This window comes from Variovorax sp. GW821-FHT06D12, assembly GCF_059419205.1.
Genome location: NZ_JBWKRI010000003.1, coordinates 1 through 109,735 on the forward strand (window position 1 = coordinate 1; position 109,735 = coordinate 109,735).

Here is a 109,735-nt window from a genome sequence, read left to right on the forward strand (position 1 = left end):
CGACGGCGCAGGGCGCGTCGATCACGCTGCAGGATGGGGACATCACCTTCGAGTGTCCGGGGAAGATCACTTATCACTCGGTGCAGCGGAAGTTGGCTGGGCCGACGAGCCTGGGGGCCGACCTGCCGGCCTTTCCAAAGTCGGGCGGCAGCCATCGCTCTTTCGTTCTCGTGCGCGAGATCGATGGTCATCCCATACCGAAACAAAGGTACCGCATCACCCGTGCCAACGGCCAGGTCATTGAAGGGATCTCCAACGACAAGGGCGAAACAGCGATCACCGATTTCGATGGCTTCGAGACGATGAAGATCGAATTCCTCCGGACACGACACGCATGACAGACGAATCGACAAACGCAGCGCCTGCGCAGGGAGCGCCGGTCAGTGCAGAGAACTACGTGCTCGCCAACGACGATCGCGTGTCGACCGGAAAGAACTTCGACCCGCGACAGGAGTTGCTGGCCAAGTCACCGATTCCGGGCGTGATCATCCTCGTGCACGGCGTGAATTCCACGGGCGAGTGGTACGAGCAGACCGAGGCGGGTTTGTGCCAGGGCCTGATGGAGCGCCTGGGTTGGGTCGACGGCGCAGCTGCCGGCTCGACGCTGGCGGCCGTGCGATACAAGCCCGAGGTTCAACCCGATGGCAGGCTGGACCAGAGTCTCAGCACGAAGTCGTACATCGACGAAAGCAGCGAGGCGCGTTCGCCGGTGATCCGTTTTCGTTGGGGCTTCAAGGCTGCCGCGAAAGACGGCACCAACGAACAGGACAACGCCGAGTATTGGCAGGAGCGCATCTTTCTCGACGAGTTCGACGCCTGGGGCGGTGGCCCGTTTCAGAACGGCACGGCCACCTTGGCCGACATGTGGGGGCTGGGGCTGAACGACCGAGCGTTCTGGTGGATCTACACCAACATGTTGCCTGTCGAAGGGCGCGAGATCTACGCGTCGCCGCCGCGTGCCTACTTCGCACATGCGGCGCACCGGTTGAAGGAACTCATCAAGGCCATCCGCAAGGCACAACCGGATTGCCCGATCACCGTGGTCTGCCACAGCCAGGGCAACATGGTGTCGCTGGGCGCTGCATTCCTGGGGAGCAACGACAAGGAATCGGGTGGCAAGGCCATTGCCGACACCTATGTCATGTGCAACCCGCCCTATTCGACCGGGATCAACTTCATGGACAAGGTCGTGAACCGGAGCCAACGCAGCCACGCCGGGAAGAAGGGCGCCGTGACGCCCGAGGCGCGCGTCGCGACACTGAAGAATTTCATCGCGTTGGTCGAGGCCCGGGCCGCGGCGGAACAAAAGCGCGAAGAGATCAATGCCTGGCTCGGCCTGAAGGACAAGGAAAGCGGAAAGCCGCTGTGGGAGCTGGGCGCCTTCTGGGTCGACCCGCCGGAAGACCTGTCCAAGGACCGGGACAACCGAGGAAAGATCTTTCTCTATTGCAACCCGCACGACCAGGTCATCTCGGCAAGCCCGGTTCAGGGCATCGGCTGGAAGGGCCTCGATCTGGCGACCCTCAAGAAGGTCGACGCGACAGTCATGCCCGAAGGTGCGAAGGAGCCGAGCCCGGCGGGCACCATGTTCCAGCGGGTGTGGGCTCAAGCCCGGCGCGACGGCAAACCGCTGCAGGTCGGCGACAAGGCCTGGGGGCGCACCTACCGGTATCACGAGGACAACCACGACCCCAAGAAGTTCTGGGTGCCGGAGCCCGAGCATGTGAAGTACTCGCTGGACTTCAATCCCTCGCAGACCTTGCCCAGTCGGATGGTGTCGTGGCTGGCGTCACCGCTGTTCTATGTGATCACCCGCGCCATGGGCGGCATCAGTGCCAGCGCCATGCCGGACAAGGGCTATGCCGTGCCGGTCTCTGCGCCTTACTTGCGCAAGCCCGTCATGCCGCAAAGCGTTCGCTACGGAACCGTCGGAGACTTCGACCAAGGCAAGGACGGTTCGCGCGATGCCCTGAATGCTGCGAACCCCGAAACTGGAACGCTGTATGGCGGGCAGGGCAAGGGCGATGCACAAAGTCAGGGCGAGCTGATCTATGAACACAATGCGCGCGTTCGCATGCACCGCGCGCAAGGCGATATCAAGACAGACGAAGACGAACACAAAGACCGTCAGAGGATGATCAACGAGAACCCCAACGCAACGGACCACTCGACCATCCTCACCAATGCCGAGCATGCGCGGTGTGTGCTTGCGTATGACGTGGCGGTGGGGAATTGCTGGCTGAGTCGAGAGGATTGGGTGAGGTTCCGGAAGATTGCGCATTGGCGGTTTATTCCGGACAAGTTGGAGCAGGAGCCCAACAATTTCTTTTCGTACTACGCAGAAGGAAAGTACGAAGTCCCAACCGAACCAGACAAGAAAAAATCCAAAAAAACACTTCATGAGTACTACGACATCGAGCACATGCGAACCTACGCCGATGGAATCAAGGATGAACGCGAAGGCCCTCCGTTGGGCTTCCTGTATTGAGGGCATTCCATGCAGCAACGTCGAACACTTCTGACCAAGGGAGCCGTGATGGGACTACTTTCCGCCCTGGGATGGCGCAAGAATGGGGGCGAGGCGGTCGCCGCTGCATCCGTGCTTCCTTCTGCCTCCGTTGCCGTTCAGCCTGTGGCGCAACTGATCGGAGCCAACCTGATCTCGCCGCTGACGCAACGCGGCTATCCACTGGCATTCAATCTGCCAGGCTTCCTTGATCCGGGACCGCGGGGCGTGCCCCCGAAGAAGGTATGGGCCCCGGTCGACGGAACCGGCGGCACGACAAAGCGCTCGCATTTCGTCTATGTCCTGACCAGGGAAACTTGCGCCGCGTTCACTCTTCCCGTCAGCAACTACAACCGAACGACCTACGACGGTTTTCACTTTTTCCTCTGGAACGGGATCAAGATGAACGGGCTGAAGATCGTCTCGAGCTTTGAGCCGCGCTACGCAACGCCGGCGCAAGTCAACGACTTCTGGACCTCAGGCTACGGGTACTTTGGAGGCGAGTCTCAGCCTGACCTTGCCCTGGTTCCGAGTGCCGATGGCTGGCCGGGCCTCCTGGCTTCTCTTGACTACATCCGCCAAGTCCCTGGCAAGGGCATGTGGATGGCTTCGGCCGACGCGCCAAATGCGCCGAAGGACGAGCAACCCAACGAAGCCGCGGTCCTCCTGATGCTGGCCAATCCGGGTTTCGCTACTGGTCGCACGCCGTTGGTCAACTGGTATGCACCCGCTCAAGTGTCGATCGACGACATGAAGCCTGAAGCCAAGGGCGACACCAAGGCATCCATGGCCTATCGCGCGGCGATTGAGCAAGCCGCTGCCAATGCAGGCATTGCACCCAAGCAGATCGGGACCTGGGTGCGCGACGCGGGACGCGGCGCCAAGGACGCGACGGCACGACTGGTTCTGCTCACCCGTGCCCTTCATGACCTGAAGATCGATATCGATGACTTCGACGATGTCGAACAGAACGTGGACATGGTGTCGCTGCTGGGAGACCTGGGCGCCAACACTGTCAGCTTCTCCTTGCTGATGGCCAGCTATGCGGCCCATCGGCGCAACCACCCCGTGATGTACGTGAGCACGCAAGACGCTGGCTCGGCGCGCGCGATCGTGGTGCTGCCGCCGCCCAATCACACGCCGCCGCCGGAGCGCCAGGAGTTCCGCTATGCGACCACCTTCAGCCAGTTCAATCGACCGTGGTGGGGCAAGCGGTTGGATGGGAAGAAAGACATCTGAGTCTTCCCGCGGGGCATCCTCTCGGTTCTGACAGACGTTGCTGCGCCTGTCAGAACGGATAGTGCCGCGCCGTCGTCTGCACCGTAATCCACCGCAGCTCCGTGAACGCCTCGACGCCCGCCCGCCCCCCAAACCGCCCGTACCCCGACGACTTCACCCCCCCAAACGGCATCTGCGCCTCGTCATGCACCGTCGGTCCGTTGACATGGCAGATCCCCGCCTCGATGCGCTGCGCCACGTTCCACGCACGCGCCACATCGCGGCCGAACACGGCGGACGACAGGCCGAACTCGTTGTCGTTGGCCACCGCCACGGCCTCTTCCACGCCGTTCACGCGCACGACCGCCTTCACCGGCCCGAACGATTCCTCGCGGTAGATGGCCATCGCGGGCGTGACGTGGTCGAGCACGGTGGCGGGCATCAGCGTGTTCTGCGCCTTGCCGCCGCATACGAGGACCGCGCCCTTGGCGAGGGCGTCGTCGATCAGCGCGTTGCAGCGCGTCACGGCGCTCATGTCGACGACCGAGCCCAGCACGACGGGGCCTTCGCGCGGGTCGCCGAGCGGCAAGGACTGTGCGCGGGCGGCGAACTTCGAGACGAATTCGTCGGCGATGGCGTTGTCGACCACGAGGCGTTCGGTCGACATGCAGATCTGGCCCGAGTTGGCGAAGGCGCCGAAGATCGCGCCGTCCACGGCCGCGTCGATGTCGGCGTCGTCGAGCACCACGAAGGGCGCCTTGCCGCCGAGTTCGAGCACGGCGGGTTTCAGGTAGGTGGCACAGGTCTGCGCGATGAGGCGGCCCACGCGCGTGGAGCCGGTGAAGTTGACGCGCCGCACCGCCGGGTGCGCGACCATGGCTTCGACCACGGCGCCCGCGTCGGCGGGCGCGTTGGTGACGAAGTTGACCGTACCCTTGGGCAGGCCGGCCTCGGCCAGCGCTTCGATGATGAGCGCATGCGTCTCGGGGCACAGCTCGGAGCCCTTGAGCACGACGGTGTTGCCGCAGGCCAGCGGCGTGGCGATGGCGCGCGTGGCCAGGATCACGGGGGCGTTCCACGGCGCGATGCCCAGCACCACGCCTGCCGCCTGCCGCACGCCCATGGCGAGGCTGCCGGGCACGTCGGACGGAATGACTTCGCCCGCGATCTGCGTGGTGAGCGACGCGGCCTCGGTGAGGATGCCGACCGCCAGGTGCACGTTGAAGCCGGCCCACAGCGCCGAGGCGCCGGTCTCGCGCGCCATGGCCTGCACGAAGGCGTCGGCGCGCGCTTCGAGCGCGTGCGCGGCCTTGAGCAGCAGGGCGCGGCGCTCGTTGGGGCCGGTCTGCGACCAGGTGGCGAAGGCGCGCTGCGCGGCATCGACAGCGGCGACCGCGTCGGCCGGCGTGGCGGCGGGGGCGCGCGTGGCGATGCCGCCGTCCAGCGGGTTGCGGCGCTCGAAGGTGGCGCCGCCGGTGGCCGCGCGGCGTTCGCCGTCGATGAGCATGGAGATGTCGGTCATGGGTGTCCTTTGCAAGAAAGAAAGAGGAAGAGGGGTGTTCAGGCCACGCCCAGGTAGGCCTGGCGCACGGCGTCGGAATGCAGCAGCGCCTGCGCTTCGCCCGAGGCGACGACGCGCCCGCGTTCGAGCACGTAGCCGCGGTCGGCGGCCTGCAAGGCCTTGCGCACGTTCTGCTCGACCATGAGCACGGTCACGCCCTGGTCGGCGATGCGGCGCACGATGGCGAGCAGCTCGTCGACCATGCGCGGCGCCAGGCCGAGCGAGGGCTCGTCGAGCATCAGCAGGCGCGGCCCGCTCATCAGGGCGCGCGCCACGGCGACCATCTGCTGCTCGCCGCCGCTCATGGTGCCGGCGAGCTGCGTGGCGCGTTCCTTCAGGCGCGGAAAGTCATCGAAGGCGCGCGCGAGCCGCTCGGCGCGCAGCCGCGCGGGGATGAGCCAGCCGCCGAGCTCGAGGTTCTCGGTGACGGTCATCTGCGGGAACAGCTGCCTACCTTCTGCCACCAGCGCGAGGCCACGCCGCACGCAGGCTGTGGCATCGGCGGACGGCAAGGCCGCACCGTCGAGCACCGCGTCGCCCGTGCGCGGCAGCAGCCCCGCGAGCGCCTTGAGCAGCGTGGTCTTGCCCGCGCCGTTGGGCCCGAGCACGACGGTGACGCCGGGCGTCACGTCGAGGTCCAGGCCCTGGATGACCTGGAAGCCGTGGTAGCCGGCCGAGAGGCCGCGCACGGTCATGAATGTGCCGCTCATGCCGTGGCCTCCATCTCGTCGCCCAGGTAGGCCTCGATCACCTCGGCATTGCGCACGACCTCGGCCGGCGTGCCGTCGGCGATCTTGCGGCCCTGGTGCAGCACCAGCACGCGCTCGACGTACTTCAGCAGCGTGGTCACCGCGTGCTCGATCCACACGACGGCGAGGCCGTGGTCGTCGCGCAGGCGGCGGATGCGCCGCGCCATGGCATCGACCTCCGCCTCGGTGAGGCCGGCCGCCACTTCGTCGAGCAGCAGCACGCGCGGCCGGGTGCCGAGCGCCATGCCGATCTCGAGCAGCCGCTGCTGCGAGGGCGTGACGTCGGCCGCGATCTGCGTGGCGAGGCCGCCCAGGCCCAGCATGTCGAGGATCTCGCCGGTGCTGCCCAGGCCTGCGATGGGCGCGCGGCGGCGCCCCGCGAACTGCATGCCGAAGCGCACGTTGTCCTCGAGCGTCATGTCGGCCATCACGCGCGGTGTCTGGAAGGTGCGCGCGATGCCGTGGGCGGCGTACAGGTGCGGGCCGCGCCGCGTGAGGTCGACGTCGCCTTCCACCAGCAGCTGCCCCGAGGTCGGCATGACCACGCCCGAGATCGCGTTGAAGAAGGTCGTCTTGCCCGCGCCGTTGGGGCCGATGATGCCGACCAGCTCGCCCGCGTGCAGCGTGGCGCTCACGGCATCGACGGCGGTGAGTCCGCCGAAGCGCACCGTGAGGTCGCGGGCTTCGAGAAGTGGCGTGGCCTTCATGGTGCGTGCCTCCGCAACGCGGCCGCCTTGCGCTGCCACAGCGACGCGAGGCCGTTGGGCAGGTACATCACGCACAGGATGAGCAGCAGCCCCAGCACCATCATGTAGCCGTAGGGCAGCTGCAGCCGCAGCGTCTCCGAGAGCAGGCTGAACACGATGGCCGCGGCCACCGGCCCGCCGATGCTGGCGGCCCCGCCGATCATCGCGATCAGCACGGTCTGGAAGCCGATGAAGGGGCTGAACACGGCGGCCGGCTCGATGTAGGTCCAGCGCACGGCCATCGCCGCGCCGACCGCGCCGGCGAAGGCGGCGGTGAGCGCAAAGCCGGCGATCTTCACGCGGCGCGTGTCCACGCCCAGCGTCTGCGCGCGTTGCTCGTCGGCGCCGATGCCGGCCAGCGCGAGGCCGAAGCGGCTGCGCTTGACCAGCAGGGCCGTTGCAATCGCAACTCCCGCGATGGCCAGCACCGTGAGGTACACCGTTTCGTTCGACGGCACGACCGTCAGCACGCGTCCCACCGTGCCCGAGACCTGCTTTTCGACAAAGGTGACCGCATGGCGGATCAGCTCGGTCATGCCGAAGGTCAGCACCGCGAAGTAGGTGCCGCGCAGGTGCAGCACGGCCGCGCCCATCAGCACCGCCACCGCGCTCGCGATGGCCGCGCCGCTCACAATGACCAGCGGCCAGGGCAGCACCTCGAGCAGCGTGGCGCTCGCATACGCGCCCAGGCCGAAGAAGGCCGAGGTGGCCAGCGACAGGTAGCGCGTGGCACCGCAGAACAGCGACCAGCTCGTGGCCAGCGCGATGTACATCAGGCAGCCGAGCGCGACCGAGGCGATGAACTCGCTCGCGACCCACGGCACGGCGGCCGCCAGCGCGAGGCCGATGCAAAGCACCCACCAGGGCTTGTTTTGAAAGAGGGAATTCATCTTCTGGAGAACAGTCCGTTGGGCCGCCAGATCAGCACGCCGATGAACACGGCATACGACAGCAGCATCTTGAGCGAGGGGCTCGTGTAGTGCATGCCCAGCGCTTCGACCACGCCCAGCAGCAGGCCGCCGACGAGGCTGCCCGCGATGCTGCCGAAGCCGCCGAGGGTGATGACGATCAGCGCCGTCACGGTGTAGGGCTCGCCCATCGAGGGCGAGATCTCGTAGGTCATCGACAGCAGCGCGCCCGCCACGCCCGACAGGCCCAGGCCGATGCCGAACATCAGCGGGTGCAGCCGCTTGGTGTTGATGCCCACGAGCTGCGCGCCGGTGGGTGACTGCATCAGCGCGCGCACCGCCTTGCCCAGCAGCGTGAGCTTGAGCAGCGCGATGAGCACGAGGCTCAGCGCCAGCGCCACGCCGAACAGCACCAGCTTGTTGGCGGTGAAGCGCATCTCGCCCAGCTGTACCGGCTCGGCCAGGTAGTCGTAGCCGCGCAGGTCGCCGCCCCACACGAGCAGGGCGGTGTTCTGCACGAAGAACATCAGGCCGAAGCCGACCATCAGGCTGCGCGCCTCGAACACGTCGACGTTCGGCGCGCGCGCCGCCACCTGCCGGAAGCACAGCCAGTGCACCGCCATGCCCAATGCCATCAGCAGCACGAAGGCCACCGGCATGAACACCAGCGGCGAGATGCCCAGCGCCGTGTGCGCCCACCAGGTGAGAAAGGCACCGAGCATCAGGAACTCGCCGTGCGAGATGTTCATGATGCGCATCAGCCCGTACTGCAGGTTCAGTCCGATGGCCACCAGCGCGTAGATGCCGCCCGTGATCAATCCGCCGGCCAGGAGCTCGGCCCATCCAGAGAACGACACGCTGTTATTTCCAGGCCGGCTTGGGCATCAGTTGCGCGGTGGCGCGGTCCTTGGGCCACACCACTTCGAAGTCGCCGCCCTGCCACTGCGACACGGTGCCGGGGATCGACGCGTTCTCGCTGCCTTCGAAGCGGATCGGCCCGAGGATGGTCTTGAACTCGTTCTTCGCGATCTGCTCGCGCAGCGCCTTGCGGTCCAGGCCCACTTTCTCCACCGCCTGCTGCAGGATCTGCAGGCCCGCCCACGCGTGGCCGCTGGCCCAGCGGTCGGGCTCCTTGCCGAACTTCTTCGTGTGCGCATCGAAGTAGGCCTTGGCCTCGGGGCTGGTCTTGCCGTTCCACGAGCCCATGCCGATCACGCCCTCGGTGTTGGCGGCCATCACGTTCTTGTAGAGCTGGAAGGCCGTGCCCACCGAGGCGTAGAAGTACTTCGGGTTGAAGCCCACCTCGCGCGCCTGCCGGCTCGCCAGGATGGTGTCCGGCGGGTAGGTGATGCCGATGAAGGCGTCGGGGTTCAGGTCCTTCATGGTGCGCAGAACCGGCGCAAGGTCTTTCACGCCCAGCGGGTAGCTCTTGCGGTCGAGCACCTGGATCTGCGTCTTCTTCAGCGCGTTGTTCAGCGCCGCGAAGTTCTCCAGCCCGAACAGGTCGTCCATGTAGACGATGGTGATCGTCTTCACGTTCTGCGCCACCAGCATGTCGACCAGCGCGCCCATCATCTTGTCGGGCTGCTGCAGCAGCGAGAAGAAGAAGGGCAGGCGCATGTCGATGAGCTTGCGCGACAGGGCGGTGGGCGCCAGCAGCGGGTAGCCGAAGCGGTTGGCCAGCGGTGCGACCGCGAAGTTGGCACCCGACCCCCAGGGCGGCAGCACGAGGTCGACCTTGTCGCTGCCCATGAGCTTCTCGAAGGTGCGCACGCAGGTCTCGGTCTCGCTGCGGTCGTCGTAGCCGATGAGCTCGATCGGCCGCTTCGTGCCCTTCACCGACAGGCCGCCCGCGGCGTTGACCTGCTCGGCCCACAGCAGGTAGTTGGGTTCCTGGCTCACCTGCGCGCCCGCGGCCCAGGGGCCGGTGCGGGCGATGGCGTAGCCGATGCGAACGGGCGCACTCTGCGCGAACAGCTGCGGCGTGACGGCGGCCGCGCCCAGCGCGGTGGCCGTGCCCTGGATCCAGTGGCGGCGGGTGGGGTGAAGCATGGAGGTCTCCTTCCGGGCGTCGGTATGCGCCCGCTGACCGGGATCGTAGAAACGCACGCCCTTTGCCGCTGTGCCTGCCGCGCACAAAGCACTTGACGCAGCGTGCAGGCGCCTAGTGGTTAACCCGCAAAGGCGAGGGCTTTGCGGGCACTCCACAATGCGCGGCATCCCGCCGCCGTGTTGCAATCTTTCGTCTTCACTGCTTTCGCCCCATGACCGCGTCCCTGCTCCTGTCCACCGACGCCATCCCGCCGAAGGAACGCGGGCCGCTGTGGTGCGAGTGGGTGTGGCGCCACTTCGGCGGCCTCGGCTCCGACCTGTACGGTGACAGCGATTTCGACGGCCACCTCGCGTCCTCGCATGCGGGCGACGTGATCCTCACGCGGCTGGAGGCCAACCGGCATCGTGTCTTGCGAACCCCGCAGATGGCGCGCCTGAGCGATGCGCCCTACCTGAAGATCGTCGCGCCCTGGCAGGGCTCGGCGGAGGTCACGCAGCGCGGGCGCGCGGCGGCGGTGCGCGCGGGCGGCTGGACGCTGTACGACACCACGCTCGACTACACCGTGGCCAATCCCGAGCGCAGCGACCACCTCATCGTGATGCTGCCGAAAGACCAGATCGCCTCGCCCGCGCTGCCGCTGGGCGACCTCGTGGCGCGGCGCATCGGCGGCGACAGCGGCATCTCGCGCGTGGCGCTGGAGACCATGCGCAACACCTACCTGGAGCTGCCCCACATGAGCGAGGCCGCCGCGCGCGGCGCGGGCGAGCTGCTGATCCAGCTGGTGCGCCTGTCGCTCATGGAGCTGGCGGGCCGCAGCACCGCCCAGACCCAGCGCGAGGCGCTGAAAGACCGCATCCACCGCCACGTGGCGCAGAACCTGCGCGACCCGGCACTCTCGATCGACGGCATGGCACTGGCCCTGCGTTGCAGCAAGCGCCTGCTGCACCAGGCCTTCGCGGGCGACGACGACACGCTCACCGGCTACATCCAGCACCAGCGGCTGGCGGCCAGCATCCGCGACCTGATCGATCCCGCGAACGCCGCGCGCTCGATCACCGACATCGCACTGGGCGCGGGCTTCGGCAACCTCTCGCACTTCAGCCGCGTGTTCCGCGCGCACACGGGCGGCAGCCCGAGCGAGTTCAGGCGGCAGGCGACGCTGCAGCGCTGACGACGCGCGCGTGCGCATCGCACACGGTGCGCTGCTTGCAGAGTTGCCATGAATGCTTAAGCAGCGCTTGTGTCGAAGCAGGCATCAAACTTAAATCTTCTCGGTTAACTGGTTTCGCGGCAAGCGTTCTCGGCTTAAAAAAAAGATGCGTTAACGCATGCGAAGCCTCGAGAGCGACGCTTCCCGCTGGTATGGTCGTGCGCGCAATTCAGCTCCACGCCATCACGCCCGTTGTCGACGCATTGGGTACTTGCTTCACATGCCCCTTCGTCACGACCGCATCTTTCCGCGCTACGCGTTCTACTGTGTGCTGGCCGGCCTGGCCGCGATCTATGTCTTCTGCGCCATGGTGCTGGTGCCGGCCAAGATCTACATCCTTCCGTACCTCATCACGCCGGACTTCGTGCGCTACAAGGGCGCCTTCTTCGTGCTGGTGCTGGCGATCCCGGCCGCGATCTACCTGATCTGCTGGAAGGGCAGCGACTTCTTCGCGTGGCTGCGCACCCCGCAGGTGCTGACGCTGACCGCGCACGGCCTGCAGCTGGGCACGCAGACCATCGCCTTCGCCGACGTGACGCGGCTGCGCCATCGCCACAACCGCAACCACCTGCTGCTCACCACCCGCGACGGCCGCACGCTGCGCCTGCGGCTCGACCTGTGGGACGACCCGTACGCGCTCGTCGCCGAAGTGGAAGAGGCCGTCGGCGAGGTGCTGCGCCACGACGTCGAGCGGCGCCTGCATGCGGGCGACACCGTGCCCTTCGGCGCGCTGGCGCTGAATGCGGAAGGGCTGGTGCACAAGGGCCAGCTCATCGCGTGGTCGAGCATCGACACCATCCGCACGCAGTCGGATGCCGAAGCGATGGACGTCGACGAGCACCTGCTCATCGTCGCCAACGGCAAGACCCGCAAGATCGATCGCTCGAAGATCGACAACGAACCGGTGCTGATGGTGTGCCTCATGCAGCGTCTGCCGTCAGCCTGAGCCCTTCTTTTTCTTTCTTCAATCTCCAAAGTACAGCGACTCCAAAATGGAAATCTACAGCTCCGCCAGCCAACAGGAAAAAACCCGCCAGGACCGCCCCGTCTTCTACTCCCGCACACGGCTGATCGCCGGTGCCACGCTCTGGGTGGTGGTCGCGGTCGTGCTCGCCGTGCTGTGCATCCGCGCGCAGGACAAGAACATCGGCATCCTCATCGCGGCGGGCTTCGGCCTGCTGGCCGCTTGGCTGGCCGTCAAGTGCATCCGTACGCTGGCCAACATCGCAACGCCCGCCTTCGTCATCGGCCGCCAGGGCCTGACCTTCGAGAACGGCCTGCTGCTGCCGTGGCACAACATCGTCGAGAACACCTGGGTCAACCAGGACTACATGGGCATTCCCATCGGCAAGCAGATCCAGATCAAGACCGACCTGCCCAAGCCGAAGGCCCGCGTGCTGCGCCGCGCGACGGCGCTGGAGATTTCGGGCGACGAGTACCTCGCGCTGTGCGACGCCTACGCGGCCTGACGGGTCGCCGGGCATTTGAGCAGCCCGGCGCCTGCTGGTAGGCTGGCGGGCCGCCATCCTCCGGGCTCGCTTTCGCGGGCCCCACGCGCATGAACGCCTCTCACCGCCGGCCGGTTCCGCTGAACAAGGCCTACCGTCTCCTGAACCACGGCCCGACCGTCCTCGTGAGCGCCGCGCACGACGGCCGGCGCAACATCATGGCCGCGGCCTGGGCCATGCCGCTGGACTTCGATCCGCCCAAGGTGGCGGTGGTGCTCGACAAGAGCACCTGGACGCGCGTGCTGCTCGAAGGCGCGGGCACCTTTGCGCTGCAGGTGCCCACGCGCGCGCAGCTCGACCTGACCGAGGCGCTGGGCAACAGCTCGGGCCGCGAGATCGCCGAGCGCGACGGCAGCGACAAGTTCGCCGCCTACGGCCTCGCGACCTTCGCGGGCGAGGCCACCGGCGTGCCGCTGCTCGAAGGCTGCGCGGCCTGGCTCGAATGCCGGCTGCTGCCCGAGCCGCCGATCCAGCAGCGCTACGACCTGTTCCTGGGCGAGGTGATCGCGGCGCAGGCCGATGCGCGCGTGTTCTCCGAAGGCCGCTGGCATTTCGAGGGCCACGACGAGCTGCGCACGCTGCACCATGTGGCGGGCGGGCACTTCATCGTCGACGGCGAGGCGGTCGATGCAAAGACGCTGCCGCGCGTGGCACCGTAACCTGCATGCCGGACCTGAACCAGATCATCACCGTCGTCGGCTACAGCCTCATGGGCCTGCTGGCGGCCATGATGGGCTCGCTGGGCCTGGCCGCGCTGTGGACCTGGCGCGACTGGCCCGGTGCCGACCGCCTGACCGGCCTGGCCGCGCGGCTCGCGATCCTCACGTGGATGGTGGGTGGCGTGATGCTGATCGTCGGCGGGCTGGCGATGGCCGGCCTAGCGACCTGGGTCATCTTCTGGGCGTCCAAGCCGCTGCCGTCCACGGTGCTCGGTATCGCGGGCTACGTGGCCTCGCGGGCCGTGCTGGTGGTCATGGCGGTGCTGCTGGTGCGCAAGGGCGGGCTGGTGCTCGCGGCCTGGTGGGGCGCGAGGAAAGAAGAGGGCGCACCCGAAGCGCCCGGCGCTACAGCACGAAAGGAATGAAGCGCCGCGTGCCGCGCATGTACGCGCGGTAGTCGTCGCCGAAATGCGCGAGGCATTCCTTTTCGTCGCGCAGCGCCGTCAGGAACAGGAACAGCGTGGCCATCAGCACCAGCGCCAGCGTGAGCCAAGTGAACTGCTTGAGGAAGGCGCCCCAGGCCAGCAGCATCAACGCCGTGTACATCGGGTGGCGGATGTAGCGGAAGGCGCCGGTGGTCACCAGCGCCGAGGTCTTTTCAAAACCGTACAGGGCCGGGTCGTCGTTGCGCGCCTCGCTCGGCTTGCCCTGCGCCTTGAGCAGCCGCACCGCGTGGATCGGCAGCCAGATCGACAGCGCCAGCAGCACGCACGAGAGCAGCTGCGTGAACGAGAGCGGATCGACATGCCACACCGGCAGGTTCAGCACGATCAGCACCAGCATGCATTCCCACGCGAAGAAGCGGTAGAAGCCGTGCGAGCCGGGCTGGCTCAGCGGCCCGCGCGACACGTACAGCAGCGCGGCCGTGCCGGCGACGAAAAGAAAGAGCTGGAACCAGAGGAGCATGGCGGCCGAATTTACACGGCCCGCAAGACTCAGCCGGAGATCGAAAACCCGCCGTCGACCGGGATGGCGGTGCCGGTCACGTAGTCGGAGGCGGCGCTGGCCAGGAACACGGCCGTGCCCGCGATGTCGCCCGGCTGGCCCCAGCGGCCGGCGGCGGCGCGCGCCTTCACGCGCTCGTACAGGCCCGGGATCTGGGTGCGCGCACCGTCGGTCAGCTCGGTCTCGAACCAGCCCGGCAGGATGGCGTTGACCTGGATCTGGTCGGCCGCCCACGAGAGCGCGGTCGACTTGGTGAGCTGCACGATGCCGGCCTTGCTCGCGGCGTAAGCTGGGGCGTAGGGCGCGCCGAAGATCGACATCATCGAGCCGATGTTGATGATCTTGCCGCCGCCCGCCTTCTTGAGGTGCGGGTGCGCGGCGCGGCTGCACAGGAAGGCGCTGGTGAGGTTGGTGTCCATCACCTGGTGCCACTCGGCCAGCGCGAGCTGGTCGACGGGCTTGCGCACCGTGGTGCCGGCGTTGTTCACGAGGATGTCGAGCCGGCCGCAGCGCGCGGCGACCTCGTCGAAGGCCTTCTGCACCGAGGCTTCGTCGGTCACGTCGAGCGCGAGCGCGAAGCTGTCGCTGCCCAGGGCCTTCAGCGATTCGACCGCGGCGGCCGACTTCTGCGCATTGCGCGCCGCAATGATGACGCGGGCGCCGGCCTTGGCGAGGCCCTGTGCCATGCCGAGACCGATGCCGCCGTTGCCGCCGGTGACGAGCGCGACTTTTCCTGTGAGATCGAACATCAGGTGGTTTCTGGTTTCTTGGAGACGAGCGTCAGGATATCGTAGCTCGCGACCAGCTCGCCGAGCTGGTTGGTCACCTCGACGTCCCAGGCCACCACGCCCTGGCCCTGGCCGCCGGCGTCCTTCTTGTTGCGGTCGATCTTGCGCTTGCAGGTCAGGCGCGCCTGGATGGTGTCGCCGATGCCCACGGGCTTGACGAAGCGCAGCGTGTCCAGGCCGTAGTTGGCCAGCACCGGGCCGGGCGAGGGCGACACGAACAGGCCTGCGGCCGCCGACAGCACGAAGTAGCCGTGCGCAATGCGCTTGCCGAAGGGCGAGGCCTTGGCCGCTTCTTCGTCGAAGTGCATGTAGAAGTAGTCGCCCGAGATGCCGCCGAAGGCGACGATGTCGGCCTCGCCCACCGTGCGGCGGTGCGTGAGCAGCGAGTCGCCGATGCGCAGCTCTTCGAAGTAGCGGCGGAAGGGATGCACCTCGCTCTCGCGCAGCGCGGCGCCGCGCACGTGCTCGCCGGTCACGGCCGCGAGCATGGTGGGCGAGCCCTGCAGCGCGGCGCGCTGCAGGTAGTGCTTCACGGCGCGCAGGCCGCCGAGCTCTTCGCCGCCGCCCGCGCGGCCCGGGCCGCCGTGCTTGAGCACCGGCAGCGGCGAGCCGTGGCCGGTCGATTCGGCGGCGGCCTCGCGGTCCAGCACCAGCAGGCGGCCGTGCCAGGCGGCAGCCACCGGAATGGCCTTGGCCGCAATGGCCGGGTCGCGCGTGACCAGCGTGCCCACGAGGCTGCCTTTGCCGCGTGCGGCCAGCGCCAGCGCTTCGTCGATGCCGTCGTAGGGCATGAGCATGCTGACGGGGCCGAAGGCCTCGACGTCGTGCGCCGCATCGTGTTCGAGCGGCTTGCGGCTCAGGAGCAGCGTGGGCGCGAAGAACGCGCCTTCGCCCACGCCGTCGCCCACGGGCGCGAAGCCGTCGCGCTCGCCGTACACCAGCTCCGCGCCCTGCAGCAGCGTGGCGACGCGCTCGGCCACGTCGGCCTGCTGGTCGCGCGAGGCGAGGGCGCCCATGCGCACGTCTTCGCGCGAGGGGTCGCCGATGACGGTCTTGGCCAGGCGCGCGCGCAGTTTCTCGGCCACCGCATCGAGGTGCTGGCGCGGCACGATCGCGCGGCGGATGGCTGTGCACTTCTGGCCGGCCTTGATGGTCATCTCGCGCGCCACCTCCTTCACGAAGAGATCGAACTCCTCGTCGTCGGGCGTCACGTCGGGCGCGAGGATCGCGCAGTTGAGCGAGTCGGCCTCGGCATTGAACGGGATCGACTGGCGCACCAGGTTCGCGTTCACGCGCAGCTTCGCAGCGGTGTCGGCCGAACCGGTGAAGGTGACCACGTCGGGCCCTTCGAGGCGGTCGAGCAGGTCGCCCGTGCTGCCGATCACGAGCTGCAGGCTGCCCTCGGGCAGGATGCCCGACTGCACGATGAGCTTCATCAGCGCCTCGGTGAGGTAGCTGGTGGCCGTGGCCGGCTTGCCGATGCAGGGCATGCCCGCCAGGAAGCTGGGTGCGAACTTCTCGAGCAGGCCCCACACCGGGAAGTTGAAGGCGTTGATGTGCACCGCCACGCCGCCGCGCGGCACCAGGATGTGCGTGCCCGCGAAGCCGCCCTTCTTGCCCAGCGGGAAGGCCGGGCCTTCGTGCACGAGGTTGCCCGAGGGCAGCTCGTTGGTGCCAATGCTGGCGTAGGCGCTCAGCGTGCCGGCGCCGCCCTCGATGTCGATCCAGCCGTCGGCGCGCGTGGCGCCCGTGTGGGCCGACACGGCATACAGCGCTTCCTTGTTCGCGGCCAGGTACTTGGCCAGCGCCTTCAGGCGCTCGGCGCGCTGCTGGAAGTCGAGCTTCATGAGCGCGGGGATGCCGACGCGGCGCGCGTGCGCCAGCGCCTCGGCGAAGTCGATGGCCTCGGCGTGCGTGCTCGCCACGGCCTGGCCGTTGACGGCGCTGCGCAGCGATTGGGCGGCTTCCTGGCCGATCCAGCGGCCGGCGATGTAGCTTTGAAGGGTGGTCATGGCGCGTGTCCTTTGAAGAGGGAAGGCGCAGCGGCGCGGTGCGCGCGCTGCGCGGGGGTCATTTCTTGTTGCCGATGCCCAGGTAGGTATCGATGATTCGCTGGTCGTGCAGCAGATCGCCGGCGTTGCCTTCGAGCGCCACGGCGCCCATTTCGAGCACGTAGGCGCGGTCGGCCACCTGCAGCGCGGCGCGGGCGTTCTGTTCCACCAGCAGCACCGAGACGCCGTGCTTGCGCAGCTGCGACACCACGCGCAGCACCTCGCGCACCACCAGCGGGGCCAGGCCCAGCGACGGCTCGTCGAGCATCAGCAGGCGCGGGCGCGCCATGAGCGCGCGGCCGATGGCCAGCATCTGGCGCTCGCCGCCCGAGAGCGTGGACGCCATCTGCGGACGGCGCTCCTTCAGGCGAGGAAAGATCTCGAAGATCTCGTCCATGCGCGCGCGCTGGTCGCGCTGGCCCTTGCGCCACTGGTAGAAGCCGCCGAGCAGCAGGTTGTCTTCGACCGACATCTCGCCGAACAGCTCGCGCCGCTCGGGCACCAGCGCCACGCCGCGCGCCACCATGGTCTCGACGCCGGGGCGCGCGATGCGCTCGCCGTCCAGCGACAGCTTGCCGCTCGACTGCAGCAGGCCCATGGCCGCGCACAGCAGCGTGGTCTTGCCGGCGCCGTTGGGGCCGATCACGGTGACGATCTCGCCTTCGTTCACGTGCAGGCGCACGCTGTGCACCGCCTCGACGGTGCGGTAGGCGACGCAGAAGTCTTCCAGTTGAAGGATCGGATGGCTCATCGTGCGTCTTCCAGCAGTTCGTCGTCGGCGCCGCCCAGATAGGCCTCGAGCACGCGCGGGTTGGCCTGCACTTCGGCTGGCGTGCCGGTGGCGATCACGGTGCCGAACTCGAGCACGGTGATGCGGTCGGCGAGGTTCATCACGAACTCCATGTCGTGCTCCACCACGAGGATGCCCAGGCCTTCGGCGCGCAGCTGGCCCAGCAGCTCCGACAACGCGCGCTTTTCCAGGTGGCGCAGGCCGGCGGCGGGTTCGTCCAGCAGCAGCACCGACGGCTGGCCGGCGAGCGCGCGTGCGATCTCGACCACACGCTGCTGCCCCAGCGAGAGCGACGCGGCCGGTGTGTCGGCATGCGCGCCGAGGCCGCAGCGCTCGATCTGCTTGCGGGCTTCGGCCATCAGCGCGGCCTCTTCGGCGCGGTCCAGCCGCAGCATGGCGGCGAGCCAGCCGCGTTTGGCGCGCAGGTGGGCGCCGAGCGCCACGTTCTCGACCACGCTGCGCTGGCCCAGCAGGCGCACGTGCTGGAAGGTGCGGCCCAGGCCGCGCGCCGCGAAGGCGCGCGAGGGGCGGCCCGACATGGCATCGCCTTCGAGCCGCACCTCGCCCGAGCTGGGGTCGTCCACGCCCGAGATCATGTTGAAGAAGGTGCTCTTGCCCGCGCCGTTCGGTCCGATGAGCGCGTGGATCTCGCCGGCCTTCAACGTCATCGAGATGTCGTTGTTGGCGATGAGGCCGCCGAAGCGCTTGCTGACCGCATCGGCCTGCAAGAGCATCGTGCCTGCCGCCGGCAGCACGCGCTGCGCGAGCTGCGCCGCCGGGGCCGTGGCCGAACCGGCTGCGGGCGCCTTGGCCACCGGCCGCACCCAGCGGCTCACGAGCCGCGCCAGCGTGGGCCACAGGCCGTCGGCAAAGCGCTGCAGCACGAACAGCATCAAGAGGCCGAACACCACCACCTCGAAGTTGCCGCTGGTGCCCAGCAGCGCGGGCAGGATGTCCTGCAGCTTCTCCTTCAGCAGCGTGATCAGCGTGGCGCCGAGCACCGCGCCCCACAGGTGGCCCGCGCCGCCAACCACCGCCATGAACAGCATCTCGATGCCGATGTTCAGGTTGAAGGGCGTCGGGTTCACGAAGCGCTGCATGTGCGCGTAGAGCCAGCCCGACACGGCCGCCAGCAGCGCGGCCAGCACGAACAGCTTGATGCGGTGGCGCGCCGTGTCCACGCCCATCGACTCGGCCATGAGCCGGCCGCCCTTGAGCGCGCGGATGGCGCGGCCTTCGCGCGAGTCGAGCAGGTTGTGCAGCGCCCACAGCGCCAGCAGCAGCACGGCCCAGATCACCACGCCGAGTGCGCGCGGCGAGGCCAGCGAGATGCCTGCGACCACCAGCGGCGGCACGCCCGTGATGCCGGTCTGGCCGCCCAGGAACTCCATGTTGCCGAGCAGGAAGTACAGGCTCAGGCCCCAGGCGATGGTGCACAGCGGCAGGTAGTGGCCCGACAGCTTGAGCGTGACCGCGCCGAGCGCCCAGGCCAGTGCGAAGGTCAGCACCAGCCCGAGCAGCAGGCCCAGCCACGGCACCAGCGCCGAACCGGCGATACCGCCGAGCCAGCCCGCGGCCGTGGGCGAGGTGCAGATCCACGCCGTGGCATAGGCGCCCATGCCGACGAATGCGGCCTGGCCGAAGGAGGTCATGCCGCCCACGCCGGTCAGCATGACCAGCCCGGCGGCCACCAGGGCGTACAGGCCGATGTTGCTGAGCACCGCGACCGTGAAGTCGGGCAACCAGCCCCAGGCCAGCGCGAGCGCCACGATGCACACCAGCGTGAGCGTGCGCGGCGTGACCAGCGGATGGCCCGCGGGCACGGCGGTGGCGGGCGAAGATGAAGTCGACGGCGCGCTCATTCCTCGTCCTCCACATGATGGCTGCGCAGCGAACGCCACCACAGCACCGGAATGATCAAAGTGAACACCAGCACTTCCTTGTAGGCGCTGGCCCAGAACGAAGAGAAGGCCTCCAGCAGGCCGACCAACAGCGCGCCCGCGAGCGCCAGCGGGTAGCTCGCGAGCCCGCCGACGATGGCGGCCACGAAGCCCTTCAGGCCGATGAGAAAACCGGTGTCGTAGTAGACCGTGGTGATCGGTGCGATCAGCAGGCCCGACACCGCGCCGATGAGTGCCGCGAGCGCAAAGCTCAGGTCGCCCGACAGCTCGGTGGGAATGCCCGAGAGCCGCGCGCCCACGCGGTTGATGGCCGTGGCGCGCAGCGCCTTGCCGACCATGGAGCGGCCGAAGAACCAGAACATGGCGATCACCAGCAGCAGCGTGACGCCCACCACCACGAGCGACTGGCCGCTCACGGGGATGCCGCCGATGTCGAAGCGCACGTCGGAGAACGGCGTGGTGCGCGAACCTTCGGCACCGAAGAAGAACAGGCCCAGGCCGACCAGCACGCCGTGCAGCGCGACCGAGACGATCAGCAGCATCAGCACCGTGGCGTCGGCCAACGGGCGGTACGCCAGGCGATAGAGCAACGGCCCCAGCGGCGCGATCAGCACCAGCGTGGTGACCGCCTGCATCGTCATCGACGTGGGTTTGAGGCCCAGCACCAGCACCGCGGCGATCGCCGGGAAGGCGACGCACCAGGTGAAGGCCGAGCGCCAGTCGATGGTCGCGCCGCGCTTCCAGCGCCACACCTCCACGGCCAGCGCCATGACGCCCAGCGCCACCAGCAGCCACAGCGTGGCCGGCGTGCGCCCGCCCTGCAGCGCCGCCATCGAGAGCGCGCCGAAGGCGACGAACTCGCCCTGCGGAATGAAGATCACGCGCGTGACCGAAAACACCAGCACCAGCGCGAGCGCCATCAGTCCGTAGACCGCGCCGTTCACGATGCCGTCCTGCCCCAGCAACAGGGCAATCTGCAAGTCCATATGAAAACCTTCGGGCGGGGCCCGTGCGTCAGATCAGATCAAGAGCGACCGTCATTGCGGTCGTTGCCACAAACACCCATCGCGGCCTGTTCCAGAAACACCGAGGAACCGGCTTTGCCGGGCCTCTGGTGTTGCCCCCGGTAGGGGGTAGGAGAAGCGACACGAAGTGCGCGGAGCCTGGGGGCGAGCTTAGGGTTGGAATTTCCAGGCGCCGTTTTCGATCTTCACCATCACGCGCGCGCGCTGGTCCAGGCCCAGGTGGTCGGCCGCGGTCATGTTGAACACGCCGTGCGCGCCCGACACGTCCTTGGTCTGCTCGAGCGCGTCGCGCAGCGCGGCGCGGAACTCCGGCGTGCCCGGCTGGGCCTTCTTCAGCGCGACCGGCACGGCCGAACTCATCAGGAGGCCCGCGTCCCAGGCGTGCGCGCCGAAGGTCGAGACCGTGCCCTTGCCGTAGGCGGCTTCATAGGCCGCGACGTAGGCGAGCGCAGACTTCTTCACCGGGTTGCTGGCGGGCAGCTGGTCGGCCACGAGCACCGGGCCGGCCGGCAGGAAAGTGCCGTCCACGTCCTTGCCGCCCACGCGCAGGAAGTCGGCGTTGGCCACGCCGTGCGTCTGGTACATCTTGCCGGTGTAGCCGCGCTCCTTGAGCGTCTTCTGCGGCAGCGCGGCCGGCGTGCCGGAGCCGGCGACCAGCACCGCGTCGGGCTTGGCCGACATGAGTTTCAGCGCCTGGCCGGTGACCGAGGTGTCGGAGCGCGCATAGCGTTCGTTGGCGACGATCTTGATCTTCTTCAGGTCGGCGGCTTTGGCGAACTCCTGCGACCAGCCTTCGCCGTACGCGTCGGAGAAGCCGATGAAACCGACCGTCTTCACGCCGTTGGCGGCCATGTGCTCGGCGATGGCCAGCGACATCATGATGTCGTTCTGCGGCGTCTTAAAGACCCACTTCTTCTTGGCGTCCATCGGCTCGATGATGCGGGCCGAGGCGGCCACCGAGATCATCGGCGTCTGCGCCTCGCTGGCCACGTCGATCATCGCGAGCGAGGCCGGCGTGGTGGTCGAGCCCAGGATCACGTCGACCTTGTTCTCGGCGATCAGCTTGCGCGTGTTGTTCACGGCGGCCGTGGTGTCGGAGGCATCGTCCAGCACGATGTAGTTGATCTTCTGCCCGCCGATGGTCTTGGGCATCAGCGCGATGGTGTTCTTCTCGGGAATGCCGAGCGACGCCGCCGGCCCGGTGGCCGAGATGGTCACGCCGACGTTGACGTCGGCCCAGGCCGACAGGGCCGTGGCGCACAGGGCGGCGATCAGCAGGGGCTTGAAGAATTTCATGGTTGGTTTGTCTCCGGGTTGAAAGGGGAAAGGCCGAGGGAAAAGCCGTGCGTTCAACGCTCGTCGAAGGACAGCGTGACGCGTTCGGTCAGGGGGTGGGCCTGGCAGGTCAGCACGAATCCCGCGGCCACCTCATTCTTGTCGAGCGCGAAGTTTCTTTCCATGCGGACTTCCCCGTCCACGCACTTCGCGCGGCAGGTGCCGCACACGCCCGAGGTGCACGAGAACGGCACCTCGAGCCCGGCCGCCGACGCCGCATCGAGGATGCTGGGTTGGCCCTCGGTGTAGGTGATCTCGCGCTGCAGGCCGTCGCGCACGATGGTCACGCGGGCCTGCTTGGCATCGCCCGGCTGCGCCTCGTGCACCACCGCGCCGACCTGGCTGGTCGAGGGCAGCGCGACGCCGAAGCGCTCGATGTGGATGCGGTCCTCGGGCACGCCCGCGGCGAGCAGCGCGGCCTCGGCTTCGTCGTTCATCTGGAACGGGCCGCACACGTACACGTGGTCGATCTGCGCGGCGGGCACCACCGAGGCCAGGAACTCACCGATCTTCTCGCGGTTCATCACGCCGAAGCCCAGCGGCGAATCGGTGTGCTCGTCGGAGAACACGTGCTGCAGCACGAGCCGCGTCATGTAGCGGTTCTTCAGGTCCTCGATCTCTTCCTTGAACATCGTGGACTGCAGCTGGCGGTTGCCGTAGATCAGCGTGAAGCGGCTCTTGGGCTCGCGCGCCAGCACGGTCTTCATGATCGACAGGATCGGCGTGATGCCGCTGCCGCCGGCAATGCCCACGTGGTGGCGTGCGGCCTCGGGCTCGATGGGAACGAAGAAGCGGCCTTGCGGCGCCATCACCTGCAGGCTGTCGCCGGGCTGCAGGTGGGCGTTGATCCAGTTGGAGAACACGCCGCCGCGCACCTTGCGCACGCCGACGCGCAGCTCGCCGTCGTCGAGGCCGGCGCAGATCGAATAGGAGCGGCGCAGGTCCTGGCCGTCGATGTCATGGCGCAGCGTGAGGTACTGGCCCTGCGTGAAGCCGAAGACTTGCTGCAGGTCGGCCGGCACCTCGAACGAGACGATGACGGCCTCGTGCGTGTCGGGCTCGATGGCCTTCACGCGCAGGGGGTGGAAGAGGGTGCTCATCGTGGACGTGCCTCAGATAGGCTTGAAATGTTCGAAAGGTTCGCGGCAGGCCATGCAGCGGTACAGGGCCTTGCACGCCGTGGAGCCGAAAGCCGACAGCCGCTCGGTGCGCTCGCTGGCGCAGCGCGGGCAGGCGATGCGCTCGCCGGCCATGCGGCCGAAGAGCCTGATCGGCACGGCGGTGTTGGAGGCCTGCTCGGGCGTGAGGTGCGCGGGCGGCGCGATGCCGTAGGCCTTGAGCTTGTCGCGGCCTGCGTCGCTGATCCAGTCGCTGGTCCAGGCGGGTGCGCGGCGCAGCGTGGCGCGCGCACGGCCCAGGCCTGCGTTCTCGATGGCGGCCAGCACGTCGTGCTCGATGGCTTCGGTGGCGGGGCAGCCGGAGTAGGTCGGCGTGAGCACGATCTCCAGGCCGTCGTCGTGCTCGATCACCTCACGCACGATGCCCAGGTCGCAGACCGACACGGCCGGCACCTCGGGGTCGGGCACGGTGTGCAGCACGGCCCACGCCGCATCGACACGCGACGCCAGTGCGTTCGTCACCACACGCCTCCGGGGAAGCTGCGCTGCAGGTGCTGCATCTCGGCCAGGATGTAGCCCATGTGCTCGCTGTGCACGCCGTGCTTGCCGGTGCTGCGGAACGCGGCTTCCTTCGGCATGGCGAGGCCGGCGGCGTCGAGCACCTGCTGCATCTCGGCCAGCCACGGTTCGCGCAGTTCGCTCCAGGCCGGGCCGAGGCCGCTGGCGCTGGCCTGCGCATCGACGTCGTCGCTGTCGAACAGCTCGGGCACGTAGAGCCACAGCTGCTTGAGTGCCTTCTCGGTGCGGCGGCGCGATTCGTCGGTGCCGTCGCCCAGGCGCACGACCCAGTCGGCCGAATGTTGCTGGTGGTAGCGCGCTTCCTTCAGCGCCTTGCCGGCGATGGCGGCCACCTCGGCGTCGCTCGACGCGGCCAGGCGTTGCCACAGCAGCTTGAGCAGCGTGGCGACCATGGTGTTGCGCAGCACGGCAAAGGCGAAGTCGCCGCGCGGCAGCTCGACCAGCGTGAGGTTGAAGTAGTCGCGCTCGTCGCGCAGGTAGGCGAGCTGGTCTTCGTCGTGCGCGCGATCAGCGCCTTCGAGCTGGCCGGCGTGCGTGAGCACCGCGCGGGCCTGGCCGACGAGGTCGAGCGCGATGTTGGCCATCGCGATGTCTTCTTCGAGCACCGGTGCGTGGCCGCACCATTCGCCCAGGCGCTGCGCGAGCACCAGGCAGGTGTCTCCGATGCGCAGCAGGTAGTGCACGGCGGGCGTGCGGTTCAGTTCGATCGAGGCTTGCATGGCGTGCCGCTCGCTCACATGTGGTCCACGGACTTGGGCAGTGCGTAGAAGGTGGGGTGGCGGTAGACCTTGTCTTCGGCCGGGTCGAAGAACATGTCCTTGTCGCCCGGGTCGCTGGCCACGATCTGGTCGGAGCGCACCACCCAGATGCTGCTGCCTTCCTGGCGGCGCGTGTAGACGTCGCGCGCCATCTGGATCGCCATCTTGGGATCGACTGCGTGCAGGCTGCCGCAGTGCTTGTGGTCCAGGCCGGCCTTGCTGCGCACGAACACTTCCCACAGGGGCCACTCTTGTTTCACTTCGGTGCTCATGCTGCTTCCTTCATCGGTTGTTTGTTGGCGTGGGCCAGGGCGGCTTCGCGCACCCAGGCGCCGTCGTCCCAGGCATCGACGCGGGCCTGCAGGCGTTCGCGGTTGCAGGGGCCGTCGCCGGCGATCACGCGCCAGAATTCGCTCCAGTCGATGACGCCGAAGTCGTGCGACTGGCGTTCTTCGTTCCACTTGAGGTCGGGGTCGGGCAGCGTCACGCCGAGGATCGCGGCCTGCTCGACGGTGGCGTCGATGAACTTCTGGCGCAGCTCGTCGTTGCTGAAGCGCTTGATGCCCCAGCGCATCGACTGCGCCGAGTTGGGCGACTGGTCGTCGGGCGGTCCGAACATCATGATCGAGGGCCACCACCAGCGGTTGACCGCGTCCTGCACCATGGCTTTTTGCGCCTCGGTGCCGTGGGTCATCATGGTCAGCAGCGACTCGTAGCCCTGGCGCTGGTGAAAGCTCTCTTCGCGGCAGATGCGGATCATGGCGCGCGCATACGGCGCGTACGAACAGCGGCAGATCGGCACCTGGTTCATGATGGCCGCGCCGTCGACCAGCCAGCCGATGGTGCCCATGTCGGCCCAGCTGAGCGTGGGGTAGTTGAAGATCGAGCTGTACTTGGCCTTGCCCGTGTGCAGCGCGTCGAACATCTGGTCGCGCGAGGTGCCCAGCGTTTCGGCGGCGGCGTACAGGTACAGGCCGTGGCCGCCTTCGTCCTGCACCTTGGCCAGCAGGATGGCCTTGCGCTTGAGCGTGGGGGCGCGGCTGATCCAGTTGCCCTCGGGCAGCATGCCGACGATTTCCGAATGCGCGTGCTGGCTGATCTGGCGCACCAGCGTCTTGCGGTAGTGCTCGGGCATCCAGTCTTTCGCCTCGATGAAGTCGCCCGCGTCGATGCGCGCGTCGAAGCGTTCCTCGAGACGCAGCTCGTCGGCGGAGCGCACGGCCTTCTGCTTGCCGTCGCCTGCGTCCTTGCCCATCGTGTCCATGGCCTGGGTGTACATGTGCGTGTCCTTTCGGTGCGGTGTGTGGGGGCGCGGGCGGTTCAGCGCGGGCGCGTGTCGACGACGCGCCGGGCCTTGCCGGTCTGCGTGCGTTCCATTTCGTCGGGGCCGTGCACGACCACGCGGGTGGAGATGCCGATGAGCGTCTTCACGCGGTGCTGCACCCATTCGGAAATCGCGTTGCGGTCGGCCGCGGCGGCTTCGTGCGGCGTGAGTTCGCAGTGCACCTCGACCTGGTCGAGCAGGCCTTCGCGGCTCACGCGCACTTGGTACAGGCCGGTGAGGGCGCTGTGCGCGAGCACGATCTCTTCCACCTGCGTGGGGAAGACGTTCACGCCGCGGATGATCATCATGTCGTCGCTGCGCCCGACGATCTTGCCCATGCGGCGGAACGATCGCGAGGTGGGCGGCAACAGGCGCGTGAGGTCGCGCGTGCGGTAGCGCACGATCGGCATGGCCTCCTTGCTCAGCGAGGTGAAGACGAGTTCGCCTTCTTCGCCGTCGGCCTTCAGCTCGCCCGTTTCGGGGTCGATGATCTCGGGGTAGAAGTGGTCTTCCCAGATCACCGGGCCGTCCTTGCTCTCGACGCATTCGCTGGCCACGCCCGGGCCCATCACTTCACTCAGGCCGTAGATGTCGACGGCATCGATGCCGGCGCGGGTCTCGATGTCGCGGCGCATGGCTTCGGTCCACGGCTCGGCGCCGAAGATGCCGACCTTGAGCGAGCTGTCTTTCGCGTCGAGGCCCTGGCGCTCGAACTGCTCGATGATCACCTGCATGTAGCTGGGCGTGACCATGATGATGTCGGGCTTGAAGTCCTGGATGAGCTGCACCTGCTTCTCGGTCTGGCCGCCCGACATCGGGATGACGGTGCAGCCGGCGCGCTCGGCGCCGTAGTGCGCGCCCAGGCCGCCCGTGAAGAGGCCGTAGCCGTAGGCCACGTGGATCATGTCGCCGGGCCGTCCGCCCGCCGCGCGGATCGAGCGCGCGACCAGGTCGGCCCAGGTGTCGATGTCGTTCTTCGTGTAGCCCACCACGGTCGGCTTGCCGGTGGTGCCCGACGATGCGTGGATGCGCGCCACCTGCGTGCGCGGCACGGCGAACATGCCGAAGGGGTAGTTGTCGCGCAGGTCGGTCTTCACCGTGAACGGGAATTTCGACAGGTCGGCCAGCGACTTCAGGTCGTCGGGGTGCACGCCCTTGGCATCGAAGGCCTGGCGGTAGTGCGGCACGTGGTCGTAGGCGTTGCGCAGCGTGGCGCGCAGGCGCGTGAGCTGCAGGGCGGCGATCTCGTCGCGGCTGGCGGTTTCGATCGGGTCGAGGTCGCCGGGGGCGGGGCGTTTCACGGTCATGGTGGGGTGTCTCCTCAAGCGGCCGGGACGGCCGGGCGGCCCTTGGCGGTGTAGGAGCGACCGCGGAACATCGCGATGCGCTCGCCGCGCTGGTTGGTGATTTCGGTGTCGTACACGCCGGTGCGCCCGGCCTTGGAGACTTCGAAGCAGCGCGCGGTGAGCACGTCGCCCTCGCGCGCCGGCGCGAGGAAGTCGATAGCGAAGCCCGAGGCCACGGTCAGCTCGTTGTACGAGTTGCAGGCGAAGGCGAAGGTGGAGTCGGCCAGCGTGGCCATGAAGCCGCCGTGGCAGATGGCGTGGCCGTTGAGCATGTCGGGGCGCACGCGCATCTCGAGCGTGGCCTGGCCGGGGCCGACCTCCACGATGCGCATGCCCAGGCCCTTGCTGGCGTTGTCGTTCGCGAACATGCCGTCGCGCACGTACTCGGCGGTCTGTTGCGGGGTGCGGGAAGCGTCGGTCATCTCAGCGGTCCTTGAACACCGGGGCGCGCTTGGCGCGGAAAGCCTCGACACCTTCGCGGTAGTCGTCGGCATTGCCCATCTCGCGTTGGATGCGCGCTTCTTCGGCAAGTGCCGCGCCCAGGTCGAGGTTTTGCGCGGCGGCCATCGCTTCGCGGGTGGCCACGAGTGCGCGCGTGGGCATGCCGGCCAGGCGCGCCGCCAGCGCGGCGGCGGTGTCGGCCAGGGCCGCGTCGTCCACGCACTGCCAGATGAGGCCGATGCGCGCGGCTTCTTCGGCGGGCAGCTTGTCGCCCAGCATCGCGATGCCTAGCGCGCGCGCCGGGCCCACGAGGCGCGGCAGCAGCCAGGTGCCGCCGGTGTCGGGCACGAGGCCGATCTTGGTGAAGGCCTGGATGAAGCTGGCCGAGCGGCCGGCCACAACGAGGTCGCAGCACAGCGCGAGGTTGGCGCCCGCGCCGGCCGCCACGCCGTTGACGGCGGCAACCACCGGCACCGGCATCGAGCGCAGGCGCGCGACCAGCGGGCCGTAATACGTAGAGATGACGTGGCCCAGGTCCTTGGGCGCGGCACCCGGCGTGGGGTCGGGCGCGACCGACGGGTCGGCCAGGTCCTGTCCCGCGCAGAAGGCGCGGCCGGCGCCGGTGAGCACCACGCAGCGCACGCTGCTGTCGGCGGCCGCGGCTTCGAGTGCGGCCAGCAGCTCGGCGTGCAACCCGGTCGTGAAGCTGTTGAGCGCCGCGGGGCGGTTCAGGCTCAGCGTGCGGACGGCGCCGGCGTTGCTGATGAGTACCAAAGGCTCAGTCATGCGTGTCTCTTTCATCCTTTGTGGGGACGGCTCGGTGCGTAAACACTATTGACCGACCGTTCGGTTGATTTTAGGATCGACCTCGATTCCGGCACAAGCGGGGTGCATTCAGGGCAAACCCTAGGAAGGTGTGAATGAATCCGGCGTGACCGAGCAGCGCGTCCAGGCACGTCCCCCTCAAGGCGCAAAGCGCAGCCATAGCTCGGGCTATGGCGAGCATTTGCAACGCAGAGGGGGCGCGCCTGGGTGGGATGAGCGGGCATGCCGGGTTTGTTCACACCTTCCCCAACCCGCGAAAAAACAAGGAGACCGAATGCCCAGCTATTCCATCGACGGCGTGATTCCTGTCGTCGACCCGAGCGCCTACGTGCATCCCACGGCCGTGCTGATCGGCGACGTGATCGTCGGCCCGAACTGTTATGTCGGCCCCTGCGCCAGCCTGCGCGGCGACTTCGGCCGCATCGTGTTGCAGGAGGGCTCCAACGTGCAGGACCACTGCTGCATCCACGGCTTTCCCGACAACGACACGGTGGTGGAGGTCAACGGCCACATCGGCCACGGCGCGATCCTGCACAGCTGCATCGTGCGGCGCGATGCGCTGGTGGGCATGAACGCGGTGGTGATGGACGAGGCCGAGGTGGGCGAGAAAGCCATCGTCGCGGCCTGCGCCTTCGTGCCCGCCGGCATGAAGGTGCCCGCGCGCTCGCTCGCGGCGGGCATCCCGGCCAAGGTGCGGCGCGAGCTCAGCGACGAAGAGATCGCCTGGAAGCTCGAAGGCACGCAGACCTACCAGGCGCTGACAGTGCGCAGCCTGGCCAGCCTGCACGAGGTGGCGCCGCTCGCCGAGGTGGAAAAAGACCGGCCGCGCCTGCCCGCCACCGACGTGAAATCCCTGATCGCCACCCGCCGCGGATAGCCCTGCGGCTTCATGCAAGATCGAGCCTGCTGCACGCCAGCAACCGACAGACAACCCAGGAAGAAGACCCGATGCCGCGTGGAAGATCCGCCACCTACGACGACCAGCGCGAACTGATCCTCGCGCAGGCCGCTCAGCTGTTCGCCCGCCGCGGCTACCCCGCGACCTCGATGAACCAGGTCGCCGAGGCCTGCAACCTGTCGAAGGCCACGCTCTACCACTACTACAAGGACAAGAGCAGCCTGCTCATCAGCATCGCCGAGACGCACGTCTCGAAGCTGGCGGCGCTGGTGGCCGAAGAAGAGGCCCAGCCTTCAACCGACGAGGAGCGCCTGCGCCGCTTCATCTACCGCATCGTCGAGGAGTACGCCGGCGCACAGGACGCGCACCGCGTGCTGACCGACGACGTGCGCTTTCTCGAGGACGAAGACCGCGAGCGCGTGCTCGACCAGGAGCGCGCCGTGGTCGCCGGCTTTGCGCGCGCGGTGTCGGCGCTGCGCCCCGGCGCGCCGAGCGACGAGCTCGCCAAGCCGCTGACCATGCTGCTGTTCGGCATGATCAACTGGATGTTCACCTGGATGAAGCCCGGCGGCCGGCTCGACCACGCGGCCATCGCGCCGATCGTGGCCGACCTGTTCCTGGGCGGGGTGGGGGCGGTGAAGATGCCGCCCGCCGTGGCACAGGAAGAAAACAGCGCTAAAGAATCCGGTTGAACCAGAGCAGCGACAGCCCCGCCGACAACAGCGTGAGCACCGCCGCGCCCAGCGCGAACAGCGCCGAGATCTCGGTTTCCTTCTTCTCGACGGTGAGCTTGGAACTCAGCGTTTCGTAGACCTTCTTCAGGTCGCTCGCGGTGCCTGCGTAGAAGTACTCGGCGCTGGTCTTGTTGGCGATGGCCTTGAGCGTTTCTTCGTCCAAGCGCACGCGCATCGACCAGCCTTCGAAGCCGATGGTCTCGCCGTCGACCGTGCCCACGCCCACCGTGTAGATGCGCACGCCGCGGTCGGCCGCGGCCTTGGCGGCGTCCAGCGGGTCGACGCCGGTGGTGCGCTGGCCGTCGGTCAGCATGATGATCGCGGCCGAGGTGAACGAGCCGGGCGCCACGGGCGTGAACTCCTTGAGCTGCTTCTCGTTCTGGTCGATCGGGATGCCGCGCTGGCGGCTGGGGGCGCTGAACTGCGAGATGTCGATGCCCGCGTCGGGGAACAGCGTGGCCAGCGACACCACGATGGCGTTGCCCGTGGCCGTGGCGCGCTGCAGCTGGAAGCTGTCGATGGCCGTCACGAGGTCGTCGTGGTTGGTGGTGGGCAGCTGCGCCACCTGCGCGCTGCCCGCGAAGGCGACGATGCCCACCTTCACGTGGCGCGGCAGGTCCTTGATGAAGCTCTTGGCCGCCTCCTGCGCCGCCACCAGCCGGTTGGGCTGCACGTCGGCCGCGCGCATGCTGCCCGACACGTCCATTGCCAGGATGATGGTCTGCTGGTTCGACGGCAGCACCACCACCGCCATCGGCCGCGCCGCCGCCACGAGCATCGCGGTGATGGCCACCAGGAACAGCAGCGGCGGGATGTGCCGCCGCAGGCTCTGGCCCGGGCCCATGGCCTCGCGCACGATCGACAGGCTGGCGTAGCGCACCGCCATCTTCTTCTTGCGGCGGATCAGCCAGACATACAGGAGCACCAGCAGCGGCAAGGCCGCCAGCAGCCAGAGGAATTGAGGCCAGAGGAATGTCATGCCGCCACCACCGCCTTCCCGCCACCCGCTGCGACGCCGCGGACCCGGCGCTTGCGCAGGTCCGCGAATCGCACGATGGCTTCGACCAGATCGTCATTGGTCGAGAGTTCGAGGGCGTCGACGCCGGCCCGGGCCAGCGATTCGCGCAGGGTGGTCTCGCGTTCGGCGGCCAGCCGCGCGAAGCGTTTGCGGAACCCCGCGTCATGGGTGTCGACCCACAGCTGCTCGCCGGTCTCGGCGTCGCGCAGCGGCACCAGGCCGAGGTCGGGCAGCTCGAGCTCGAGCGGATCGAACAGGCGCACGGCAATCACTTCGTGCCGCTGCACCAGCTGGCCCAGCGGGCGCTCCCAGCCGGGCTCGCTGAGAAAGTCGGACACCACGAACACGGTGGAGCGGCGCGGCATGAGCGCGGCGGCGGAGGTCAGCAGGTCGGCCAGGCGCGTCATGCCCTTCTGGGCGGGCGCGGCCTCGGCCTGGTTCGCGCGCTTTTCCATCGCGTGCAGCAGGTGCAGCACATGGCGGCGGCCGGTGCGCGGCGGGATCACGGCCTCGAGGTCGCGGCCGTAGACCAGCGCGCCGACCCGGTTGCCGTGCCGCGTGAGCAGCCGTGCGAGCACGCCGACGAAGCCGGCCGAGATCTCGCGCTTGGCCTTCAGGCCCGAGCCGAAATCGACCGAGCGGCTCAGGTCGAGCACGAACCATGCGGCCATCTCGCGGTCTTCGGTGAACACGCGCACGTGCGGCGTCTGCAGCCGCGCGGTGACGTTCCAGTCGATGTGGCGCACGTCGTCGTGGTGCTGGTACTCGCGCAGGTCGGCGAGGTCGAGGCCGGTGCCGCGCATGAGCGTGCGGTAGTCGCCCTGCAGCAGGCCGTCGAGGCGGCGGATCACGGTCCATTCGAGCCGGCGCAGCGCGCGTTCGGCCCCGCCGGCTTCGATCGCGAGCCGGTCGTCGTTCGCGGCCTCGGGGGCCTTACGCCACCAGCTTTTCATGTTCCAGGGGCTTGGGAGGAGCGGGGACGGCCTTCATGATCTTCTCGATCAGCCCGTCGGGTGTGAGCCCTTCGGACAGGCCTTCGTAGGAGAGCGTCACGCGGTGGCGCAGCACGTCGGGCACCAGCGCGCTCATGTCTTCGGGCAGCGCGTAGCTGCGGCCGCGCAGCAGCGCCAGGGCGCGCGCGCCTTCGGTGAGGCTGATGCTGGCGCGCGGGCTGGCGCCGAAGGTGATGAAGCGGCGCAGGTCCTTCAGGCCGTGCTTCTCGGGCGTGCGCGTGGCCGACACGAGCTTGACGGCGTACTGGATCAGCGAAGGGTCGACGTACACGCGCCGCGCCTCGGCCTGCAGCTCGGCCAATTGTTCGGTGGTGGCGACCGGCGTGGCCGTGACCACCGGGCCGATCACGCGCTGCACGATCACGAACTCTTCCTCGTCGCTCGGGTAGTCGACCATCACCTTCATCATGAAACGATCGACCTGCGCCTCGGGCAGCGGGTAGGTGCCTTCGGTCTCGATCGGGTTCTGCGTCGCCATCACGAGAAAGGGGCGCGGCACCTTGTGCGTTTCGCCGGCGATGGTGACCTGGCGCTCCTGCATCACCTCGAGCAGCGCGCTTTGCACCTTGGCCGGCGCGCGGTTGATTTCGTCGGCCAGGAGCAGGTTGGCGAACACCGGGCCCAGCGAGGTGCTGAACTCGCCCGTCTTCTGGTTGTAGATGCGCGTGCCCACCAGGTCGGCCGGCACCAGGTCGGGCGTGAACTGGATGCGCTTGAACTGGCCGCGCACGGTGTCGGCCAGCGTCTTGATGGTGAGCGTCTTGGCCAGCCCCGGCACGCCTTCGACCAGCAGGTGGCCGCCTGCGAGCATCGCGACCATCACGCGCTCGAGAAAGCGGTCCTGCCCCACGACCACGCGCTTCACCTCGTAGAGAATCTGCTCCATCAGCTCGGCGGTGGCGGGGGCTGTTGCAAAGGTCGACGAGGTCGGGTTTTCTGTGCTCATGCGAAGGGCTTTCGAAGAAATCAGAAAGGCGGCGAGCCGGCCGCGGAGGCGGCGTTCTCGATCGGCACCGCGAAGCCGATGCCGATGAAGGTGCGCTGCTGCGTCGGGTTGAGGATGGCGGTGACGATGCCCAGCACCTCGCCGTCCATGTTGATGAGCGGGCCGCCCGAGTTGCCGGGGTTGGCGGCGGCGTCGAACTGGATCAGGTTACCCAGCTCCTGCTTGCCCTCGGGCGAACGGAAGGAGCGCTTCAGGCCCGACACCACACCGGCCGACACCGAAGGCCCGATGCCGAACGGAAAGCCAACGGCCGCCACCTGGTCGCCGGAGCGCAGGTCGGCGGTGGAGCGCATCACGGCGGGGATCAGGTCGTCCGGGATCTTCTGCGCCTGCAGCACGGCGAGGTCGTTCTCGGGCTGCACGCCGGTGATGACGGCCACCGCTTCGAGCCCGTCGGCGAAAGTGACCTTGATCTTCTCGGCGCCGGCGACCACGTGCAGGTTGGTGAGGATCACGCCCTTGTCGACGATCACCACGCCCGTGCCCACGCCGCGCTCGACCTCGCCCGGCGTGCCGCCGTCGGCGGGCGCCTCGGGTGGCTTGCCCTTGGCCATGTTGCGGCCGCGCTTCTGGGTCTTGGCTTCGGGCGTGGCCTTCTCGGGGCCGTAGCCGACCACGCGCACCACCGAGGGCCGCACGATGTCGGCGGCCTTGGCGGCGGGCGAGGGCAGGGTGGTGGTCTGCAGCGTGCGCAGCACGGCGGCGTCGATGTCTTTCTGCGTGAGCGCCTTGGCGCCCTGGCGCGGCGCCCAGAAGGCGCCGCCGGCGGCGATGGCGATGCAGCTGACGGTGAGCAGGGCGAAGGCGCGGCGCCCGGGCTGCCAGCGTGCGCGAGGCGGTGGGGCTTGCACGGCGTCGGCCTCGGCCACAGCCGCAGCATCCGCCGGCGACCCGGCCGCCGGTGCTGCGGCCGGCGGCAGCGTGCGGGGCGAGCGGCTGTAGAAAGCGGGCCTGCGCATCGGAGCACCTCCGGCAAAAAAGGACGCGTGAAGGAGTTCACAGTAGCACGCTTTCCGCGCCTGTGCATCCCTTCGGGCATCATCGCGCGATGGCTGCGTTTGTCGATACCCACTGTCACCTTGATGCGCCCGAATTCGGTGCCGAGATGCCCGTCATCCGCGCCCGCGCGGCGGCGCAGGGCGTGGTGCTGTGCGTCATTCCGGCGGTGGCGGCCTTCAACTTCGCCACCGTGCGCGAGCTGGCGCACGCGCAGGGCGACGCCTACGCGCTGGGCATCCACCCGCTGTGCACGGGGCAGGCGAGCGATGCGGACCTGCAGACGCTCGACGACGAGCTGCACGCGCGCCGCGACGACCCGCGCCTGGTGGCGGTCGGCGAGATCGGGCTCGACTACTTCGTCGAAGGCCTGGACGCCGATAGACAGGAACGCTTCTTTCACACTCAGTTGCAACTGGCGCGCAAGCACGGGCTGCCGGTGCTCATCCATGTGCGGCGCTCGGTCGACAAGGTGCTCAAGCATCTGCGCCAGACCGCGGGCGGGCGGCCGTGGCACGGCATCGCCCACGCATTCAACGGCAGCGAGCAGCAGGCGCAGGCCTGCATCGAGATCGGCCTGAAGCTGGGCTTCGGCGGTGCCGTGACCTTCGAGCGCGCGCTGCAGCTGCGCCGCCTCGCGGCCACCCTGCCGATGGACGCGCTGGTGATGGAAACCGACGCGCCCGACATCCAGCCGCACTGGCTGTACCGCACGCAGGCGCAGCGCGACGCGGGCCAGGCGCAGGGCCGCAACGAGCCCGGCGAGCTGCCGCGCATCGCCGAAGTGGTCGCGCAGCTGCGGGGCATCGACATCGCGTCGCTGGCCGAAAACACCACGCGCAATGCGGTCGTCGCCCTGCCGAAGCTCCAAAGTCTGCTGAACGTGTCGGAGGGGCGTCCGCCCGCCGCGTAGGCCAAGTTCCCGAGTTGCGCCAGCGCAGGCCATCGGGCCGGTTTTGCTGTCATCCTTGAAGTTCGAAGTGACGTTGGTTGTCCAGTGGCACTGTCGTCACTCCGCACTTCACTCAAAAAAGGAGTCTTTCATGACCACATCTTTTGTTCGTACCCTGCCCGTCGCGCTCGCACTGGCGCTGGCCTCCATCGGTGTGTCGGCCATCGCGCAGACCACCGCGGCCGAGCCCACGACCACCGAGAAGGTGAAGGAAGCCGGCAAGGACGCCGTCGATGCGACCGCACGCGGCACCGAAAAGGCCTGGGACGCCACCAAGAGCACGACCAAGAAGGCCGTGAACGCCACCGAAAGCGGCGCCGAGAAGGCCTGGGATGCCACCAAGAGCGGCACCAAGAAGGCAGCCAACGCCACCGAGCGCGGCACCAAGAAGGCCTGGAACGCGACCAAGAACACCACCAAGAAGGCCACCACCGCCACCAAGAAGGCCGCCGTGAAGACTGGCGACGCCGTGGAAACGGCCGGCCACAAGACGGCCGACGGCATGCGCAGCGCCGGCAAGGCGATCGGCGAGAAGGTGCCGGGCACGGCCGAGAACGAAGCGGCCAAGAAGCCGTAACTTCCATGCACCGGGCTTCGGCCCGTGCTTGACGAAAGAACCCGCTTCGGCGGGTTTTTTCATGGGCGTTCAGGCACGCCGCGCGGCAATGCCAAGATACCGCCCATGAAACCGACCGCCGTCCCGTCCCCGACCGTCGCCGCCAGCGCCGCCGCGGTGCTGACCGGCCTTGCGCCCATCGTCTCGCCCCACACACGTGTGCTCATCCTCGGCAGCTTCCCGGGCGTCAAGTCGCTCGAGCGGCAGCAGTACTATGCGCATCCCCAAAATCAGTTCTGGAAGATCTTGCAAGCCCTCTGGCCCGACCCCCTGCTTCCGACGGGCGCAGACCGCTACCGCGCGCGCTGCGACTGGCTGCTCGATCGCGGCCTCGGCGTGTGGGACGTGTACGGCGCCTGCGAGCGCGAGGGCAGCCTCGACACCGCGATCCGCTCGCCGGTCGTGAACGACATCGCCGGCCTGCAACTGCCGAAGCTCGCCGCCATCGCCCACAACGGCGGCGAGAGCTTCAAGCACGCACGCCACACGCGCACCCTCGGGGTGCCGGTGTATTCGCTGCCCTCCACCAGCCCCGCCAACGCGTCGTGGTCCTTCGAGCGCAAGCTCGCGGCCTGGCGCGAGGTCTTCGTTGCCCACCACCTTCTCTGATGGCTTCTTCCGCTTCTTCCAAGAAAACCCTCGTCCTGCCCGAAGTCAATTTTTCCGACTGGGGCGACATCCGCTACCTGCACCTGGGCACCGAATGGGTCCAGGGCTCGATGAAGCTCGACGCCCCCTTCGAGATCGAGCTCGAGTACGTGCAGCGCATGATGGCCTGGCTGCTGTTCGTCGACAGCAAGGGCGTGGGCAACCGCCACGCGATGCAGCTGGGGCTGGGCGCGGCCACGCTCACCAAGTTCAGCCGCAAGACGCTGCGCATGCGCACCACCGCGATCGAGCTGAATCCGCAGGTGGTGTCGGCCTGCCGCGGCTGGTTCAAGCTGCCGGCCGACGACCTGAAGCTGCGCGTGGTGATCGCCGATGCGGCCGAAGAGATCCGCAAGCCCGAATGGCAGGGCACGGTCGACGCGCTGCAGGTCGACCTGTACGACCACGAGGCCGCCGCGCCGGTGCTCGACAGCGAAGCCTTCTATGCCGACTGCCGCGCGCTGCTTACCGAAGACGGCTGCATGACGGTTAACCTGTTCGGCCGCTCGTCGAGCTACGAGCGCAGCCTCGAGAAAATCGCCGCCGCCTTCGGCACCGACGCGGTCTGGGCCTTCAAGCCGACGCGCGAAGGCAACACGGTGGTGCTGGCCCAGCGCACGGCGTCGCGCCCGAAGCGCGAGGTGCTTGCCGAGCGCGCCCAAACCATCCAGACTCGCTGGGGCCTGCCCGCGCCGAAATGGCTGCGGGTGTTCAAGCCGATGACGCTTTCCCTCACCACCTGATTCCCGCTTCATGAGCGCTGTACCCGCCGCCGCTTCCGCTGCTGCCCGCCACGAAGGTCCGCTCGACCTGCGTCGCCTGATCGAATGGCTCGCCACCGACGGCGTGATCTCGCCGATGGAGGCCAAGCGCACCATCGCGCGCTGCGCCCAGGCCGAGAGCCGGCAGGCGCCGCTGGTGCGCCTGGCCAACGTGGCCATGACGCGCGAGGCCGACGGCAAGCCGCTCGACCTCGAAGCCCTCACGCAATGGCTCGCCGGCCGCGCCGGCCTGGCCTACCTGCGCATCGATCCGCTCAAGGTCGACGTGGGCAAGGTGGCCGACACCATGAGCGCCGGGTATGCCGAGCGTCACAAGGTGCTGCCCGTGCAGGTGCTGCCGAACGAGGTGGTGGTGGCCACGGCCGAACCGTTCCTCATCGACTGGATCGCCGAGGTCGAGCGCCAGTCCAAGCGCACCGTGCGCCGCGTGGTGGCCAACCCGTCGGACATCCAGCGCTACACGGCCGAATTCTTCGCGTTGGCCAAGTCGGTGCGCGCCGCGCAGAAGGCCGGCGGCAACACCGGCGGCGCGAGCTTCGAGCAGCTGGTCGAACTGGGCAAGAGCACCAAGCAGCTCGACGCGAATGACCAGAGCGTGGTGCAGGTGGTCGACTGGCTGTGGCAGTACGCCTTCGACCAGCGCGCCAGCGACATCCACCTGGAGCCGCGCCGCGAGCAGGGCGTGATCCGCTTTCGCATCGACGGCATCCTGCACCCCGCCTACCAGATGCCCATGGGCGTGATGAACGCGATGGTCGCGCGCATCAAGCTGCTGGGCCGCATGGACGTGGTCGAAAAACGCCGTCCGCTCGACGGCCGCATCAAGACCCGCAACATGCGCGGCGACGAAATCGAAATGCGTCTGTCTACCTTGCCGACCGCCTTCGGCGAGAAGATGGTGATGCGCATCTTCGACCCCGACACCGCGGTGAAGGACCTCGACGCGCTGGGCTTCGCGCAGCACGACGCGCAGCGCTGGGAGCAGCTGGTCACGCGGCCCAACGGCATCATCCTGGTGACAGGGCCCACGGGCTCGGGCAAGACCACCACGCTGTACTCCACGCTCAAGCGCGTGGCGACCGAAGAGGTCAACGTGAGCACGGTCGAAGACCCGATCGAAATGATCGAGCCCTCGTTCAACCAGACCCAGGTGCAGCCGCAGCTGGACTTCGGTTTCACCGAGGGCCTGCGCGCGCTGATGCGGCAGGACCCGGACATCATCATGGTCGGCGAAATCCGCGACCTCGCCACCGCCGAGATGGCGGTGCAGGCCGCGCTCACCGGTCACCTCGTGTTCAGCACGCTGCACACCAACGACGCACCCAGCGCCATCACGCGGATGATGGAACTGGGCGTGCCCTCGTACCTCATCACCGCCGTGATGCTGGGCGTGCTCGCGCAGCGCCTCGTGCGCACGCTGTGCCCGCATTGCAAGCAGCCCGACGATGCGGTCACGCGCGAGAGCCTCGAGGCCATCGTCAAGCCGTGGCAGATCACCGGCCCCGTGCGCGCCTACAAGCCGGTGGGCTGCGTCGATTGCCGCATGACCGGCTACATGGGCCGCATGGGCCTGTACGAACTGCTGAGCGTGACCGAGCCGTTCAAGGACCAGGTCACCAAGGAGCCCAACCTCACGGGCCTGCGGCGCCAGGCCGTGATCGACGGCATGCGGCCGCTGCGCCTGGCCGGTGCGCTGCGCGTGGCCGAGGGCGTGACGACCATCGAGGAAGTGCTCAGCGCCACGCCTCCGCTGGAATAGGTCCTCCCCCAGGCTTCGCGCACTTCGTGTCGCTACGCCAACCCCCTCGCCGGGGGCAACACCAGCGGCCCGGCAAAGCCGGTTCCGCGGTGTTTCTTGAAGGGGATCCCATGAGTCATTTCGGGTTATCCCTAGTCCTTTGGTTAGTGGAATCCACATCGGCCTGACCGGAGGCTGACTCGACAATCCCGCATCGAAATTGTTCGAGGAGACTGTTCGTGAAAATCAAAAGTCAGAAAGACTTTTTCTCGGGACTGATGTTCACCGTCGTGGGCGTGGCGTTCGCATGGGGCGCCACCACCTACAGCGTGGGCAGCGGCGCCCGCATGGGTCCGGGTTACTTCCCGCTCATGCTGGGCATCCTGATGGCGCTGATCGGCCTGGGCATCATGTTCAGCGGGCTCACCGTTGAAACGACCGATGGCGAAAAGATCGGCAAGTGGGCCTGGAAGCAGGTCGTGTACATCCTGGGCGCCAACCTGGCCTTCGGCATCCTGCTAGGTGGCCTGCCGAGCTTCGGCATCCCGGCCATGGGCATGATCATCGCGATCTACGCGCTCGTGATCATCGCGAGCCTTGCCGGCCACGAGTTCAAGCTGCCGACCGTGCTGATCCTGGCCACCATCCTGGCCGTTGGCAGCTATGTGGCCTTCATCTGGGCGCTCAAGCTGCAGATCCAGGTCTGGCCGACCTTCATCACCGGTTGAGACGAAGAAAGCTGCTCACACCATGGAACTGTTTGAACACCTCTCGCTGGGTTTTGGCGTTGCCTTCACCTTCACGAACCTGCTGTACTGCCTCGTCGGCTGTATTCTGGGCACGCTGATCGGCGTGCTGCCGGGCATCGGCCCGGTCGCGACCATCGCGATGCTGCTGCCCGCCACGTACGCGCTGCCGCCCGTGTCGGCGCTGATCATGCTGGCTGGTATCTACTACGGCGCGCAATACGGTGGCTCGACCACCGCGATTCTGGTGAACCTGCCGGGCGAATCGTCGTCGGTGGTGACCGTGATCGACGGCTACCAGATGGCGCGCAAGGGCCGTGCAGGTCCGGCGCTCGCCGCGGCCGGCCTGGGCTCGTTCTTCGCGGGTTGCGTCGGCACGCTCATTCTTGCCGCCTTCGCACCGCCGCTGACCGAGCTGGCCTTCAAGTTCGGCCCGGCCGAATACTTCTCGCTGATGATCCTGGGCCTGATCGGCGCCGTGGTGCTGGCATCGGGTTCGCTGCTCAAGGCGATCGCGATGATCGTGCTGGGCCTGCTGCTGGGCCTGGTCGGCACCGACGTGAACTCGGGTGTCGCGCGCTTCAGCTTCGACGTGCCTGAACTCACCGACGGCATCGGCTTCGTGGCCATCGCCATGGGCGTGTTCGGTTACGGCGAAATCATCGCCAACCTGTCGCGTCCGGACGAAGAGCGCGAAGTGTTCACCGCCAAGGTCTCGGGCCTGTTCCCGACCAAGGAAGACTTCAAGCGCATGCTGCCCGCCGTGCTGCGCGGCACCGCGCTGGGTTCGTCGCTGGGCATCCTGCCCGGTGGCGGTGCGCTGCTGTCGGCTTTCGCGGCCTACACCATCGAGAAGAAGACCAAGCTGCATCCGGGCGAAGTGCCCTTCGGCAAGGGCAACATCCGCGGCGTGGCCGCGCCTGAAGCCGCCAACAACGCCGGCGCGCAGACCTCCTTCATTCCGCTCTTGACGCTGGGCATTCCGCCCAACGCCGTGATGGCGCTGATGGTGGGTGCGATGACGATCCACAACATCCAGCCGGGTCCGCAGGTCATGACCAGCAACCCCGAGCTGTTCTGGGGCCTGATCGCCTCGATGTGGCTCGGCAATGCGATGCTGGTGATCCTGAACCTGCCGCTGATCGGCATGTGGATCAAGCTGCTGTCGGTGCCCTACAAGTTCCTGTTCCCGGCGATCGTGCTGTTCTGCGCGATCGGCGTGTACTCGACCAACAACAACACCTGGGACATCTGGATGGTGGGCGTGTTCGGCTTCATCGGCTACGCCTTCTTCAAGCTCGGTTGCGAACCCGCACCCTTGCTGCTGGGCTTCATCCTGGGCCCGATGATGGAAGAGAACCTGCGCCGTTCGCTGCTGCTGTCGCGCGGCGACTGGAGCGTGTTCGTCACGCGCCCGATCTCGGCCGGCCTGCTGATCGCCGCGGCGCTGCTGCTGATCATCGTGCTGCTGCCCGCGGTGAAATCGAAGCGCGAAGAGGCCTTCGTCGAGGACTGATCGACGGGCTTTCTTTGAACGCACAAACGGCGCCCTCGGGCGCCGTTTTTCTTTGGGGGATGCCGTCGTCCCTATCTGCCCAGCGCGCTGAGCACCGCCACGGTCATCGCGTGCACGCCGGTCTTGATCGACGGCTCGGGCACCGGTGCGAAGAAGGGCGAATGGTTGCGGGCCAGCGGCTTGCCGCCGGGTTGGGCGGAGGCCGCGATGTCCCGCGCATCGAGCACGCCGATCGTGAAGTACATCGACGGCACGCCGGCGTTGATGAAGGCCGAGAAGTCTTCGCTGCCCGTCGAGGGCACTGTGGATTGAACGACCTGCGCCGCGCCCAGCGCCTGCTTGAGCGCGGCGGCCGCGCGGGTCACGACCGCTTCGTCGTTGACCAGCGCTTCTCCGCCCGGCACCAGCTTGACCACGGGTTCGGGCGCGCCGCTCGTCGCGGCGGCGGCCATGGCCATGCGGCGCACGCCGGCCAGCAGCTGCTCGCGCACCTGTGGCTTGTACGAGCGGATGGTGCCGCGCAGCGTGACCGTGTCGGGAATGATGTTGCCGGCGGTGCCGCCCTGGATGGCGCCGATGGTCACAACACCGAATTCGGCCGGGTCTTTCTCGCGGCTCACCACGGCCTGCACGTCGGTCACGAAGCGCGCGGCGATCACGATCGGGTCGATGGTGGTGTGCGGCCGCGAGCCGTGGCCGCCGCGCCCCTTGAAGACGATTTCCAGCGCGTCGGAGTTGGAACTGCTGATGCCGATGCCGTAGCCGATGGCGCCGTGGGGCGTCGGCGCCGTGTGCAGCGCGAACGCGGCGTCGGGCTTGGGAAAGCGCGTGAACAGGCCGTCCGCGAGCATCGCCTTGGCGCCCGAGACGGTTTCTTCGGCGGGCTGGCCGATGAACATCAGCGTGCCTTTCCATTGGTCCTTGAGCGCGACCAGCGCGCGCGCGGTGCCGAGCCAGCTGGCCATGTGGATGTCGTGGCCGCAGCTGTGGGCCACGAAGCTGTCGCGCCCGCCCCAGTCGGTGCGGGCCTGACTGGCGTAGGGCAGGCCGGTCTTCTCTTCCATCGGGAGGCCGTCCATGTCGGTGCGCACCATCACGACCGGCCCGGGGCCGTTGCGATACAGCGCCACGACGCCGGTGCCGCCGACCTTCTCGGTCACCTCGAAGCCGATGGCGCGCATCTCGGCGGCGAGCAGGGCGGCGGTGCGCGTTTCCTTGAAAGCAAGCTCGGGGTGGGCGTGCAGGTCCTTGTAGAGGGCGTCGAGCCGGGGGTACATCGCATCGACGAGCGACGGGATCGCCGACGCCTGCGGCGATGCGGCGGGCTGGGCCTGTGCGCCTGCGCCGAAGGCGAGGAAGGCGGCCACGGCCAGTGAACGAAGGGCAAAGGTGGCGGTGTGGGTCAACATGGAATGAATGCAGGGGCGCATGAAAACGAAGATCAGAAGATGTGGCGGATGCCGAAGTCGTAGCCCGTGGCGCTGCGCGGGCGCCAGCCGCTGGCGGCCAGGTAGCCCGGATAGGGCGCGTCGCTGGCGCTCGTCACGGCGCCGATCGCCTTGTCGTTCTGGCCGTCCCGGATGCGAACGCGCGCGAACGTGGCGTACAGCGCCGTGCGGCGGGACAGGTGGTGCACATAGCCCAGCGCCCATTGGCTGGCGCTGGCGCCTTGTGCGGTGTCTCCCGGCAGGCCGGTGGCGCCGGCCTTGTAGCTGACGCGACCGAACGACGCGCGGACGAGTCCCGGGCCCACGGGCACCGTGGCGCCCACCAGGTAGCCGTTGTATTTGTCGGTGCGAGCCTGCATCCACGGCTGCGCCTGCGCGCGCCGGTGCCGCAGTTGCGACAGTTCGCCCAGCAGCTTGACGGGGCCGAAGTCGTAGGTGGCGCTCAGGCTGAGGGTCTTCAGCCGGTCCTCGCCGCCGGCGTCGACGGGCGGCTTGGCCGCCGAACCCGAGGGCAGGCGGTCCTTGTTGTCTTCACCGAACGCCAGCGCCACGTTGAGCGGCCCCTTGGCATAGCCGAAGCGCCCGCCCAGGTAGCGCCCACGCGCGTTCGTCGGCGTCACGTCCGGGCTGTAGCGGACGTTCTCGGGCAAGGCGTACTGGAGCTGCCCGTGGAAGCCGCCGAGGTCCGGCGGCAGGAAGTAGCCGATGCTGTTGCTGGCGCGCGCGTAGTTGTCGCCGGCCGCCACGCCGGCCGGTGCGCCGCCCAGGAGCGTGGACGAGGCGCTGTTGACGCGCGCGATCACCGACAGGCCTGCGCCCTGCACGGCGAAGGGGTCGGCCAGCGAGTCGTTGCGAAAGATCGGCGTGTAGTCGCGGCCCAGCCGCAGCTCGCCGAAGCCGCCCGACAGGCTCAGCGTCGAACGCTTGGCGAACGAGGCCAGGCCCGTCTTGCCGTCGTCGTTGGCGATGTTCGACTCCAGCCAGAAGCTCGCCGCCAGGCCGCCGCCCAGGTCTTCCGTGCCCCGAAAACCCAGGCTGCTGCCGCGGTAGCCGCCGCGCGACAGCGTGGTCTGGCTCTGCGTCACCCGCGGCACGGCCGCGGCGAGCACGGCGGCGGCAGGGCGCCGCGGATCGAACGCCGGGCGGTACTCGCTGACGGTCTCGAAATGGCTGACGCCCGCATCCATGACGCCGAACAGCGTCACCGAGGACTGCGCCGAGGCCGCGCCGGCCAGCGCCAGCAGGGCCAGGCCGAGCGGGTGCTGCTTCACGCGAAGAACGCGCGAGCTGAAGCAGAGGGCGCCGGCATCGGCGCCCTCGAGGGAAGGAAAGTTCAAGGGGAGGTCTCCTGTGCGCCACTTCTGTGTCGAGTGGACTGGCGCGACTATCGGACGGCAGGGCGCCCGGGAGGAAATACCGTTTGCTGATGCGACCCCATCGCTATTTCTGATGGTCGGGCGCAAGGCCGCGCACCGCGTGATGGCCGAGGGAATGGCCGTGGCAACATTGATGCGCCAGATTCATATATCTATCCGATAAATCCATTTCCCTTTTCAATGCCCCGCGTGTCCAATCCTGCGGCCACGTCGGACAAGGCGCGCTCCCGACACACCACCTCGGACACAATGAATTCCATGAAACGAACCACCCGCGCCGCGCTTGCCGCGGCTGCGCTGGTGCTGGCAGCGGTGCCCGCACTGGCCCAGAACTACCCGAACCGGCCCATCCGCCTGATCGTGCCGTTCCCGGCGGCCGGCGCCACCGACCTGTTTGCCCGCACGCTGGGGCAGAAGATGGGCGAGAAGCTCGGCGCCACGCTGGTGGTCGACAACAAGCCCGGCGCCGGCGGTGCGATCGGCTCCGACCTCGCGGCCAAGGCGCCGCCCGATGGCTACACGCTGCTGCTCGCGACCACGAGCACGCACGCCATCGGTCCGGCCATCACGCCCAAGCTGCCCTACGACACGGTGCGCGACTTCACGCCCATCGCCCACGTGGGCGATGCGCCGAGCATCATGCTGGTGCCGGTCAACACGCCCGCCAAGACGGTGCGCGAATGGATCGACAACGCCAAGAAGAACCCCGGCAAGCTCAACTACGCATCGAGCGGCAACGGCACCATCGTGCAGCTCACGGCGGAGCTGTTCAAGGCGCAGGCCGGCGTGTTCGTCACGCACATCCCCTACCGCGGCACGGCGCTGGCGGTGCCCGACCTCATCAGCGGCAAGGTCGACGTGCTGTTCGACTCGCTGCCCACCGGCATGCCGCACGTGCGCGACGGCCGCCTGCGCGCGCTGGGCGTGACCTCGCTCAAGCGCAGCCCGCTCGCGCCCGAGTTGCCGCCCATCGCCGACACGCTGCCCGGCTTCGAGTCGACCACCTGGTTCGGCTTCTACGGCCCGAAGGGTCTGCCGGCCGACATCGTGGCGCGCGTGAACAAGGCCGCCAACGAGGCGCTGGCCGATCCGGAGCTGAAGGACAAGCTCGCGCGCCTGGGCATCGAGCCGGCGAACGCGGGCACGCCCGAGCAGTTCGCAAAGATGGTGGCCGTTGACGCCGCCAAGTGGAAAAAGATCGTCGTCGATCGCAAGATCACCAACGACTAACGAGAGCACGCCGACATGAACTTCGACTTCAACAATCCCTACCTCTCGACCCGCCTCCCGGTCTTCGCACGCAACGTGGTCGCGACCTCGCACCCGCTGGCCGCGCAGGCCGGCCTGCGCATCCTGCAGCAGGGCGGCAACGCGGTCGATGCGGCCATTGCCACGGCCGCCGTGATGACGCTGGTCGAGCCGGTGAGCAACGGCCTGGGCAGCGACGCCTTCTGCATCCTGTGGGACGGCAAGGAACTGCACGGCCTGAACGCCTCGGGCCCCGCGCCGAAGGCATGGACGCCCGAGTACTTCAAGGCCAAGTACGGCGCCGACGCCGCCACGCCGCCGATGCGCGGCATCGACTCGGTCACGGTGCCGGGCGCGGTGCGCGGCTGGGTCGCCATGAGCGAGCGCTTCGGCAAGCTGCCCTTCGCCGACCTGATGGCGCCCGCCATCGACATCGCCGAGCGCGGCTACCTCGTGCCGCCGGTGGTGCAGGGCAAGTGGGCGGCGGCCACGCCGATCCTTCAGTCGCAGCCCGGCTTCGCGCAGGCCTTCCTGCCCTGGGGCCGCGCGCCCGAGGTCGGCGAGCTGTTCCGCTTCACCGCGGCGGCGCGCGCGCTCAAGGCGATTGCCCGCACCAAGGGCGAGGCCTACTACAACGGCGAGATCGCCGAGGCCATCGCCAAGTTCTCGCAGGAACAGGGCGGCGCGCTCACCGTGGCCGACATGGCGGCCTACCAGCCCGAGTGGGTGAAGCCGATTTCGCGCGACTACCGCGGCCACACGCTGCACGAGATCCCGCCGAATGGCCAGGGCATCGCGGCGCTGATCGCGCTGGGCATCCTCGAGAAGTTCGACATCGCCTCGCTGCCGGTCGACTCGGTGCAGTCGCAGCACCTGCAGATCGAGGCCATGAAGCTGGCCTTCGCCGACGTGTACCGCTACGTGTCGGAGCCATCGTCGATGACGGTGACCCCCGCGCAAATGCTCGATGACGCGTACCTGGCTTCGCGTGCGAGACTCATCGACGTGAACAAGGCGCAGGACTTCAAGGCCGGCAACCCCGTCAAGGGCGGCACCATCTACCTCACAGCCGCGGACGAGAGCGGCATGATGGTGAGCTTCATCCAGAGCAACTACATGGGCTTCGGTTCGGGTTGCGTGGAGCCCGAATTCGGCATCAGCCTGCAGAACCGCGGCCACGGCTTCAGCCTCAAGGCCGAGAGCCCGAACGTGGTGGCACCGGGCAAGCGCCCGTTCCACACCATCATCCCGGCCTTCCTCACCAAGGACGGCCAGCCGGTGATGAGCTTCGGCGTGATGGGCGGCAACATGCAGCCGCAGGGCCACATGCAGACGCTGGTGCGCATGCTCGACTACGGCCAGAACCCCCAGGCCGCGTGCGACGCGCCGCGCTGGCGCTTCAACGCGGGGCTCGAGATCAACGTCGAGGCCGCGATGAATGCCGACACCTTGCAGGGCCTGCGCGACCTGGGCCACCACCTCGAGGTGATCAACGATTCCTACCAGGACTTCGGCGCCGGCCAGTTCATCTGGCGCGCGGGCGAGCCTTCGGTGGAAGGCTACGTCGCCGCGAGTGACCCGCGCCGCGACGGCCTCGCTGCAGGCTACTGAGGATCAAGGGATGATCGGGGGATGAACAAGACAGCCGCATCGGTCGGCATTCCCCCGCACGGACACGAGGCCGCCCGCAAGGGCTACGCCACCGGCCTCGTCCTTGCCACGCTGGGCGCCATCGCGTTCAGCGGCAAGGCCATCATCGTCAAGCTGGCGTACCGCTACGGCGTCGACGCCATCACGCTCATCATGCTGCGCATGCTCTTTGCGCTGCCGCTGTTCGCGCTGATGGCGTGGTGGGCCGGGCGCGGCAAGCCTGCGCTCACGACGCGCGACTGGCTCGGCATCCTCGGGCTCGGCTTCTCGGGCTACTACCTCGCGAGCTTTCTCGACTTCGCGGGGCTGGCCTACATCTCGGCCAGCTTCGAGCGGCTGATTCTTTACCTCAACCCCACGCTGGTGCTGTTCTTCGGCTGGCTGCTGTACCGGCGCCGCCCGACGCGCCCGCAGGTGTTCGGCATGGTCGTGAGCTATGCCGGCGTGCTGCTGGTGTTCGGCCACGAGCTGTGGACCGGCGGCGACGGCAAGGGCGGCGGCGCGGCCGCATGGGGCGCGTTCCTCGTGTTCCTGAGCGCGGTGAGCTACGCGGGCTACCTTGTGTACAGCGGCGAGTTCGTCAAGCGGCTGGGCTCGCTGCGGCTCGTGGGGCTGGCGACCACCGTGGCCTGCGTGCTGTGCATCCTGCAGTTCGTGCTCACGCGGCCGATGAGCGCGGCGATGGCGGTGGCGCCCGAGGTGATCTGGCTGTCGGTGCTCAACGCCACGCTGTGCACGGCTGTGCCTGTCCTCATGGTGATGATGGCCATCGAGCGCATCGGCCCCGCCATTGCGGCGCAAACCGGCATGATCGGGCCCCTGTCGACCATCCTCATGGGGGTGGTCATACTGGGTGAGCCGTTCACCGCGTGGATCGCGGCCGGCACGGTGCTCGTCATCGCGGGCATCTTCGTTTTCACACGCAAGGGGCGGTAGCCCCTGCAGCATCGATCGAACGATCGACTGGAGCAAACACATGGATCTGGGCATTGCAGGCAGGACCGCACTGGTGTGCGGCGCGAGCAAGGGGTTGGGCTACGGCTGCGCCGAGGCGCTGGTGCGCGAGGGCGTCAACGTGGTGATCGTGGCGCGCGGCGCCGAGGCGCTCGATGCCGCGGCCAAGCAGCTGGTGGCAGCGGCCGGCCCGTCGGGTCCGTTCGTCAAGCATGTGGCGGCCGACATCACCACCGAAGCCGGCCGCGCGGCCGTGTTCGCGCTGGGCCACGACTTCGACATCGTCGTCACCAACGCCGGCGGCCCGCCGCCCGGCGACTTCCGCAACTGGGACCGCGAGGCGTGGATCAAGGCGGTCGACGCCAACATGCTCACGCCCATCGAGCTCATCAAGGCCACGGTGGATGGCATGGCGAAACGCGGCTTCGGTCGCATCGTCAACATCACGTCGAGTTCGGTGAAGTCGCCGATCGACATTCTGGGCCTGTCGAACGGCGCGCGCAGCGGCCTCACGGGCTTCGTGGCCGGCGTGGCGCGCACGTCGGTGGCGGCGCAGGGCGTGACCATCAACAACCTGCTGCCGGGCTCCTTCGAGACCGACCGCCTCAAGGGCACGATGGCCGGCGCGGCTCAGAAGTCGGGCCAGGATTTCGACACCGTGTGGGAAGCGCGCAAGAAGAATATTCCGGCCAAGCGCTTCGGCAACCCGGCCGAGTTCGGTGCGATCTGCGCGTTCCTGTGCAGCATGCAGGCGGGCTACATGACCGGGCAGAACGTGCTGGCAGACGGCGGCGCCTACCCGGGCACTTACTGACCGACGCAGCGGCGCGCGTTCAGCGCCGCGACGACACCACGATCCCGCCGACGATCAGCACGAAGGCGGCGCCGTGGTACCAGTACGGCGCCTCGCCGAGGAAGGCCGCCGACAGCACGGCCGCGAACAGCGGCGTGAGGTTCATGAAGATGCTCGCCGCCTGCGGCCCCGCGCGCTGCACGCCGGTGCCCCAGCAGCGGTAGGCCAACACGGCCGGGCCGATGCCGATGAACAGCATCGCGCTCACGAGCGGCCAGCCCAGGTCGATGTGGGCGTCGGTCAGCGTCCATTCGCCGGCGGCCAGCGCGCCTGACCACGCGACACCGAACACCAGCTGCGCCATCAGGAAGGCGGCCCAGTCGCTGCGCACATTGACGGGCTCGTGCGTGCGCGCCAGCAGCCAGCTGTAGAAGGCCCAGGCGATGGTGCCCGCGATCATGTACAGGTCGCCCGGCACCAGCCGCAGCGCGAGCAGCTGCTGCCACTCGCCGCGGCTCAGCACCAGCAGCACGCCCAGCATCGACAGCAGCGCGCCGCCCAGCGCGCCGCCCAGCGCGCGCCGGCTGACGCGCGCGCCGAAGCACAGCGTGCCCACGGCCAGCATCCACAGCGGCAGGCTGGAGCCCACCAGCGTGACGTTGATCGGCGTGGAGGTCTGCAGCGCCAGGTACTGGAAGGCGTTGTACAGGCCGATGCCCAGCAGGCCCAGCAGCGCATAGCGCCGCCAGTGCGCCCACAGCGGGCTGTCGCGGCGCAGCACCCAGGCCGCCAGCGGCAGCAGCAGCACGAACGCGATCACCCAGCGCACGAAGTTCAGCGTCAGCGGCGACACCAGCGCGCGCACCAGCCGGCCGACCACCGCATTGCCGGCCCACAGCAGCGGCGGCACGGTGAGCAGAAGGGCGGTGAGGGGCGTGAGGCGGTGGTGCGATGCGGACGACATGGCCGCCGACTCTACCGGGCCCGCGCAGTGTCCGTGGCCCGTCGAGAAATGGCCAAACGTGGCACGATGCCCGTCCCATTCTTTTTTCCCCTGCGTGGAGACAGCAACGATGTTGAGCAAAGCCGTCCGTATCGACCGCCACGGCGGTCCCGAGGAACTGAAGGTCGTCGAGGTCGAGGTGGGCGAGCCCGGCCCCGGCGAGATCCGCATCCGCCACAAGGCCGTGGGCCTGAACTTCATCGACACCTACCAGCGCACCGGCCTGTACCCGTTCCAGATGCCGCTGCAACTGGGCATGGAAGCCTCGGGCATCGTCGAGGCGGTGGGCGAGGGCGTGACGCACCTGAAGGTGGGCGACCGCGCCGCCTACGCGAGCCAGCCGCCCGGCGCGTATTGCGAGCTGCGCGTGATGCCCGCCAAGTGCGTGTGCAAGCTGCCCGACGACATCTCCTTCGAGACCGGCGCGGCCATGATGCTCAAGGGCCTCACCGCGCAGTACCTGCTGAAGAAGACGCTGCCCGCCGAAGGCCTGCAGCCCGGCGACTTCGTGCTGTTCCATGCGGCGGCCGGCGGCGTCGGCCTCATCGCCTGCCAGTGGGCCAAGGCGCTCGGCCTGCAGCTCATCGGCACGGCCGGCAGCGACGCCAAGTGCCAGCTCGCGCTGGCGCACGGCGCGGCGCACGCCATCAACTACAGCACCGAGAACTTCGCGGCGCGTGTGAAGGAGATCACCGGCGGCCAGGGCGTGAAGGTGGTGTACGACTCGGTGGGCAAGGACACCTTCGAAGGCTCCATCGACAGCCTGCGCCCCTTCGGCCTGCTGGCGATCTTCGGCAACGGCTCGGGCCCGGTGCCGCCGGTCAACCTCGGCCTGCTGGCCTCGAAGGGCTCGCTCTACGTGACGCGCCCGACGCTGTTCACGCACATCGCCACGCGCGAGCGCACGCAGGCCATGGCCGACGACCTGTTCGCGGTGGTGCAAAGCGGCGCGGTGAAGATCCCGATCGACCAGCGCTACGCCCTGGCCGACGTGCAGCAGGCGCACCGCGACCTCGAGGCGCGCAAGACCACGGGCTGCACCATCCTCACGCTCTGAACCAGCGCACGGGCCAGCGGGTGATGTCCTACGCGCGGTGGGGTGTCACACCTTCGACTTGTGGCGGGCGCAATTTGTAGCCTGCACTTGTCCCTTTGCAGAGCCCGCCATGACCACCGTCCGCGCCTTCATCGTCGAAGACAACCCCGCCCAGCGCGCCAGCCTGGCGGGCACGCTGCGCGAGATGGCGCGCATCGATCCGGTCGGTCAGGCCGAATCGGAGGCCGAGGGCACGCGCTGGCTCACGCGCAACCCGGCGCTGTGGGACCTGGCCATCGTCGACCTGTTCCTGGGCGACGGCACCGGCTTCAGCGTGCTCGAGGCCTGCCGCAACCGCGATCCGAAACAGAAGATGGTGGTGCTGAGCAATCACGCCACGCCCGAGACGCGCCGCAAGTGCGCGCAGCTCGGCGCCGACGCGGTGTTCGACAAGGCCACCGAGGTGGAGGAGCTGATCGACTTCTGCGTGCGCCAGCGGCAGGAGCGCTTCTTCAGCGCGCCTTCGTCTGCGGGGCCGCGGGCGCCTCACTGAGCGCCGCCGTCTCGCGCACCATGCGCCAGACCCGCTGCGCGAGCGGCGACAGCTCGCGGTTGCGGCGCCGGATCAGCATGATCGCGCGCTGCACGTTCGGCACCAGCGGGCGCACCACCAGCCGCGCCAGCCCTTCGGGCGGCAGCGACAGGCCCGGCATCACGCTGATGCCGATACCGGCCTCGACCATGCGGAATACGGTGGTCGCATGGCCCAGCTGCTGCTTCACGTCGCAGCGCGCGCCGTGCCGCTCCAGCGCCTGGTCGATGAGGCGCCGGCTGCCCGAGGCGTGATCGAGCAGCACCAGCGGCTGGCCGTCGAGCGCCGACCAGTTCACCGAGGCCTTCTTTTCCGTCAGCCGGTGGCCGGGCAGCGTCACCACCATGAAGGGGTCGTTGAGGATCGACTCGCAGTGCAGGTCGTCGGCCTCGGAGGGCTCGATCACCACGCCGAAGTCGACCTCGCCGCTGCGCACGCTGTCCAGCACGTCCTGCTGGATGCGGTCGAGCAGCAAAAACTGGATGCCCGGCGCCTGCACCGCGCAGGCCGCGATGCAGTCGGGCATGAGGTTGGCCGAGAGCGTGGGGCTGCTGGCCACGCGCACCTTGCCGCCGCGCGCGCTGGCCAGGCCGGCCACGTCCTGCAGGGTCTGGTCGAGTTCGTCGAGCACGCGGTCGAGCCGGGCCGCGAACGAGTGGCCGGCTTCGGTCAGCACCACCTCGCGCGTGGTGCGGTCCAGCAGCTTGAGGCCGAGCTGGGCCTCGAGTTCCGAGATCGACCGGCTCACTGCCGGCTGGCTCAGGCCGACCTGGTCGCCGGCGCGGCTGAAGTTGCGGCCCTCGGCCACCGAGCGAAAGACGCGGAGTTGGCGCAGCGTGACGTTCATGCGCTCAAATCATATATCCATCCGATAAATCCATTTCTCTTTTGAATGGCCGGAAGGTCCAATGCAGGGCATGGCACGTTCACGCTTTCTCCCCGACAACTTCACGCTCACGCTCGTCGCGGTCGTCACCCTGGCCAGCCTGCTGCCCGCCAGCGGCCGCGTGGCGCATTTCTTCGAGGGCCTGACCACGGTCGCGATCGGGCTGCTGTTCTTCCTGCACGGCGCCAAGCTGTCGCGCGAGGCGATCCTTGCGGGCATCACGCATTGGCGGCTGCACCTGCTGGTGTTCGCCTGCACCTTCATCCTGTTCCCGGTGCTGGGGCTCGCGCTGCGGCCTGTGCTGGGGCCGCTGGTGACGCCGCAGCTGTACACGGGCGTGCTGTTCCTGTGCGTGCTGCCGGCCACGGTGCAGTCGGCCATCGCCTTCACGGCCATGGCGCGCGGCAACATGCCGGCCGCCATCTGCAGCGCTTCGGCTTCGACCTTGCTGGGCGTGTTCATCACGCCGGTGCTGGTGAGCCTGGTGGTGCTGCCCGAGGGCGGCGCGGTGGCGTCGTCGTCGTCGCTTGACGCGATCGGGCGCATCCTGCTGCAGCTGCTGGTGCCGTTCGTCATCGGCCACCTGTCGCGCCCGCTGATCGGCAAGTGGATCCAGAAGCGCGCCGCGGTGCTGAAGTTCGTGGACCAGGGCTCGATCCTGCTGGTGGTCTACACGGCCTTCAGCGCGGCCGTGATCGAAGGGCTCTGGAAGCAGATTCCCGTGAGCGCGCTGCTGGGCCTGCTGCTGGTGTGCGGCGTGCTGCTGGCGCTGGCGCTGGGCCTGACGACCTTCATGGCGCGGCGCTTCGGCTTCAACATCGAGGACGAGATCACCATCGTCTTCTGCGGCTCCAAGAAGAGCCTGGCGAGCGGGATTCCGATGGCGAAGGTGCTGTTCGCCTCGCACGCCGTCGGCGCGATCGTGCTGCCGCTGATGCTGTTCCACCAGATGCAACTGATGGTGTGCGCGGTGCTGGCGCAGCGCTATGCGCGGCGCGCGGCGGCGTCCCCGGCGCCTGCGCTGCGCACGGCCGAGTAGCCTGTCCGGCGCAGGGCGTTCACGCACCGGCCGGCGCGTGAACGCAAAACAACACCCGCGAGGAGAGGGCTGGCGTCCACCAGATTCCTCCAATTTTGAACAGGACCATCCGGTCAGCGGCTCGATGAAGAGCAGCTGAAAACCCCGGAGAAACCTGAATGAAGAAATCCCTCACGGCACTCGCCGCGCTGGCCGTCACCGGCCTGGCTTCTGCCCAATCGTCGGTCACCCTGTTCGGCGTCGTCGATGCCGGCGTGAGCTACCAGAGCGCCACCTCGCGCAACCCCGTCACGGGCACCACCAGCAAGCAGAGCCAATGGAGCCTGGCCAACTCGGGCTACAACTCCAGCCGCATCGGCTTTCGCGGCACGGAAGACCTGGGCGGCGGGCTCGCCGCCAGCTTCTGGCTCGAGGCGCCGATCAGCAACGACGACGGCGCCACCGGCATCGCCAACTTCAACCGCCGGTCCACCGTCAGCCTGTCGGGCGGCTTCGGCGAAGTGCGGCTGGGCCGCGACTACACGGCCACGTTCTGGAACGACACGGTGTTCGACCCGTTCGGCACCAACGGCTCGGGCTCCAGCGTGATCAACACGGTGAGCGGCAGCACCGCGCTGGGCAACACGAACTACGTGCGCGCCAGCAACATGGTCGGCTACTTCCTGCCGCCGAACCTCGGCGGCTTCTACGGCCAGCTGCAGTACAGCCTGAACGAGAACACGAAGACCAGCGCGACCGACACCGCGGCCGCCACCAGCAGCAGCGCCGGGCGCTATGTGGGCGGGCGTTTCGGCTATGCGAACGGTCCGCTGGACATCGCGCTGGCGGTGGGCCAGAACGTCGCGGCCGACACCACCACGCTCACGCGCAAGGTGCAGACCATCAACCTCGGCGCGTCGTACGACTTCGGACCGGTCAAGCTGTTCGGCGAGCTGTCGAACGTGAAGAACAAGTTCGACCTCGCGGCACTCGGCAACAGCCACGACAGCTACAACGGCTACCTGATCGGCGCGAGCATGCCGGTGGGCGCGGGCCTGGTCCGCGCGTCGTACTCGACCGTGCGCTACAACGAAGGCGCGGTCGGCGTCACGGGTGACGACCCGCGCGCGAACAAGCTCGCGATCGGCTACGTGCACAACCTGTCCAAGCGCACCGCGCTGTACGCCACCGTGGCGCGCGTGAGCAACCGCAACGACGCGAACTACACGGGCAGCCTCACGGCCGCCAGCACCACGGGCTATGGCAGCACCGGCGTGGGCTACACGGGCCTGCCGCGTTCGTCGACGGGCTACGACTTCGGCATTCGCCACGCGTTCTGATCGGCCTGCCTTCGCGTGCGTCGGCGCTGCCGGCGCATGCGAACGCTCCCTGCCGTCGAACAAGCAACGCATCGATTCACATGACCCGGATTCACCACCTCGCGGGCGTGCTGGCAGCGCTCGGCCTCTCGGGCTGCATCGTGCTGCCGCCGCCTCTTTATCCGCCTGGGCCACCGCCGGGGTTTCGCGGCGAAGGGCCGCCGCCTCCACCACGCTGCGAGGCCCCGAGCGGCTGCGCGCGGCCGGCTTTTCCCGAAACGCGCTGAGGGACTGTCGACCATGTACGGCAGTTCACTCGGCCTGGTCATCGCCACGCTCATCGGCTTCAGCCTGGCCGGCGTGCTCGCGCTGATGGGCGCGCTGTTCGTCGCCAACGCCCGCGCGGCCGTGCACGCCCGTGGCCTCGCACAGCAGGCCCGCACGCAGCAGCGCCAGCAACTGGCCGACAGCCGCGTGCAGGACCTGCGGCCGTTGCTCGGCGCCGAGCCTGGCGACGCAATGGCGCTGCGCCTCGCTGTGGACCTGCCCGCGGAAGCGGTGCCGGTCTTCGGCATTCCGTCGGAGCTGCGCGAGCTGCTGGCCAAGGTGGCCGCGCATGCCGCGCGCGTGATGGCCGCGGGCGCGACGCTGCAGGTGCGCGCGCGCATCGAAGGCACGCAGGCCGTCGTTCACTGGCGCGACCTCGATGCCGACAGCGAACGCCCACCGCTGGCGCGCTTCTTCGATGCACTCGACGCCGCCTCGCTGGCCAGCGCGCGCATCTGCGAGCGCATCGCGGGGCGTCACGGCGGGCGCATCTATTCCGCGCCGGACGATGGCGGCGTGCTCGGGCTGACGTTGCGCCTGCCGCTGTACGCGCCAGTGACCGCTGGATCAGTCGACTGAGGTGCGCGTCGGCGCCGGCGCGGCCGATACGCCCGAAAGTTCAAGGGCCTCGAGCGCCTCGTACTCCACCGCCAGGAAGTCCACCAGCTTGCGCACCGACGGCAGCAGGCCGCGGCGCGAGGGGAACACCGCGTGCACGATGCCGCTGCGCGGCGCCCATTGCGGCAGCGCGTCGACGAGGCGGCCGGCCTGCAGGTCGTCGCGCACCATCATCGTCGGCATCTTGGCCACGCCCACGCCCTGCAGGGCGGCATGCCGCAGCGCGGCCATGTCGTCCGTCACTAGGCGGGGCTGGTGGCGCACCTCGGCGCTCGCGCCGTCGGGGCCTTCGAGCGACCAGGTGTGGTGCGGCTGGGCCGGGCCGAGGTCCAGGCTGGGCAGCAGGCCGATGTCGGCGGGGCTGGCCGGCGCCGTCAGGCCTTTGAGCAGGCGCGGGTGGGCCACCAGGCGCTGCGTGCTGTGGCCCAGCACCTTCATCACGAGGTCGGTGTCCTCGAGCGGCGGAAAGCGCACGCGCAGCGCGAGGTCGAAGCCTTCGCGGATCACGTCGACGCGGCGGTTGGTGCTCTCGAGCTGCACGGTCACGCGCGGGCACTCGGTCATGAAGCGGGCGATCATTTCAGCCACCTGGTAGTACACCAGCGCCGGCGGGCATGACAGCCGCACCAGCCCCTGCGGCTGGGCCTGCAGGCGGTCGATGGCCTCCTGCGCGGCGTCGGCCTCGACCAGCATGGCCACGCAGTGCTCGTAGTACTGGCGGCCGATGTCGGTGACGCTGAAGCGGCGCGTGGAGCGCTGGATCAGGCGCACGCCCAGCCGCTCCTCGAGCAGCGCGATGCGCCGGCTCAGGCTCGACTTGGGCACGCTGAGCGCGCGGCCGGCGGGGGCAAAACCGCCGTGGTCGACCACCTGGGCGTAGTAGTAGAGATCGTTCAGGTCGCGCATGGCTGGGGGCCCTCCGTGCCGTTGATCGTTCGCCAGATGGAACGATGAGGGCGAATTCTGGCATCTACTCAAAGCATCGTTGCGGCCTCATCCTTGATCCATGGCTTTCCCGTTCCGGGCGAGCCGCCAGATGGAAAGGAACACAGACCATGAAGAAGATCCTCGGCACCTACAGCGCACCGCGCCCGCACTGGGTGGGCGACGGTTTTCCCGTGCGCTCGCTGTTCAGCTACGACACGCTGGGCCGCCACGCCAGCCCCTTTTTGCTGCTTGACTACGCCGGTCCGGCCCGGTTCACGCCGACCGCTCAGCCGCGCGGCGTGGGCCAGCACCCGCACCGCGGCTTCGAGACCGTGACCATCGTCTACAAGGGCGAGGTGTCGCACCGCGACTCGACCGGGCAGGGCGGCACCATCGGCCCCGGCGACGTGCAATGGATGACCGCCGGCGCGGGCATCCTGCATGAGGAGTTCCATTCCGAAGCGTTCACGCGCGACGGCGGCGAGCTCGAGATGGTGCAGCTGTGGGTCAACCTGCCCGCCCGGGACAAGATGGCCACGCCCGGCTACCAGGCCATCGTCGATGCGCAGATTCCGTCGGTGCCGCTGCCGGAAGGCGCGGGCAGCGTGCGCGTGATCGCGGGCGACTACCTCGGCCACAAGGGGCCGGCGCGCACCTTCACGCCCATCGACGTGTGGGACCTGCGCCTGAACCAGGGCGCGCAGGTGACGCTGCCTGTGCCCGAAGGCCACACGGCCGCGGTGGTGGTGCTGCGCGGCACGGTGCAGGTGAACGGCGAGACGGTCGTGCGCGACGCGCAGATGGTGCTGCTCGACCGCGCGGGTGATGCGCTCACGCTGGACGCCAACAACGACGCGGTGGTGCTGCTGCTGAGCGGTGAACCGATCGACGAACCCATCGTCGGCCACGGCCCGTTCGTGATGAACACGCGCGACGAGATCGTGCAGGCGATGAAGGACTTCGGCAGCGGGAAGTTCGGGCAGATGCCGGAGGCCGTGGCGCACTGAGCGCCCACCGCCGCCCTGGTGGAAGAATCAGGCGGCGGTGAGCATGCCCCGCGCCTCGATGAAGGCTACGACCTCGGCGACGCCCGTGAGCGTCTTGAGGTTGGTCATCACGTAGGGGCGCTGGCGGCGCATGCGCTGGGTGTCCTGTTCCATCACGTCGAGGTTCGCGCCCACGTAGGGCGCGAGGTCGGTCTTGTTGATGACGAACAGGTCGCTCTTGGTGATGCCGGGGCCGCCCTTGCGCGGGATCTTCTCGCCGGCGGCCACGTCGATCACGTAGATGGTGAGGTCCGACAGCTCGGGACTGAAGGTGGCCGCGAGGTTGTCGCCGCCCGATTCGACGAACACGATGTCGGCGTTGGGAAAGTCTTCGAGCATGCGGTCGATGGCCTCGAGGTTGATCGAGGCGTCTTCGCGGATCGCGGTGTGCGGGCAGCCGCCGGTTTCCACGCCCATGATGCGCTCGGCCGGCAGCGCGCCGGCCACGGTGAGCAGGCGCTGGTCTTCCTTGGTGTAGATGTCGTTGGTGATGGCGACCAGGTCGTACTTGTCGCGCATCGCCTTGCAGAGCATTTCGAGCAGGGTGGTCTTGCCCGAGCCGACGGGGCCGCCGATGCCCACGCGCAGCGGCGGGAGCTTCTTGGTGCGGTTCGGGATGTGGTGCAGGGCGGAGGTCATGGGCGAAAAGGTCCGGTTCGGTCAGCTTCGGAAGAGGCGGGAATATTGTGTTTCATGGCGAGCCGACAACACCGCCAGCAGGGGCGCGAAGGCTTGGCGCTCGTCGTCGCTCAGTTGCATTGCGCGGTCAACGGCCGCAGGGATTTCGTTCGCCAGCCGCGACAGGATGCGCTGGCCCGCGCTCTGGCCCAGCGGCACGGCCTTGACGGCGGCGGCCACCATGTTCTCGGCCCAGCCGAAGGCGAAGGCCAGGCAGCCGTCCTGCACGGTGGCTTCGGTGCGGCTGGCGGCGAACGCGAAGGCCACGGGGTAGGTCGCGGGCAGGCCGGCGAAGACCTCGGCCGTGTCGGCATGGTGCAGCTTCAGCCACTCGACGAAGGAGCGGCCCATCTGCTCGGTCTGCAGGAAGAACTCGGCGGATTCGCGGGTGTGCAGCACCCAGTCGTTGAGGGTGCGGATGCGTTGTACGTCGTTCGCGCGCCAGGCAGTGATCGCCTGGGCGGCCAGGGCGAGGTCGCCGCGTGCGAAGCTCAGGTGCAGCTGGTCGGAGAGCCACTCGGTGGCGCTGGCTTCGGAGTTGATGCCGGCCCATTCGACCGCGGCCTCGACGCCTTCGGAATACGAGAAGCCTCCCACTGGCAGGGCGGGGGAGGCGAGCCAGATGAGCTGGAGGAGGCTGTGCGGGGTCGGCATTTTTTTGCGCAGTGGTTCAGGGCGCGTGCGCAGGCCACCGGGTACTTCCCTCCGCGAATGTCCCCCGGCCTTCGGCCTCCTCCTTGATTTCGCTGCGGGAAGCACCCAGTGTCCTGCGCACGGGAAGGCCGTCGTTCATTTCAGTGCGAGTGGCCGTGATCGTCGTCGAGCAGTTCGGGGGCGAGCACGAGGGGCTTCGGGCCGCTGCCGTGCGAGTGCCCGTGGTCGTGACTGTGGTCATGGCTGTGGCCGCCATGCGAATGCCCTTGCGCGCCGTACGCGCCGCCTTCGGGCTCGAAGGCTTCCTCGACGGCGACGACGATCAGGTGCATCGAACGCAGCATGTCGGCCAGCACGTGATCGGGTTCGATCTTCAGGTGATCGGGCTTGAGCTCGATCGGCACATGCCGGTTGCCCAGGTGGTAGGCCGCGCGCGTCAGGTCGAAGGGCGTGCCGTGGGCGGTGCAGTGCGTGATGCGCAGCACCGGCTGCGGCGCCGCGATCACGCGCACCAGCGAGCCGTCTTCCGCCACCAGCACGTCGCCCCCGCGCACCGCGGTGCCGCGCGGCAGGAAGATGCCGATCTGCCGGCCCTGCGAGTCGGTGGCGTCGAAACGGCTTTTCTGGCGCACGTCCCAGTCGAGTTCGATGGTGGCGGCACGCTTGAGCAGCACGGGCGCGAGACCGCGGCCCTGGGGCATGAGTTTGTTGGCGGTGAGCATGGCGGGTTGCGGGGTCGAATGAGGCCGATGAATGTAGCGCCTCTTGCAGCCCCTGTTCGGCGTGATGTCCCAAGCCCGTCGGCGAGGCCAACGTGCCGGGAACGGGCTTTCCTTCGTTAGCAAATATCGGGCCTTGTGGACTGGGGGCTTGCCTGCGCGCCCCATCCGCCCCAGCATGCGCGTCATGAACAGCCTGGCCTACCTGACGACCGACGTCGCCACCCCGCTGCGTTTCGACTACTGGCACGACGTCGTGTGCCGCCACTGCATTCCCGCGGCCAGCCGTGCGATGACGGCCGAGCCGTTCGAAGGGCGGCTCGACGTGCGTGAGGTGGGCGCGGTCAGCGTCAACCGCATGTCGGCGCCGATGCATCACTGGTCGCGCGACGCGCCCCACCTGCGCCGGCATCCGCTGGACGACCTGTGGCTGGCGTTCGTGCAGGAGGGCGAAGGCACCTTGGTGCAAGGCGGGCGGCAGGGGCGGCTGCGCAGCGGCGACATGCTGCTCTACGACGCCGGCCGGCCGTTCGAATGCACGCTGGACGCGCGCTCGGTCTACCTGGCGCGCATGCCGCGCCGGCTGCTGCTGCGGCGCTTCGCGAAGGCCGAGGACTTCACCGCCCGCACCATCGCGGCGGACCGTCCCGGCGCGGCACCGCTGCACGCGATGCTGCGGGAGACGGCGAACCCCGCCTTCGCGCAGCCGCATTCCGTCGCCGCCGAACGCTTCGGCGGCGCGCTCATCGACCTGCTGGCCGTGACGCTCGAACTGCAGCAGGACATGGCTGGCGACGCCGGCGCCGAGCGCGGCTTGCATGCGCGCATGACGGCCTACATCGAGCGCCATCTGGACGACCCGGCGCTCTCGCTCGACACGATGGCGCAGGCGCACCACGTCTCGGCGCGCACGGTGGCGCGGGCGTTCGCGCGCCAGGGCGAGACGGCGATGGGCGCGGTCTGGCAGGCGCGCCTGGCGGCCAGCCGCGAGGCGCTGGTGGGCGGGCGCGCGCACAGCGTGACCGACGTCGCGTTCCAGCACGGGTTTTCCGACCTGTCGCATTTCAGCCGGGTCTTCCGCAAGGCCTACGGCTGCGCGCCGCACACGCTGCTGAAGCCGCGCTGAGCGCCGCGCGCGGGGTGTCCGCCCCAGCACAAGTGCATGTCCGGAAGAGACCAGCGCGGGCCGCCGCGCGCCGATAAGGTTCGCCCGGGGTGGCAGGTTCTGCCACTTGGATTCGGACCTTCTTTCTCAACCCTACACACGCGGGAGTCAGTCATGGCGGACAAGGAATTGCATCATCTCGAACTGCTGGAGGTCGGCCGGCAGATCCAGTCGCGCGAGCGCTCGTCGGAAGAGGTCACGCGCGCCATGCTCGCGCGCATCGAAGCCGTCGACGGCCGCTTGCGCAGTTACGCGAGGCGCATGGACGCGCAGGCGCTCGACGAGGCGCGCCGCGCCGACACCGAAATCGCCGCCGGCCGCGCGCGCGGACCGCTGCACGGCGTGCCGCTGGCCGTGAAGGACCTGCTGTGGACCGAGGGCGTGCCGAGCGCGCACGGCATGACGATCCACAAGTCGTTCCGTCCGACCGAGGATGCGACCGTGGTGCACCGCCTGCGCGAAGCCGGCGCGGTGATCCTGGGCAAGCTGCAGCAGACCGAAGGCGCCTTTGCCGACCACCATCCGCAGATCGCCTCGCCGGTCAATCCGTGGGACGCCACGCTGTGGCCCGGCGTGTCGTCCAGCGGCTCGGGCGTGGCCACGGCGGCGGGGCTGTGCTTCGGCGCGCTGGGCACCGACACGGGCGGATCGATCCGCTTTCCGTCGGCGGCCAACGGCATCACGGGCCTGAAGCCGACATGGGGGCGGGTGAGCCGCCACGGCGCCTTCGAACTCGCTGCCTCGCTCGACCACATCGGCCCGATGACGCGCAGCGCGGCCGACGCGGGCGCGATGCTGGCGGCCATCGCGGGCGCCGACCCGCGCGATCCCACGGCCAGCACGCTGCCGGTGCCCGACTACCTGGCGACGATGACGCGCGGCCTGGCCGGCCTGCGCGTCGGCATCGACCCCGCCTGGACGCTGGACCGCGTGGACGCCCCCACGCGCGCCACGCTCGCCGCCGCGATCCGCACGGTCGAATCGCTGGGCGCCTCGGTGCGCGAGGTGGTGTTTCCCGACACGGCGCAGGCCGTGCTCGACTGGTCGCCACTGTGCGCGGTCGAGACCGCCGTGGCGCACGAGGCCACGTACCCGTCGCGGCGCGATGAGTACGGCCCGGGCCTCTCGGGGCTGATCGACCTGGGCCTGTCGCAAAGCGCCACCGACTACCAGAAGCTGCTGCTGCGCCGCGCCGATTTCACGGGCCGCGTGCGCACGTTCTTCGAACAGGTCGACCTGCTGCTGATCCCGGCCATTCCCTTCGCGGCGCCGACGCTCGAGCGCGCCGGCCAGCTCGGCGTGGACCCGGAGCTGCTCGCGGGCATGCTGCGCTACACCTGCCCGTTCGACCTCACGGGCAGCCCCACGCTCACCTTGCCGGGTGGCGCCACCGAGGCGGGCGTTCCGGTGGCCTTCCAGTTCGTGGCGCCGCACTTCGGCGAAGACCTGCTGGTGCGCGCGGGCTGGGCGTTCCAGCGGGCGACCGACTGGCACCGCCGGCACCCGGCGGTCTGAGACGGCTTCGCAATCAAGGCGATCGCCGCGTTGCGACGCCTTGCCGTGCGTCAGCACTGTCTGCGGCTTCGCGCCTTGCGCTCACCTTGATTGCGAACCCGTCGGACGGCCGCGTCGCGGCCTCCTTCAGAACAGGAAGTAGCGCTGCGCCATCGGCAGCACCTTGGCCGGCTCGCAGGTGAGCAGGTGGCCGTCGGCGCGCACGGCATAGGTCTGCGCGTCGATCTCCATCTTCGGCGTGTAGCCGTTGTGGATCAGGTCCTGCTTGCGCACGTTGCGGATGTTCTTCACTGCGCTCAGGTGCTTGCTCAGGCCGTAGCGCTCCTTGATGCCCGCGGCCAGCCCGGCCTGCGAGACGAAGGTCAGCGAGCTCTTGGCCAGCGAGCCGCCGTAGGCGCCGAACATCGGCCGGAAGTGCACCGGCTGCGGCGTGGGGATCGATGCGCTGGGGTCGCCCATCGCGGCCATCGCGATGGTGCCGCCCTTGATGATGGTGAAGGGCTTCACACCGAAGAAGGCCGGCTTCCAGACCACGAGGTCGGCCCACTTGCCGACTTCGATGGAGCCCACCTCGTGCGCGATGCCGTGCGCGAGGGCCGGGTTGATCGTGTACTTGGCCACGTAGCGCCGCGCGCGGAAGTTGTCGTTGCGCTCGCTGTCCTCGGGCAGCGTGCCGCGCTGCTGCTTCATCTTGTGCGCGGTCTGCCAGGTGCGGATGACCACCTCGCCGACACGGCCCATGGCCTGGCTGTCGGAGCTGAACATGCTGATCGCGCCCAGGTCGTGCAGCACGTCTTCGGCGGCGATGGTTTCCTTGCGGATGCGCGACTCGGCAAAGGCCAGGTCTTCGGCGATGCCGGCGTCCAGGTGGTGGCACACCATGAGCATGTCGACGTGCTCGTCGAGCGTGTTCACGGTGTAGGGCATCGTCGGGTTGGTCGACGAGGGCAGGAAGTTCGCCTCGCCCACCACGCGCAGGATGTCGGGCGCATGGCCGCCGCCCGCCCCCTCGGTGTGGAAGGCGCAGATGGCGCGCCCGCCCACGGCGGCGATGGTGTTCTCGACGAAGCCCGATTCGTTCAGCGTGTCGCTGTGGATCGCCACCTGCGTGTCGGTGGCGTCGGCCACGTCCAGGCAGTTGCTGATGGCCGACGGCGTGGTGCCCCAGTCTTCGTGCAGCTTCAGGCCCATGACGCCGGCCTCGATCTGCTCGTGCAGCGCATCGGGCAGGCTGGCGTTGCCCTTGCCGAGGAAGCCCAGGTTCATCGGGAACGCATCGGCCGCCTGCAGCATGCGTTCGATGTGCCACGGGCCGGGCGTGGCTGTGGTCGCGAAGGTGCCGGTGGCCGGGCCGGTGCCGCCGCCGAGCATGGTCGTCACGCCCGAGGCCAGCGCCTCCTCGATCTGCTGCGGGCAGATGAAGTGGATGTGGCTGTCGATGCCGCCCGCGGTGACGATGGTGCCTTCGCAGCTGATGATCTCGGTGCCCGGGCCGATGACGATGTCCACGCCCGGCTGCACGTCGGGGTTGCCGGCCTTGCCGATGGCGGCGATGCGGCCGTCCTTCAGGCCGATGTCGGCCTTCACGATGCCCCAGTGGTCGAGGATCAACGCGTTGGTCATCACCGTGTCGACGGCGCCTTGGGCGCGCGTGCGCTGCGACTGCGCCATGCCGTCGCGGATCGTCTTGCCGCCGCCGAACTTCACCTCTTCGCCGTAGCCGCCGGCGCGCAGCGTGTAGTCGGCTTCGACTTCGATCAGCAGGTCGGTGTCCGCAAGGCGGACCCGGTCGCCCACGGTGGGGCCGAAGATTTCTGCGTAGGCGCGTCGCCCGATGGTGGCCATGTTTTAGAGCTTTCCTTGAACCAGGCCGCGAAAGCCGTAGACGATGCGATCGCCCGAGAAGTCGACCAGTTCGACCGTGCGCTGCTGGCCCGGCTCGAAGCGCACCGCGGCGCCCGAGGCGATGTTCAGCCGCATGCCGCGCGCGGCGGCACGGTCGAAGTCGAGGGCGCCGTTGGTCTCGGCGAAGTGGTAGTGCGAGCCGACCTGGATCGGCCGGTCGGCCGTGTTGCGCACCACCAGCGTGAGGGCGCGGCGGCCGGGGTTGAGCGTGTGCTCGCCGTCGTCGGTGAGGAGTTCGCCGGGCGTCATGGCCGCCTCAGACCGCCTGGGCCAGCAGCGTGGCGCCGAGGGTGACGACGGCAGCGCCGGCCACGCGCGTCAGCCAGGCGTTGGCGTGGCGCAGCGCCCAGCCCAGCGCGATGCCCACCGCGTGCAGCAGCAGCGTGGCGCTGACCATGCCGGCCAGCGTGAGGGCGGCGCCGTGCTCGCCCGCCAGTTCGTGGCCGTGCGCCACGCCGTGGAAGACGGCGAACAGGCCCACCACGGCCATGGCGACGCCGGCCGGCAGGTGCACGCGCGTGGCGACCAGCAGGCCCAGCACCAGCAGCGACGCGGCGATCATCGGTTCGACGGCCGGCAGCTGCACGCCGGCCAGCCCGGCCAGCGCGCCCGCGAGCAGCATGCCCGCGAAGGCCAGCGGCGCCCACAGCAGGTCGGGCCAGGCGCGGCGCGCGACCAGCGCGCTCCACAGGCCGACCGCGACCATCGCCGCGAGGTGGTCCGCGCCGGTCAGCGGGTGCATGAAGCCGGTGACGAAACCGTGGTGCACGCCGCCGTCGACGCCCGTGTGGGCGCTGGCGGCCAGCGGCAGAAGAAGGGCGGAGAGCAGGGCGGGAGTCTTTGCGAAGCGCATGAAAAGGTCTTTCTTCTTGTGGCGGAGGTTCAGACGATCGGCTGGTGAACGGTCACGAGCTTGGTGCCGTCGGGAAAACTGGCCTCGACCTGGATGTCGGGAATCATCTCGGCGATGCCGTCCATCACGTCGGCGCGGGTGAGCACGCTGCGGCCCTCGCTCATCAGCTCGGCGACGCTCTTGCCGTCGCGGGCGCCTTCCATCACGGCGGCGGTGATCAGCGCGACGGCTTCCGGGTAGTTGAGCTTGAGCCCCCGCGCCTTGCGGCGCTCGGCCAGCAGCGCCGCCGTGAAGATCAGCAGCTTGTCTTTTTCGCGCGGGGTCAGTTCCATGGCGGGGGTGGGGTCGGGTGGCGGTCGGTGATTATGGGCAAGGCTGTCTCTTTGCAACAGTCGTGCCCTGTTCGCCAAATGCCGTACCCGGTGGCACGGAAGCTGCACCGAAACGGTGTGAATTCCGCCGACCCACCTCTCCTGACCGACGACGCCCCCCAGCGCATCGTCAAGGTGCGGCGCGACTACAACAGCTGGGTCGCGAGCGAAACGCTGGAGGACTACGCGCTGCGCTACACGCCGCAGCGCTTTCGCAAATGGTCCGAGTGGCGGGTGGCCAACACGGCCTTCGGGGCGGCCTCGTTCCTGGTGCTGGAGGCGGTCGGCGCCACGCTGCTGGTGCAGTACGGATTCGCCAATGCCTTCTGGGCGATCCTGGTCACGGGGCTCATCATCTTCCTGGCGGGGCTGCCGATCAGCGTGTACGCGGCGCGCTACGGCGTCGACATGGACCTGCTCACGCGCGGCGCCGGCTTCGGCTACATCGGCTCCACGCTCACCTCGCTGATCTACGCGAGCTTCACCTTCATCTTCTTTGCGCTCGAGGCGGCCGTGATGGCCTATGCGCTCGAGCTGGCGCTGGGCATTCCGCCGGTGTGGGGCTACCTGGTGTGCGCGCTGGTAGTTATTCCGCTGGTCACGCACGGGGTGTCGGTGATCAGCCGGCTGCAGCTGTGGACGCAGCCGCTGTGGCTGCTGATGCTGGTGGTGCCCTTCGTCTTCGTGCTGGTGCGCGATCCTGGTGCGTTCGCGGGCATCACGCACTACGGCGGGGCGAGGTCGGGCGCACAAGGATTCAATCTGCACCTGTTCGGTGCCGCGCTGACGGTCGGCATCGCGCTCATCACGCAGATGGGTGAGCAGGCCGACTACCTGCGCTTCATGCCGGCGCGCACCACGGCCACGGCGCGCCGCTGGTGGGCCGGGGTGCTGGCGGGCGGGCCGGGCTGGGTGGTGCTGGGCGTGGTCAAGATGCTGGGCGGCGCCGCGCTGGCCTACCTGGCGATCACGCACATGGTGCCGGTCGAGCGTGCGGTCGATCCGAACCAGATGTACCTGGCGGCCTACGAGTACGTGTTCCCGAACTACGGCTGGGCAGTGGCGGCGACGGCGCTGTTCGTGGTGGTCTCGCAGCTGAAGATCAACGTGACGAACGCCTACGCGGGCTCGCTGGCCTGGAGCAATTTCTTCTCGCGCGTGGCGCACAGCCACCCGGGGCGCGTGGTGTGGGTGGTGTTCAACGCGCTCATCGCCTTCATGCTGATGGAGATGAACGTGTTCGAGGCGCTGGGCGACGTGCTCGGCCTGTTCGCCAACATCGCCATCGCCTGGATGATGGCCGTGGTGGCCGACCTGGTCGTCAACAAGCCGCTGGGGCTGTCGCCGCCCGGCATCGAGTTCAAGCGCGCGCACCTGTGGGACATCAACCCGGTGGGCGTGGGCGCGATGGCGCTGGCGTCGGTGCTGTCGATCACGGCGCACCTGGGCGTGTTCGGGCCGCTGGCGCAGGCCTTCTCGGCGCTGATCGCGCTGGGCACGGCGCTGGTCGCGTCGCCGCTGCTGGCGTGGGCCACGGGCGGCAAGTACTACCTCGCGCGCACGTCCGACGCGGGCGGCTCGGTGCTGTTCGCGCCGGCCGCGGGCGGGCGCAAGGTGCGCTGGGCGCGGGTCGAGCCATCGCCGGACGAGGGCGGCAGCTACCAGCGCCTGAAGGTGCAGCACTGCGTGATCTGCGAGCGCGAGTACGAAGGCCCCGACATGGCGCACTGCCCGGCCTACCAGGGCGCGATCTGCTCGCTGTGCTGCACGCTCGACGCGCGCTGCGGCGACCTGTGCAAGCCGCACGCGAGCCTGTCGGCGCAGTGGTCGGCGGTGCTGCGCTGGTTGCTGCCGCGTCGCAGCTGGCGTTACCTCGACACGGGGCTCGGGCACTTCCTGCTGCTGATGCTGGTCATCGTGCCGCTGCTGGCCGTGGTGTTCGGCGTGCTCTACCAGCAGGAGCTGCGGGCCCTGAGCGAAGGCGCGCTCGCGCTGGCGGCGCAGGCCGACGTGGGCGGGGCGCTGGTCGCCGTGCAGCAGGCGTCGCTGCGCTCGGGTTTTCTCAAGGCCTACATGGCGCTGCTGGTCATCGCGGGCATCGTCGCGTGGTGGCTGGTGCTGGCGCACCAGAGCCGCAAGGTGGCGCAGGAAGAATCGAACCGGCAGACCCACCTGCTGGTGCGTGAGATTGCCCTGCACCGCGAGACCGACCGCGCACTGCAGGACGCCAAGCAGAGCGCCGAAGAAGCCCGCGAGATCGCCGAGCACGCCAAGCTCGCGGCCGACCAGGCGCGGCGCGCGGCGGACCTCGCGAACCAGGCCAAGAGCCGTTACATCAGCGCCATCAGCCACGAGCTGCGCACGCCGCTCAACAGCATCCTGGGCTATGCGCAGCTCATGGGCGAAGACCACTCGGTGCCGCCGCACCGCCAGCAGGCGGTGGCCGTCATCAAGCGCGGCGGCGAGCACCTGCTGTCGCTCATCGAGGGCACGCTGGCCATCGCCCACATCGAAGCCGGCAAGCTCACGCTGGACGCGCGGCCGATGCGTTTTGCCGATGCGATGCGCGAGCTGGCCGACATGTTCGAGCTGCAGGCGGCCGAGAAGGGCCTGCGCTTCCGTTTCGAGGCGGCAGGCACGCTGCCCGACGTGGTGCGCGCCGACGAAAAACGCGTGAGCCAGATCCTCATCAACCTGCTGGGCAATGCGATCAAGTTCACGGCGGCGGGGCAGGTGACCTTGCGTATTTCCTACGCGCGCGAGTTCGCCGCGATCGAGATCGAGGACACCGGGCCGGGCATGACGGCGGCCGACATCGAGCGCATCTTCGAGCCCTTTGCGCGCGGCCATGCGGCGGTGTCGTCGGCACCGGGCGCGGGCCTGGGCCTGACCATCGCGAAGATGCTGACCGACCTGATGGGCGGCGAGATGAAGGTGCGCAGCACGCCGGGCGAGGGCTCGCTGTTCTGCGTGCGGCTGTTCCTGCCGCGCGTGCACGAGGCGGTGGCGGGCAGTGCGCGCATCGCGCCGGCACCGCGCGCGCGGCGCGGCTACGAGGGCGCGCGGCGGCGCCTGCTGGTGGTCGACAACGAAGAGGCCGACCGCGAGCTGCTGGGCCATGTGCTCGCGCCGCTGGGCTTCGAGCTGCGCAGCGCGGCCAGCGGGCACGACGCGCTGGACCTCATCGCCGCCGGCTACCGGCCCGACGCCATGTTCGTCGACCTCGCGATGCCCGGCATCGACGGCTGGGAGACCATCCGCCGCGCGCGCAAGCTGGGGCTGGCCGAGGCGTCGGTGGCCATCGTCTCGGCCAACGCCTTCGACAAGGGCCTGGACAACGACGTGGGCATTGCGCCCGAAGATTTCTTCGTCAAGCCCGTGCGCCACACCGAACTGCTCGACTGGCTGGAGCGTCGGCTGGCCCTGCAGTGGACCGACACCGCCGACCGGCCCGCGCCCGCCGTGGCCGCGCCGCGCGCGATGCAGCCGCCGTCGCTGGCGCGCCTGCGCGCGCTCGACGAGGCGGTGGGCCTGGGCTACTTCCGCGGCATCATGAACCAGCTCGACGACATCGACGCCGCGCAGCCCGAGTGCGCCGCGTGGACCGAGGCCCAGCGCGCGCTGGCCCGCCAGTTCCAGTTCGAAGCCATGGGCCGCGCGCTGGCCGAAGCCGCCGAGGGCGCCGCATGACTTTCTTGTCTCCACCGACCCTGCCCGCTTCACCGCTCGCCCGCACGCTGCGCGAGCAGCAGGGCGCCCACGGCGACCTGGTGCTGATCGTCGACGACGTGCCCGACAACCTCGCCGTGCTGCACGACGCGCTCGACGAATCGGGCTACACCGTGCTCATCGCCACCAACGGCGAGCAGGCGCTGCAGCGCGCCGCGCAGGCGCGGCCCGACATCGTGCTGCTCGACGCCATGATGCCGGGCATCGACGGCTTCGAGGTGGCGCGCCGGCTCAAGGCCGATGCGGCCACCGCGCACATTCCCATCGTGTTCATGACGGGCCTCACTGAAACCGAGCACCTCGTGGCCGCGCTCGAGGCGGGCGGGGTCGACTACGTCACCAAGCCGATCAAGCCAAAGGAAGTGCTGGCGCGCATGAACGTGCACCTGCAGGGCGCCCGCCGCGCGCGGCAGGAGGCACACCAGGCCGGGCAGGCACGCAATGCGCTCGACGCCTTCGGCTACGCGAGCATCACGGTGCGCCTGCCCGAGGGGCGGCTGATCTGGCAGACGGCGCTGGCGCGCGACCTGCTGGCGCGCTACTGCGAAACGCAGGCGCCCGAGACGCCGCCGGCCGTGCTCGGCTGGCTGCGCCAGCACGCGCCCGACGCCCGCGCGCGCGGCATCGAGCCGCCGGCCCTGGTCATCGCGCAGGGCGCGCGCAGCCTGAGCCTGCGACTGCACCGCCAGACCGGCGAGGACGACGCCGGCGACGAATGGATGATCGTCATGCGCGAGGTGTCCGACACCGCCGTGATCGAGGCCATGAGCCTGAGCCTGAAGCTCACGGCGCGCGAGGCCGAGGTGCTGTACTGGGTGGTCAAGGGCAAGACCAACAAGGACATCGGCGAGATCCTCGGCAGCAGCCCGGCCACCGCCAAGAAACACCTGGAGCGCGTGTACGTGAAGCTGGGCGTGGAGACGCGCACGGCAGCGGCCGGCGTGGCGATCAAGCGCATCCGCGAGCTGCAGCCGCAGTTCGAACTCTGAAGGGCGGGGGATGGCATTGCCGCGTCATGGCGCGGACTTTCCGGCTTCCTAGAATGAGGCAGGGCTCTCTGAGGGAAGCACGAGATGAAGAACAACAACAACCGCACCGCACGCCTGCTTCTTGCCGCAGTCGCGGCGTTGCCGGGCCTCGGCGCGCAGGCCGCCGGCCACTTCGATGTCGACGACGCCGGCACGCTCGATCCCGGCCAGTGCCAGTACGAAACCTGGTGGGGCCGCAGCGGTGCCGAGCCGGTCACGACGGGTTTCCATGTCGGGCCTGCCTGCCGGGTCGGGCCGGTCGAGCTGGGGCTGAATTTCGACCGGCTGTCGGCGCAGGGCGTCCATTCGGTCACGGGCGGCCCGCAGCTCAAGTGGACCTTTGCCGGCGCGGCCGCCGACGCGCCTTTCAGCGCCGCCGTGTCGATGGGCGCGGTGGCCGACCTGCGGCGCGGCGGTCGCTGGGGCGGCCAGCTGGTCGTGCCGCTCACCTGGCGGCCGACCGAGAGCCTGCAGATCCACGCCAACCTGGGCGCCGACTGGGCGCTGGGCACCGGCGTGCGCACGCCGCGCGGCGGCCTGGCCGTGGAGTGGGCGCTGAACGACGCCGTGTCGCTGATCGCCGAGCGCCACCGGGCAGGGGGCCTGTGGACCTCGCGCGTGGGCGGCCGCTTCAGCCTGACGCCGCTGATCAGCGTCGACATCAGCACCTCGCGCACCGGGCCGCAGGGCGTGCGCGGCGTGGTGATCGGGCTGAACCACGAATTCAGCTGGAAATAAGTGAAGGAAAACTGAAATCCGCTGCAATGGGATGAACTCCCGTATCGTGGATTTTGTTGATTTTGAATAAGATTCGGTCACATTTATTAACGAGTCAACGATCCGTGACCCCATCGCCCGTCCTGGACTTCAAGTTCACCGCGCCGCCGGAGAGCCCCGCGCAGACCTTCCTGCCGGGGCGGCCGGCCGGGGTGCTCGGCCGCTCGTTCACGCCGCAGCGCAATCCGCGCCTGCAGGGGCTGCAGTGCCTGCGCTGCGACGCGCTGTACCCGGTCACGCTCGCCAACGACGGCTGCCCGGCCTGCCGGCAGGCCGGCTTTCACGTCGGGCTGCGCGCGAGCTACCGGCCCGGCGGCCCGGACGTTGTGCCGATGCCGTACGTGCAGGGCTTTTCGCTCGGCGAGGGCAACACGCCGCAGCACGACATGCCCGAGCTGGCGCGGCAGTTCGACATCGCGCGCCTGAGCATCAAGGACGAATCGCGCAACCCGACCGGTTCGCCGAAAGACCGGCTGACCGCGATGGGCGTGGCGCAGGCGCTGGACGCCGGGGCCCACACGCTGGTGCTCGCCTCGTCGGGCAACACGGCGGTGTCGGCGGCCCACTACGCCTGGGCCGCGGGGCTCGGTTGCGAGGTGGCCTCCTACGAGGCGATGCCCGCCACCTACGCCCGCCAGCTCGACGCGCTGGGCGCGCGGCGCTATGTGTTCGCCGACAACACCGGCCGCTGGGGCTTCGTGCGCGAGCGCTCGCAGTACCCCGGGTATTTCGCGCTGTCCAATTACCGCCTGCCGGCGCTGGGCAGCGCACCCTTGGGCGTGGAGGGCTACAAGGCCATCGCCGAAGAGTGCCTGAAGGACGGCGGCCTGCCCGACCACGTCGTGGTGCCGACCGGGCGCGGCGACATGGCCTGGGGCATCTACGCCGGTTTTCGCGAGTTGCTGGCGGCGGGGCGCATCGCGCGGCTGCCGCGGATGTGGCTGGTCGAGCCCTTCCCGCGGCTGTCGCGCGTGCTCGGCGGCGGGGCGCTCAACGGCAGCTACCCTGGTCGCACGGCGCAGCTGTCGAGCGCGGGCGCGACCGTCACTTATCTGCAATGGCAGGCCGCTACGGCCAGCGGCGGCGGTGCCGTGGTGGTGGGCGACGACGAGGCCCGCGCGGCGCGGCGGTTGCTCACCGCGGCCGGCGTGAGCGCCGAACTGGCGGCAGCGGCGGGCCTGGGGGCCGTGCGGCAGCTGCGCGAGGCCGAGACCATCGCGGCCGATGCGCATGTCGTGATGGTGCTGACCTCCGACGCGTCGAGCGACCCGAGCTGGCCCGACCGCGCCGTGACCGCCTGAGGCGGTGTGCAATCCCGGGGCTCAGCGCCCCGTGTGCACCTTGATGCGGATCGTCGCGACGTCCCAGCCCCGGTTCTTCAGCCGCGTGACCAGCATCGGCGACAGCTGGCGCAGCTTGGCGGCCGCGGCGCTGCCCTTGACCAGCAGGCACCACACATCGCCCTCGGCTGGCCCGGGCTGGATGGCCGCGCGCATGGCTGGTGGAATCAACCCTTCGATGGCCTTCAGCCGCTCGGCCGTGTCCCGCGCGCGCGCCATCAGGCTCCCCAGGGTGGGGGCGCCTGCCGCAGCATCGTGCAGTGAAATGGCGGGGGGCAGTCGGCGATACATGGGTAATCCAGGGGTTAGAAACAAGACAGCTAAAATGCCCGGTTTGCCGACGCGTGCGTCGGCGTTTGTTCCGGAACGGGGCCATCCGACTTCGAGACTTGCGAAGCTTGCATTCGAAGAAGGTGCGCCCAACTGCTTTCACCATATCTTAGGGAATCCGGTCGCAGTGCCTGTCGTGTCAGGTGCCCGCCCCTCTCCACGCCCATGGCAACCAACTTCCTGACCCAGATCTTCGGCAGTCGCAACGACCGGCTCCTCAAGCAGTATCGCAAGACGGTGACGCGCATCAATGCGCTCGAACCCGAATTCGAAAAGCTCAGCGACGACGCGCTGCGCGCCAAGACGCAGGAATTCAAGGACCGTATCGCCAAGGGCGAGTCGCTCGACGACCTGTTGCCCGAAGCCTTCGCCACCGTGCGCGAAGGCTCCAAGCGCGTCATGAAGATGCGCCACTTCGACGTCCAGCTGCTCGGCGGCATGGCGCTGCACAACGGCAAGATCTCCGAAATGCGCACCGGCGAAGGCAAGACGCTGACCGCCACGCTGCCCGTGTACCTGAATGCGCTGTCCGGCAAGGGCGTGCACGTGGTCACGGTGAACGACTACCTGGCCAACCGCGACGCGACCTGGATGGGCCGCCTGTACAACTTCCTGGGCCTGTCGGTCGGCATCAACCTGCCGCAGATGCCGCGAGAGGAAAAGCAGGCCGCCTACAGCAGCGACATCACGTACGGCACGAACAACGAGTACGGCTTCGACTACCTGCGCGACAACATGGTCTACGAGCCCGGTGACCGGGTGCAGCGCGGCCTGAACTTCGCGATCGTCGACGAGGTGGACTCCATCCTGATCGACGAGGCCCGCACGCCGCTGATCATCAGCGGCCAGGCCGAAGACCACACCGACCTGTACCTGGCGATCAACAAGGTGGTGCCGCTGCTCAAGAAGCAGGAAGGCGAAGCCGATCCGCGCACGGGCGAGGGCGTCACGGTGCCCGGCGACTTCACGGTCGACGAGAAAACCCACCAGGTGTTCCTGACCGAAGATGGCCACGAGAACGCCGAGCGCATCCTGGGCGAGCTCAAGCTGATTCCCGAAGGCGCGTCGCTGTACGACCCGGCCAACATCACGCTGATGCATCACCTGAATGCCGCGCTGCGTGCCCGCCACCTGTACCACCGCGACCAGCACTACGTGGTGCAGCAGGGCGAAGTGGTCATCGTCGACGAATTCACCGGCCGCCTCATGAGCGGTCGCCGCTGGAGCGACGGCCTGCACCAGGCCGTGGAAGCCAAGGAAGGCGTCGAGATCCAGGCCGAGAACCAGACGCTGGCCTCGATCACCTTCCAGAACTACTTCCGCCTGTACGGCAAGCTGGCCGGCATGACCGGCACGGCCGACACCGAGGCCTACGAGTTCCAGGAAATCTACGGTCTCGAGACCACGATCATTCCGCCCAACCGCATCAGCAAGCGCGACGACCAGCTCGACCGCGTCTACAAGACCACGCGCGAGAAGTACGAAGCAGCCATCCAGGACATCCGCGAGTGCTACGAGCGCGGCCAGCCGGTGCTGGTGGGCACCTCGTCCATCGAGAACTCGGAAATCATCGACGCCCTGCTCGAGAAGGCAGGCCTGCCGCACCAGGTGCTCAACGCCAAGCAGCACGCCCGCGAAGCCGACATCGTCGCGCAGGCCGGCCGCACGAAGATGATCACCATCGCGACCAACATGGCCGGCCGCGGTACCGACATCGTGCTGGGCGGCAACATCGAGAAGATGATCGAGGCGATCGAGGCCGACGAAGGCCGCGACGAAGCCACCAAGCAGGCCGACATCGCCCACGTGCGCGCCGAGTGGACCAAGGACCACGAGTTCGTGAAGTCGCTGGGCGGCCTGCGCATCATTGCCACCGAACGCCACGAGTCGCGCCGCATCGACAACCAGCTGCGCGGCCGTTCGGGCCGCCAGGGCGACCCGGGTTCCTCGCGCTTCTACCTGAGCCTGGACGATCCGCTGATGCGCATCTTCGCGGGCGACCGCGTGAAGGCGATCATGGACCGCCTGAAGATGCCCGACGGCGAAGCCATCGAGGCCGGCATCGTCACGCGCAGCATCGAGAGCGCGCAGCGCAAGGTCGAGGCGCGCAACTTCGACATCCGCAAGCAGCTGCTCGAGTACGACGACGTGTCGAACGACCAGCGCAAGGTGATCTACCAGCAGCGCAACGACATCCTCGACGCGGCCGACCTCACGGCGCAGATCGCCGCGTTGCGCGAAGGCTGCTTCACCGACCTCGCGCGTCAGTACGTGCCGCGCGAATCGGTCGAAGAGCAGTGGGACCTCGACAGCCTCGAGAAGAGCCTGTTCAGCGAGTGGGGCATCGACATGCCGCTCAAGCAGCAGGTCGAGGCCGCCGATGCCATCTCCGACGAGGAAGTGGTCGAGAAGATCGTGGCCTACGCCAACGAGAGCTTCGACGCCAAGGTCACGCTGATCGGCCAGGAGAACTTCACCCAGTTCGAACGCATGGTGCTGCTGCAGAGCATCGACACCCACTGGCGCGAACACCTGGCCTCGCTCGACTACCTGCGCCAGGGCATCCACCTGCGCGGCTATGCGCAAAAGCAGCCCAAGCAGGAATACAAGCGCGAGGCCTTCGAGCTCTTCGGACAGCTGCTCGACTCGGTCAAGAACGAAGTCACGCGCCAGCTCATGACGGTGCGCGTGCAGTCGGGCGAACAGCTCGAGCAGGCGGCCGAGGAAATGGAAAGCCGCGGCGAGAACGTCTCGAACATCACCTACACCGCGCCCACCGAGACCGGCGAGGTCGAGGTGCGCGTCGACGAAGAGAACCAGCGCCGCCTCGCGGCCGTCGGCGCCGGCGCGCTGAGCGCCGAAGCCGCCGCCTTTGCGCGTGTCGGCCGCAACGACCCCTGCCCCTGCGGCAGCGGCAAGAAGTACAAGGCGTGCCACGGCAAGCTGAACTGAGCTGAAGTCCCGCACCTTTCATTGAGAGAAATCCCATGCCCGTGAACCTGTCCGCTCCCGATCCCGCCGCCTTGTTCGCGGTGCCCGGCGTCCGCATCGGCGTGGCCGAAGCCGGCGTGCGCAAGGCCAACCGCAAGGACCTGACCGTCGTGCTGATCGACGAAGGCTCGGCGGTCGGCGGCGTGTTCACGCAGAACCGCTTCTGCGCCGCCCCGGTGCAGGTCTGCCGCGATCACCTGAAGGCCAACTACGGCATCCGCGCGATGGTGATCAACACCGGCAACGCCAACGCCGGCACCGGCGAAGACGGCCTGATGCGCACGCGCTCCACCTGCATCGCGCTGGCGCGCCACCTGGAGCTCGCTCCCGAGCAGATCCTGCCGTTCTCGACCGGCGTGATCATGGAGCCGCTGCCCGTGGACCGCATCGAAGCCGGCCTGCCGGCCGCGCTGGCCGACGCGTCGGAAAACAACTGGGCCCGTGCCGCCGAAGGCATCATGACCACCGACACGATCCCCAAGGCGTTCAGCCGCCGGGTGCAGATCGGCGGCGCCACGGTCACCATCACCGGCATCAGCAAGGGCGCCGGCATGATCCGCCCGAACATGGCGACCATGCTCGGCTTCATGGCGACCGACGCGAAGATCGACCCGGCGCTGATCCAGCCGCTGGCCACGCAGCTGGCCGACGCCTCGTTCAACCGCGTGACCATCGACGGCGACACCTCGACCAACGACTCGTTCGTGGTCATCGCCACGCAGAAGGCCGCGCACGCCACCATCACCTCGCTCGACTCGGCCGACGGCCAGGCGCTCGTGGCCGCGATGCGCGACGTGGCCCGCCTGCTGGCGCAGGCCATCGTGCGCGACGGCGAAGGCGCGACCAAGTTCATCACCATCCAGGTCGACGGCGGCAAGGACGGGGCCGAGTGCCGCCAGGTGGCTTATGCCGTGGCGCATTCGCCGCTGGTCAAGACCGCCTTCTTCGCCAGCGACCCGAACCTGGGCCGCATCCTGGCGGCCGTCGGCTATGCCGGCATTGCCGACCTCGACCAGACCGGCATCGACCTGTTCCTGGACGACGTGCACGTGGCGGTGAAGGGCGGGCGCAACCCGTCGTACCGCGAGGAAGACGGCCAGCGCGTGATGAAGCAGAGCGAGATCACCGTGCGCATCGGCCTGGGCCGCGGCACCGCCAGCGACACCGTGTGGACCTGCGACTTCAGCCACGAATACGTGACCATCAACGCCGACTACCGGTCATGAACGAGCAGTTCCAGAAGCTCATCGAGCGCGCCGAACAGCTCATCGGCCGCATCGAATCGATCCTGCCGCAGCCGCTGGCCGCGCCGACCGACTGGAGCGCCTCCATCGCCTGGCGCTACCGCCGCCGCAGCTCCGGCCATGGCGTGCTGGAGCCCGTGAAGCACGTGGCCACGATGGCGCTCGATTCGCTGAGGGAAATCGACGTCCAGAAGGAAAAGATCGAGCGCAACACGCGCCAGTTCGTCGAAGGCAAGCCGGCCAACAACGTGCTGCTGACGGGCGCGCGCGGCACGGGCAAGTCGTCGCTGATCCGGGCCTGCCTGCAGGCCTACGCGCCGCAGGGCCTGCGCCTGATCGAGGTCGACAAGGCCGAACTCACCGACCTGCCCGACATCGTCGAGGTGGTGTCGCAGCGCCCCGAGAAGTTCATCGTCTTCAGCGACGACCTCAGCTTCGATGAGGGCGAGCCGGGCTACAAGGCGCTCAAGTCGATCCTCGACGGATCGATTGCCGCCTCGACGCCCAACGTGCTGATCTACGCGACCAGCAACCGGCGTCACCTGCTGCCCGAGTACATGAAGGACAACCTCACGTACAAGCACACGGACGACGGCGAGGTGCATCCGGGCGAGGTGATCGAAGAGAAGATCTCGCTGTCGGAGCGCTTCGGCCTCTGGGTGAGCTTCTATCCCTTCAGCCAGAACGAATACCTGACGATCGTGGGCCAGTGGCTCTCGTCGTTCGGCGTCGACGACGCAGCCATCGCGGCGGCGCGGCCCGAGGCGCTCGTGTGGGCGCTGGAGCGCGGCTCGCGCAGCGGCCGCGTGGCCTACCAGTTCGCGCGCGACTACGCAGGGCGGGCCGGCGCGTGAGCGAGGCTGTGACATCGGCGCGCAAGCACACCGAAGTGGCCGTCGGCGTGCTGATCCGCCTGGCCGACGAGGCGCTGCTCCTCACCACGCGCCCCGAAGGCAAGGCCTACGCAGGCTACTGGGAGTTCCCGGGCGGCAAGATCGAGGCCGGTGAAACGGTCGAGGAAGCCCTGCGCCGCGAGCTGCAGGAAGAACTGGGCATCACCATCGGCGGCGCCGAGGTCTGGAAGGTCACGGAGCACGACTACCCGCACGCGCTGGTGCGCCTGCACTGGTGCAAGGTGACGGACTGGACCGGCGAGTTCGAAATGCGCGAAAGCCAGGCCATGGCCTGGCAGCAACTGCCGCTCGACGTGGCGCCGGTGCTGCCGGGCGCACTGCCGGTGCTGGCGTGGCTGGTCGAGGAACGCGGCCTGCCCGCGTCGGCCGCCGAGGCGGTGTCGACCGTCGCCTGACGACGCACGGCACGACCGTGGTCCAGAAGTAAGAGATATGCATCCCAAGTACCGTGCCGACATCGACGGCCTGCGCGCCGTGGCCGTGGCCTCGGTCGTCATCTTCCACGCGTTTCCGAAGCTGCTGCCGGGCGGCTTCATCGGCGTCGACATCTTCTTCGTGATCTCGGGCTTCCTGATCACGACGATCATCATGCAGAGCCACGCGGCCGGCGATTTCAGCTACCGCGATTTCTATGCGCGGCGCATCCGCCGGATCTTCCCGGCGCTGATGCTGGTGCTGGCGGGCGTGCTCGCCTTCGGCTGGTACGTGCTGCTCAACAAGGAATTCGTCGAGCTGGGCAAGCAGGCGCTGGGCGGCGTGGGCTTCGTGGCCAACTTCGTCTTCTGGAGCGAGGCCGGCTACTTCGACACGGCCGCCGAGACCAAGCCGCTGCTGCACCTGTGGTCGCTGGGCATCGAAGAACAGTTCTACATTTTCTGGCCGCTGCTGCTCGGGCTGGCCTGGCGCCGGCGCTGGCCGATCGTGCGCGTGCTGTGGGTGCTGGCGGTGGTGTCGTTCCTCATCAACGTGACGACGATCCACCCGTTCCGCACGGCGGCCTTCTATTCGCCGGCGTCGCGTTTCTGGGAACTCATGGTGGGCGGCATCCTGGCCTGCATGCGGATGAAGCCGTCGGCGCCGAGCGTCTGGCGCAGCCATGTGCAGTCGGTGCTGGGCGTGGGCCTGATCGTGCTGGGCCTCGTGATGATCCGCAGCGACAAGGCCTTCCCCGGCTGGTGGGCGCTGCTTCCGACGCTGGGCGCGGTGAGCTGCATCGCCGCCGGCCCGACGGGCGTGCTGAACAGGTACTTCCTGTCGAACCGCGCAATGGTGTGGATCGGCCTGATCAGCTATCCGCTGTACCTGTGGCACTGGCCGCTCCTGGTGTATGCGCGGATCGTCAAGGGCGCGGAGCCGTCGGTGGGCACGCGCGTGACGATGGTGGTCGCGAGCGTGCTGCTGGCCTGGCTGACCTACCGCTTCATCGAGCGGTTCACGCGGGCCCGCCTGGGTGCGGGCATGCTGCGCACGCTCGTGGGCACCGGTGCGTTCGTGGCCGTGGCCGGCGTGGCGGTGCTCAACGGTTTGCCCGCCCGCCACAACAGCGAGCTGCTGCAGAAGGTGACCGATGCGACGGTGGACGGCGACTACTACGCCGGCTTTTCCTCGGAGAACTTCGGACCCTACGCGGTGAATCGCATCGGCAACGGCGCCCGCAAGGTGCTGCTGATCGGCGACAGCCACGTCATCGAATACGGCCCGCGCGCCGCGGAGCTGGCACGCCTCGCGCCCGAGCGCATGGCGACCACGTACTTCTTCACCTACGGCGCGTGCCCGGCCATTCCGAACGTCTTCGCCGAGCAGAACCCCGGCTGCGGCCCGGCCCGCGACCAGTGGATGGCGATGGCACGCGACCCGCAGATCGACACCGTGCTGATCGGCAGCTGCTGGAACTGCTACTTCACGGGCGAGTTCCCGCTGGACTACGTGCTGCGCGCGAACGGCACGTCGCTCTCCCTGACCCGCGGCGACCGCGCCGGCATCGAGCCCTCGCTGGTGGCGCTGCAGGCGTGGGTGACCGAGCTGGTCAAGCAGAAGAAAAAGGTCTATCTGCTGCTGGACAACGCGCTGGGCGACGACTTCGAACCCCGCCGCATGATCGAGGGCAGCCGCCTGCGCACGCTGTCGGTGGTGGGCAATTCGCCGACCGCACCCGTGCTCGCCGACCAGGTGAAGCTCAACCAGCGGCTCCTGCAGATCGCGGCCGCCAGCGGTGCGGAGGCGATCGACGTGCTGGGCGCCCTGTGCAAGGACGGCCAGTGCCCGCGGACGATGCCCGACGGTGCGCCGGCCTACAAGGACCACGGCCACCTGCGGCCCGCGTTCACGCGGCAGTTCGCGACCTACCTGGACAAGGTGTTCCTGGAAGAGGGCGTGCAGCCCGCGGCAGCCAACTGACGACCCTGCAGCCCTGGCTGGTGGGCTGCGGCGGCGTGCATGCGATCTATTGCTGCAGCTTGGGATCGCCGAAGGGCTCTTCGTCGGGCGGTGTCTCCGCCGGCATCCTGAATTCCTCGGTCGCCCAGGCGCCGAAGTCGATGCCCTTGCAGCGTGCGCTGCAGAACGGCCGGAACGGGTTGCGCTCGGCGTAGACGCTGTCGCCGCCGCAGGTCGGGCAGCGGACGATGCGTTCGTCTTCTTTCTTCTTGCTCACACCGGGCCTCACGCGCAGAGGGTCAGTTCGAAGGGGGTGTCTTCCGTGCTCGGGTGCAGGCGGTCGTCGGCTTCGTGCCGCATGAGCCGCACCGAGACCATGAGGCGGTTGCCGCTGATTTCGGGGACCAGGCCCAGCTTGGGATCGATGCGCAGCCGCAGCAGCTGGAAGCTGCGTCCCTGAGGCAGGTTCTGCTGGAACTGCCCGTGGGTGGCGATCACCTTGTAGGGCACGTCGGCGTCGCGCAGCAGCTTGAGCAGCAGGTAGATCGACGAGGCCAGCGGTGACAGCGTGTTCGACCAGCGTTCCAGGTCGGCGCGGCGGCTGGCCGGCGTGCGGTGCTGCCACGCGTAGTAGGCGGGCAGGTCGAATTCGCAGGTGCCGCCCGGAATGCCGGCGCGGCTGCGGATGCTCATGAGCCACTCGTTCTCGGTGAGTGCCTGTCCCGCCTTGCCGGCCACGCCGTTGAGTGCGCTGAAGTTGCGTTCGAGCTGGTCGACCACCTGGTTCAGCACCGTCTCGGCGATGGCCGGATTGCCCCGGTAGCTGTTGAAGACGTTCTTGTGCTTGTCGAGGTCGCGCAGCACGTCGGCCTTGAGGTCGGCGCGCGCCGCCACGTCCATGATCTCGAAGATCGTGATCAGGGCGTAGTGGTGCGAAAGCGGCGATTCCGAGGGCACCAGTTCCCCGAGGCGACGGAACAGATGCTCCAGCCTCAGGTACGTGCGGATGCGCTCGTTGAAGGGGTACTCGTAGAGGATCACGCGTATTTGTCGGTTTCCTGTCGCGGAATCATAACTTCAGGGCGATTTGGAAGGGGGGGTGGGCATCACTTCGCGCACCGCGGCCAGCATGCGCTCGCCGAGTGCGAGCTGTCCGTGCATGGACATGTGCGTGTCGTTCGAGAAGTAGAAGTCGCGGATCTGCGCGTGCTTTTCGCGGGTGAAGGCGTACAGGTCGGGGCCCAGCTTCGCATCGCGGAAGCCGCTTTCGAAGTCTTTCGAGAAATCGGGCTTGAGGTAGACCGTGGTCTTGTTGGGCACCACCATCCACAGGAGCGGGATGGTGCTGTGCGCAGCGGTGAAGTTCTTCATTCGCGCCAGCGTGTCGGAGGTCAACGGGCCATTGTCCTCGTCTTCCTGGAAGAAGGGCATCCGGTCGCACTGGCGATGCGAGAAGAATTTGCAACCGTCGGGGACTTTCCTTACCCAGGTGTCACGATCGAAATAGGTGTCTACCGGCGAGTTCTTGGCCTTCCATGTGTGGTAATAGGTCACGACGCCGGTCATGTACTGCACTTCCCAGTTGGGCGCGAAGGCCGGCACGGTCTCGTCGGGCTCGATGAGGGGCTCGGCCTTGGCGCTGTAGGGGAAGATGGTCTTGCCGTCCTTGCAGCGCTCGCTGTAGCGCATGCGCATGTCCAGCAGGCGCTCCACGCTTTCGATGATGACCAGCTTGCCCTTGAAGCCGGAGTCGTGGACCCACTGGCTGAAGTCGCCGCACAGCGATTCGCCGTACTGGCCCCAGTACGAGGTCGAGACCCGGTAGCCGGCCTTGGCGAGCACGGACTGCCAGCGGTGCGTCATGGAGAAGCTGTCACCGACGACCATCACGTCCGCCTGTTCGATGGGCGTGCTGGCCAGGTAGACCGGGTCGACCTTGGGCGGCGGGTCGCGCCAGCCGAACTCGCGTTCGGACAGGCGCCCGATGCGCGTGAGGTCGCCGTAGGGCACCGGGCTGGTGAGCGAAATGATCCACAGGGCCATCAGGACGAAATAGCCGAAGAGGAAGAACCGCAGCCAGACTTTCGCGGGCGTCGTGGTCGTCGTCATGTCGAATCAGAATTGGAAATAGAGGAAGGGGCTGTAGCCGCCCAGCTTCGAAACGCACCACGCGAACAGTGCGAAGGTACCGATGGCGAGCACCACGGTCGACAGGCGGGCCATCACCGGGCGGCCGGCCATCGACTTCGGGTGGGGAATCCAGCGCTCCAGGGTGATGGTCGGCGGCAGCGTCAGGCAGATGACGATCGCCACCAGCATGAGCTGGAAGAACTCCGGCTTGCGGAACGGCACCTTGCCGAACTCGCTGAACGCCGAGACCGGTGCGCCGTGCAGGCCCAGCATGCCCTTGTAGATGGACATGGCCGTGTTCATGCCGTCGGCGCGGAAGACGATCCAGGCCACCACCACGCACAGGAAGGTCAGCAGCCAGCCCAGCACGCGCGCGATGCGCCCCGGGGTGGCGTTGCGGCGGACCTTGGCGTTCCAGAGGTGGTTGACCATCAGGAACGCGCCGTGCATCGCGCCCCAGACCACGAAGGTCCAGGCCGCGCCGTGCCACAGGCCGCCCAGCAGCATCGTGAGGAACAGGTTCAGGTAGCGCCGCGCCGGGCCCTTGCGGTTGCCGCCCAGCGGCACGTAGAGGTAGTCGCGCAGGAAGGTCGACAGCGAGATGTGCCAGCGGCGCCAGAACTCGATGATGTTGGTCGACTTGTAGGGCGAGCGGAAGTTGAGCGGCAGCTGCACGCCCAGGCACATCGAGAGGCCCACGGCCATGTCCGAGTAGCCCGAGAAGTCGAAATAGATCTGCAGCGTGTAGGCCAGCGCGCCGAACCACGCGGTGTACAGCGTGGGCTCGATGCCCTTGTGAACGCCGTTGAACATCAGGTCGGCGTACTGCCCCATGGGGTCGGCGATCAGCAGTTTCTTGGCGAGGCCGAAGACGAAGATCGTCAGGCCGATGGCGACCTTGTTCGGGTCCATCCGGTAGGTCGCGGGGTTCGCGAACTGCGGCATCATCTGCGCGTGGTGCAACACCGGACCCGCGATCAGGTGCGGGAAGTAGGTGACGAACAGCACGTAGTGGATGAAGCTGCGTTCGTGCACCTTGCCCTGCCAGCAGTCGACCAGGAAGGCGATCTGCGTGAAGGTGTAGAACGAGATGCCGATCGGCAGCACGATGTGCACCAGATCGATCGGCGTGAGACCCGCGGCGACCAGCCCCGCATCGACGTTTTCCAGGAAGAAGTTGGCGTATTTGAAGACGGCCAGCACGCCCAGGTTGATCACCAGCGAGGCGATCAGCAGCGTCTTGCGCTTGCGCTCGTTGCGCCCCGGCGCGGGCGTCAGCTGCAGGCCGAACCAGTAGTTGACGCAGATGGAACCCAGCAGCAGCGGCAGGGCCTGCACGCTCCACCAGCCGTAGAAGAACAGCGAGGCCAGTCCGAGGAAGCCGGCGGCGGCGCGGGCGTTGCGCTTGCCGATCAGGAAGAACCCGATCAGGACCAGCGGGAAATAGACAAAAATGAAGGGATACGAGTTGAAAAGCATCTCGGGGAGGGCACTGCAGTGGCGAGCGCCTTTTTGTCGTAATCGTTATAGAGCCGCCGGGGCGGCTGGTCTCGGATTATCGCGTGGCGGCCGCAGCCCACAGCTTCCAGAGACCCCGCACCTCGGTGCCCAGTTCCGCGAGCGTCAGTGACTCGTTGTAAATCACGGCGTCGGCGGCGGCCCGGCGTGCCTTGCGCGGCGCCTGCTGGGCGATCACGGCGCGCACGGCTTCGGGCTCCCATCCCGAGCGTGCGACCACGCGCTGCAGCTGCGTGTCTTCGCGGGCATCGACCACCAGCACGCGGTCCACGAGGGCCCGCCAGCGGCCGGATTCGACCAGCAGCGGGACGTCGAACACGACGACGGCGTCGCCGGCGGCGGCGGCCTTGCGTTGCGTCTCGGTGCCGATCAGCGGATGCAGGATCGCTTCGAGGCGGGCCTTGGCGCCTGCGTCGGTGAACACCAGCTGGCGCATGGCGGCCCGGTCGAGGCCGCCGTCGGGGGCGATGACGGAAGGGCCGAACGCGGCCTCGAGGGCGGGCATCGCAATGCCGCCGGCCTGCGCGATGCTGCGTGCGATGGCGTCGGTGTCGACCAGCACCGCCCCTTCGGCCACCAACAGCGACGCGACCGTGCTCTTGCCGCTGCCGATGCCGCCGGTCAGGCCGATGCGCTTCACCGCCATGCCGCTGTCGTTTTCAAAGGGCCAGGGCCCCGAAAGGGAAGGCGAAGGGAATCCACTGCTTGACGACGGCGGGACCGGCCACGAGGCAGATCAGGCCGGCGCCGGCCAGGAAGGGGCCGAAGGCGATGGGAATGTCCTTGTGGGCCAGCTTGCCGGCGAAGCGCAGCGTGATGCCGATCACGGCGCCCACCACCGACGAGACGAGGATGATCGCAATGAGGTAGTCGGCGCCGAGCCAGGCGCCCAGAGCGGCGAGCAGTTTGAAGTCCCCATGTCCCATGCCTTCCTTGCCTGTGGCCAGGCGGTAGGCATGGTACACAAGCCACAGGCTCAGGTAGCCGAACACGGTGCCCCAGACCGCGGTGTTCAGGCTGACGCCGGTCCAGCCCATGGCGGCACCGATCAGCCCGAGCCAGAGCAGCGGGTAGTTCAGTGCGTCGGGCAGGAACTGGGTGTCGAAGTCGATCAGGAACTGGCAGATCAGCAGGGCGCCGAAGGTCGCCCAGAGCGCGCCCGTGGGGGTGATGCCGAAGCGGTGTGCGCACAGGGCGAACAGCGCGCCCGTGATCAACTCGACGAGGGGGTAACGGGGGCTGATCGAGGTCTTGCAGCTGGCGCACCGGCCACGCAGTACGAGGTAGCTGAGCACGGGGATGTTCTGGTACCAGCGGATCTTGTGGCCGCACGTGCCGCAGCGCGAGGCGGGGCGCGTGAGATCGAAAGGCGGGAGCTTCTCAAGCGCTTCGGCGGCCTTGTCGGCGGCCGCCTCGAGGCCTGCGGGTGGCACGGCCTTCGGGCCGAAGACCAGCGACCAGAGCGAAGGCATGTCCTTCGACGACATGAGATTGGCGACCGCATCGCCCAGCCAGCCGCGGTACATCATGACCGGGGTGCGGTAGATCACCACGTTGAGGAAACTGCCGATCAATAGCCCCAGCACACCGGCCAATGCGGTGTCGAACCCTTGGGACACCAGCATCAGACGACCTGGCCGAGCTTGAAGATGGGCAGGTACATCGACACCACGATGCCGCCGATGATGACGCCCAGGAACACGATGATGATGGGTTCCATCAGGCTGGAGAGGCCGGCCACCATGTCGTCGACTTCGGATTCGTAGAAGTCGGCGGCCTTGCTGAGCATGTGATCGATCGAGCCCGACTCCTCGCCGATGGCCGTCATTTGGATCACCATCGAAGGGAACAGGTTGACGTTGGTCATGGCGGCCGTGAGGCTGGTACCGGTCGAGACCTCCTGCTGGATCTTGGCGGTGGCGTCACCGTACACCGAGTTGCCCGACGCGCCGCCCACGGAGTCGAGCGCCTCCACCAGCGGTACGCCGGCTGCGAACATGGTCGCGAGCGTGCGGGTCCAGCGGGCGATGCAGGATTTCTCGATCAGAGTGCCGAAAACCGGGAGGCGCAGCAGCAGGCGATCCATGACCTTCTGGACGCGTTCGTTGCGTTTCCAAGCTTGAAGGAAGAAATAAATGCCGCCGCCGAGCACGCTGAAGATCAGCCACCAATAGGAAACAAAAAACTCGCTGATCGCCATGACAAACAACGTCGGCGCAGGCAAATCGGCGCCGAATGAGGTGAACACCTCCTTGAACGCGGGGATCACGAAGATCATGATGACGGCCACCACCACGAAGGCGACGACGACCACCGAGGTCGGGTACATCAATGCCGACTTGATCTTCGACTTGATCGCCTCGGTCTTCTCCATGTAGGTCGCGAGACGGTCCAGCAATTCTTCCAGAATGCCGGCAGCCTCACCGGCCTCCACAAGGTTGCAGTACAGGTTGTCGAAGTACTTCGGAAACTTGCGAAAAGCGGCCGACAGCGAGGTGCCGGTCTCGACATCGCTGCGGACATCGTTCAGCAATTTGGCGACGCTCGGGTTCGCGTTGCCGCGGCCGACGATGTCGAAGGACTGCAGCAGCGGCACGCCGGCCTTCATCATGGTCGCGAGCTGGCGCGTGAAGATCGCGATGTCCTTGGGCTTGATTTTCTTGCCCGAGCGCATGCGGCGCTTCTTGATCTTGGAGGCCAGCACGCCCTGGCGACGCAAGGCCGCCTGCACCTGGTTCTCCCCGGCGGCGCGAAGTTCGCCGCGCACCAGCTTGCCGTTGCGGTCCTTGCCTTCCCATTCGAAGACGAATTCCTTGTGCGTGACCTGGGAGCGGGAGGATGCCACTGTTGCCATTCGATCTCCGGTGTTCAGTGTGTTCGTTATAGGTTGGTACAGGCGACGACTTCTTCGAGTGAAGTGAGACCCTGCATGACTTTGCGAAGGCCGGACTGGCGCAGCGAGCGCACGCCTTCGGCTTCGGATTGGTTCGCGATGTCCAGCGCGCTGCCGTCGCGCAGGATGATTTCCTGGATGGCCTCCGAAATCGGCATCACCTGGTAGATGCCGACCCGGCCTTTGTAGCCACCGCTGCAGGCGGCGCAGCCGACCGGGCGGTAGGGCTTCCAGGTGCCGTTGATGTCTTCCTCTTTGAAGCCGGCATCGAGCAGGGCTTCGCGCGGGATGTCGATCGGTGCGCGGCACAGCATGCACAGCCGGCGCGCGAGGCGTTGCGCGGTGATCAGGATAACGCTCGACGCGATATTGAACGGCGCGATGCCCATGTTGCGCATGCGCGTGAGCGTGGTCGGGGCGTCGTTGGTGTGCAGCGTCGACAGCACCAGGTGGCCCGTTTGCGCGGCCTTGATCGAGATGTCGGCGGTTTCGAGGTCGCGGATTTCGCCGACCATGATGATGTCGGGATCCTGCCGCAGGAAGGCACGCAGCGCGGCCGCGAAAGTGAGGCCGGCCTTCTCGTTGACGTTGACCTGGTTGACGCCGGGCAGGTTGATTTCCGACGGGTCTTCCGCCGTCGCGATGTTGACGCCCGGCTGGTTGAGCAGGTTCAGGCAGGTGTAGAGCGACACGGTCTTGCCCGAACCCGTGGGGCCGGTCACCAGCACCATGCCATAGGGGCGGCCGATGGCGTGGAGGAGTCGTTCTTTCTCGTCGGCGTCATAGCCCAGGGCGTCGATGCCCATGCGCGCGCTGCTCGGATCCAGGATACGCACGACGATCTTCTCGCCGAACAGCGTGGGCAGCGTGCTCACGCGGAAGTCGATCACGCGGTCGGGGCCGATCTTGAGCTTCATGCGGCCGTCTTGCGGCACGCGTTTTTCCGAGATGTCGAGCCGCGAAATGACCTTGATGCGCGAGGCCAGCTTGTCCTTGATGACCGTGGGCGGGCTGGCGATTTCACGCAGTTCGCCGTCGACCCGAAAGCGCACCCGGTAATGATGTTCGTAGGGCTCGAAGTGGATGTCCGAGGCCCGCATGCTCACGGCGTCGAGCAGCATCTTATGCAGGAAGCGCACCACAGGTGCGTCTTCGACCTCGGCGATGGCCTGTTCGTTGGCATCGCCCGAGGTGTCGGCCGTGACGTCGTCGAACTCGAACTCGGTGCCGACGATGCTGTTGATCGTTTCCGCAGCACTGGCTGCGGCGGCTTCGATCATGCGCGAGAGCTTGTCGTACTCCGCGATGACCCAGTCCACGCCCATCTGCGACGCGAACTTGATTTTCTCCGCGGCCTGCTGGTCCGACGGGTCGGCCGTTGCGACGATCAGGCGGTTGTTGCGCTTGCTGAGAACGACGATGCGGTAGGCATGGCAGAGCTTCGGATCGAGCAGGTCCTTGGGCAGGCGCTGGTGATCGATGGCATCGAGGTCGAGTAGCGGGGCGCCGAAGGCGCTTGAGAGGGTGTGGGCGAGATCCGCCGCCGAGACGGCGCCGGTGCCGGTCAGTTCGGCGATGAAGCTGGTGCGGCCGCTCAGCGACTTCTGATAGATGTCTTCGGCTGTCTTCGCCGCGAGCTTGCCGGCCGACACGAGGGCGCGCGCCAAGCCGGGAAGGGCGATCTGCGTAGTTTCTTTAACGGGAATTTCGGCAGCGGCCATTCAGCGAATGCAAAAGATGTGAAAAAGTGCTTCACGATCATCGCTGAACACGCCTGTGCTGTAAATCGTTACACAGCAACAGGGGCTGACATTAACTGGACCAGTCGAGAAAAACTGGTCGGGGTGAGAGGATTCGAACCTCCGGCCTCTACGTCCCGAACGTAGCGCTCTACCAGGCTAAGCTACACCCCGATTGGTTGCAAGAAAAAGAACTCGTCCTAGATGCCAACTCTGTGGAGGTGTTTCAGGCACGTCGCTCAAGCAACTGAGCCGCTAATTGTAGCAAACCTGAAGCGTGCAAATTCGACGGAAGGTCGCGCAATGCATGAATTGCGCGTTCGGCCTCTGCCGCGGCAGCCGCGCGCGAGGCTTCCAATGCGCCGGTTTCGCGAACGATCTCGACAATTTTCCCCAACTGGGCGGTGTCGCCAGCCTCGATGGCGGCGCGCACCAGTGAGCTTTGCTCAGGAGTGCCGCGCTGCATGGCGAAGATCAACGGCAAGGTTGTCTTGCCTTCGCGCAGGTCGTCGCCGACGTTCTTTCCGGTTTCCTGGGCATCGCCTGCGTAGTCGAGCACGTCGTCGATCACCTGGAAGGCGGTGCCCAGCGCCTGTCCGTAGGTGGCGCAGGCTTCTTCGACTTCGGGCGTCGTGCCGGCCAGCACGGCCGCCAGGCGGGTGCTCGCCTCGAAGAGCTTGGCGGTCTTGGAGCGGATCACGCGCAGGTACGCCGCTTCGTCCAGCGAGGCGTCGTGCATGTTCATCAACTGCAGCACTTCGCCTTCCGCGATCACGTTGGTCGCTTCGGCCAGGATCTGCATGATGCGCATGTTGTTTGCATCCAACATCATCTGGAAGGCACGCGAATACAGGAAGTCGCCCACCAGCACGCTGGCGGGGTTGCCGAAAGATTCGTTGGCGGTGGCGCGGCCCCGGCGCAGGGTCGATTCGTCGACCACGTCGTCATGCAACAGCGTGGCGGTGTGGATGAACTCCACCACGGCCGCGAGGTTGAAGCGCTGTTCGCCGGTGTAGCCGAGTGCGCCTGCCATGAGCAGCAGCAGCGCCGGCCGCAGCCGCTTGCCACCGGCCGAGATGATGTATTGCGAAACCTGGCTGACCAGCGGAACGCCAGTATTGAGGCGTTGGGCGATCACACGGTCGACTTCGACCATGTCGCCGGCAATCAGGTCCAGCACGGTGGCGGTGGGGGAGGTGTCGGCGGCGGGAACTGGCAAAGCGAAGGCGCGGGGCGCTGCGAGGATGAGGGCGGCCCTGGGGCCGGAACGCGGGAATTATAGGGAGCCGTGCACGAATCCCAGGCGCGTCTCAGAGTCGGGGTGGTGAGCGATCGCAAGCCGCGCTATAATCTTGGGCTCTGCGGAATTCGCTGCGGAGACTCATTTCTAAGAGGTTTACATGTACGCGGTCATAAAAACCGGCGGCAAGCAGTATCGCGTTGCTTCCGGCGAGAAAATTAAAGTAGAACAGATTGCTGCGGACGTAGGCCAGGAAATCGTGATCGACCAGGTTCTGGCTGTCGGAAACGGCGCTGAAATCAAGGTTGGCACGCCCCTGGTGTCCGGCGCAACGGTGACAGTCACGGTGCTGTCGCACGGCCTGCACGACAAGGTTCGCATCTTCAAGATGCGCCGTCGCAAGCACTATCAAAAACGTCAAGGCCATCGCCAGCAGTTCACCGAACTGCAAATCGGCGCGATCGCCGGCTAAGGAGCAGATTCCATGGCACAGAAAAAAGGCGGCGGCTCCACGCGAAACGGGCGCGATTCCAAGCCCAAGATGCTCGGTGTGAAGGCCTTCGGCGGCGAACTGATCAGCGCAGGCTCGATCATCGTGCGCCAGCGCGGCACCCAGTTCCACCCCGGCGTGAACGTCGGCGTGGGCAAGGACCACACGCTCTTCGCCCTGGTCGACGGCCACGTGTCGTTCGGTCACAAGGGTGCGCTGAACAAGCACATGGTCAACGTGACGCCCGCGGCCTAAGCCCCGCAGTCACTTCGATCTTTCCGAGGCCCCGCATTGCCGGGGCTTCTTCATTTGTAAACTGGACATCCCATGAAGTTCGTCGACGAAGCCTTCATCGACATCGCCGCGGGCGATGGCGGCAACGGCTGCGTGTCGTTCCGTCATGAGAAGTACAAAGAGTTCGGCGGCCCCAACGGCGGCGACGGCGGCCGTGGCGGCCACGTGTTCGCGGTGGCCGACTCGAACCTCAACACCCTGGTCGATTTCCGCTACTCGCGCCGGCACGAAGCCAAGCGCGGCGAGCACGGCATGGGCTCCGACATGTTCGGCGCCGCCGGCGACGACATCGTCCTCAAGATGCCCGTCGGCACGATCATCACCGACGCTGAAACGGGTGAGGTGTTGTACGAGCTGCTCAAGGACGGCGAGGTCATCACCATCGCCAAGGGCGGCGATGGCGGCTTCGGCAACATGCGCTTCAAGAGCGCGATCAACCGCGCGCCGCGCCAGAAGACGCCCGGCTGGCCCGGCGAGAAGAAGAGCCTCAAGCTCGAACTCAAGGTGCTGGCCGACGTGGGCCTGCTGGGCATGCCGAATGCCGGCAAGTCGACGCTGATCAGCGCCGTTTCGAACGCCCGTCCGCGCATTGCCGACTACCCCTTCACCACGCTGCACCCGAACCTCGGTGTCGTACGCGTCGGCCCCGAGCAGAGCTTCGTGGTGGCCGACCTGCCCGGTCTGATTGAAGGCGCCTCGGAAGGCGCCGGCCTTGGTCACCTGTTCCTGCGCCACCTGCAGCGCACCCGCCTGCTGCTGCACGTGGTCGACATGGCACCGTTCGACGACAGCGTCGACCCGGTCGCTCAGGCCAAGGCCCTCGTGGCCGAGCTCAAGAAGTACGACGCGGCGCTGCACGAGAAGCCGCGCTGGCTGGTGCTGAACAAGCTGGACATGGTGCCGGACGACGAGCGCGCCGCGCGCGTCAAGGACTTCGTCAAGCGCCTGCGCTTCAAGGGCCCGGTCTTCGAGATATCGGCGCTCACGCGCGAAGGCTGCGAGCACCTGATCAAGGCCGTGTACCAGCAGGTCAAGGCGCAGCAGGTGGCCGAGCACGAAACCGTCGTGGTCGATCCGCGCTTCGTTCCGCTGCCGCCCGAAGGAAACTGAGGGCGTCGCGGCACCTTCGGTGCTGCAAAATGGATAGCAAGCAGCGCAGGCTGCATTCCTGAAACACGCCTTCTTTCTTCATGACCTCGAATTCCGGTTCCACTGCCTTGCGGGATGCCCGCCGTATCGTCGTCAAGGTGGGCTCCAGCCTCGTGACCAACGAGGGGCGCGGCCTCGACGAAGGTGCCATCGGCGAGTGGTGCCGGCAACTGGCCGAGCTGGTGCGCGACGGGCGCGAAGTGGTCATGGTGTCGAGCGGCGCGATCGCCGAGGGCATGAAGCGCCTGGGCTGGAAGACCCGTCCGCACGAAGTGCACGAGCTTCAGGCGGCGGCGGCCGTCGGGCAGATGGGTCTGGCCCAGATGTACGAGACCAAGCTGCGCGAGAACCAGATCGGCAGCGCGCAGGTGCTGCTCACGCATGCCGACCTTGCGGACCGCGAGCGCTACCTCAATGCACGTTCGACCCTCGTCACTTTGCTGCGCTTGGGCGTGGTGCCGGTGATCAACGAGAACGACACCGTGGTCAACGACGAGATCAAGTTCGGCGACAACGACACGCTCGGCGCCCTGGTCGCCAACCTGGTCGAAGCGGATGCCTTGATCATCCTGACGGACCAGAAAGGCCTGTACACGGCCGACCCGCGCAAGGACCCCGACGCCAAGTTCGTGCACGAGGCAGCTGCAGGCGATCCGGCGCTCGAGGCCATGGCCGGCGGCGCGGGTTCGAGCATCGGGCGCGGCGGCATGATCACCAAGATCCTTGCGGCCAAGCGCGCGGCGGGCTCCGGTGCTTCCACGGTCATCGCCTGGGGCCGTGAAGCCGACGCGCTGCTGCGGCTCACGCGCGGCGAATCCATCGGCACGCTGTTGGTGGCGCAGACCGCCAAGCACCAGGCGCGCAAGCGCTGGATGGCCGATCACCTGCAGTTGCGTGGTGCCGTCATCGTCGATGCCGGTGCGGCCGCCAAGGTGCGCGGCGAAGGCAAGAGCCTGTTGCCGATAGGCATGACGGGTGTGTCGGGCGAGTTCTCGCGCGGCGACGTGATCGCGGTGCGCGACGTCGACGGCGTCGAGCTGGCCCGCGGGCTGGCCAACTATTCGAGCGTGGAGGCCCGGCTGCTGTGCCGCAAGCCTTCGGCCGAGTTCGAGCGGTTGCTGGGCTACGCGGCCGAGCCGGAGATGGTGCACCGCGACAACATGGTGCTGATGCCCGGTTGATCTTCAGGGCGGGGCGCCGTGCCCCGCCGCTGCTTCTTCAGGGCAGTTCGCGCAGCGGATTGCGGATGTTCTGCACCATCTCGTTGACCGAGCTGCGCGGCGCGTTGCCGCGGCACAGGCCCTGCGACGCCAGCGCCGGCACGTAGCTGGAGTTCATGTCCCTCACGCGCTTCCACTCGGGCGACTTCGTTTCCTGCCAGGCGCCGTTGTTGTAGCGGGCATAGCTCTTCATTTCCGCCGTCGAGCAGCGCACGCCTTCGTAGAACGCATTGACGGCACCGCCGGCCCGGTTCTGTGCCACCACCACGTAGCGCACGATGCCGTCCTTCGTGATGGCGATGGTGTTCGGATCAACGCTGAACTTCAGCGTCATGTAGGGCGGCATCGCGATCGGCAGCAGACGGCTTTCGCTGAAGGCGGGCGGCGGCGGCACCGCGGTTTCTTCCCACTCCTTGTCCTGCTCGGTGCTCTTGGGCGCCGGTGGCATGCCGGCCTGGGCCCAGTCGGGGTTGTCGGTGTCGTAGCCGCGGGAGGCGCAGGCGGCCAGCAGGCTGACGCAGGCGATGACGAGCGCACGCTCAGCGTGGCGTCGGGAAAGAAGAAGGCGCGCTGTTCTTGGGAGGAGGTTCATCGCTCGCAGAAGGAATGTCGGGATGCGGGTCGAAGCTGCCGCCGGGCGGCAGGTCGAGGCCCGCAGGTGCTCCATGGTCCAGCGTGTGGCGCTCGAATTCTCGGGCGCGCACATTGCTGCGCAGGAAGCGGTTGCGGAAATCCTGCCGGGGCAGGTAGCGAGCAAGCTCGGTAAGCGCCATCTCGTAGACGCCGCGCTTGAACTCGACGACCACGTCGAGCGGGACCCAGTAGTCATGCCAGCGCCAGGCGTCGAATTCGGGATGGTCGGTGGCACGCAGGTTGAGATCCCAGTCGTGGCCGACAAGTTGCAGCAGATACCAGATCTGCTTCTGGCCTTTGTAGTGGCCCCGTGCGTCACGGCGGATGAACCGATCCGGCACCTCGTAGCGCAACCAGTCGCGGGTACGGGCCACGATGCGCACATGCTCCGGGTGGAGCCCGACTTCCTCGTGCAGTTCCCGGAACATGGCTTGCTCGGGACTTTCGCCACGGTCGATGCCGCCTTGCGGAAACTGCCAGGAATGCGTGCGTATGCGCTTGCCCCAGAAAACCTGGTTTCTCTGGTTGAGCAGGATGATGCCGACGTTGGGCCTGAAGCCGTCCCGGTCGAGCATAATCAAACCCCAATTTTTGAACTGAGTCGATTATGCATGCCGGGTTGCACTCGGCAAGCGACCGGTTCCGGGCTCTCAGGGTCTCTCCGGGGTGCCTGTCTCCCTCCTCACTTCGAACCCACCTGCGCGATCCCGATGAAAGCTTCCCGATTCTTTGTCTCCACCCTGAAGGAAGCGCCCGCTGACGCCGAGGTCGCGAGCCACCGCCTCATGATGCGGGCCGGCATGATCAAGAAGCTCGGCACGGGCATCTACACGTACATGCCCATGGGCCTGCGCGTGATCCGCAAGGTCGAGGCGATCGTGCGCGAGGAAATGAACCGCGCCGGCGCCGTCGAGCTCACGATGCCCGTGGTGCAGCCGGCCGAGTTCTGGCAGGAGACCGGCCGCTTCGAGAAGATGGGCCCCGAGCTGCTGCGCATCAAGGACCGCCACGACCGCGACTTCGTGATCCAGCCCACCAGCGAAGAGGTGGTGACCGACATCGCGCGCCAGGAAATCCGAAGCTACAAGCAGCTGCCGAAGAATTTCTACCAGATCCAGACCAAGTTCCGTGACGAGCGCCGTCCGCGCTTCGGCCTGATGCGCGGGCGCGAGTTCATCATGAAGGACGCCTACAGCTTCGACCGCGACCTCGACGCGGCCAAGGCCAGCTACCAGGTGATGGCCCAGGCCTACCGCAACATCTTCGACCGTTTCGGCCTGCGCTACCGCGCCGTGGCGGCCGACAGCGGCGCCATCGGCGGCGACCTGAGCGAAGAGTTCCAGGTGATCGCTGCCACCGGCGAAGACGCGATCGTCTACTGCCCCGACAGCAACTACGCCGCCAACATGGAAAAGGCCGAGGCGCTGGCCCCAGCCGGTCCGCGTCCCGCCGCCGCCAACGCGCTCGAGAAGACGCCCACGCCCGGCAAGAGCACCTGCGCCGACGTGGCCGAACTGCTCGGCGTGCCGCTGGCCACCACGGTCAAGTCGCTGGTGCTGGCCACCGACATCCTCGACGACGCCGGCAATATCCAAGGCGCGCAGATCTGGCTGCTGCTGCTGCGCGGCGACCACGACATGAACGAGATCAAGGTCAGCAAGCTGCCCGGCCTGGACAAGGGCTTCCGCTTTGCCACCACTGCCGAGATCGATGAGCACTTCGGCTGCAAGCCGGGCTACCTCGGCCCGCTGAACCTGAAGAAGCCCGTCAAGCTCGTGGCCGACCGCGAGGCCGCCGTGCTCGCCGACTGGATCACCGGCGCCAACGAGATCGACTTCCACATGACCGGCGTCAACTGGGGCCGCGACCTGCCCGAGCCCGACCTGGTCGCCGACCTGCGCAACGTGGTCGCCGGCGACGCCTCGCCCGACGGCAAGGGCGTGCTGGCCATCGAGCGCGGCATCGAAGTGGGCCACGTCTTCGTGCTGGGAACCAAGTACAGCAAGGACATGAACGCCACCTACCTCGACGAAGGCGGCAAGCCGCAGTTCCTCGAGATGGGCTGCTACGGCATCGGCATCACGCGCCTGCCGGCCGCCGCCATCGAACAGAACCACGACGAGCGCGGCATCATCTGGCCCGACGCGTTGGCACCGTTCACGGTCGTGGTCTGCCCGATCGGCATGGACCGCAGCCCCGAGGTCAAGGTCGCGGCCGAAGCGCTCTACGAAGAACTGCTGGCCAAGGGCGTCGACGTGCTGCTCGACGACCGCGGCGAGCGCCCGGGCGCGATGTTCGCCGACTGGGAACTGATCGGCGTGCCGCACCGCGTCGTCATTTCCGACCGCGGCCTCAAGGAAGGCCAGCTCGAGTACCAGGGCCGGCGCGACACCGCCGCCACCAAGGTGCCCGCGGCCGGCATCGCCGACTTCATCGCCGGCAAGCTCGCGGCATGAGCGTGGCGGGGGGCCTTTCGCGACGCAGCTGCCTGCTGGGCAGCGTTGCGGCAGGCGCCCTGACGACGCTGGCGCTGCCCCAGGTGGCCTGGGCCGGTGCGCAGATCGAAGAACCACTGATCGACTCGGTGCGCACCGCGCTGAGCTCGGCCATCCACAACAAGGCGCCGCCGGTGCCGCAGTTCGCCGACACCGAGGCCCGCCTCGCGTACCTGCGGTGGCTCGGCGAGATGAGCGAGCGCCTGCGCAAGAAGGTCGCCGACCCGGCCACGCGCATCGAGTTCCTGCAGACCGTCTGGTACGAGGCCAAGCGCTCGGGGCTCGACGTGAGCTTGGTGCTGGGGCTGATCCAGGTCGAAAGCAACTTCCGCAAGTTCGCGGTCTCCAGCGCCGGCGCGCGCGGCTACATGCAGGTGATGCCCTTCTGGACTCGCGTGATCGGCGACAGCGATTCGGCCAAGCTGTTCCACATGCAGACCAACCTGCGCTTCGGCTGCGTGATCCTGCGCCACTACCTCGACCGCGAGAAGGGCGACCTGTTCATGACGCTGGGTCGCTACAACGGCAGCCGGGGCCGCGCGCCGTACCCGAACGCGGTGTTCGCGAACCAGCGGCTCTGGGCTTACGTCGACAGGGACCGCTCGGCGGCCTGAAGGTCGTCGCTCAGTCGGCGACCACCGCCTTGGCGGTCGCCGAGCCCTTGGTGACCATCACCTGGTCGATGCGGTAGCTGTCGACGTCCATCACCTCGAAGGTGTAGCCGCCCCAGGTCACGCTGTCCGTGCGCTTGGGCACGCGGCGCAGCATCACCATCAGGAAGCCCGCCAGCGTCTCGTATTCCTCGGCGTGCGGCAACTCGTCGATGTGCAGCGCGCGCTGCACGTCCTGGATGGGCGTGATGCCGTCGATCAGCCACGAGTTTTCGTCGCGCTTCACGATCTGCTCTTCTTCGGGCGTCGAGGTCGACACCAGGTCGCCCATCACCGTGCTCATCACGTCGTTGAGCGTGATCACGCCCACCACCAGGCTGTACTCGTTGACGATGATCGCGAAGTCTTCGTGCGCCTGCTGGAACTGCTCGAGCACCTCGGTGAGCGAGAGGCGGTCGGGAATCACCAGCGCCTTGTGCAGCGTCAGGCCCTGGTCGAAGGCCAGCGGCTGGCCGCTGAGCACGCGCTGGAACATGTCCTTGGCATCCACGTAGCCCAGCACGTGGTCGATGTCGCCGTCGCACACCGGGTAGGCGGAATAGGGCTCGGCCACGATGCGCGCGCGCAGCACCGACTCGGGGTCATCGTGCAGGAACCAGGCGATGCTCTCGCGCGCCGTCATCACGCTGCTGACGAGGCGCGTGTCCAGCTCGAACACGTTGGCGATCACCTGCTGCTCGCGCGCCGCCAGCACGCCGGCCTGCGCACCGGCTTCCGTCATGGCGAGGATGTCGGCCGAGGTGATCTTGTCGTCGCGCGCCATCGGCATGCCGAGCACCTTGAACAACAGGTCGGTCGCGCGCGTGAAGAACCACACCAGCGGTTTGAAGGCGGTGATCAGCAGCAGCATCGGCCCGACGATGCGCACCGCCAGCCGTTCGGGCGCGCTCATGCCCAGGCGCTTGGGGAACAGGTCGGCGAACACCAGGAACACCGCGATCACTATCACGAACGAGCACAGGAAGGCGATGTTGGCCGCCACTTCCACGCTGAGCCAGTTCTCGAAGAAGCGGGCGAAATACGGGCTCAGCGAGCCTTCGCCCACCACGCCGCCGAGGATCGCCACCGCGTTTAGGCCGATCTGCACCACCGTGAAGTAGTGGCCCGGCTGCTCCTGCACGCGCAGCACCTTTTCCGCGCGCGGATCGCCCTCGTCGGCCATCTGGCGCAGACGCAGGCGGCGCGAGGCGGCCAGGCAGATTTCGGCGAGGGAGAAGAAGGCGCTCATCGCGATCAGCAGCGCGATGATGAGCAGGCTTTGGGTGAGGGTCATGGCGGCACGTCGTAGACCGCCATGGTGCCATGACTGGCACCGGGTCCGGGCGCGCGCGGGGCGCGGCGCCCGTCAAACGGAGAGCGGGAGGCTCAGGCGGATGCGCCGCCGCCGATCACCTGCTGCAGCTCGCCCGACTCGTACATCTCCATCATGATGTCCGAGCCGCCCACGAATTCGCCCTTCACGTAGAGCTGGGGAATGGTGGGCCAGTTGCTGTATTCCTTGATGCCCTGGCGGATGCCGTCGTCTTCGAGCACGTTGACGGTCTTGAGCGTCTTGGTGTCGACGCCCACGGCCTTGAGGATCTGGATGGCGCGGCCCGAGAAACCGCACATCGGGAAGCTGGCGTTGCCCTTCATGAAGAGCACGAGTTCGTTGGACTTGACGAGGTCGTCGATGCGTTGTTGAGCGTCGGACATGGGGACTCCTGAAGAAAAGTGGGCTGGGGGGATTATTTCACCGTGCGCCAGATGCCGCCGGAGCAGCGCGCGATGCCGGCGAGGTCGTCACGGCTTTGCACCTCGGCAAAGCCGCGGGTGGCCAGCAACTGGCGCACGGCCTCGGCCTGGTCGTGGCCGTGCTCCAGCAGCAGCCAGCCGCCGTCGGCCAGGTGGGCGGGCGCGTCGCGCACGATCTGGCGGATGTCGTCCAGGCCGTCGGCGCCCGCGACCAGCGCGCGGGTGGGCTCGTGGCGCAGCGCGGGCAGGTGCGGATCGCCGGCGGCGATGTACGGCGGGTTGCTGGCGATGACCGCATAGCCGTCGGCGGCGCCGTCGAGCCAGCTCGATTCGGTGAAGCGCACCGGCAGGCCCAGGCGCTGCGCGTTGGCCCGGGCCACTGCGAGCGCATCGGCGCTGGCGTCGACCGCGTCGACCTGCGCGTCGGGCCGTGCATGCTGCAGCGCCAACGCGATCGCGCCGCTGCCCGTGCCGAGGTCGAGCACGCGCGGGGCGGGGCGGCCGTCGAGGCAGGCGAGGGCCCACTCGACCAGCGTTTCGGTGTCGGGGCGCGGCACCAGCACGCGGGCGTCGACCTGCAGCTGCAGGCCGTGGAATTCCTTCTCGCCCAGCAGGTAGGCGACCGGCTCGCCCGCCGTGCGGCGCGACAGCTGGCGTGCGAACGCGGGCCAGGCCTCGCCGGGAAACGGGTCGGTGTCGTGCGCGAGCAGCCAGGCGCGGTCGTTCACGGGGCGGCCCAGCGCATGCAGCAGCAGCAGCTGGGCGTCGAGGCGGTCGATGCCCAGGGCCACGGCCGCGGCCAGTGCCTGCGCCACGGTGGATGGTGCGGAGGCTTCGGTCATCACGCGGGCAGGCTCGATTCCAGCTCGGCCAGCTGCTCGGCCTCGCGCGCGGCGCGCAGCGCCTCGAGCACGTCGCCCAGGTCGCCTTCCATGATGGCGAGCAGCTTGTAGAGCGTGAGGTTGATGCGGTGGTCGGTGAGCCGACCCTGCGGGAAGTTGTAGGTGCGGATGCGGTCCGAGCGGTCGCCGCTGCCGATCAGGCCCTTGCGCATGGCGGCGTCCTTGGCGGCGCGCTCGCTGCGTTCCTTTTCCTGGATGCGTGCCGACAGCACCTGCAGCGCCTTCGCCTTGTTGCGGTGCTGGCTGCGGTCGTCCTGGCACTCGGCCACGATGCCGGTCGGGATGTGCGTGATGCGCACGGCCGAGTCGGTCTTGTTGATGTGCTGGCCGCCGGCGCCGCTGGCGCGGTAGGTGTCGATGCGCAGGTCGGCCGGGTTGATCTGCACCGCCACGGTCTCGTCGGGCTCGGCCAGCACGGCGACCGTGCAGGCGCTGGTGTGGATGCGGCCCTGCGTCTCGGTGGCGGGCACGCGCTGCACGCGGTGGCCGCCCGATTCGAAGCGCAGGTGGCCGAAGACGTCGTCGCCCACGATGCGGATCACCACTTCCTTGTAGCCGCCGAGTTCGCTCTCGCTTTCGCTCACCACTTCGCAGCGCCAGCCGGCGCGCTCGCAGTAGCGCGTGTACATGCGCAGCAGGTCGCCCGCGAAGAGGGCCGATTCGTCGCCGCCCGTGCCGGCGCGGATTTCCATGAAGGCGTTGCGTGCGTCGTCGGGGTCCTTGGGCAGCAGCAGGCGCTGCAGCTCGTCTTCGAGCTGCACCAGCTCGGCCTCGGCGCCGGCGATTTCTTCCCTGGCCATCTCGGCCATGTCGGGGTCGTCGAGCATCTCCTGGGCGCCCGCGATGTCGGCCTCGCGCTGCTTGAAGCGCTCGTAGCGGCCGGCAATCTGCGTGACCTCGGCGTGCTCGCGCGAGATGGTGCGGTACTGCGCCATGTCGCTCATGATGTCTTCCCGCGAGAGCAGGAAGTCGAGCTCGCCCAGGCGTTGGGCGTAGCGTTCGAGTTGGTGGCGCAGAAAGGATTTCACGACGGAAGGGGCTCGAAAAAGGGGGAGGGGAACGCCGCAGTGCAGCGGCAGGGCGCATGAACGAAGACCGCGGCCCGTGCGGCGGGCGGGCCATCGACGCGCGTCGTCGCTAACGCTCTTTGCGCAGGAACAGGCGCGACAGCGTCTGCGCCGTCTGTTCGCGCGAGGCGGCATCGCCCGCGTGCAGCTCGGCCATGGCGCCGTGCATCATCTTCTGCGTGAGGCCGCGCGACATGGCTTCGAGCACCGCATCGATCGATTCGCCCTTGGCGAGCAGCTTGCGCGCACGGGCCATCTCGGCGGCACGCCATTCGTCGGCCTGCGCGTTGAGCTGCTGGATCAGCGGCACGGTGCCGCGCTGGCCCAGCCAGTGCATGAAGCTCTGCACGCCGGCGTCGATGATGACTTCGGCCTGCGCCACGGCGGCCTGGCGGTTGGCCTGGCCCTGCTGCACGACCTGGGCGAGGTCGTCCACGGTGTACAGGTAGATGTCTTCGAGGGCCTTCACCTCGGGCTCGATGTCGCGCGGCACGGCCAGGTCGACCATGAACATCGGGCGGTGCTTGCGCGCCTTGAGCGCGCGCTCCACGGCGCCCAGGCCGATGATCGGCAGCGTGCTGGCGGTGCAGCTGATGACGATGTCGAACTCGGCCAGCCGTGCCGGCAGGTCGGCCAGCCGCATGGCTTCGCCGCCGAAGCGCGAGGCCAGCTTTTCGCCGCGCTCCAGCGTGCGGTTGGCGATGGCGATGGCCTTGGGTTCCTTGGCCGCGAAGTGCGTGGCCGCGAGGTCGATCATTTCGCCCGCGCCGACGAACAGCACGCGGGTCTTGCGCAGGTCTTCGAACAGCTGGCCGGCCAGGCGCACGGCGGCGGCGGCCATGCTGATCGAATGGGCGCCGATCTCGGTGGCGGTGCGCACTTCCTTGGCGACCGCGAACGAGCGCTGGAACAGCTGGTTGAGCGTGCTGCCGAGCGCGCCGGCGGTTTCGGCCGCGCGCACGGCGTCCTTCATCTGGCCGAGGATCTGGGCCTCGCCCAGCACCATGGAGTCGAGCCCGCTGGCCACGCGGAAGGCGTGGCGCGCGGCTTCGTCGTCGTGCAGGGTGTAGGCGTGCGAGCGCAGCAGGGCGGGGGCCACGCCGCCGCTCTGGGCCAGCCAGCCGAAGGTGTGGTCGAGCGCGATGTGCTCGGAGGCGCAATAGATCTCGGTGCGGTTGCAGGTCGAGATGATTGCGGCCTCGACCTGCGGGTGGCTGCTGTTGCCGGCGAAAGAGCTGCGCAGGCTGTGCAGCGTCGGGGCGATCTGGTCGAGCGCGAACGCGAAACGACCGCGCAGATCGAGCGGCGCGGTCGTGTGGTTCAAGCCGAGAGCCCAGACTGACATGTCCATGATTATAAAATCAGCAGCCGGGCGAGGTTTGCCGAGGGGCAAATGGCTTTCCCTATGACAGCCATATGCGCCGCCACATGGCCTTGCGCTCACTCACAGCCCCTCATGGACCTGCTGGACCTCGTCAATCACCTGCTTAATTTTGCGGCACCTGCGGCCTTTGTCGCCTTGGTGCTCGTGGCTGTCGGGCGCTTTCTCGGCGGCCCGCGCACCGGCATTCCGCACTGGTGGAAGCAATGGGCGATCACCTTCGGGGCCGGCCTGCTGACTTCGCTGGCCGGGCTGATCGTCACCGGCCGCGACGGCTCGATGGCCACCTATGCCGCGCTGGCGGTGGTCTGCGGCACCGTGCAGTGGCTCGCGATGCGCGGCTGGGGCCGCTGAGCCGGGCTCAGTCCAGCCGGCGGGCCATGTAGACCGAGTCCCCGGGGTAGGTCGCCAGCCGGGCCTGCTGTACGTCGTCGGCCGGTACCGTGGCCGCATAACCCTGGCGCTCCCAGAACCCGACCGACGCCTGCACCGACACCAGCGTCGAATGCCGCCAGCCCGCGCGCAGCGCGTGGGCCCAGGCGTGGCGCACGAGGCGCGGCCCCAGGCCCAGCCCCGAGGCCTCGGGGTGCACGGCCAGGTCGTGCAGGTACAGCGCGTCAGCGTCGGGCGCCACCTCGAAGTCGCCGTGCAGCGGCGTGAGCTTGCCGCGCTGCGAGGGGTAGGCCGCCAGGTAGGCCCGCACGGCGCCGCCGTGCTCGGCCACCCAGCCGGTGTGCGGCGAGGCCGCCAGCCGCCGCGCGATGAGCACGCCGTCCTCCACGAACCCCGCGCCGTAGCAGGCGAGCTGGATCGCCAGCACTGCGTCGAGGTCGTCCGCGCGCATGTCGCGCACGAGGAGAAGAGGAGCCGCTGCGTCCATCAGGCCAGCAGCAGCTTGTCGTCGTCCAGCTTCTCGCCGCGCGTCTGCTCGAACATGCGCAGCAGGTCGGGCACGTCCAGGCCCGCGCGCTGGTCGCCGGCCACGTCGAGGATCACCTGGCCCTCGTGCAGCATCACGGTGCGCGTGCCGTAGTCCAACGCCTGGCGCATGCTGTGCGTGACCATCATCGCGGTGAGCTGGCTGCCTTCGACGATCTTGGCGGTGAGCTCCAGCACGAAGGCGGCGGTCTTCGGGTCGAGCGCGGCCGTGTGCTCATCGAGCAGCAGGATGCGCGAGGGCCGCAGCGACGCCATCAGCAGGCTCACGGCCTGGCGCTGGCCGCCCGAGAGCAGGCCGATGCGGTCGGCCAGGCGGTTTTCCAGGCCCAGCTTCAGGATCGACAGCTTCTCGCGGAACAGTTCGCGCAGGTTGCGGTTGAGCGAGAAGCCGAAGCCGCGCCGCTCGCCGCGCTTCCACGCCAGCGCCATGTTCTCCTCGATGGTCAGCGCCTCGCAGGTGCCGGCCATCGGGTCCTGGAACACGCGGGCCACCATGCCCGAGCGTTGCCAGGCGTTCAGGCGGGTCACGTCCTTGCCGTCGATCTCCAGGCGACCCTTGTCGACCATGAGGTCACCGCTGATCGCGTTGAGGAAGGTCGACTTGCCCGCGCCGTTCGAGCCGATCACGGTGACGAACTGGCCGGTCGGAATGTCCAGGCTCAGACCGCGCAGCACGCGGTTCTCGATCGGCGTGCCCGGATTGAAGGTGATTTCGAGTTGTTGGGCGCGCAGCATCAGTTCTTCCCCTTGAAGAGTCCGCCCAGCTTGCGCTTGTAGGCGGGCACCAGCAGCGCGAACGCCACCAGCACGGCGGTGACCAGGTTCAGGTCCTGCGCCTGCAGGCCCATGAAGTCGGTGTTCAGCGCCATCGCGATGAAGAAGCGGTACAGCAGCGCACCCAGCACGCAGGCCAGCGTGGTGATGACCATGCTGCGCGCGGGCAGCAGGGTCTCGCCGATGATCACGGCGGCCAGGCCGATCACGATCGTGCCCACGCCCATCGAGATGTCGGCCGTGCCCTGGCTCTGCGCGAACAGCGCGCCGGCCAGCGCCACCAGCGCGTTGGAGAGCGCCAGGCCCGCCATGGTCTGGAAGTCGGTCGAGATGCCCTGGGCCCGCGCCATGCGCGCGTTGCCGCCGGTGGCGCGCATCGCCAGGCCCGCTTCGGAGGCAAAGAACAGGTCGACGACGATCTTCGCGGCGATCACGAAGATCAGCAGCAGCAGCGGCTTGGCCCACTGCTCGGGCATGCCGCCGAAGCTGACCATGCTGAACACGGTAGGTTCGGTGATGAGCGCCACGTTGGGCTTGCCCATCACGCGCAGGTTGATGGAGTACAGCGCGATCATCACCAGGATGCTCGCGAGCAGCTGCATGATCTTCAGCTTGACGTTGAGCCAGGCCGTGAGCCAGCCCGAGGCGGCACCGGCCACGCAGGCCACGGCCGTGGCGGCGGCGGGGTTCCAGCCTGCGACGATGAGCGTCGCGGCCACGGCGGCGCCCAGCGGAAAGCTGCCGTCCACCGTGAGGTCGGGAAAGTTGATGATGCGAAACGACATGAAGACGCCCAGCGCGACCAGTCCGAAAATCAGACCGATCTCGATGGCGCCCAGCGAAGCAATGAGGGACATGGGGGCTTCCGGCGGGAGCGCAGTCGGCGGGCCCCGGCGCCCGGCCTGCGCCGGGAGCAGAAGGCCCGCCGGGGCGGCGTTTACTTGGTGCTGACGACCTTCGCCGACTTCAGCAGCGCGTCCGACAGGGTCACGCCCTGCAGCTTGGCCGCGCCGGGGTTCACCACCAGCTCGAAGTTGGTGCTGGTCTGCGAGGCGATGGTGCCGGGCTTCTCGCCCTTGAGGATGCGCACCACGATCTTGCCGGTCTGGCGGCCGATGTCGGTGTAGTTCAGGCCCAGCGCGGCCACGGCGCCGCGCTCGACGGTGGCGGTGTCGGCGGCCACCACGGGCAGCTTGGCTTGCTGGGCCACCTTCACGATGCCCTCGAAGGCCGAGACCACGTTGTTGTCGGTGGGCGTGTAGATCACGTCGGCCTTGCCGACCAGGCTCTGGGCGGCGGTGGGCACGTCGACCGTGCGCGCGGCGGCGGCTTCGACCACCGTCATGCCGGCGGCCGAGGCGGCCTTCTTGAGCGATTCGACGATGGCCACCGAGTTGGCTTCGCCCGGGCTGTAGATCACGCCGACGCGCTTGGCGTTCGGCACGACCTTCTTGATCAGGTCGATGTGCTTTTCGAGCGGCGACAGGTCGGACACGCCGGTCACGTTGGTGCCCGAGGGCTCCCAGTTCTTCACCAGCTTGGCGGCCACCGGGTCGGTGATGGCCGAGTACACGACGGGAATGGTCTTGGTGGCGGCCACGGTCGCCTGCGCCGACGGCGTGGCGATGGCGACGATCACGTCGGGCGCATCGCCCACGTACTTGCGGGCGATCTGGGCGGCGGTGCCCACGTTGCCCTGGGCGCTCTGGTAGGTGAACTTGAGGTTCTTGCCCGCTTCGTAGCCGGCGGCCTTCAGCTCTTCCTTCACGCCGTCGCGCACGGCGTCCAGCGCCGGGTGCTCGACGATGGCGGTCACGGCGACCGACTTGTCGGCGGCCAGGGCCGGTGCGGCGGCGAGCACGCCGAGGGCCAGGGCCACGGCGCTGAAGGGGGTGCGAAGCAAAGCGTTTTTCACGTAAGGGTCTCCGGGTGGGGAAAGGGGTGTGGGTGCGTTCGAAGCCGCCGGCAAGGCACCGGCAAAGCACCAGGGCGCGCAATTCAGCGGCCCGGCGTGGCGCAACGCCGTCCGGGCGCGTCGAAGTCTAGATCGTACTTTGCACAATTAAGGTGCATGAATGCCTCGGGCTTTCCCCGCTTTAGGAAACATAATTGCATAATTAATGCGTATGGGGAGACGAAATTGCAGATCATCGAACTCGACCGGACCGATCGGCGGATTCTGGACCACCTCCAGGCGCACGGCCGCGCGTCCAACCTGGACCTGGCCGAGGTGGCCCAGTTGTCGCCCGCGCAGTGCCTGCGGCGCCACCGGCGGCTCGAGGAACTGGGGCTGATCAGCGGCTACGCCGCGCGGCTCAACGCACGGCACATCGGGCTGGGCGTGATCGCCTTCATCCACGTCACGATGGCGCGCGGCCACGTCGACGAGCTGCCCAAGTTCCAGGACCTGATCGCCGACATGCGCCAGATCCTGGAGTGCTACTCGGTGACCGGCGACTTCGACTACGTGCTCAAGGTGGTCGCGCGCGACCTGGAGGCGCTGTCGCAGTTCCTCATGCACACGCTGATGCACATGCCGGGCGTGTCGGCGGTGCGCTCCAGCGTGTGCCTGAACGAGATCAAGTGCACCGGGGCGCTGCCGCTCGAATAGGGCGGCAGCGGCGTCAGGTGCTGGTGGTGCCCGGCAGCGGAGACGCCGGCGTGGCGGGCGCCGGCGACGGCTCGGCGGGCAGCACCGGCGCGGGCGCCGCCATCACCAGCGTCGTGGGCGTGGCCAGCGGCAGGTCGGCCTGCTTGAGCGCATCGAGGATCGTGAACAGCAGGTCGCTGCGCACGCCGCCCGCCAGCCGGGGGCTCGGCACGTAGGCGATGGCCTGGAAGATCAGCAGCCCGTTCTCGATGCCTTCGAGCGTGAGCGAGGGCGCCGGCGTTTCCAGCACGCCCTCGTGCGCGCGGCAGGCCTCGAGGATCAGCTCGCGCACGCGCTGCGCGTCGGTGGTCAGCGGCATGGGCAGGCGGATCAGCACGCGGCCCTCGGCGTTGGCCAGCGTCATGTTGCGCACGGTCTTGGTGATGAACTCCGAGTTCGGCACGATCAGCGTCGAGCGGTCGCCCAGCTGGATCTCGGTGGCGCGCACGTTGATGCGCCGCACGTCGCCTTCGGTGGTGCCCAGCACCACCCAGTCGCCGACCTTCACCGGCTGCTCGGCCAGCAGGATCAGCCCCGAGATGAAGTTCTGCACGATGGCCTGCAGGCCGAAGCCGATGCCCACCGACAGCGCGCTCGCCACCCACGCGATGCGCTCGATGCCGATGCCCAGCGCCGACAGCGAGAACGCCACCACCAGGATGCCGCCCACGTAGCCCAGCAGCGTGGTGATCGAGCTCTGCATGCCCGGCTCGAACTGCGTGCTCGGCAGGTAGCTGCGCGACAACCAGCGCTTGAACACCCGCAGCACGATGAAGCCGATCACCGCCACCGCCACCGCGCTGAGGATCGCGCCCGGCACCAGCTGGAACTCGCCCACCTTCACGCCGGTGCCGAGCTTGCCGCCGCGCTGGAACACCTCGCCCGGGCCCGTGCCCAGCGGCGCGGCCAGCGCCACCAGCATGTAGAAGAACAGCGCCACGCGGCTCAGGCCCGAGAGCACCGTGGCCGCCTGGTCGAGCGTCTGCGGCGCCAGGCCGAAGCTCTTCTGCAGCCGCTGGCCGGAGGCGCTGCGCGAGGACACCACGGCCATGAACAGGTCGTCGGCGAACTTGAACAGCACATAGAAAGCCGCCGCGACGATGCCGCTCCAGGTGAGCTGCGAGGCCAGGAAGCTTGCCAGCGCCACGTAGCCGAAGGCCACCAGCACCCAGATCGCGATCACCAGCACGACGATCAGCGCCACCAGCACCCCGACCCACATCGGCCGTTCCGGCAGGCCGGCGTCGGGCGCGTCGGCGCGCAGCGCCTTCAGGCGGTACACGACGGTGCCCACCAGCGCGGTGAGCAGCAGCGCCGTCGCCACGTGCGTGGTCACCACGGCGGCAAAGCTGGCGTCGATGAGCGCGTTGATCTCGGCCGGCGTCCATGCCAGCGCGGCCACCAGTGCCACCAGCCACGGCAGCGCCGACAGGCGCTGCGCCGTGAGGTCGGGAATGGCCGGCAGGCGCCACGACGGCCGCCCCGTGGCCAGCAGCCCGCGCCCCAGGCCGATGATGAAGGCCATGAAGGTCAGCGTCTGCGCCGCCGATTGCAGCGCCTTGCGCGCCTGCGCATCCCACATCGCGTGGGCCTTGAGCACTTCGACGACGCCGTGCGCGGCCACGGCGACCAGCAGCACGTGCGTGGCGACGATGGCGATCACCAGCAGCGAGCGGCGCAGCCGCCCGGCCGGCAGCACGCGCGTGGCCAGGCGCGCCAGCCCGCGCTCGGCGGCCCAGACGCCGAGCCAGGCGAGCAGCAGCGCGCCGATGAACGAGGCGATCACCGGCGTGCGGCTTTCGGGCTGCAGCGCCTGGTCGAAGCCGTCGCCGAGCGCCGCCCCGATCGCCTGCAGCCGTTCGAAGTCGTCGGGCCAAGCCTCGCGCAGGTCGTCCCAGAACTCGCCGCTGAGCGGCGAGGCGGCGCGGCTGGTGAGCTCGGCCTCGAACTGCTGGCGCCGCTGCGACACCACGTCGGTGCCGCGCTGGCGCACGTCGATCGCCAGCAGCTTGGCCAGGCGGATGTCCGCATCGAGCGCGTTGCGTTCCTTGGTCAGCTGCGCGCGCTGGCGCGTGATGTTGGGGTCTTCGGTGGCGCCGGCGGCGGGCGGGTTGCCGAGTTCGCCGAGGCGCGCGTTCAGGTCGGCCAGCTCGCTGGCGCGGGCGGCGACGAACTTGTCGGCCTGCACGCCGATCTCGTTGATCTGCGCGAGCTGCTTGCGTGCGTCGTCTTCGGCGCCCGGAACGACACTGGCGTTGCCCTTGCCCGAAGGCGCGATGCGGGCGAACTGCGCGCGCAGTTCGGCGATGGTGGGGGGCGGGGCGGCGGCCGCCGCGGTGTTGGCGCTGTTGTTGGGGTTGCCGTTGCCTGCGTTCATGCTGGCGTCCGGCTGCGCGAAGGCGCCGCCGCACGTCAGCAGGGCCCACAGAGCCAGGAGGGCGGGAAGGCACAGGCCCGCCAGGCGAGAGGTCCGATTCATGGCCGCATCATAGAAGCCGCCATGACGTAAGAACGGGTAAGAAATGCAGCGTCAGCCCGCGGGACTGAACAGGTCCACCCGGTCGGTGATGATGCCGTCGGTGCCCAGGTCGATGAGCCGCTGCGCGGCCCAGTCGTCGTTCACCGTGTAGCTCAGCGAACGCAGGCCCGCGCCATGCACCTGCGCCACGGTGGCGGCGTCCCACAGCGCGTGGTTGCAGACGATGGCCTGGCAGCCGAGGCCCAGCGCGGTGTCGAGCCAGCCGTTCCAGAGCGTGTCGAGCAGCAGGCCGCGCGGCAGCTCGGGCTGCACGGCCTGTGCGCCCTTCAACGCATCGACCTGGAACGAAGTGAGCAGCGGCGGCACGGCCGCACCCTGCCACAGGCGCGCGGCTTCGCGTGCCACCACCTCGCCGGTCTCGCGTTCGGTGCCGGGCGTGGGCTTGATCTCGATGTTCAGCAGCAGCTCGTTGGCACGGCAGTAGCGCGCCAGGTTCTCCAGCGTGGGCAGCGGCTCGCCCGCGAAGGCGCGCGAATGCCAGCCGCCGGCGTCGAGCTGCGACAGCGCGCTCCACGCCTGCTGACCGCCGATGCCGTGGCCGTTGGTGGTGCGCTCCAGCGTGGCGTCGTGCATCAGGAACACCACGCCGTCGGCGCTGAGCTTGGCGTCGCACTCGAACATGCGGTAGCCGTGCGAGGTGCCGAAGCGGAAGGCCGCGAGCGTGTTCTCGGGCGCCAGCTTGCCGGCGCCGCGGTGCGCGACCCAGCGGGGGTAGGGCCAGGGGCTGCGTTCGGCCATCGCTCAGTCGGCGCGCTTGCCGGAGCCGGCGTCGAACCAGTGCAGCTTGTCTTCGCGCGCCGCGATCTTCACCGTGTCGCCGGCCACCGGCGGGTGGTCGCCTTCGTCGGTGCGCATGATGATCTGTTCTTCGCCGATGCGGCCGTACACCAGGCGCTCGGCGCCCAGCAGTTCGACCTGCTCGACCTGCACCGTCCAGCCGCTTTCGTCGAGCTTCATGTGCTCGGGGCGGATGCCCAGGATCTGGCCCGGACGCACGCCCGGTGCGTGCTTGAGCAGGTTCATCGGCGGCGAGCCGATGAAGCTCGCCACGAAGGTGGTGGCGGGCCGGGAGTACACCTCTTCGGGCGTGGCGAACTGGTCCATCACGCCGCCGTTCATCACGATGATGCGCTGCGCCAGCGTCATGGCCTCGACCTGGTCGTGCGTGACGAACAGCGAGGTGATGCCGAGCTCGCGGTGCAGCTTCTGGATCTCGAGGCGGGTCTGGGCGCGCAGCTTGGCGTCCAGATTCGACAGCGGTTCGTCGAACAGGAACACCTGCGGCTGGCGCACGATGGCGCGGCCCATGGCCACGCGCTGGCGCTGGCCGCCCGAGAGTTCGCGCGGCTTGCGCTCGAGCAGGTGGCCCAGCTCGAGGAT

106 protein-coding genes, 1 tRNA gene and 1 pseudogene (1 of these 108 cut by a window edge) are annotated in these 109,735 nt (G+C 68.2%); 46 read left to right on the top strand and 62 right to left on the bottom strand.

Features of this window, described 5'->3' with window-relative positions; genetic code table 11:
- The 3 genes and pseudogenes from AC07SQ_RS10625 to AC07SQ_RS10635 all read left to right on the top strand — a co-directional run.
- A pseudogene (locus AC07SQ_RS10625) lies at positions 1–338 on the top strand (type VI secretion system tip protein VgrG); the annotation flags it as partial.
- The gene (locus tag AC07SQ_RS10630) at positions 335–2,488 is read left to right on the top strand and encodes a T6SS effector phospholipase Tle3 domain-containing protein (RefSeq protein WP_495271229.1); all 2,154 of its coding nucleotides are present in this window, start codon (positions 335–337) and stop codon (positions 2,486–2,488) included. The pseudogene AC07SQ_RS10625 and the gene AC07SQ_RS10630, both read left to right, overlap by 4 nt.
- 9 nt (positions 2,489–2,497) lie before the next feature.
- Positions 2,498–3,745 (top strand): hypothetical protein, encoded by a 1,248-nt coding sequence (locus tag AC07SQ_RS10635; protein WP_495271228.1) that lies wholly within the window; start codon positions 2,498–2,500, stop codon positions 3,743–3,745.
- A 49-nt stretch (positions 3,746–3,794) separates the two neighbouring features.
- Here the strand turns inward: AC07SQ_RS10635 and AC07SQ_RS10640 are convergent, their stop codons facing one another.
- The 6 genes from AC07SQ_RS10640 to AC07SQ_RS10665 are packed head-to-tail and all read right to left on the bottom strand — an operon-like array spanning position 3,795 to position 9,740.
- The gene (locus AC07SQ_RS10640; RefSeq protein ID WP_495271227.1) at positions 3,795–5,246 is read right to left on the bottom strand and encodes an aldehyde dehydrogenase; all 1,452 of its coding nucleotides are present in this window, start codon (positions 5,244–5,246) and stop codon (positions 3,795–3,797) included.
- A 38-nt stretch (positions 5,247–5,284) separates the two neighbouring features.
- On the bottom strand, positions 5,285–5,995 hold the full coding sequence (locus AC07SQ_RS10645) for an ABC transporter ATP-binding protein (RefSeq protein ID WP_492741256.1): 711 nt from the start codon (positions 5,993–5,995) through the stop codon (positions 5,285–5,287).
- Positions 5,992–6,741 (bottom strand): ABC transporter ATP-binding protein, encoded by a 750-nt coding sequence (locus AC07SQ_RS10650; protein WP_495271226.1) that lies wholly within the window; start codon positions 6,739–6,741, stop codon positions 5,992–5,994. Before AC07SQ_RS10650 ends, AC07SQ_RS10645 begins: the two co-directional genes overlap by 4 nt.
- A complete protein-coding gene (locus AC07SQ_RS10655; RefSeq protein WP_495271225.1) occupies positions 6,738–7,670 on the bottom strand; it encodes a branched-chain amino acid ABC transporter permease in 933 nt (310 codons plus the stop codon). Before AC07SQ_RS10655 ends, AC07SQ_RS10650 begins: the two co-directional genes overlap by 4 nt.
- The gene (locus AC07SQ_RS10660; RefSeq protein ID WP_307696326.1) at positions 7,667–8,545 is read right to left on the bottom strand and encodes a branched-chain amino acid ABC transporter permease; all 879 of its coding nucleotides are present in this window, start codon (positions 8,543–8,545) and stop codon (positions 7,667–7,669) included. The genes AC07SQ_RS10655 and AC07SQ_RS10660 overlap by 4 nt, the downstream gene beginning before the upstream one ends.
- 4 nt (positions 8,546–8,549) lie before the next feature.
- Positions 8,550–9,740 (bottom strand): amino acid ABC transporter substrate-binding protein, encoded by a 1,191-nt coding sequence (locus tag AC07SQ_RS10665; RefSeq protein WP_495271224.1) that lies wholly within the window; start codon positions 9,738–9,740, stop codon positions 8,550–8,552.
- Between the two features lie 212 nt (positions 9,741–9,952).
- On the opposite strand from AC07SQ_RS10665, the gene AC07SQ_RS10670 reads away from it, so the two are divergent.
- The 5 genes from AC07SQ_RS10670 (at position 9,953) to AC07SQ_RS10690 (ending at position 13,543) form a co-directional block, all read left to right on the top strand.
- Entirely contained in the window at positions 9,953–10,912 is a 960-nt protein-coding gene (locus AC07SQ_RS10670) for an AraC-like ligand-binding domain-containing protein (protein WP_095949420.1), read from the top strand.
- Between the two features lie 259 nt (positions 10,913–11,171).
- Positions 11,172–11,897 carry a hypothetical protein gene (locus AC07SQ_RS10675; protein ID WP_495271223.1) on the top strand — a complete coding sequence of 242 codons (726 nt, stop codon included), beginning with the start codon at positions 11,172–11,174 and terminating at the stop codon, positions 11,895–11,897.
- Between the two features lie 46 nt (positions 11,898–11,943).
- Positions 11,944–12,420 carry a hypothetical protein gene (locus AC07SQ_RS10680; RefSeq protein WP_062478668.1) on the top strand — a complete coding sequence of 159 codons (477 nt, stop codon included), beginning with the start codon at positions 11,944–11,946 and terminating at the stop codon, positions 12,418–12,420.
- A gap of 89 nt (positions 12,421–12,509) precedes the next feature.
- Positions 12,510–13,118, top strand: coding sequence for a flavin reductase family protein (locus AC07SQ_RS10685; protein ID WP_495271222.1), 609 nt, complete (start codon positions 12,510–12,512; stop codon positions 13,116–13,118).
- Between the two features lie 5 nt (positions 13,119–13,123).
- On the top strand, positions 13,124–13,543 hold the full coding sequence (locus AC07SQ_RS10690; RefSeq protein ID WP_495271221.1) for a hypothetical protein: 420 nt from the start codon (positions 13,124–13,126) through the stop codon (positions 13,541–13,543).
- On the opposite strand, the gene AC07SQ_RS10695 is transcribed toward AC07SQ_RS10690, so the two are convergent.
- The 15 genes from AC07SQ_RS10695 to AC07SQ_RS10765 form a co-directional block, all read right to left on the bottom strand.
- A complete protein-coding gene (locus AC07SQ_RS10695) occupies positions 13,524–14,084 on the bottom strand; it encodes a methyltransferase family protein (RefSeq protein WP_095949416.1) in 561 nt (186 codons plus the stop codon). The genes AC07SQ_RS10690 and AC07SQ_RS10695 overlap by 20 nt on opposite strands.
- A 29-nt stretch (positions 14,085–14,113) precedes the next feature.
- Complete coding sequence (locus tag AC07SQ_RS10700; protein WP_495271220.1) at positions 14,114–14,872, bottom strand: SDR family NAD(P)-dependent oxidoreductase; 759 nt, start codon at positions 14,870–14,872, stop codon at positions 14,114–14,116.
- Positions 14,872–16,923 (bottom strand): phenylacetic acid degradation bifunctional protein PaaZ, encoded by a 2,052-nt coding sequence (gene paaZ / locus AC07SQ_RS10705; protein ID WP_495271219.1) that lies wholly within the window; start codon positions 16,921–16,923, stop codon positions 14,872–14,874. The genes AC07SQ_RS10700 and paaZ overlap by 1 nt, the downstream gene beginning before the upstream one ends.
- A 58-nt stretch (positions 16,924–16,981) precedes the next feature.
- Entirely contained in the window at positions 16,982–17,713 is a 732-nt protein-coding gene (locus AC07SQ_RS10710) for an ABC transporter ATP-binding protein (RefSeq protein ID WP_095743875.1), read from the bottom strand.
- Positions 17,710–19,614, bottom strand: coding sequence for a branched-chain amino acid ABC transporter ATP-binding protein/permease (locus tag AC07SQ_RS10715; protein WP_495271218.1), 1,905 nt, complete (start codon positions 19,612–19,614; stop codon positions 17,710–17,712). Before AC07SQ_RS10715 ends, AC07SQ_RS10710 begins: the two co-directional genes overlap by 4 nt.
- Positions 19,611–20,639 carry a branched-chain amino acid ABC transporter permease gene (locus tag AC07SQ_RS10720; RefSeq protein WP_062478648.1) on the bottom strand — a complete coding sequence of 343 codons (1,029 nt, stop codon included), beginning with the start codon at positions 20,637–20,639 and terminating at the stop codon, positions 19,611–19,613. The genes AC07SQ_RS10715 and AC07SQ_RS10720 overlap by 4 nt, the downstream gene beginning before the upstream one ends.
- Before the next feature lie 189 nt (positions 20,640–20,828).
- The gene (locus AC07SQ_RS10725) at positions 20,829–21,974 is read right to left on the bottom strand and encodes an ABC transporter substrate-binding protein (protein WP_070063655.1); all 1,146 of its coding nucleotides are present in this window, start codon (positions 21,972–21,974) and stop codon (positions 20,829–20,831) included.
- 53 nt (positions 21,975–22,027) lie between these two features.
- Positions 22,028–23,113, bottom strand: coding sequence for a 1,2-phenylacetyl-CoA epoxidase subunit PaaE (paaE, locus tag AC07SQ_RS10730; RefSeq protein ID WP_495271217.1), 1,086 nt, complete (start codon positions 23,111–23,113; stop codon positions 22,028–22,030).
- A 12-nt stretch (positions 23,114–23,125) separates the two neighbouring features.
- On the bottom strand, positions 23,126–23,656 hold the full coding sequence (gene paaD, locus AC07SQ_RS10735; protein ID WP_495271216.1) for a 1,2-phenylacetyl-CoA epoxidase subunit PaaD: 531 nt from the start codon (positions 23,654–23,656) through the stop codon (positions 23,126–23,128).
- On the bottom strand, positions 23,650–24,429 hold the full coding sequence (paaC, locus tag AC07SQ_RS10740; protein WP_159278221.1) for a 1,2-phenylacetyl-CoA epoxidase subunit PaaC: 780 nt from the start codon (positions 24,427–24,429) through the stop codon (positions 23,650–23,652). The genes paaD and paaC overlap by 7 nt, the downstream gene beginning before the upstream one ends.
- Positions 24,430–24,443: 14 nt before the next feature.
- Positions 24,444–24,740, bottom strand: a complete 297-nt coding sequence (gene paaB / locus AC07SQ_RS10745) for a 1,2-phenylacetyl-CoA epoxidase subunit PaaB (RefSeq protein ID WP_056578133.1) — start codon at positions 24,738–24,740, stop codon at positions 24,444–24,446.
- Positions 24,737–25,747, bottom strand: a complete 1,011-nt coding sequence (gene paaA, locus AC07SQ_RS10750; protein WP_095743879.1) for a 1,2-phenylacetyl-CoA epoxidase subunit PaaA — start codon at positions 25,745–25,747, stop codon at positions 24,737–24,739. Before paaA ends, paaB begins: the two co-directional genes overlap by 4 nt.
- 41 nt (positions 25,748–25,788) lie before the next feature.
- Positions 25,789–27,099, bottom strand: coding sequence for a phenylacetate--CoA ligase PaaK (paaK, locus tag AC07SQ_RS10755; protein WP_492677223.1), 1,311 nt, complete (start codon positions 27,097–27,099; stop codon positions 25,789–25,791).
- A 14-nt stretch (positions 27,100–27,113) separates the two neighbouring features.
- Positions 27,114–27,560, bottom strand: a complete 447-nt coding sequence (gene paaI / locus AC07SQ_RS10760; RefSeq protein WP_062478628.1) for a hydroxyphenylacetyl-CoA thioesterase PaaI — start codon at positions 27,558–27,560, stop codon at positions 27,114–27,116.
- A 1-nt stretch (position 27,561) separates the two neighbouring features.
- Complete coding sequence (locus AC07SQ_RS10765) at positions 27,562–28,365, bottom strand: enoyl-CoA hydratase-related protein (protein ID WP_495265682.1); 804 nt, start codon at positions 28,363–28,365, stop codon at positions 27,562–27,564.
- Positions 28,366–28,678: 313 nt separating this feature from the next.
- Here AC07SQ_RS10765 and AC07SQ_RS10770 point away from each other — a divergent pair, with 313 nt between their 5' ends.
- Together AC07SQ_RS10770 and AC07SQ_RS10775 are read left to right on the top strand one after the other, a co-directional pair.
- Entirely contained in the window at positions 28,679–29,281 is a 603-nt protein-coding gene (locus tag AC07SQ_RS10770; RefSeq protein ID WP_095743881.1) for a phenylacetic acid degradation protein PaaY, read from the top strand.
- A gap of 71 nt (positions 29,282–29,352) precedes the next feature.
- Positions 29,353–29,994, top strand: a complete 642-nt coding sequence (locus tag AC07SQ_RS10775; RefSeq protein WP_095949406.1) for a TetR/AcrR family transcriptional regulator — start codon at positions 29,353–29,355, stop codon at positions 29,992–29,994.
- Here the strand turns inward: AC07SQ_RS10775 and AC07SQ_RS10780 are convergent.
- From AC07SQ_RS10780 to AC07SQ_RS10795, 4 genes are read right to left on the bottom strand one after another with little or no spacing between them, the layout of a single operon-like run.
- On the bottom strand, positions 29,978–31,015 hold the full coding sequence (locus AC07SQ_RS10780) for a VWA domain-containing protein (protein WP_062478619.1): 1,038 nt from the start codon (positions 31,013–31,015) through the stop codon (positions 29,978–29,980). The two genes, AC07SQ_RS10775 and AC07SQ_RS10780, sit on opposite strands and share 17 nt — an antisense overlap.
- Positions 31,012–32,007, bottom strand: coding sequence for a DUF58 domain-containing protein (locus AC07SQ_RS10785; RefSeq protein WP_159278217.1), 996 nt, complete (start codon positions 32,005–32,007; stop codon positions 31,012–31,014). Before AC07SQ_RS10785 ends, AC07SQ_RS10780 begins: the two co-directional genes overlap by 4 nt.
- Positions 31,988–33,013, bottom strand: coding sequence for an AAA family ATPase (locus AC07SQ_RS10790; RefSeq protein WP_095949404.1), 1,026 nt, complete (start codon positions 33,011–33,013; stop codon positions 31,988–31,990). Before AC07SQ_RS10790 ends, AC07SQ_RS10785 begins: the two co-directional genes overlap by 20 nt.
- A 20-nt stretch (positions 33,014–33,033) precedes the next feature.
- The gene (locus AC07SQ_RS10795) at positions 33,034–34,032 is read right to left on the bottom strand and encodes a S1C family serine protease (RefSeq protein ID WP_495271215.1); all 999 of its coding nucleotides are present in this window, start codon (positions 34,030–34,032) and stop codon (positions 33,034–33,036) included.
- 89 nt (positions 34,033–34,121) lie between these two features.
- Between AC07SQ_RS10795 and AC07SQ_RS10800 the strand changes: the two genes are divergently transcribed.
- The 7 genes from AC07SQ_RS10800 (at position 34,122) to AC07SQ_RS10830 (ending at position 41,067) form a co-directional block, all read left to right on the top strand.
- On the top strand, positions 34,122–34,982 hold the full coding sequence (locus tag AC07SQ_RS10800) for a TatD family hydrolase (RefSeq protein WP_495271214.1): 861 nt from the start codon (positions 34,122–34,124) through the stop codon (positions 34,980–34,982).
- 130 nt (positions 34,983–35,112) lie between these two features.
- Positions 35,113–35,598, top strand: a complete 486-nt coding sequence (locus AC07SQ_RS10805; protein WP_062479399.1) for a hypothetical protein — start codon at positions 35,113–35,115, stop codon at positions 35,596–35,598.
- Between the two features lie 105 nt (positions 35,599–35,703).
- The gene (locus AC07SQ_RS10810; protein ID WP_495271213.1) at positions 35,704–36,246 is read left to right on the top strand and encodes a DNA-deoxyinosine glycosylase; all 543 of its coding nucleotides are present in this window, start codon (positions 35,704–35,706) and stop codon (positions 36,244–36,246) included.
- On the top strand, positions 36,246–37,028 hold the full coding sequence (locus AC07SQ_RS10815) for a class I SAM-dependent methyltransferase (RefSeq protein ID WP_495271212.1): 783 nt from the start codon (positions 36,246–36,248) through the stop codon (positions 37,026–37,028). The genes AC07SQ_RS10810 and AC07SQ_RS10815 overlap by 1 nt, the downstream gene beginning before the upstream one ends.
- Positions 37,029–37,038: 10 nt before the next feature.
- Positions 37,039–38,826: a type IV pilus assembly ATPase TfpB gene (tfpB, locus tag AC07SQ_RS10820; protein WP_307584154.1), complete on the top strand. Its 1,788-nt coding sequence runs from the start codon at positions 37,039–37,041 to the stop codon at positions 38,824–38,826.
- A 218-nt stretch (positions 38,827–39,044) separates the two neighbouring features.
- Positions 39,045–39,533: a tripartite tricarboxylate transporter TctB family protein gene (locus tag AC07SQ_RS10825; protein WP_095743888.1), complete on the top strand. Its 489-nt coding sequence runs from the start codon at positions 39,045–39,047 to the stop codon at positions 39,531–39,533.
- A gap of 22 nt (positions 39,534–39,555) precedes the next feature.
- The gene (locus AC07SQ_RS10830) at positions 39,556–41,067 is read left to right on the top strand and encodes a tripartite tricarboxylate transporter permease (RefSeq protein WP_095743889.1); all 1,512 of its coding nucleotides are present in this window, start codon (positions 39,556–39,558) and stop codon (positions 41,065–41,067) included.
- 71 nt (positions 41,068–41,138) lie between these two features.
- Here AC07SQ_RS10830 and AC07SQ_RS10835 read toward each other — a convergent pair whose 3' ends face one another.
- Positions 41,139–42,476 (bottom strand): amidohydrolase, encoded by a 1,338-nt coding sequence (locus AC07SQ_RS10835; protein WP_495271211.1) that lies wholly within the window; start codon positions 42,474–42,476, stop codon positions 41,139–41,141.
- A 32-nt stretch (positions 42,477–42,508) separates the two neighbouring features.
- On the bottom strand, positions 42,509–43,786 hold the full coding sequence (locus tag AC07SQ_RS10840; protein WP_495271237.1) for a porin: 1,278 nt from the start codon (positions 43,784–43,786) through the stop codon (positions 42,509–42,511).
- A gap of 363 nt (positions 43,787–44,149) precedes the next feature.
- Between AC07SQ_RS10840 and AC07SQ_RS10845 the strand changes: the two genes are divergently transcribed.
- The 4 genes from AC07SQ_RS10845 to AC07SQ_RS10860 are packed head-to-tail and all read left to right on the top strand — an operon-like array spanning position 44,150 to position 48,557.
- Entirely contained in the window at positions 44,150–45,121 is a 972-nt protein-coding gene (locus AC07SQ_RS10845; protein WP_062479418.1) for a tripartite tricarboxylate transporter substrate binding protein, read from the top strand.
- A 15-nt stretch (positions 45,122–45,136) separates the two neighbouring features.
- The gene (locus AC07SQ_RS10850; RefSeq protein WP_495271210.1) at positions 45,137–46,750 is read left to right on the top strand and encodes a gamma-glutamyltransferase family protein; all 1,614 of its coding nucleotides are present in this window, start codon (positions 45,137–45,139) and stop codon (positions 46,748–46,750) included.
- 21 nt (positions 46,751–46,771) lie between these two features.
- On the top strand, positions 46,772–47,725 hold the full coding sequence (locus tag AC07SQ_RS10855; RefSeq protein ID WP_070063637.1) for a DMT family transporter: 954 nt from the start codon (positions 46,772–46,774) through the stop codon (positions 47,723–47,725).
- Between the two features lie 40 nt (positions 47,726–47,765).
- Complete coding sequence (locus AC07SQ_RS10860; protein ID WP_159274987.1) at positions 47,766–48,557, top strand: SDR family oxidoreductase; 792 nt, start codon at positions 47,766–47,768, stop codon at positions 48,555–48,557.
- A 19-nt stretch (positions 48,558–48,576) separates the two neighbouring features.
- Here AC07SQ_RS10860 and AC07SQ_RS10865 read toward each other — a convergent pair whose 3' ends face one another.
- On the bottom strand, positions 48,577–49,500 hold the full coding sequence (locus AC07SQ_RS10865; protein ID WP_495271209.1) for a DMT family transporter: 924 nt from the start codon (positions 49,498–49,500) through the stop codon (positions 48,577–48,579).
- A gap of 109 nt (positions 49,501–49,609) precedes the next feature.
- On the opposite strand from AC07SQ_RS10865, the gene AC07SQ_RS10870 reads away from it, so the two are divergent.
- Together AC07SQ_RS10870 and AC07SQ_RS10875 are read left to right on the top strand one after the other, a co-directional pair.
- Positions 49,610–50,596, top strand: a complete 987-nt coding sequence (locus AC07SQ_RS10870; RefSeq protein WP_095949395.1) for a quinone oxidoreductase family protein — start codon at positions 49,610–49,612, stop codon at positions 50,594–50,596.
- Between the two features lie 109 nt (positions 50,597–50,705).
- Positions 50,706–51,128 (top strand): response regulator, encoded by a 423-nt coding sequence (locus AC07SQ_RS10875; protein ID WP_062479432.1) that lies wholly within the window; start codon positions 50,706–50,708, stop codon positions 51,126–51,128.
- On the opposite strand, the gene AC07SQ_RS10880 is transcribed toward AC07SQ_RS10875, so the two are convergent.
- On the bottom strand, positions 51,088–52,014 hold the full coding sequence (locus tag AC07SQ_RS10880) for a LysR family transcriptional regulator (protein WP_495268754.1): 927 nt from the start codon (positions 52,012–52,014) through the stop codon (positions 51,088–51,090). The genes AC07SQ_RS10875 and AC07SQ_RS10880 overlap by 41 nt on opposite strands.
- Before the next feature lie 70 nt (positions 52,015–52,084).
- Between AC07SQ_RS10880 and AC07SQ_RS10885 the strand changes: the two genes are divergently transcribed.
- From AC07SQ_RS10885 to AC07SQ_RS10895, 3 genes are all read left to right on the top strand, one after another.
- Positions 52,085–53,092, top strand: a complete 1,008-nt coding sequence (locus tag AC07SQ_RS10885) for a bile acid:sodium symporter family protein (protein ID WP_495271208.1) — start codon at positions 52,085–52,087, stop codon at positions 53,090–53,092.
- A 158-nt stretch (positions 53,093–53,250) separates the two neighbouring features.
- A complete protein-coding gene (locus tag AC07SQ_RS10890; protein WP_495271207.1) occupies positions 53,251–54,411 on the top strand; it encodes a porin in 1,161 nt (386 codons plus the stop codon).
- Positions 54,412–54,690: 279 nt separating this feature from the next.
- On the top strand, positions 54,691–55,296 hold the full coding sequence (locus tag AC07SQ_RS10895) for an ATP-binding protein (RefSeq protein ID WP_495271206.1): 606 nt from the start codon (positions 54,691–54,693) through the stop codon (positions 55,294–55,296).
- On the opposite strand, the gene AC07SQ_RS10900 is transcribed toward AC07SQ_RS10895, so the two are convergent.
- Positions 55,285–56,241, bottom strand: coding sequence for a LysR family transcriptional regulator (locus tag AC07SQ_RS10900; RefSeq protein ID WP_495271205.1), 957 nt, complete (start codon positions 56,239–56,241; stop codon positions 55,285–55,287). The two genes, AC07SQ_RS10895 and AC07SQ_RS10900, sit on opposite strands and share 12 nt — an antisense overlap.
- 149 nt (positions 56,242–56,390) lie before the next feature.
- On the opposite strand from AC07SQ_RS10900, the gene AC07SQ_RS10905 reads away from it, so the two are divergent.
- Positions 56,391–57,269 carry a pirin family protein gene (locus AC07SQ_RS10905; protein ID WP_492694010.1) on the top strand — a complete coding sequence of 293 codons (879 nt, stop codon included), beginning with the start codon at positions 56,391–56,393 and terminating at the stop codon, positions 57,267–57,269.
- A gap of 27 nt (positions 57,270–57,296) precedes the next feature.
- On the opposite strand, the gene ureG is transcribed toward AC07SQ_RS10905, so the two are convergent.
- The 3 genes from ureG to ureE form a co-directional block, all read right to left on the bottom strand.
- Positions 57,297–57,947, bottom strand: a complete 651-nt coding sequence (gene ureG / locus AC07SQ_RS10910) for an urease accessory protein UreG (RefSeq protein ID WP_495271204.1) — start codon at positions 57,945–57,947, stop codon at positions 57,297–57,299.
- A 21-nt stretch (positions 57,948–57,968) separates the two neighbouring features.
- Positions 57,969–58,640 (bottom strand): urease accessory protein UreF, encoded by a 672-nt coding sequence (locus AC07SQ_RS10915; protein ID WP_495271203.1) that lies wholly within the window; start codon positions 58,638–58,640, stop codon positions 57,969–57,971.
- Between the two features lie 140 nt (positions 58,641–58,780).
- On the bottom strand, positions 58,781–59,362 hold the full coding sequence (gene ureE / locus AC07SQ_RS10920; RefSeq protein WP_495271202.1) for an urease accessory protein UreE: 582 nt from the start codon (positions 59,360–59,362) through the stop codon (positions 58,781–58,783).
- Between the two features lie 184 nt (positions 59,363–59,546).
- Here ureE and AC07SQ_RS10925 point away from each other — a divergent pair, with 184 nt between their 5' ends.
- Together AC07SQ_RS10925 and AC07SQ_RS10930 are read left to right on the top strand one after the other, a co-directional pair.
- Positions 59,547–60,485 (top strand): AraC-like ligand-binding domain-containing protein, encoded by a 939-nt coding sequence (locus AC07SQ_RS10925; RefSeq protein ID WP_495271201.1) that lies wholly within the window; start codon positions 59,547–59,549, stop codon positions 60,483–60,485.
- A gap of 153 nt (positions 60,486–60,638) precedes the next feature.
- Positions 60,639–62,039 (top strand): amidase, encoded by a 1,401-nt coding sequence (locus tag AC07SQ_RS10930; protein WP_495271200.1) that lies wholly within the window; start codon positions 60,639–60,641, stop codon positions 62,037–62,039.
- Positions 62,040–62,165: 126 nt separating this feature from the next.
- Here the strand turns inward: AC07SQ_RS10930 and ureC are convergent, their stop codons facing one another.
- Genes ureC through AC07SQ_RS10950 form a run of 4 tightly spaced genes read right to left on the bottom strand, consistent with a single transcriptional unit; the run spans position 62,166 to position 65,129 of the window.
- Positions 62,166–63,884 (bottom strand): urease subunit alpha, encoded by a 1,719-nt coding sequence (gene ureC, locus AC07SQ_RS10935; RefSeq protein WP_495271199.1) that lies wholly within the window; start codon positions 63,882–63,884, stop codon positions 62,166–62,168.
- Positions 63,885–63,887: 3 nt separating this feature from the next.
- Positions 63,888–64,193: an urease subunit beta gene (locus tag AC07SQ_RS10940; RefSeq protein ID WP_070063624.1), complete on the bottom strand. Its 306-nt coding sequence runs from the start codon at positions 64,191–64,193 to the stop codon at positions 63,888–63,890.
- A gap of 7 nt (positions 64,194–64,200) precedes the next feature.
- Positions 64,201–64,797, bottom strand: coding sequence for a HupE/UreJ family protein (locus tag AC07SQ_RS10945; protein ID WP_495271198.1), 597 nt, complete (start codon positions 64,795–64,797; stop codon positions 64,201–64,203).
- Between the two features lie 29 nt (positions 64,798–64,826).
- Positions 64,827–65,129 carry an urease subunit gamma gene (locus AC07SQ_RS10950; RefSeq protein ID WP_062474548.1) on the bottom strand — a complete coding sequence of 101 codons (303 nt, stop codon included), beginning with the start codon at positions 65,127–65,129 and terminating at the stop codon, positions 64,827–64,829.
- 78 nt (positions 65,130–65,207) lie between these two features.
- Between AC07SQ_RS10950 and AC07SQ_RS10955 the strand changes: the two genes are divergently transcribed.
- The 4 genes from AC07SQ_RS10955 to AC07SQ_RS10970 all read left to right on the top strand — a co-directional run bounded on the left by AC07SQ_RS10955 (position 65,208) and on the right by AC07SQ_RS10970 (position 72,003).
- Entirely contained in the window at positions 65,208–68,858 is a 3,651-nt protein-coding gene (locus AC07SQ_RS10955) for a hybrid sensor histidine kinase/response regulator (protein WP_495271197.1), read from the top strand.
- Positions 68,855–69,886 (top strand): response regulator, encoded by a 1,032-nt coding sequence (locus AC07SQ_RS10960; protein WP_495271196.1) that lies wholly within the window; start codon positions 68,855–68,857, stop codon positions 69,884–69,886. Before AC07SQ_RS10955 ends, AC07SQ_RS10960 begins: the two co-directional genes overlap by 4 nt.
- A gap of 84 nt (positions 69,887–69,970) precedes the next feature.
- The gene (locus tag AC07SQ_RS10965; RefSeq protein ID WP_495265183.1) at positions 69,971–70,663 is read left to right on the top strand and encodes a PA4824 family protein; all 693 of its coding nucleotides are present in this window, start codon (positions 69,971–69,973) and stop codon (positions 70,661–70,663) included.
- A gap of 104 nt (positions 70,664–70,767) precedes the next feature.
- Entirely contained in the window at positions 70,768–72,003 is a 1,236-nt protein-coding gene (locus AC07SQ_RS10970) for a pyridoxal-phosphate dependent enzyme (RefSeq protein WP_492734146.1), read from the top strand.
- Between the two features lie 21 nt (positions 72,004–72,024).
- Here the strand turns inward: AC07SQ_RS10970 and AC07SQ_RS10975 are convergent, their stop codons facing one another.
- Positions 72,025–72,333 (bottom strand): DciA family protein, encoded by a 309-nt coding sequence (locus AC07SQ_RS10975; protein ID WP_062474543.1) that lies wholly within the window; start codon positions 72,331–72,333, stop codon positions 72,025–72,027.
- 204 nt (positions 72,334–72,537) lie between these two features.
- Here AC07SQ_RS10975 and secA point away from each other — a divergent pair, with 204 nt between their 5' ends.
- The 5 genes from secA to AC07SQ_RS11000 are packed head-to-tail and all read left to right on the top strand — an operon-like array spanning position 72,538 to position 79,918.
- Positions 72,538–75,324, top strand: coding sequence for a preprotein translocase subunit SecA (secA, locus tag AC07SQ_RS10980; protein ID WP_495271195.1), 2,787 nt, complete (start codon positions 72,538–72,540; stop codon positions 75,322–75,324).
- A gap of 35 nt (positions 75,325–75,359) precedes the next feature.
- Positions 75,360–76,589 (top strand): bifunctional glutamate N-acetyltransferase/amino-acid acetyltransferase ArgJ, encoded by a 1,230-nt coding sequence (gene argJ, locus AC07SQ_RS10985; RefSeq protein ID WP_495271194.1) that lies wholly within the window; start codon positions 75,360–75,362, stop codon positions 76,587–76,589.
- Positions 76,586–77,461 carry an ATP-binding protein gene (locus AC07SQ_RS10990; RefSeq protein WP_062474537.1) on the top strand — a complete coding sequence of 292 codons (876 nt, stop codon included), beginning with the start codon at positions 76,586–76,588 and terminating at the stop codon, positions 77,459–77,461. Before argJ ends, AC07SQ_RS10990 begins: the two co-directional genes overlap by 4 nt.
- Positions 77,458–77,916, top strand: a complete 459-nt coding sequence (locus AC07SQ_RS10995) for an NUDIX domain-containing protein (protein ID WP_070063620.1) — start codon at positions 77,458–77,460, stop codon at positions 77,914–77,916. The genes AC07SQ_RS10990 and AC07SQ_RS10995 overlap by 4 nt, the downstream gene beginning before the upstream one ends.
- A 37-nt stretch (positions 77,917–77,953) precedes the next feature.
- A complete protein-coding gene (locus AC07SQ_RS11000) occupies positions 77,954–79,918 on the top strand; it encodes an acyltransferase family protein (RefSeq protein ID WP_495271193.1) in 1,965 nt (654 codons plus the stop codon).
- 46 nt (positions 79,919–79,964) lie between these two features.
- Here the strand turns inward: AC07SQ_RS11000 and AC07SQ_RS11005 are convergent, their stop codons facing one another.
- The 10 genes from AC07SQ_RS11005 to AC07SQ_RS11050 form a co-directional block, all read right to left on the bottom strand.
- Complete coding sequence (locus AC07SQ_RS11005; RefSeq protein WP_369631662.1) at positions 79,965–80,174, bottom strand: DNA gyrase inhibitor YacG; 210 nt, start codon at positions 80,172–80,174, stop codon at positions 79,965–79,967.
- An 8-nt stretch (positions 80,175–80,182) separates the two neighbouring features.
- Positions 80,183–80,938, bottom strand: coding sequence for a cell division protein ZapD (zapD, locus tag AC07SQ_RS11010; protein WP_495271192.1), 756 nt, complete (start codon positions 80,936–80,938; stop codon positions 80,183–80,185).
- A 36-nt stretch (positions 80,939–80,974) separates the two neighbouring features.
- A complete protein-coding gene (locus tag AC07SQ_RS11015; RefSeq protein WP_495271191.1) occupies positions 80,975–82,006 on the bottom strand; it encodes a hypothetical protein in 1,032 nt (343 codons plus the stop codon).
- A gap of 6 nt (positions 82,007–82,012) precedes the next feature.
- Positions 82,013–83,506: an MBOAT family O-acyltransferase gene (locus AC07SQ_RS11020; RefSeq protein WP_495271190.1), complete on the bottom strand. Its 1,494-nt coding sequence runs from the start codon at positions 83,504–83,506 to the stop codon at positions 82,013–82,015.
- A 76-nt stretch (positions 83,507–83,582) separates the two neighbouring features.
- Entirely contained in the window at positions 83,583–84,191 is a 609-nt protein-coding gene (gene coaE, locus AC07SQ_RS11025) for a dephospho-CoA kinase (RefSeq protein WP_495271189.1), read from the bottom strand.
- Between the two features lie 13 nt (positions 84,192–84,204).
- A complete protein-coding gene (locus AC07SQ_RS11030; RefSeq protein WP_495271188.1) occupies positions 84,205–85,170 on the bottom strand; it encodes a prepilin peptidase in 966 nt (321 codons plus the stop codon).
- Positions 85,170–86,399 carry a type II secretion system F family protein gene (locus AC07SQ_RS11035; protein WP_495265181.1) on the bottom strand — a complete coding sequence of 410 codons (1,230 nt, stop codon included), beginning with the start codon at positions 86,397–86,399 and terminating at the stop codon, positions 85,170–85,172. Before AC07SQ_RS11035 ends, AC07SQ_RS11030 begins: the two co-directional genes overlap by 1 nt.
- Positions 86,400–86,425: 26 nt before the next feature.
- The gene (gene pilB, locus AC07SQ_RS11040) at positions 86,426–88,159 is read right to left on the bottom strand and encodes a type IV-A pilus assembly ATPase PilB (protein WP_062474518.1); all 1,734 of its coding nucleotides are present in this window, start codon (positions 88,157–88,159) and stop codon (positions 86,426–86,428) included.
- Between the two features lie 115 nt (positions 88,160–88,274).
- Positions 88,275–88,351: transfer RNA gene (locus tag AC07SQ_RS11045), tRNA-Pro, on the bottom strand.
- A 52-nt stretch (positions 88,352–88,403) separates the two neighbouring features.
- Entirely contained in the window at positions 88,404–89,396 is a 993-nt protein-coding gene (locus AC07SQ_RS11050; protein WP_495271187.1) for a polyprenyl synthetase family protein, read from the bottom strand.
- A 181-nt stretch (positions 89,397–89,577) separates the two neighbouring features.
- Between AC07SQ_RS11050 and rplU the strand changes: the two genes are divergently transcribed.
- From rplU to proB, 4 genes are all read left to right on the top strand, one after another.
- Positions 89,578–89,889 carry a 50S ribosomal protein L21 gene (gene rplU / locus AC07SQ_RS11055; RefSeq protein ID WP_062474515.1) on the top strand — a complete coding sequence of 104 codons (312 nt, stop codon included), beginning with the start codon at positions 89,578–89,580 and terminating at the stop codon, positions 89,887–89,889.
- A 12-nt stretch (positions 89,890–89,901) separates the two neighbouring features.
- On the top strand, positions 89,902–90,162 hold the full coding sequence (gene rpmA / locus AC07SQ_RS11060; RefSeq protein WP_013543198.1) for a 50S ribosomal protein L27: 261 nt from the start codon (positions 89,902–89,904) through the stop codon (positions 90,160–90,162).
- Positions 90,163–90,234: 72 nt separating this feature from the next.
- Positions 90,235–91,311 (top strand): Obg family GTPase CgtA, encoded by a 1,077-nt coding sequence (gene cgtA / locus AC07SQ_RS11065; RefSeq protein WP_062474512.1) that lies wholly within the window; start codon positions 90,235–90,237, stop codon positions 91,309–91,311.
- A gap of 80 nt (positions 91,312–91,391) precedes the next feature.
- On the top strand, positions 91,392–92,531 hold the full coding sequence (proB, locus tag AC07SQ_RS11070) for a glutamate 5-kinase (protein WP_062474510.1): 1,140 nt from the start codon (positions 91,392–91,394) through the stop codon (positions 92,529–92,531).
- A gap of 37 nt (positions 92,532–92,568) precedes the next feature.
- Here proB and AC07SQ_RS11075 read toward each other — a convergent pair whose 3' ends face one another.
- On the bottom strand, positions 92,569–93,162 hold the full coding sequence (locus AC07SQ_RS11075; RefSeq protein WP_495271186.1) for a CNP1-like family protein: 594 nt from the start codon (positions 93,160–93,162) through the stop codon (positions 92,569–92,571).
- Positions 93,110–93,778 (bottom strand): RNA pyrophosphohydrolase, encoded by a 669-nt coding sequence (locus AC07SQ_RS11080; RefSeq protein WP_062474507.1) that lies wholly within the window; start codon positions 93,776–93,778, stop codon positions 93,110–93,112. The genes AC07SQ_RS11075 and AC07SQ_RS11080 overlap by 53 nt, the downstream gene beginning before the upstream one ends.
- A gap of 135 nt (positions 93,779–93,913) precedes the next feature.
- Here AC07SQ_RS11080 and AC07SQ_RS11085 point away from each other — a divergent pair, with 135 nt between their 5' ends.
- Both AC07SQ_RS11085 and AC07SQ_RS11090 read left to right on the top strand, forming a co-directional pair.
- Positions 93,914–95,659, top strand: coding sequence for a proline--tRNA ligase (locus AC07SQ_RS11085; protein ID WP_487847836.1), 1,746 nt, complete (start codon positions 93,914–93,916; stop codon positions 95,657–95,659).
- The gene (locus AC07SQ_RS11090) at positions 95,656–96,312 is read left to right on the top strand and encodes a lytic transglycosylase domain-containing protein (RefSeq protein ID WP_062474504.1); all 657 of its coding nucleotides are present in this window, start codon (positions 95,656–95,658) and stop codon (positions 96,310–96,312) included. Before AC07SQ_RS11085 ends, AC07SQ_RS11090 begins: the two co-directional genes overlap by 4 nt.
- A 10-nt stretch (positions 96,313–96,322) precedes the next feature.
- On the opposite strand, the gene paeA is transcribed toward AC07SQ_RS11090, so the two are convergent.
- The 5 genes from paeA to hemA form a co-directional block, all read right to left on the bottom strand.
- Positions 96,323–97,642, bottom strand: a complete 1,320-nt coding sequence (gene paeA / locus AC07SQ_RS11095; RefSeq protein WP_062474502.1) for a polyamine export protein PaeA — start codon at positions 97,640–97,642, stop codon at positions 96,323–96,325.
- Between the two features lie 92 nt (positions 97,643–97,734).
- Positions 97,735–98,064, bottom strand: a complete 330-nt coding sequence (grxD, locus tag AC07SQ_RS11100) for a Grx4 family monothiol glutaredoxin (protein WP_062474501.1) — start codon at positions 98,062–98,064, stop codon at positions 97,735–97,737.
- Between the two features lie 32 nt (positions 98,065–98,096).
- On the bottom strand, positions 98,097–98,945 hold the full coding sequence (gene prmC / locus AC07SQ_RS11105; protein ID WP_495271185.1) for a peptide chain release factor N(5)-glutamine methyltransferase: 849 nt from the start codon (positions 98,943–98,945) through the stop codon (positions 98,097–98,099).
- Complete coding sequence (prfA, locus tag AC07SQ_RS11110) at positions 98,945–100,033, bottom strand: peptide chain release factor 1 (protein ID WP_495271184.1); 1,089 nt, start codon at positions 100,031–100,033, stop codon at positions 98,945–98,947. The genes prmC and prfA overlap by 1 nt, the downstream gene beginning before the upstream one ends.
- A 109-nt stretch (positions 100,034–100,142) precedes the next feature.
- Positions 100,143–101,417, bottom strand: coding sequence for a glutamyl-tRNA reductase (hemA, locus tag AC07SQ_RS11115; RefSeq protein ID WP_495265178.1), 1,275 nt, complete (start codon positions 101,415–101,417; stop codon positions 100,143–100,145).
- Between the two features lie 111 nt (positions 101,418–101,528).
- Between hemA and AC07SQ_RS11120 the strand changes: the two genes are divergently transcribed.
- Positions 101,529–101,807, top strand: a complete 279-nt coding sequence (locus AC07SQ_RS11120) for a hypothetical protein (protein WP_495271183.1) — start codon at positions 101,529–101,531, stop codon at positions 101,805–101,807.
- Between the two features lie 7 nt (positions 101,808–101,814).
- Here the strand turns inward: AC07SQ_RS11120 and AC07SQ_RS11125 are convergent, their stop codons facing one another.
- The 4 genes from AC07SQ_RS11125 to AC07SQ_RS11140 all read right to left on the bottom strand — a co-directional run bounded on the left by AC07SQ_RS11125 (position 101,815) and on the right by AC07SQ_RS11140 (position 105,081).
- On the bottom strand, positions 101,815–102,333 hold the full coding sequence (locus AC07SQ_RS11125) for a GNAT family N-acetyltransferase (protein ID WP_495271182.1): 519 nt from the start codon (positions 102,331–102,333) through the stop codon (positions 101,815–101,817).
- Positions 102,333–103,127, bottom strand: a complete 795-nt coding sequence (locus AC07SQ_RS11130) for an ABC transporter ATP-binding protein (protein ID WP_159274960.1) — start codon at positions 103,125–103,127, stop codon at positions 102,333–102,335. The genes AC07SQ_RS11125 and AC07SQ_RS11130 overlap by 1 nt, the downstream gene beginning before the upstream one ends.
- Positions 103,127–104,023 (bottom strand): ABC transporter permease, encoded by an 897-nt coding sequence (locus AC07SQ_RS11135; RefSeq protein ID WP_495271181.1) that lies wholly within the window; start codon positions 104,021–104,023, stop codon positions 103,127–103,129. The genes AC07SQ_RS11130 and AC07SQ_RS11135 overlap by 1 nt, the downstream gene beginning before the upstream one ends.
- Before the next feature lie 80 nt (positions 104,024–104,103).
- Entirely contained in the window at positions 104,104–105,081 is a 978-nt protein-coding gene (locus tag AC07SQ_RS11140; protein ID WP_174250233.1) for an ABC transporter substrate-binding protein, read from the bottom strand.
- Positions 105,082–105,306: 225 nt separating this feature from the next.
- On the opposite strand from AC07SQ_RS11140, the gene AC07SQ_RS11145 reads away from it, so the two are divergent.
- A complete protein-coding gene (locus AC07SQ_RS11145; protein WP_056578260.1) occupies positions 105,307–105,777 on the top strand; it encodes an Lrp/AsnC family transcriptional regulator in 471 nt (156 codons plus the stop codon).
- 13 nt (positions 105,778–105,790) lie between these two features.
- Here the strand turns inward: AC07SQ_RS11145 and AC07SQ_RS11150 are convergent, their stop codons facing one another.
- The 3 genes in view from AC07SQ_RS11150 to ugpC are tightly spaced (at most 51 nt apart) and all read right to left on the bottom strand, a layout consistent with a single transcriptional unit that may run on beyond the window.
- On the bottom strand, positions 105,791–108,295 hold the full coding sequence (locus tag AC07SQ_RS11150; protein WP_159274958.1) for a DUF3772 domain-containing protein: 2,505 nt from the start codon (positions 108,293–108,295) through the stop codon (positions 105,791–105,793).
- A 51-nt stretch (positions 108,296–108,346) separates the two neighbouring features.
- Entirely contained in the window at positions 108,347–109,093 is a 747-nt protein-coding gene (ugpQ, locus tag AC07SQ_RS11155; RefSeq protein WP_495271180.1) for a glycerophosphodiester phosphodiesterase, read from the bottom strand.
- A gap of 3 nt (positions 109,094–109,096) precedes the next feature.
- Positions 109,097–109,735 carry the 3' portion of a sn-glycerol-3-phosphate ABC transporter ATP-binding protein UgpC gene (ugpC, locus tag AC07SQ_RS11160; protein WP_062474484.1) on the bottom strand. It continues 369 nt past the right edge of the window, so only the last 639 of its 1,008 coding nucleotides appear in the window; its start codon lies off the right edge, out of view — the gene reads right to left on this strand; its stop codon occupies positions 109,097–109,099.

Excerpts from the sequence above, each read along its gene's own strand:
- AC07SQ_RS10630 (WP_495271229.1), top strand. The coding sequence starts at position 335 with ATGACAGACGAATCGACAAACGCAGCGCCTGCGCAGGGAGCGCCGGTC.
- AC07SQ_RS10635 (WP_495271228.1), top strand. The coding sequence starts at position 2,498 with ATGCAGCAACGTCGAACACTTCTGACCAAGGGAGCCGTGATGGGACTA.
- AC07SQ_RS10640 (WP_495271227.1), bottom strand. The coding sequence starts at position 5,246 with ATGACCGACATCTCCATGCTCATCGACGGCGAACGCCGCGCGGCCACC.
- AC07SQ_RS10645 (WP_492741256.1), bottom strand. The coding sequence starts at position 5,995 with ATGAGCGGCACATTCATGACCGTGCGCGGCCTCTCGGCCGGCTACCAC.
- AC07SQ_RS10650 (WP_495271226.1), bottom strand. The coding sequence starts at position 6,741 with ATGAAGGCCACGCCACTTCTCGAAGCCCGCGACCTCACGGTGCGCTTC.
- AC07SQ_RS10655 (WP_495271225.1), bottom strand. The coding sequence starts at position 7,670 with ATGAATTCCCTCTTTCAAAACAAGCCCTGGTGGGTGCTTTGCATCGGC.
- AC07SQ_RS10665 (WP_495271224.1), bottom strand. The coding sequence starts at position 9,740 with ATGCTTCACCCCACCCGCCGCCACTGGATCCAGGGCACGGCCACCGCG.
- AC07SQ_RS10670 (WP_095949420.1), top strand. The coding sequence starts at position 9,953 with ATGACCGCGTCCCTGCTCCTGTCCACCGACGCCATCCCGCCGAAGGAA.
- AC07SQ_RS10675 (WP_495271223.1), top strand. The coding sequence starts at position 11,172 with ATGCCCCTTCGTCACGACCGCATCTTTCCGCGCTACGCGTTCTACTGT.
- AC07SQ_RS10680 (WP_062478668.1), top strand. The coding sequence starts at position 11,944 with ATGGAAATCTACAGCTCCGCCAGCCAACAGGAAAAAACCCGCCAGGAC.
- AC07SQ_RS10685 (WP_495271222.1), top strand. The coding sequence starts at position 12,510 with ATGAACGCCTCTCACCGCCGGCCGGTTCCGCTGAACAAGGCCTACCGT.
- AC07SQ_RS10690 (WP_495271221.1), top strand. The coding sequence starts at position 13,124 with ATGCCGGACCTGAACCAGATCATCACCGTCGTCGGCTACAGCCTCATG.
- AC07SQ_RS10695 (WP_095949416.1), bottom strand. The coding sequence starts at position 14,084 with ATGCTCCTCTGGTTCCAGCTCTTTCTTTTCGTCGCCGGCACGGCCGCG.
- AC07SQ_RS10700 (WP_495271220.1), bottom strand. The coding sequence starts at position 14,872 with ATGTTCGATCTCACAGGAAAAGTCGCGCTCGTCACCGGCGGCAACGGC.
- paaZ (WP_495271219.1), bottom strand. The coding sequence starts at position 16,923 with ATGACCACCCTTCAAAGCTACATCGCCGGCCGCTGGATCGGCCAGGAA.
- AC07SQ_RS10710 (WP_095743875.1), bottom strand. The coding sequence starts at position 17,713 with ATGAGCCATCCGATCCTTCAACTGGAAGACTTCTGCGTCGCCTACCGC.
- AC07SQ_RS10715 (WP_495271218.1), bottom strand. The coding sequence starts at position 19,614 with ATGAGCGCGCCGTCGACTTCATCTTCGCCCGCCACCGCCGTGCCCGCG.
- AC07SQ_RS10720 (WP_062478648.1), bottom strand. The coding sequence starts at position 20,639 with ATGGACTTGCAGATTGCCCTGTTGCTGGGGCAGGACGGCATCGTGAAC.
- AC07SQ_RS10725 (WP_070063655.1), bottom strand. The coding sequence starts at position 21,974 with ATGAAATTCTTCAAGCCCCTGCTGATCGCCGCCCTGTGCGCCACGGCC.
- paaE (WP_495271217.1), bottom strand. The coding sequence starts at position 23,113 with ATGAGCACCCTCTTCCACCCCCTGCGCGTGAAGGCCATCGAGCCCGAC.
- paaC (WP_159278221.1), bottom strand. The coding sequence starts at position 24,429 with ATGCAAGCCTCGATCGAACTGAACCGCACGCCCGCCGTGCACTACCTG.
- paaB (WP_056578133.1), bottom strand. The coding sequence starts at position 24,740 with ATGAGCACCGAAGTGAAACAAGAGTGGCCCCTGTGGGAAGTGTTCGTG.
- paaA (WP_095743879.1), bottom strand. The coding sequence starts at position 25,747 with ATGTACACCCAGGCCATGGACACGATGGGCAAGGACGCAGGCGACGGC.
- paaK (WP_492677223.1), bottom strand. The coding sequence starts at position 27,099 with ATGACCGTGAAACGCCCCGCCCCCGGCGACCTCGACCCGATCGAAACC.
- paaI (WP_062478628.1), bottom strand. The coding sequence starts at position 27,560 with ATGACCGACGCTTCCCGCACCCCGCAACAGACCGCCGAGTACGTGCGC.
- AC07SQ_RS10765 (WP_495265682.1), bottom strand. The coding sequence starts at position 28,365 with ATGACTGAGCCTTTGGTACTCATCAGCAACGCCGGCGCCGTCCGCACG.
- AC07SQ_RS10770 (WP_095743881.1), top strand. The coding sequence starts at position 28,679 with ATGCCCAGCTATTCCATCGACGGCGTGATTCCTGTCGTCGACCCGAGC.
- AC07SQ_RS10775 (WP_095949406.1), top strand. The coding sequence starts at position 29,353 with ATGCCGCGTGGAAGATCCGCCACCTACGACGACCAGCGCGAACTGATC.
- AC07SQ_RS10780 (WP_062478619.1), bottom strand. The coding sequence starts at position 31,015 with ATGACATTCCTCTGGCCTCAATTCCTCTGGCTGCTGGCGGCCTTGCCG.
- AC07SQ_RS10785 (WP_159278217.1), bottom strand. The coding sequence starts at position 32,007 with ATGAAAAGCTGGTGGCGTAAGGCCCCCGAGGCCGCGAACGACGACCGG.
- AC07SQ_RS10790 (WP_095949404.1), bottom strand. The coding sequence starts at position 33,013 with ATGAGCACAGAAAACCCGACCTCGTCGACCTTTGCAACAGCCCCCGCC.
- AC07SQ_RS10795 (WP_495271215.1), bottom strand. The coding sequence starts at position 34,032 with ATGCGCAGGCCCGCTTTCTACAGCCGCTCGCCCCGCACGCTGCCGCCG.
- AC07SQ_RS10800 (WP_495271214.1), top strand. The coding sequence starts at position 34,122 with ATGGCTGCGTTTGTCGATACCCACTGTCACCTTGATGCGCCCGAATTC.
- AC07SQ_RS10805 (WP_062479399.1), top strand. The coding sequence starts at position 35,113 with ATGACCACATCTTTTGTTCGTACCCTGCCCGTCGCGCTCGCACTGGCG.
- AC07SQ_RS10810 (WP_495271213.1), top strand. The coding sequence starts at position 35,704 with ATGAAACCGACCGCCGTCCCGTCCCCGACCGTCGCCGCCAGCGCCGCC.
- AC07SQ_RS10815 (WP_495271212.1), top strand. The coding sequence starts at position 36,246 with ATGGCTTCTTCCGCTTCTTCCAAGAAAACCCTCGTCCTGCCCGAAGTC.
- tfpB (WP_307584154.1), top strand. The coding sequence starts at position 37,039 with ATGAGCGCTGTACCCGCCGCCGCTTCCGCTGCTGCCCGCCACGAAGGT.
- AC07SQ_RS10830 (WP_095743889.1), top strand. The coding sequence starts at position 39,556 with ATGGAACTGTTTGAACACCTCTCGCTGGGTTTTGGCGTTGCCTTCACC.
- AC07SQ_RS10835 (WP_495271211.1), bottom strand. The coding sequence starts at position 42,476 with ATGTTGACCCACACCGCCACCTTTGCCCTTCGTTCACTGGCCGTGGCC.
- AC07SQ_RS10845 (WP_062479418.1), top strand. The coding sequence starts at position 44,150 with ATGAAACGAACCACCCGCGCCGCGCTTGCCGCGGCTGCGCTGGTGCTG.
- AC07SQ_RS10850 (WP_495271210.1), top strand. The coding sequence starts at position 45,137 with ATGAACTTCGACTTCAACAATCCCTACCTCTCGACCCGCCTCCCGGTC.
- AC07SQ_RS10855 (WP_070063637.1), top strand. The coding sequence starts at position 46,772 with ATGAACAAGACAGCCGCATCGGTCGGCATTCCCCCGCACGGACACGAG.
- AC07SQ_RS10860 (WP_159274987.1), top strand. The coding sequence starts at position 47,766 with ATGGATCTGGGCATTGCAGGCAGGACCGCACTGGTGTGCGGCGCGAGC.
- AC07SQ_RS10865 (WP_495271209.1), bottom strand. The coding sequence starts at position 49,500 with ATGTCGTCCGCATCGCACCACCGCCTCACGCCCCTCACCGCCCTTCTG.
- AC07SQ_RS10870 (WP_095949395.1), top strand. The coding sequence starts at position 49,610 with ATGTTGAGCAAAGCCGTCCGTATCGACCGCCACGGCGGTCCCGAGGAA.
- AC07SQ_RS10875 (WP_062479432.1), top strand. The coding sequence starts at position 50,706 with ATGACCACCGTCCGCGCCTTCATCGTCGAAGACAACCCCGCCCAGCGC.
- AC07SQ_RS10880 (WP_495268754.1), bottom strand. The coding sequence starts at position 52,014 with ATGAACGTCACGCTGCGCCAACTCCGCGTCTTTCGCTCGGTGGCCGAG.
- AC07SQ_RS10885 (WP_495271208.1), top strand. The coding sequence starts at position 52,085 with ATGGCACGTTCACGCTTTCTCCCCGACAACTTCACGCTCACGCTCGTC.
- AC07SQ_RS10890 (WP_495271207.1), top strand. The coding sequence starts at position 53,251 with ATGAAGAAATCCCTCACGGCACTCGCCGCGCTGGCCGTCACCGGCCTG.
- AC07SQ_RS10895 (WP_495271206.1), top strand. The coding sequence starts at position 54,691 with ATGTACGGCAGTTCACTCGGCCTGGTCATCGCCACGCTCATCGGCTTC.
- AC07SQ_RS10900 (WP_495271205.1), bottom strand. The coding sequence starts at position 56,241 with ATGCGCGACCTGAACGATCTCTACTACTACGCCCAGGTGGTCGACCAC.
- AC07SQ_RS10905 (WP_492694010.1), top strand. The coding sequence starts at position 56,391 with ATGAAGAAGATCCTCGGCACCTACAGCGCACCGCGCCCGCACTGGGTG.
- ureG (WP_495271204.1), bottom strand. The coding sequence starts at position 57,947 with ATGACCTCCGCCCTGCACCACATCCCGAACCGCACCAAGAAGCTCCCG.
- AC07SQ_RS10915 (WP_495271203.1), bottom strand. The coding sequence starts at position 58,640 with ATGCCGACCCCGCACAGCCTCCTCCAGCTCATCTGGCTCGCCTCCCCC.
- ureE (WP_495271202.1), bottom strand. The coding sequence starts at position 59,362 with ATGCTCACCGCCAACAAACTCATGCCCCAGGGCCGCGGTCTCGCGCCC.
- AC07SQ_RS10925 (WP_495271201.1), top strand. The coding sequence starts at position 59,547 with ATGAACAGCCTGGCCTACCTGACGACCGACGTCGCCACCCCGCTGCGT.
- AC07SQ_RS10930 (WP_495271200.1), top strand. The coding sequence starts at position 60,639 with ATGGCGGACAAGGAATTGCATCATCTCGAACTGCTGGAGGTCGGCCGG.
- ureC (WP_495271199.1), bottom strand. The coding sequence starts at position 63,884 with ATGGCCACCATCGGGCGACGCGCCTACGCAGAAATCTTCGGCCCCACC.
- AC07SQ_RS10940 (WP_070063624.1), bottom strand. The coding sequence starts at position 64,193 with ATGACGCCCGGCGAACTCCTCACCGACGACGGCGAGCACACGCTCAAC.
- AC07SQ_RS10945 (WP_495271198.1), bottom strand. The coding sequence starts at position 64,797 with ATGCGCTTCGCAAAGACTCCCGCCCTGCTCTCCGCCCTTCTTCTGCCG.
- AC07SQ_RS10950 (WP_062474548.1), bottom strand. The coding sequence starts at position 65,129 with ATGGAACTGACCCCGCGCGAAAAAGACAAGCTGCTGATCTTCACGGCG.
- AC07SQ_RS10955 (WP_495271197.1), top strand. The coding sequence starts at position 65,208 with ATGCCGTACCCGGTGGCACGGAAGCTGCACCGAAACGGTGTGAATTCC.
- AC07SQ_RS10960 (WP_495271196.1), top strand. The coding sequence starts at position 68,855 with ATGACTTTCTTGTCTCCACCGACCCTGCCCGCTTCACCGCTCGCCCGC.
- AC07SQ_RS10965 (WP_495265183.1), top strand. The coding sequence starts at position 69,971 with ATGAAGAACAACAACAACCGCACCGCACGCCTGCTTCTTGCCGCAGTC.
- AC07SQ_RS10975 (WP_062474543.1), bottom strand. The coding sequence starts at position 72,333 with ATGTATCGCCGACTGCCCCCCGCCATTTCACTGCACGATGCTGCGGCA.
- secA (WP_495271195.1), top strand. The coding sequence starts at position 72,538 with ATGGCAACCAACTTCCTGACCCAGATCTTCGGCAGTCGCAACGACCGG.
- argJ (WP_495271194.1), top strand. The coding sequence starts at position 75,360 with ATGCCCGTGAACCTGTCCGCTCCCGATCCCGCCGCCTTGTTCGCGGTG.
- AC07SQ_RS10990 (WP_062474537.1), top strand. The coding sequence starts at position 76,586 with ATGAACGAGCAGTTCCAGAAGCTCATCGAGCGCGCCGAACAGCTCATC.
- AC07SQ_RS11000 (WP_495271193.1), top strand. The coding sequence starts at position 77,954 with ATGCATCCCAAGTACCGTGCCGACATCGACGGCCTGCGCGCCGTGGCC.
- AC07SQ_RS11015 (WP_495271191.1), bottom strand. The coding sequence starts at position 82,006 with ATGACGACGACCACGACGCCCGCGAAAGTCTGGCTGCGGTTCTTCCTC.
- AC07SQ_RS11020 (WP_495271190.1), bottom strand. The coding sequence starts at position 83,506 with ATGCTTTTCAACTCGTATCCCTTCATTTTTGTCTATTTCCCGCTGGTC.
- coaE (WP_495271189.1), bottom strand. The coding sequence starts at position 84,191 with ATGGCGGTGAAGCGCATCGGCCTGACCGGCGGCATCGGCAGCGGCAAG.
- AC07SQ_RS11030 (WP_495271188.1), bottom strand. The coding sequence starts at position 85,170 with ATGCTGGTGTCCCAAGGGTTCGACACCGCATTGGCCGGTGTGCTGGGG.
- AC07SQ_RS11035 (WP_495265181.1), bottom strand. The coding sequence starts at position 86,399 with ATGGCAACAGTGGCATCCTCCCGCTCCCAGGTCACGCACAAGGAATTC.
- pilB (WP_062474518.1), bottom strand. The coding sequence starts at position 88,159 with ATGGCCGCTGCCGAAATTCCCGTTAAAGAAACTACGCAGATCGCCCTT.
- rplU (WP_062474515.1), top strand. The coding sequence starts at position 89,578 with ATGTACGCGGTCATAAAAACCGGCGGCAAGCAGTATCGCGTTGCTTCC.
- rpmA (WP_013543198.1), top strand. The coding sequence starts at position 89,902 with ATGGCACAGAAAAAAGGCGGCGGCTCCACGCGAAACGGGCGCGATTCC.
- cgtA (WP_062474512.1), top strand. The coding sequence starts at position 90,235 with ATGAAGTTCGTCGACGAAGCCTTCATCGACATCGCCGCGGGCGATGGC.
- proB (WP_062474510.1), top strand. The coding sequence starts at position 91,392 with ATGACCTCGAATTCCGGTTCCACTGCCTTGCGGGATGCCCGCCGTATC.
- AC07SQ_RS11075 (WP_495271186.1), bottom strand. The coding sequence starts at position 93,162 with ATGAACCTCCTCCCAAGAACAGCGCGCCTTCTTCTTTCCCGACGCCAC.
- AC07SQ_RS11080 (WP_062474507.1), bottom strand. The coding sequence starts at position 93,778 with ATGCTCGACCGGGACGGCTTCAGGCCCAACGTCGGCATCATCCTGCTC.
- AC07SQ_RS11085 (WP_487847836.1), top strand. The coding sequence starts at position 93,914 with ATGAAAGCTTCCCGATTCTTTGTCTCCACCCTGAAGGAAGCGCCCGCT.
- AC07SQ_RS11090 (WP_062474504.1), top strand. The coding sequence starts at position 95,656 with ATGAGCGTGGCGGGGGGCCTTTCGCGACGCAGCTGCCTGCTGGGCAGC.
- paeA (WP_062474502.1), bottom strand. The coding sequence starts at position 97,642 with ATGACCCTCACCCAAAGCCTGCTCATCATCGCGCTGCTGATCGCGATG.
- grxD (WP_062474501.1), bottom strand. The coding sequence starts at position 98,064 with ATGTCCGACGCTCAACAACGCATCGACGACCTCGTCAAGTCCAACGAA.
- prmC (WP_495271185.1), bottom strand. The coding sequence starts at position 98,945 with ATGACCGAAGCCTCCGCACCATCCACCGTGGCGCAGGCACTGGCCGCG.
- hemA (WP_495265178.1), bottom strand. The coding sequence starts at position 101,417 with ATGTCAGTCTGGGCTCTCGGCTTGAACCACACGACCGCGCCGCTCGAT.
- AC07SQ_RS11120 (WP_495271183.1), top strand. The coding sequence starts at position 101,529 with ATGGACCTGCTGGACCTCGTCAATCACCTGCTTAATTTTGCGGCACCT.
- AC07SQ_RS11125 (WP_495271182.1), bottom strand. The coding sequence starts at position 102,333 with ATGGACGCAGCGGCTCCTCTTCTCCTCGTGCGCGACATGCGCGCGGAC.
- AC07SQ_RS11130 (WP_159274960.1), bottom strand. The coding sequence starts at position 103,127 with ATGCTGCGCGCCCAACAACTCGAAATCACCTTCAATCCGGGCACGCCG.
- AC07SQ_RS11135 (WP_495271181.1), bottom strand. The coding sequence starts at position 104,023 with ATGTCCCTCATTGCTTCGCTGGGCGCCATCGAGATCGGTCTGATTTTC.
- AC07SQ_RS11150 (WP_159274958.1), bottom strand. The coding sequence starts at position 108,295 with ATGAATCGGACCTCTCGCCTGGCGGGCCTGTGCCTTCCCGCCCTCCTG.
- ugpQ (WP_495271180.1), bottom strand. The coding sequence starts at position 109,093 with ATGGCCGAACGCAGCCCCTGGCCCTACCCCCGCTGGGTCGCGCACCGC.